Source organism: Halosimplex amylolyticum, from assembly GCF_051414035.1.
GTDB classification, from domain to species: Archaea; Halobacteriota; Halobacteria; order Halobacteriales; family Haloarculaceae; genus Halosimplex; species Halosimplex amylolyticum.
Window position 1 is genome coordinate 1 of sequence record NZ_JBLKNW010000004.1, and the last position, 113624, is coordinate 113624.

Annotated in this window: 98 protein-coding genes, 1 tRNA gene and 1 pseudogene (1 of these 100 running past the window's edge); 37 read left to right on the top strand and 63 right to left on the bottom strand. The window is 69.2% G+C overall.

What is annotated here, in order from left to right; genetic code table 11:
- Window positions 1-106: 106 nt before the first annotated feature.
- From ACMGFE_RS16850 to ACMGFE_RS16860, 3 genes are all read right to left on the bottom strand, one after another.
- Window positions 107-180 (bottom strand) — tRNA-Ile (locus ACMGFE_RS16850).
- Window positions 181-308: 128 nt separating this feature from the next.
- Window positions 309-884: an FxsA family protein gene (locus ACMGFE_RS16855; protein WP_436926397.1), complete on the bottom strand. Its 576-nt coding sequence runs from the start codon at window positions 882-884 to the stop codon at window positions 309-311.
- A gap of 88 nt (window positions 885-972) precedes the next feature.
- Window positions 973-2391, bottom strand: a complete 1419-nt coding sequence (locus ACMGFE_RS16860; protein WP_436926398.1) for a cytochrome P450 — start codon at window positions 2389-2391, stop codon at window positions 973-975.
- Window positions 2392-2510: 119 nt separating this feature from the next.
- On the opposite strand from ACMGFE_RS16860, the gene ACMGFE_RS16865 reads away from it, so the two are divergent.
- From ACMGFE_RS16865 to ACMGFE_RS16875, 3 genes are all read left to right on the top strand, one after another.
- Entirely contained in the window at window positions 2511-3080 is a 570-nt protein-coding gene (locus ACMGFE_RS16865; protein ID WP_436926399.1) for an AAA family ATPase, read from the top strand.
- A gap of 13 nt (window positions 3081-3093) precedes the next feature.
- Complete coding sequence (locus ACMGFE_RS16870) at window positions 3094-3513, top strand: RNA-binding domain-containing protein (RefSeq protein ID WP_436926400.1); 420 nt, start codon at window positions 3094-3096, stop codon at window positions 3511-3513.
- Between the two features lie 678 nt (window positions 3514-4191).
- Window positions 4192-4821, top strand: a complete 630-nt coding sequence (locus ACMGFE_RS16875) for an HAD family hydrolase (protein WP_436926401.1) — start codon at window positions 4192-4194, stop codon at window positions 4819-4821.
- Between the two features lie 27 nt (window positions 4822-4848).
- Here ACMGFE_RS16875 and ACMGFE_RS16880 read toward each other — a convergent pair whose 3' ends face one another.
- Window positions 4849-6012, bottom strand: a complete 1164-nt coding sequence (locus tag ACMGFE_RS16880) for a molybdopterin-dependent oxidoreductase (RefSeq protein ID WP_436926402.1) — start codon at window positions 6010-6012, stop codon at window positions 4849-4851.
- A 140-nt stretch (window positions 6013-6152) separates the two neighbouring features.
- On the opposite strand from ACMGFE_RS16880, the gene ACMGFE_RS16885 reads away from it, so the two are divergent.
- On the top strand, window positions 6153-7046 hold the full coding sequence (locus ACMGFE_RS16885) for a CBS domain-containing protein (protein ID WP_436926403.1): 894 nt from the start codon (window positions 6153-6155) through the stop codon (window positions 7044-7046).
- A 42-nt stretch (window positions 7047-7088) separates the two neighbouring features.
- Here the strand turns inward: ACMGFE_RS16885 and ACMGFE_RS16890 are convergent, their stop codons facing one another.
- The 3 genes from ACMGFE_RS16890 to ACMGFE_RS16900 form a co-directional block, all read right to left on the bottom strand.
- Window positions 7089-8450: an outer membrane protein assembly factor BamB family protein gene (locus tag ACMGFE_RS16890; RefSeq protein WP_436926404.1), complete on the bottom strand. Its 1362-nt coding sequence runs from the start codon at window positions 8448-8450 to the stop codon at window positions 7089-7091.
- Between the two features lie 141 nt (window positions 8451-8591).
- A complete protein-coding gene (locus ACMGFE_RS16895; protein WP_436926405.1) occupies window positions 8592-9482 on the bottom strand; it encodes a coiled-coil protein in 891 nt (296 codons plus the stop codon).
- A 258-nt stretch (window positions 9483-9740) separates the two neighbouring features.
- A complete protein-coding gene (locus tag ACMGFE_RS16900; protein WP_436926406.1) occupies window positions 9741-11603 on the bottom strand; it encodes a glycoside hydrolase family 2 protein in 1863 nt (620 codons plus the stop codon).
- 221 nt (window positions 11604-11824) lie between these two features.
- On the opposite strand from ACMGFE_RS16900, the gene ACMGFE_RS16905 reads away from it, so the two are divergent.
- Window positions 11825-11986, top strand: a complete 162-nt coding sequence (locus ACMGFE_RS16905) for a hypothetical protein (RefSeq protein ID WP_436926407.1) — start codon at window positions 11825-11827, stop codon at window positions 11984-11986.
- An 86-nt stretch (window positions 11987-12072) separates the two neighbouring features.
- Entirely contained in the window at window positions 12073-12504 is a 432-nt protein-coding gene (locus ACMGFE_RS16910) for a DUF371 domain-containing protein (protein WP_436926408.1), read from the top strand.
- 15 nt (window positions 12505-12519) lie between these two features.
- Here ACMGFE_RS16910 and ACMGFE_RS16915 read toward each other — a convergent pair whose 3' ends face one another.
- A complete protein-coding gene (locus ACMGFE_RS16915; protein ID WP_436926409.1) occupies window positions 12520-13566 on the bottom strand; it encodes a methyltransferase in 1047 nt (348 codons plus the stop codon).
- Between the two features lie 90 nt (window positions 13567-13656).
- Between ACMGFE_RS16915 and ACMGFE_RS16920 the strand changes: the two genes are divergently transcribed.
- From ACMGFE_RS16920 to ACMGFE_RS16935, 4 genes are all read left to right on the top strand, one after another.
- The gene (locus ACMGFE_RS16920) at window positions 13657-14514 is read left to right on the top strand and encodes an endonuclease III domain-containing protein (protein ID WP_436926410.1); all 858 of its coding nucleotides are present in this window, start codon (window positions 13657-13659) and stop codon (window positions 14512-14514) included.
- A gap of 194 nt (window positions 14515-14708) precedes the next feature.
- Entirely contained in the window at window positions 14709-16052 is a 1344-nt protein-coding gene (locus tag ACMGFE_RS16925; RefSeq protein WP_436926411.1) for a bacterio-opsin activator domain-containing protein, read from the top strand.
- 47 nt (window positions 16053-16099) lie between these two features.
- On the top strand, window positions 16100-16411 hold the full coding sequence (locus ACMGFE_RS16930) for a HalOD1 output domain-containing protein (protein WP_436926412.1): 312 nt from the start codon (window positions 16100-16102) through the stop codon (window positions 16409-16411).
- Complete coding sequence (locus ACMGFE_RS16935; RefSeq protein WP_436926413.1) at window positions 16408-16587, top strand: DUF7576 family protein; 180 nt, start codon at window positions 16408-16410, stop codon at window positions 16585-16587. Before ACMGFE_RS16930 ends, ACMGFE_RS16935 begins: the two co-directional genes overlap by 4 nt.
- A gap of 90 nt (window positions 16588-16677) precedes the next feature.
- Here ACMGFE_RS16935 and ACMGFE_RS16940 read toward each other — a convergent pair whose 3' ends face one another.
- The 4 genes from ACMGFE_RS16940 to ACMGFE_RS16955 all read right to left on the bottom strand — a co-directional run bounded on the left by ACMGFE_RS16940 (window position 16678) and on the right by ACMGFE_RS16955 (window position 22429).
- The gene (locus ACMGFE_RS16940; RefSeq protein ID WP_436926414.1) at window positions 16678-17685 is read right to left on the bottom strand and encodes a DUF8471 domain-containing protein; all 1008 of its coding nucleotides are present in this window, start codon (window positions 17683-17685) and stop codon (window positions 16678-16680) included.
- 4 nt (window positions 17686-17689) lie between these two features.
- Window positions 17690-19714 carry a hypothetical protein gene (locus ACMGFE_RS16945; protein ID WP_436926415.1) on the bottom strand — a complete coding sequence of 675 codons (2025 nt, stop codon included), beginning with the start codon at window positions 19712-19714 and terminating at the stop codon, window positions 17690-17692.
- Window positions 19711-20640 (bottom strand): glycosyltransferase, encoded by a 930-nt coding sequence (locus tag ACMGFE_RS16950; protein ID WP_436926416.1) that lies wholly within the window; start codon window positions 20638-20640, stop codon window positions 19711-19713. Before ACMGFE_RS16950 ends, ACMGFE_RS16945 begins: the two co-directional genes overlap by 4 nt.
- A 364-nt stretch (window positions 20641-21004) precedes the next feature.
- On the bottom strand, window positions 21005-22429 hold the full coding sequence (locus ACMGFE_RS16955) for an oligosaccharide flippase family protein (RefSeq protein WP_436926417.1): 1425 nt from the start codon (window positions 22427-22429) through the stop codon (window positions 21005-21007).
- Between the two features lie 298 nt (window positions 22430-22727).
- Here ACMGFE_RS16955 and ACMGFE_RS16960 point away from each other — a divergent pair, with 298 nt between their 5' ends.
- Window positions 22728-24041 (top strand): sulfatase family protein, encoded by a 1314-nt coding sequence (locus tag ACMGFE_RS16960; RefSeq protein ID WP_436926418.1) that lies wholly within the window; start codon window positions 22728-22730, stop codon window positions 24039-24041.
- Between the two features lie 38 nt (window positions 24042-24079).
- Here ACMGFE_RS16960 and ACMGFE_RS16965 read toward each other — a convergent pair whose 3' ends face one another.
- The 3 genes from ACMGFE_RS16965 to ACMGFE_RS16975 all read right to left on the bottom strand — a co-directional run bounded on the left by ACMGFE_RS16965 (window position 24080) and on the right by ACMGFE_RS16975 (window position 29792).
- On the bottom strand, window positions 24080-25525 hold the full coding sequence (locus ACMGFE_RS16965) for a right-handed parallel beta-helix repeat-containing protein (protein ID WP_436926419.1): 1446 nt from the start codon (window positions 25523-25525) through the stop codon (window positions 24080-24082).
- Window positions 25526-25915: 390 nt separating this feature from the next.
- Window positions 25916-27949 (bottom strand): right-handed parallel beta-helix repeat-containing protein, encoded by a 2034-nt coding sequence (locus ACMGFE_RS16970; RefSeq protein ID WP_436926420.1) that lies wholly within the window; start codon window positions 27947-27949, stop codon window positions 25916-25918.
- A 424-nt stretch (window positions 27950-28373) separates the two neighbouring features.
- Window positions 28374-29792: a right-handed parallel beta-helix repeat-containing protein gene (locus tag ACMGFE_RS16975; protein ID WP_436926421.1), complete on the bottom strand. Its 1419-nt coding sequence runs from the start codon at window positions 29790-29792 to the stop codon at window positions 28374-28376.
- Between the two features lie 340 nt (window positions 29793-30132).
- On the opposite strand from ACMGFE_RS16975, the gene ACMGFE_RS16980 reads away from it, so the two are divergent.
- The 3 genes from ACMGFE_RS16980 to ACMGFE_RS16990 all read left to right on the top strand — a co-directional run bounded on the left by ACMGFE_RS16980 (window position 30133) and on the right by ACMGFE_RS16990 (window position 34202).
- On the top strand, window positions 30133-31428 hold the full coding sequence (locus ACMGFE_RS16980) for a nucleotide sugar dehydrogenase (protein ID WP_436926422.1): 1296 nt from the start codon (window positions 30133-30135) through the stop codon (window positions 31426-31428).
- Window positions 31429-31523: 95 nt separating this feature from the next.
- Window positions 31524-32783: a glycosyltransferase family 4 protein gene (locus ACMGFE_RS16985; protein ID WP_436926423.1), complete on the top strand. Its 1260-nt coding sequence runs from the start codon at window positions 31524-31526 to the stop codon at window positions 32781-32783.
- Between the two features lie 183 nt (window positions 32784-32966).
- Window positions 32967-34202 carry a glycosyltransferase gene (locus tag ACMGFE_RS16990; RefSeq protein WP_436926424.1) on the top strand — a complete coding sequence of 412 codons (1236 nt, stop codon included), beginning with the start codon at window positions 32967-32969 and terminating at the stop codon, window positions 34200-34202.
- A 150-nt stretch (window positions 34203-34352) separates the two neighbouring features.
- Here ACMGFE_RS16990 and ACMGFE_RS16995 read toward each other — a convergent pair whose 3' ends face one another.
- The 6 genes from ACMGFE_RS16995 to ACMGFE_RS17020 all read right to left on the bottom strand — a co-directional run bounded on the left by ACMGFE_RS16995 (window position 34353) and on the right by ACMGFE_RS17020 (window position 40606).
- Complete coding sequence (locus ACMGFE_RS16995) at window positions 34353-35543, bottom strand: carboxylate--amine ligase (RefSeq protein WP_436926425.1); 1191 nt, start codon at window positions 35541-35543, stop codon at window positions 34353-34355.
- A gap of 152 nt (window positions 35544-35695) precedes the next feature.
- Window positions 35696-36673 carry an aldo/keto reductase gene (locus ACMGFE_RS17000; RefSeq protein WP_436926426.1) on the bottom strand — a complete coding sequence of 326 codons (978 nt, stop codon included), beginning with the start codon at window positions 36671-36673 and terminating at the stop codon, window positions 35696-35698.
- A gap of 64 nt (window positions 36674-36737) precedes the next feature.
- Entirely contained in the window at window positions 36738-37157 is a 420-nt protein-coding gene (locus tag ACMGFE_RS17005) for a disulfide bond formation protein B (RefSeq protein WP_436926427.1), read from the bottom strand.
- Between the two features lie 125 nt (window positions 37158-37282).
- Entirely contained in the window at window positions 37283-37528 is a 246-nt protein-coding gene (locus ACMGFE_RS17010) for a hypothetical protein (protein ID WP_436926428.1), read from the bottom strand.
- Window positions 37529-37552: 24 nt separating this feature from the next.
- Window positions 37553-37903 (bottom strand): hypothetical protein, encoded by a 351-nt coding sequence (locus ACMGFE_RS17015; RefSeq protein WP_436926429.1) that lies wholly within the window; start codon window positions 37901-37903, stop codon window positions 37553-37555.
- A 783-nt stretch (window positions 37904-38686) separates the two neighbouring features.
- Window positions 38687-40606: a beta-CASP ribonuclease aCPSF1 gene (locus tag ACMGFE_RS17020; RefSeq protein ID WP_436926430.1), complete on the bottom strand. Its 1920-nt coding sequence runs from the start codon at window positions 40604-40606 to the stop codon at window positions 38687-38689.
- Window positions 40607-40853: 247 nt separating this feature from the next.
- Between ACMGFE_RS17020 and ACMGFE_RS17025 the strand changes: the two genes are divergently transcribed.
- On the top strand, window positions 40854-41351 hold the full coding sequence (locus tag ACMGFE_RS17025) for a DUF7984 family protein (RefSeq protein WP_436926431.1): 498 nt from the start codon (window positions 40854-40856) through the stop codon (window positions 41349-41351).
- A gap of 36 nt (window positions 41352-41387) precedes the next feature.
- Here ACMGFE_RS17025 and pdhA read toward each other — a convergent pair whose 3' ends face one another.
- On the bottom strand, window positions 41388-42524 hold the full coding sequence (gene pdhA / locus ACMGFE_RS17030) for a pyruvate dehydrogenase (acetyl-transferring) E1 component subunit alpha (RefSeq protein ID WP_436926432.1): 1137 nt from the start codon (window positions 42522-42524) through the stop codon (window positions 41388-41390).
- Between the two features lie 465 nt (window positions 42525-42989).
- Between pdhA and proS the strand changes: the two genes are divergently transcribed.
- A complete protein-coding gene (gene proS / locus ACMGFE_RS17035; protein ID WP_436926433.1) occupies window positions 42990-44444 on the top strand; it encodes a proline--tRNA ligase in 1455 nt (484 codons plus the stop codon).
- 72 nt (window positions 44445-44516) lie between these two features.
- Here proS and ACMGFE_RS17040 read toward each other — a convergent pair whose 3' ends face one another.
- From ACMGFE_RS17040 to ACMGFE_RS17115, 16 genes are all read right to left on the bottom strand, one after another.
- Window positions 44517-45824, bottom strand: a complete 1308-nt coding sequence (locus ACMGFE_RS17040; RefSeq protein WP_436926434.1) for a hypothetical protein — start codon at window positions 45822-45824, stop codon at window positions 44517-44519.
- A gap of 450 nt (window positions 45825-46274) precedes the next feature.
- Entirely contained in the window at window positions 46275-47057 is a 783-nt protein-coding gene (locus ACMGFE_RS17045; protein ID WP_436926435.1) for a YihY/virulence factor BrkB family protein, read from the bottom strand.
- 97 nt (window positions 47058-47154) lie between these two features.
- Window positions 47155-48675 (bottom strand): hypothetical protein, encoded by a 1521-nt coding sequence (locus tag ACMGFE_RS17050; protein ID WP_436926436.1) that lies wholly within the window; start codon window positions 48673-48675, stop codon window positions 47155-47157.
- Between the two features lie 283 nt (window positions 48676-48958).
- Complete coding sequence (locus tag ACMGFE_RS17055) at window positions 48959-49777, bottom strand: ABC transporter permease (RefSeq protein ID WP_436926437.1); 819 nt, start codon at window positions 49775-49777, stop codon at window positions 48959-48961.
- Window positions 49774-50583 carry an ABC transporter permease subunit gene (locus ACMGFE_RS17060; RefSeq protein WP_436926438.1) on the bottom strand — a complete coding sequence of 270 codons (810 nt, stop codon included), beginning with the start codon at window positions 50581-50583 and terminating at the stop codon, window positions 49774-49776. Before ACMGFE_RS17060 ends, ACMGFE_RS17055 begins: the two co-directional genes overlap by 4 nt.
- The gene (locus ACMGFE_RS17065; protein WP_436926439.1) at window positions 50580-51494 is read right to left on the bottom strand and encodes an ABC transporter ATP-binding protein; all 915 of its coding nucleotides are present in this window, start codon (window positions 51492-51494) and stop codon (window positions 50580-50582) included. Before ACMGFE_RS17065 ends, ACMGFE_RS17060 begins: the two co-directional genes overlap by 4 nt.
- A 217-nt stretch (window positions 51495-51711) precedes the next feature.
- Window positions 51712-52503, bottom strand: coding sequence for an Nmad3 family putative nucleotide modification protein (locus ACMGFE_RS17070; RefSeq protein WP_436926440.1), 792 nt, complete (start codon window positions 52501-52503; stop codon window positions 51712-51714).
- Window positions 52504-52513: 10 nt separating this feature from the next.
- Entirely contained in the window at window positions 52514-53344 is an 831-nt protein-coding gene (locus ACMGFE_RS17075) for a 2,3,4,5-tetrahydropyridine-2,6-dicarboxylate N-succinyltransferase (RefSeq protein WP_436926441.1), read from the bottom strand.
- 60 nt (window positions 53345-53404) lie between these two features.
- Window positions 53405-54169 (bottom strand): 4-hydroxy-tetrahydrodipicolinate reductase, encoded by a 765-nt coding sequence (gene dapB, locus ACMGFE_RS17080; protein WP_436926442.1) that lies wholly within the window; start codon window positions 54167-54169, stop codon window positions 53405-53407.
- The gene (gene dapA, locus ACMGFE_RS17085; RefSeq protein WP_436926443.1) at window positions 54166-55092 is read right to left on the bottom strand and encodes a 4-hydroxy-tetrahydrodipicolinate synthase; all 927 of its coding nucleotides are present in this window, start codon (window positions 55090-55092) and stop codon (window positions 54166-54168) included. Before dapA ends, dapB begins: the two co-directional genes overlap by 4 nt.
- Window positions 55093-55425: 333 nt before the next feature.
- Window positions 55426-56541 (bottom strand): winged helix-turn-helix transcriptional regulator, encoded by a 1116-nt coding sequence (locus tag ACMGFE_RS17090; RefSeq protein ID WP_436926444.1) that lies wholly within the window; start codon window positions 56539-56541, stop codon window positions 55426-55428.
- Between the two features lie 210 nt (window positions 56542-56751).
- Entirely contained in the window at window positions 56752-61335 is a 4584-nt protein-coding gene (gene gltB / locus ACMGFE_RS17095) for a glutamate synthase large subunit (RefSeq protein ID WP_436926445.1), read from the bottom strand.
- Window positions 61336-61536: 201 nt separating this feature from the next.
- Window positions 61537-61944 (bottom strand): CBS domain-containing protein, encoded by a 408-nt coding sequence (locus ACMGFE_RS17100; protein WP_436926446.1) that lies wholly within the window; start codon window positions 61942-61944, stop codon window positions 61537-61539.
- Window positions 61945-62113: 169 nt separating this feature from the next.
- Complete coding sequence (locus ACMGFE_RS17105) at window positions 62114-63370, bottom strand: Glu/Leu/Phe/Val family dehydrogenase (protein WP_436926447.1); 1257 nt, start codon at window positions 63368-63370, stop codon at window positions 62114-62116.
- A gap of 449 nt (window positions 63371-63819) precedes the next feature.
- On the bottom strand, window positions 63820-67110 hold the full coding sequence (ileS, locus tag ACMGFE_RS17110) for an isoleucine--tRNA ligase (protein WP_436926448.1): 3291 nt from the start codon (window positions 67108-67110) through the stop codon (window positions 63820-63822).
- Between the two features lie 328 nt (window positions 67111-67438).
- Window positions 67439-67882, bottom strand: coding sequence for a GNAT family N-acetyltransferase (locus ACMGFE_RS17115; protein ID WP_436926449.1), 444 nt, complete (start codon window positions 67880-67882; stop codon window positions 67439-67441).
- A 123-nt stretch (window positions 67883-68005) separates the two neighbouring features.
- Here ACMGFE_RS17115 and ACMGFE_RS17120 point away from each other — a divergent pair, with 123 nt between their 5' ends.
- The gene (locus tag ACMGFE_RS17120; protein WP_436926450.1) at window positions 68006-69025 is read left to right on the top strand and encodes a carbohydrate kinase family protein; all 1020 of its coding nucleotides are present in this window, start codon (window positions 68006-68008) and stop codon (window positions 69023-69025) included.
- Between the two features lie 162 nt (window positions 69026-69187).
- Window positions 69188-70291 (top strand): SDR family oxidoreductase, encoded by a 1104-nt coding sequence (locus ACMGFE_RS17125; RefSeq protein ID WP_436926451.1) that lies wholly within the window; start codon window positions 69188-69190, stop codon window positions 70289-70291.
- A gap of 12 nt (window positions 70292-70303) precedes the next feature.
- Here ACMGFE_RS17125 and ACMGFE_RS17130 read toward each other — a convergent pair whose 3' ends face one another.
- Entirely contained in the window at window positions 70304-70567 is a 264-nt protein-coding gene (locus ACMGFE_RS17130) for a HalOD1 output domain-containing protein (protein WP_436926452.1), read from the bottom strand.
- 151 nt (window positions 70568-70718) lie between these two features.
- Window positions 70719-71516: an SDR family NAD(P)-dependent oxidoreductase gene (locus tag ACMGFE_RS17135; protein WP_436926453.1), complete on the bottom strand. Its 798-nt coding sequence runs from the start codon at window positions 71514-71516 to the stop codon at window positions 70719-70721.
- A 123-nt stretch (window positions 71517-71639) separates the two neighbouring features.
- On the opposite strand from ACMGFE_RS17135, the gene ACMGFE_RS17140 reads away from it, so the two are divergent.
- Window positions 71640-71822, top strand: coding sequence for a DUF7836 family putative zinc-binding protein (locus ACMGFE_RS17140; protein ID WP_436926454.1), 183 nt, complete (start codon window positions 71640-71642; stop codon window positions 71820-71822).
- A gap of 66 nt (window positions 71823-71888) precedes the next feature.
- Window positions 71889-72578: an HAD family hydrolase gene (locus ACMGFE_RS17145; protein ID WP_436926455.1), complete on the top strand. Its 690-nt coding sequence runs from the start codon at window positions 71889-71891 to the stop codon at window positions 72576-72578.
- 60 nt (window positions 72579-72638) lie between these two features.
- On the opposite strand, the gene ACMGFE_RS17150 is transcribed toward ACMGFE_RS17145, so the two are convergent.
- Window positions 72639-73445: a 2-amino-3,7-dideoxy-D-threo-hept-6-ulosonate synthase gene (locus ACMGFE_RS17150; RefSeq protein WP_436926456.1), complete on the bottom strand. Its 807-nt coding sequence runs from the start codon at window positions 73443-73445 to the stop codon at window positions 72639-72641.
- A gap of 176 nt (window positions 73446-73621) precedes the next feature.
- Between ACMGFE_RS17150 and ACMGFE_RS17155 the strand changes: the two genes are divergently transcribed.
- Window positions 73622-75148, top strand: coding sequence for a hypothetical protein (locus tag ACMGFE_RS17155; RefSeq protein WP_436926457.1), 1527 nt, complete (start codon window positions 73622-73624; stop codon window positions 75146-75148).
- Between the two features lie 27 nt (window positions 75149-75175).
- On the opposite strand, the gene trpA is transcribed toward ACMGFE_RS17155, so the two are convergent.
- The 3 genes from trpA to trpC are packed head-to-tail and all read right to left on the bottom strand — an operon-like array spanning window position 75176 to window position 78253.
- Complete coding sequence (gene trpA / locus ACMGFE_RS17160; protein ID WP_436926458.1) at window positions 75176-76078, bottom strand: tryptophan synthase subunit alpha; 903 nt, start codon at window positions 76076-76078, stop codon at window positions 75176-75178.
- Window positions 76078-77337 carry a tryptophan synthase subunit beta gene (gene trpB / locus ACMGFE_RS17165; protein WP_436926459.1) on the bottom strand — a complete coding sequence of 420 codons (1260 nt, stop codon included), beginning with the start codon at window positions 77335-77337 and terminating at the stop codon, window positions 76078-76080. Before trpB ends, trpA begins: the two co-directional genes overlap by 1 nt.
- 13 nt (window positions 77338-77350) lie before the next feature.
- Window positions 77351-78253: an indole-3-glycerol phosphate synthase gene (trpC, locus tag ACMGFE_RS17170; RefSeq protein ID WP_436926460.1), complete on the bottom strand. Its 903-nt coding sequence runs from the start codon at window positions 78251-78253 to the stop codon at window positions 77351-77353.
- A gap of 129 nt (window positions 78254-78382) precedes the next feature.
- Here trpC and ACMGFE_RS17175 point away from each other — a divergent pair, with 129 nt between their 5' ends.
- Genes ACMGFE_RS17175 through ACMGFE_RS17185 form a run of 3 tightly spaced genes read left to right on the top strand, consistent with a single transcriptional unit; the run spans window position 78383 to window position 80036 of the window.
- Window positions 78383-78841 carry a DUF7109 family protein gene (locus ACMGFE_RS17175; protein WP_436926461.1) on the top strand — a complete coding sequence of 153 codons (459 nt, stop codon included), beginning with the start codon at window positions 78383-78385 and terminating at the stop codon, window positions 78839-78841.
- A 54-nt stretch (window positions 78842-78895) separates the two neighbouring features.
- On the top strand, window positions 78896-79534 hold the full coding sequence (locus tag ACMGFE_RS17180; protein ID WP_436926462.1) for an NUDIX hydrolase: 639 nt from the start codon (window positions 78896-78898) through the stop codon (window positions 79532-79534).
- Window positions 79535-79574: 40 nt separating this feature from the next.
- Entirely contained in the window at window positions 79575-80036 is a 462-nt protein-coding gene (locus tag ACMGFE_RS17185) for a methylated-DNA--[protein]-cysteine S-methyltransferase (RefSeq protein WP_436926463.1), read from the top strand.
- Between the two features lie 24 nt (window positions 80037-80060).
- Here the strand turns inward: ACMGFE_RS17185 and ACMGFE_RS17190 are convergent, their stop codons facing one another.
- A complete protein-coding gene (locus tag ACMGFE_RS17190) occupies window positions 80061-81164 on the bottom strand; it encodes a CPBP family intramembrane glutamic endopeptidase (RefSeq protein ID WP_436926464.1) in 1104 nt (367 codons plus the stop codon).
- Between the two features lie 96 nt (window positions 81165-81260).
- On the bottom strand, window positions 81261-83426 hold the full coding sequence (lonB, locus tag ACMGFE_RS17195; protein ID WP_436926465.1) for an ATP-dependent protease LonB: 2166 nt from the start codon (window positions 83424-83426) through the stop codon (window positions 81261-81263).
- Between the two features lie 408 nt (window positions 83427-83834).
- Between lonB and ACMGFE_RS17200 the strand changes: the two genes are divergently transcribed.
- Complete coding sequence (locus tag ACMGFE_RS17200) at window positions 83835-84374, top strand: nicotinamide-nucleotide adenylyltransferase (RefSeq protein ID WP_436926466.1); 540 nt, start codon at window positions 83835-83837, stop codon at window positions 84372-84374.
- Between the two features lie 276 nt (window positions 84375-84650).
- On the opposite strand, the gene thsA is transcribed toward ACMGFE_RS17200, so the two are convergent.
- Window positions 84651-86207 carry a thermosome subunit alpha gene (gene thsA, locus ACMGFE_RS17205; protein WP_436926467.1) on the bottom strand — a complete coding sequence of 519 codons (1557 nt, stop codon included), beginning with the start codon at window positions 86205-86207 and terminating at the stop codon, window positions 84651-84653.
- Window positions 86208-86671: 464 nt separating this feature from the next.
- Between thsA and ACMGFE_RS17210 the strand changes: the two genes are divergently transcribed.
- Window positions 86672-87493, top strand: a complete 822-nt coding sequence (locus ACMGFE_RS17210) for an amidohydrolase family protein (protein WP_436926468.1) — start codon at window positions 86672-86674, stop codon at window positions 87491-87493.
- 78 nt (window positions 87494-87571) lie between these two features.
- On the opposite strand, the gene ACMGFE_RS17215 is transcribed toward ACMGFE_RS17210, so the two are convergent.
- The 3 genes from ACMGFE_RS17215 to ACMGFE_RS17225 form a co-directional block, all read right to left on the bottom strand.
- Window positions 87572-88474 (bottom strand): glycosyltransferase family 2 protein, encoded by a 903-nt coding sequence (locus tag ACMGFE_RS17215; protein ID WP_436926469.1) that lies wholly within the window; start codon window positions 88472-88474, stop codon window positions 87572-87574.
- A gap of 98 nt (window positions 88475-88572) precedes the next feature.
- Window positions 88573-89283: a class I SAM-dependent methyltransferase gene (locus ACMGFE_RS17220; protein WP_436926470.1), complete on the bottom strand. Its 711-nt coding sequence runs from the start codon at window positions 89281-89283 to the stop codon at window positions 88573-88575.
- A 79-nt stretch (window positions 89284-89362) separates the two neighbouring features.
- Window positions 89363-89764 carry a PPOX class F420-dependent oxidoreductase gene (locus ACMGFE_RS17225; RefSeq protein ID WP_436926471.1) on the bottom strand — a complete coding sequence of 134 codons (402 nt, stop codon included), beginning with the start codon at window positions 89762-89764 and terminating at the stop codon, window positions 89363-89365.
- A gap of 288 nt (window positions 89765-90052) precedes the next feature.
- On the opposite strand from ACMGFE_RS17225, the gene ACMGFE_RS17230 reads away from it, so the two are divergent.
- Window positions 90053-90325: a winged helix-turn-helix domain-containing protein gene (locus ACMGFE_RS17230; RefSeq protein ID WP_436926472.1), complete on the top strand. Its 273-nt coding sequence runs from the start codon at window positions 90053-90055 to the stop codon at window positions 90323-90325.
- A 36-nt stretch (window positions 90326-90361) separates the two neighbouring features.
- On the opposite strand, the gene psmB is transcribed toward ACMGFE_RS17230, so the two are convergent.
- From psmB to pth2, 5 genes are all read right to left on the bottom strand, one after another.
- A complete protein-coding gene (gene psmB, locus ACMGFE_RS17235) occupies window positions 90362-91096 on the bottom strand; it encodes an archaeal proteasome endopeptidase complex subunit beta (RefSeq protein ID WP_436926473.1) in 735 nt (244 codons plus the stop codon).
- On the bottom strand, window positions 91089-91823 hold the full coding sequence (gene psmA / locus ACMGFE_RS17240; RefSeq protein WP_436926474.1) for an archaeal proteasome endopeptidase complex subunit alpha: 735 nt from the start codon (window positions 91821-91823) through the stop codon (window positions 91089-91091). The genes psmB and psmA overlap by 8 nt, the downstream gene beginning before the upstream one ends.
- A 116-nt stretch (window positions 91824-91939) precedes the next feature.
- Window positions 91940-92389, bottom strand: coding sequence for a hypothetical protein (locus ACMGFE_RS17245; RefSeq protein ID WP_436926475.1), 450 nt, complete (start codon window positions 92387-92389; stop codon window positions 91940-91942).
- 279 nt (window positions 92390-92668) lie between these two features.
- Entirely contained in the window at window positions 92669-93061 is a 393-nt protein-coding gene (locus ACMGFE_RS17250; RefSeq protein WP_436926476.1) for a DUF5518 domain-containing protein, read from the bottom strand.
- A gap of 142 nt (window positions 93062-93203) precedes the next feature.
- A complete protein-coding gene (gene pth2, locus ACMGFE_RS17255; protein WP_415380744.1) occupies window positions 93204-93542 on the bottom strand; it encodes a peptidyl-tRNA hydrolase Pth2 in 339 nt (112 codons plus the stop codon).
- 96 nt (window positions 93543-93638) lie between these two features.
- Between pth2 and ACMGFE_RS17260 the strand changes: the two genes are divergently transcribed.
- The 5 genes from ACMGFE_RS17260 to ACMGFE_RS17280 all read left to right on the top strand — a co-directional run bounded on the left by ACMGFE_RS17260 (window position 93639) and on the right by ACMGFE_RS17280 (window position 98052).
- Window positions 93639-94439: a sugar phosphate isomerase/epimerase family protein gene (locus ACMGFE_RS17260; protein ID WP_436926477.1), complete on the top strand. Its 801-nt coding sequence runs from the start codon at window positions 93639-93641 to the stop codon at window positions 94437-94439.
- A gap of 98 nt (window positions 94440-94537) precedes the next feature.
- Entirely contained in the window at window positions 94538-95713 is a 1176-nt protein-coding gene (locus tag ACMGFE_RS17265; RefSeq protein WP_436926478.1) for a glycosyltransferase family 39 protein, read from the top strand.
- A 102-nt stretch (window positions 95714-95815) separates the two neighbouring features.
- Window positions 95816-96403: a dCTP deaminase gene (gene dcd, locus ACMGFE_RS17270; RefSeq protein ID WP_436926479.1), complete on the top strand. Its 588-nt coding sequence runs from the start codon at window positions 95816-95818 to the stop codon at window positions 96401-96403.
- A gap of 84 nt (window positions 96404-96487) precedes the next feature.
- Window positions 96488-97384, top strand: a complete 897-nt coding sequence (locus tag ACMGFE_RS17275; RefSeq protein ID WP_436926480.1) for a thiamine-phosphate synthase family protein — start codon at window positions 96488-96490, stop codon at window positions 97382-97384.
- Window positions 97384-98052: a class I SAM-dependent methyltransferase gene (locus ACMGFE_RS17280; RefSeq protein WP_436926481.1), complete on the top strand. Its 669-nt coding sequence runs from the start codon at window positions 97384-97386 to the stop codon at window positions 98050-98052. The genes ACMGFE_RS17275 and ACMGFE_RS17280 overlap by 1 nt, the downstream gene beginning before the upstream one ends.
- A 493-nt stretch (window positions 98053-98545) precedes the next feature.
- On the opposite strand, the gene ACMGFE_RS17285 is transcribed toward ACMGFE_RS17280, so the two are convergent.
- The 3 genes from ACMGFE_RS17285 to ACMGFE_RS17295 form a co-directional block, all read right to left on the bottom strand.
- The gene (locus ACMGFE_RS17285; RefSeq protein WP_436926482.1) at window positions 98546-99808 is read right to left on the bottom strand and encodes a glycosyltransferase family 87 protein; all 1263 of its coding nucleotides are present in this window, start codon (window positions 99806-99808) and stop codon (window positions 98546-98548) included.
- 85 nt (window positions 99809-99893) lie between these two features.
- Entirely contained in the window at window positions 99894-100658 is a 765-nt protein-coding gene (locus ACMGFE_RS17290; RefSeq protein ID WP_436926483.1) for a DUF7001 family protein, read from the bottom strand.
- Between the two features lie 73 nt (window positions 100659-100731).
- Window positions 100732-100878, bottom strand: a complete 147-nt coding sequence (locus ACMGFE_RS17295; RefSeq protein WP_436926484.1) for a hypothetical protein — start codon at window positions 100876-100878, stop codon at window positions 100732-100734.
- A gap of 121 nt (window positions 100879-100999) precedes the next feature.
- Between ACMGFE_RS17295 and ACMGFE_RS17300 the strand changes: the two genes are divergently transcribed.
- Entirely contained in the window at window positions 101000-101692 is a 693-nt protein-coding gene (locus ACMGFE_RS17300; protein WP_436926485.1) for a class I SAM-dependent methyltransferase, read from the top strand.
- An 85-nt stretch (window positions 101693-101777) separates the two neighbouring features.
- Here ACMGFE_RS17300 and ACMGFE_RS17305 read toward each other — a convergent pair whose 3' ends face one another.
- The gene (locus tag ACMGFE_RS17305) at window positions 101778-102644 is read right to left on the bottom strand and encodes a universal stress protein (protein WP_436926486.1); all 867 of its coding nucleotides are present in this window, start codon (window positions 102642-102644) and stop codon (window positions 101778-101780) included.
- An 8-nt stretch (window positions 102645-102652) separates the two neighbouring features.
- Entirely contained in the window at window positions 102653-104572 is a 1920-nt protein-coding gene (locus tag ACMGFE_RS17310; protein WP_436926487.1) for an SLC13 family permease, read from the bottom strand.
- Window positions 104573-104842: 270 nt separating this feature from the next.
- Here ACMGFE_RS17310 and ACMGFE_RS17315 point away from each other — a divergent pair, with 270 nt between their 5' ends.
- Window positions 104843-106384, top strand: a complete 1542-nt coding sequence (locus ACMGFE_RS17315; protein ID WP_436926488.1) for a SagB/ThcOx family dehydrogenase — start codon at window positions 104843-104845, stop codon at window positions 106382-106384.
- A gap of 72 nt (window positions 106385-106456) precedes the next feature.
- Here ACMGFE_RS17315 and ACMGFE_RS17320 read toward each other — a convergent pair whose 3' ends face one another.
- The 3 genes from ACMGFE_RS17320 to ACMGFE_RS17330 all read right to left on the bottom strand — a co-directional run bounded on the left by ACMGFE_RS17320 (window position 106457) and on the right by ACMGFE_RS17330 (window position 109998).
- On the bottom strand, window positions 106457-107647 hold the full coding sequence (locus tag ACMGFE_RS17320; protein ID WP_436926489.1) for an outer membrane protein assembly factor BamB family protein: 1191 nt from the start codon (window positions 107645-107647) through the stop codon (window positions 106457-106459).
- 1032 nt (window positions 107648-108679) lie between these two features.
- Window positions 108680-109612, bottom strand: coding sequence for a sulfide-dependent adenosine diphosphate thiazole synthase (locus ACMGFE_RS17325; protein WP_436926490.1), 933 nt, complete (start codon window positions 109610-109612; stop codon window positions 108680-108682).
- 110 nt (window positions 109613-109722) lie between these two features.
- Entirely contained in the window at window positions 109723-109998 is a 276-nt protein-coding gene (locus tag ACMGFE_RS17330; RefSeq protein WP_436926491.1) for a YgaP family membrane protein, read from the bottom strand.
- Between the two features lie 213 nt (window positions 109999-110211).
- On the opposite strand from ACMGFE_RS17330, the pseudogene ACMGFE_RS17335 reads away from it, so the two are divergent.
- The 3 genes and pseudogenes from ACMGFE_RS17335 to hutU all read left to right on the top strand — a co-directional run.
- Window positions 110212-110803: pseudogene (locus ACMGFE_RS17335) on the top strand (thiamine-phosphate synthase family protein).
- 89 nt (window positions 110804-110892) lie between these two features.
- Window positions 110893-112053: a hypothetical protein gene (locus ACMGFE_RS17340; RefSeq protein WP_436926492.1), complete on the top strand. Its 1161-nt coding sequence runs from the start codon at window positions 110893-110895 to the stop codon at window positions 112051-112053.
- 137 nt (window positions 112054-112190) lie between these two features.
- Window positions 112191-113624 carry the 5' portion of a urocanate hydratase gene (gene hutU, locus ACMGFE_RS17345; protein ID WP_436926493.1) on the top strand. Its footprint extends 468 nt past the window's final position, so 1434 of the gene's 1902 nt are visible here — the first part of the coding sequence; it begins with the start codon at window positions 112191-112193; its stop codon lies beyond the right edge, outside the window.

Here is a 113624-nt window from a genome sequence, read left to right on the forward strand (position 1 = left end):
TTATCGTTTCCGGCCCCGAACGCGAATCCGCGAAAACGGGAATATCCGGTAGTACGAGAACTGTACGGACAAGTCTCTCTCGTACAGTAATCGCCAGTTAAGGAAGTGGGCCAACGCGGATTTGAACCGCGGACCTCCCGGTTATCAGCCGAGCGCTCAACCTAACTGAGCTATTGGCCCTCGGCATCAATTGCTTTCGGACGGGGCACTTTAACAGTTACCCTTTGACCGCGATTCCGACGCCGTGTAGCGGTTCTGTGGTACCGTCCCACAGGGTCGGTCGGCGGTTCGGACGCCCCGGTCGGACCTCACTCGACGCCGGGGCGACGGTCGCTGTCGTCGTCGTCGAAGTCGATGTCGTAGGCGTCCTCGTCCAGGTCGTACGAGTCACGGGGTTGACCGGGGCCGGGACCGCCCGCACCCGGGCCACTCGGACCGGGACCGCCCGGACCCTGTCCAGCCTGGTCGAACGGGAATCCGCCGATGTAGACGTTTCCGGTGGCGAATCCGCCGCTTTTCTTGTCCATGTAGGGGACGATGACCTTCTCCCGGACGGCCCAGCGGATGGGCGCGCGCGTGACCGGCACGACCAGCAGGATACCGAGCGCGTCCGTGACGAGGCCGGGGGTGATCGTCAGCGCGCCGGCGACCAGCAGGAAGGCGCCGTCGAGCAGTTCGTCCGTCGGGAGTTCGCCGGCGGCGAGCTTTCGCTGTATCTCTCGGATGGTGTGGCGACTCTCGGCGCGGACGAGTAACAGCCCCAGGAGGGCGGTCAGCACGACGAGGAGGACCGTCAGGGGCGCGCCGATCTGGGTCGCCACGAAGACGAGAAACAGCGAGTCCAACAGCGGGATCAGCAACAGCAACCCCAGATACCGGAGCATACCCCGTCTTGTCACCGACGACTCAAACACTTTTCGAGGGGCCCCAGGAGTCTAGTCGTCCGCGCTCTCTACCGTTCTCCCCCACTCCCTATCGCTCCCGGAGACCGACCTCGATGGGGTCGTCGGGCTGGAGCGTGATCTGCATGGACAGGTCGAGCGGGGGTTCGGTGACGGGTTCGAACGCGAACCGCTGGGCGAGCGTCGCCAGCACGAGCTTCGTCTCCATGAGCGCGAAGCGCATGCCGATGCAGTGGCGCGGGCCGCCGCCGAAGGGGAAGTACGCGTACTCGGGCAACTCCTCGCGGAAGTCGTCGGTCCAGCGCTCCGGGCGGAAGGCGTCCGGGTCGTCGTACCAGCGTTCGTCGCGGTGGATAACCCACTGCGGCATCGAGATCGTCGATCCCTCGGGGATCTCGTACCCCCCGATCTGTACGTCGCGCGTGGGCTCGCGGAAGACGGTGTACGCCGGCGGGTAGAGCCGCAAGGCCTCGTCGACGACGCGGTCGAGGTAGCTCAGTTCGAACAGGTCCGCCGCGGTCGGGCGCGGGCCGTCCGCCGCGCTTCCGGTCGTTCCGTCGCCGAGCACGTCGTCTACCTCCTCGTGCAAGTGCGCCTGTTTCTCGGGGTGGTTCGCGAGCAGGAAAATCGCGTAGGAGAGCGAGAGCGCCGTCGTCTCGTGGCCCGCGAACAGGAACGTGAAGAGGTGGTCGCGGATCGCCGTCTCGTCGAGTCCCACCCCGTCCACGTCGAGGGCGAGCAGGATCGACAGCAGGTCGTCGAACTCGCCGTCGCTGTCGCGGCGGTCGGCGACGATGTCGGCGATGGCCTCGTCGAACTCCGCGACGGCGCGGCGACAGCGGCGATTCGCCGGCGTCGGCACCCACAGCGGGAGCAACGAGGAGAGCGACCCGACGTCGAACCGCTCGGAGATGGCCGCCGCGGCGTCGCGGATGGCCGACTCCCGACCGCGGATGTCCACGTCCAGCAGCGTCTTCGCGAGGATTTCGAGGGTGAGCGTCCGCATCTCCTCGCTCACCGCGACGGTCGACTGTCCCATCCACTCGCCGGCGCGCCCCTCCGCGAACTCGGCCATCATGTCGGCGTAGGTCTCGATGCGCTCGCGGTAGAACGACGGCTGGAGCGCGGTTCGGTGGGCCTGCCACGCTTCGCCCTCCATGAGGAAGAGACCGCCGTCGGCGATCTGCCCGAGCGCGTTCCTGATGACCGACGCCCGGCGGAAATCCGCGTCGTCGGTGACGAGGACGCGCTCGACGTCGTCGGGATGGGTGAGCATGTAGCCGTCGCTCCAGGCGACCCGGTAGCTGACCACGTCGTCGATGGCACGGCAGCGGTCGTAGAACGCCAGCGGGTCCCGGAGGAACTCGACGGTGTTGCCGGCCAGCGGCAGGCCGTCCGGCCCGGGTGGCCGCTCGCCGGACGTCGACTGCCGCACCTCCTCGGCCGCCGGTACCTCCGACCCCTCCGTCGACGCGTCGTGCGTTGCCATCGCCTGATGCTACGCTCCCCAGCGGTAATGCAGTTCGGCCGAGTACGCTCGCCTCTTTAAGTGAGTCGGCCAGGAGTGACAACGCAGTCCTTATGCGCGGCGTGGCAGTAGAACCGTCGATGACAGTCATCGGGATCGTCGGACTGCCCGGCAGCGGGAAGAGCGAGGCCGCCGCCGTCGCGCGCGAGGCGGGCGTCCCCGTCGTGACGATGGGCGACGTGATCCGCCAGGCCTGCCGCGACCGCGGGCTCGACCCCGCCACCCACCACGGCGAGATGGCGCGCACCCTCCGCGAAGAGAACGGACCGGGCGCCATCGCCGAGGCGTCGCTCCCCATGATCGAGGGCCACCTCGACGACGCCGACACCGTCGTCGTCGACGGCATCCGCTCGGACGTCGAAGTCGAGCGCTTCGTCGAGGCCTTCGGCGACGACTTCACCCTCGTCGAGATCCACGCCCCGGAGGACCTCCGCGCCGAGCGCCTCGACCTACGCGGCCGCGACGCCTCCGCCGCGGAGGGCGGCGAGTCCATGGAGGAGCGCGACGAGCGCGAACTCGGCTTCGGCATGGGCGAGGCCATGGCGATGGCCGGCCTCACCATCGAGAACGACGCCAGTCTGGAGGCGTTCCAGTCGACCGTCCGCCGCCTGCTCTCCGACGGCCCCGAAGCCATCGCGGACGAGCAATGAGGACCGATCACCCATGAGCACAGTCTACTCCGTCGACGTACAGATCACCGCACCGGTCAACGACACCGAGGTCACCGACAGAGTCGCCGACGCCGTCACGAACCTCTTTCCCGGCGCCGACGTCGACCACCAGCACGGCGAGCTCGTCGCCACCGCCCACGACATGGAGCACTTCTCCGAGTGTCTCCACCGCCAGGAGATCCTCGACACCGCCCGCGGCGCCTTCTTCGAGCACCTCCGCGGCGACACCTTCTCGTTCGACCTGAAGAAACAGGCCGCGTTCCAGGAAGTCGTCAACTTCGCCGTCGGCGAACCCGACGAACTCGGCGAGATTCACGTCCGCGTGCGCGTGAACGACCCCGACGCAGAGTCCTACATCGACCACGTCGCCCCGCCCACGAAAGAGGGCAAACCAATCGACCCCAACGAGTAGGCGTTCGAGTCGCGATCGGCGGGGTTCTGGTCGTTTGACGAACTGGCCGTATTTTTCAGGTGGCGCGCGCTGTCGCGAGTGTTATCTCGCGACGGAGTTGCGCGAGGGATGAGCAGCGGAGCAGAGCGAGCTGCGCAATCGGCTGGGGAGGCGTGTGGACGTTTGCGGTGCCGGTGACGGGTGGGACTGAAAGGGGCGAGCCGTTCGACGAGCGAGACGACGCAAGCACTGGAGCGAACGCAGTGAGCGAAGCGCGCAGCGAGTCGCAGCCGTCGAACGGGTCGGGGCTTTCAGCGCTACGTCGTCCACCTCTAGAAGAATAGAAAGCCCCCGGTCGCTGGCCGGTTCTGACTCGCTGCGCTCCTCGCTTCGCTTCGGTGCTTGCGTCGTCAGTTACCGACCAGCGACCGGCCCCTTTCAGTCCCGCCCGACGACTACCGTACCGCACCACACGCCTCCCCAGCCGACTCGTTCGCTCCCGTCGGTCGTTCACTCGTCCCTCGTACGATGTCGTCGCGGCACAGAGACCGCCAACGTCAGAGCTTTGCTCTGACGGTCCTCGGAATCGCACGCGATTCCGAGACGACAGTGCGCGCCACCGCATCCGATAGCTCATTCCGTGTCACCACCTCACACCGCTCGATCACCTTTTTCACGGAGTCCCGCAACCACGGACCTATGGCAGCGATCTTCTTCGACGTGGACGGGACGCTGGTCAGGTGGACGGGCGACTACGGCGAGATCATCGCCGACGCATTCGACCGAGCGGAGATCACACCCAGCGACGACTGGCTGGGCCACTACAACGAGCGCTTCTTCCACTACTTCGGCGCGTTCGCCGACGAGCCGTACCATCGAGCGTTCACGGACGTCTGCGACCGATTCGAAACAGACGCCGACCCCCGAGAACTCGCGGACGCGCTCGTCGCCGCGGAGTTCGACGCCGTCGAACCGGTCCCCGGCGTGGAGACGACCGTCGAGAAACTCGCGGAAGACCACACGCTCGGTATCCTGACCAACGGTATCCCGGAGGTTCAGTTCGGCAAGGTCGAGGAGATCGGTCTGCTCGACCACTTCGACGTTCACGTCGCCTCGCACGACCCGGAAATCGAGGCCACGAAGCCCCACCGGGACATCTACGAGACGGCGAAAGCCCGCGTCGACGCCGAGACGTACGTGATGGTCGGCGACGACCGCGAGCCGGACGTCGACGGCGCCCGAGAGCACGACTTCGAGACGGTCCACGTCGACACGTCGACGGCAGACCTCAGCGCTCCCGACTTCCGGACGCTCGCGACACTGCTCTGATTCGTCCGCATCGTGCAACAGCGCGGTTCAGCCGTCCACACCGCTGACGAACACGGCGAGCCACTCACCCAGTTCGCGCCGCCGCGTCACGCGGACGGACTCGACCCACTTGACCCACTGGAAGCCGCGGCGGCCGGGGGCGACCAGCCGCATCGGCGCGCCGTGACCGTGCGAGAGGGGGTGGCCGTCGACGCGGGTCGCGAGCAGCGCGTCCCGCGCCTCGTCGAGCGGGAGACTCCAGCGGTAGCCGGTCACCGAGCGGAACTGCACCCAGGCCGCGCCCGATTCCGGCCCCGCGGCGTCGAGCAGTTCGCCGACGCGGACGCCCTGCCAGTCGTGCTCGGAGTACCACCCGCTGGTGCAGTCCAGCAGCGCGCGCGTCTCCGCCCGATCGGGGCCCGTGCCGGCGTCACTGGCGGCGTCGCTGTCGCCCTCGTCGGTGCCGCCCTTTGCTTCGCCGGCGTTTCCCTCGCCGGCGTCTGCCTGCCCGGGGACCACCTCGTCGGCGGACAGCTCCAGCGGTTCCCCGACCATCCCGTCGACGGTCAGCGACCACGACGACCGGTCGATCGGATCCGGGTCGTCGGCGACCCACGAGGTGACGGGGAAGCGGTTCCCGTCGTCGCTCCCCTCCTCGCGCGACCCGGTGAACCGCCGCTCGGCGCCTGTCGTCCCGAGCACGGCGTTCGTCGCTTCCTGCGCGCGCCACGCAATCGCCCCCGACCCCACGAGCGCGGCGTACCGCAGCGCGTTCCGGCGGTCCGCGGCCGACCGACGGGACGGTAGCGCGAACCGCTGGCGCAAGTGGAGTACGAGCAGGAGCGGAACGGTCAGCCCCAGTCCGATGTGGAGGTTCAGGAGTCCCCACGGTCCGAGGTCGAGACTGCCGCCGAACACCCACCAGACGCCGGTCGCCAGCGCTGCCGTCGCGACGACCCCCAACAGCGCGGACAGCAGTCGCGTCGCGTCCAGCGCGTCCGGGGCCAGTCGATGGCGCACCCGTCGGAGTTTCCAGGCCAGCAGGACGACGGTCGCCAGCCCCGCGATCGCGTGCACGTCGAACACCCAGGCGCCCGCGGGCCGGCCGGAGACGAGGCTCACCGCGCCCGTCGCGAGCAGGACGACCACCGCCGCCAGCAGGGAGGCGTCGACTACCCGGGGCGGCGGCTCGATCCGCGGCAGTCGGCCCATTACCCGCCGTTAGGCCTCGATGGGCTTGACTGACAGGGTCAGCTCGACCGAACGGGTCGCACCACGGTCGGAGCGGCGAGCGGGGGCACGTCGGGAAGCGGCCGTATGCTCAAGGGGACTCCGTTCGAACGGTCGACACGATGCTTCGCCCGCCCGCAGTCACGGAACTCATGGAGACGGCCGAAACGGTCGACCCGGAGACGGACGCGCTCGCTATCGCGCGCCGGCTCGACGACCCCGACGTCGAATCGGTCGTCGTGGTCGAAGACGGCGCCGTCGTCGGGATCGTCACGCAGTCCGACGCCGTCGCGCTGCTCGTGGACGACCACGAGCCGGACGCGCTCACCGCCGCCGACCTGATGTCGAGTCCGGTCCAGACCGTCGACGCGGACGAATCGATCGTGGCGGCCGCCGAGCGGTTACGGACGCACGGGATCGGGTCGCTGCCGGTGCTCGACGACGGCGAACTCGTTGGGATCGTCACCACGGGCCTGCTCTCGCAGTACATCCCGCACGTTCGCAGGCCGACGCGCGAGGCCGACGCCGACGAGGAGGTCGTTCGCGAGACGGAGCGCGCCGACACCGCCTACGAGAAGCCCGACTGGGAGTTCGAGTACGTCGGTCACCAGGGCCACATCGACGTCGGCGACGTGGTGCGCTTCTCGAAACCGCTCGACGAGACCGAGGTCGAGGAGTTCGCCGACGCGAGCGGCGACACCAACCGCCTCCACCTCGACGACGAGTACGCCAGGGGGACGCGCTTCGGCCGGCGCATCGTCCACGGAACCCTCGTCACCGGCGTCGTCAGCGCCGCGCTCGCTCGACTGCCCGGCCTGGTCATCTACCTCTCCCAGGAGGTCAGCTACCTCGGCCCCGTCGACATCGGCGAACGCGTCACCGCCGAGTGCGAGGTGGTCGAGCAGATGGGCGACGACCGCTACCGGCTCACGACGACCGTCTCGAACAGCGACGACGAGCCGGTCATCGACGGCGAGGCTGTCGTCATCGCCGATCCGATCCCAGAGACGGCCTGAGAGGTCCACGAACCGTCCTGGGACGGTCCCGAGACGGGCGGTTCACTCCACGCCGGTTCCGATCGCGTACAGTCGTCCGGTCGCGTCGCCGACGTACACCCGCCCCTCGACGACGGCGGGCGAACCCGTCACGGCGCCGTCGGTCTCGAAGCCCCAGCGCTCGTCGCCCGCACCGGTGTCGAGCGCGAGCACGCTCCCCGCAGTCGTCCCGAAGACGACCGTCCCGTCGACGACCGCCGGGGACGATTTGACCGCCCCGTCGGTCTCGCGGCGCCAGCGCTCGCTGCCGTCCTCGGCCGAGAGCGCCAGTATCAGGCCGCCGTCGGTGCCGACGTAGACGGTCCCGTCAGCGACGGCGGGCGAGGAGAAGACCGGCGCGTCCGTCGAGACGCGCCAGCGTTCGGTCCCGTCGAGGGCGTCGACCGCGGCGACGCCTCCCGGGCTCGCGCCAGCGTAGACGACGCCATCGGCGACGGTTGGCCCCGACCACGCGCGAGTCTCGTTCGACCCCGCGTAGCGCCAGAACTCCTCCCCGTCCGCGGCGTCGACGGCGTACAGCCGGCCCGCGTAACTCCCCGCGAACACCCGACCGTCGGCCAGGGCGACGGGCCCGACGACGCCGAGGAAGCCGCCGGCGTCGAACGACCACTGTTCGTCACCGGCCGCCGCGTCGATGGCGGCGACGGACCCGTCCGTCGCCCCGACGTAGGCCGTCCCGTCCGCGACGACCGGCCCGCTCCGCACCGCCGCCGGCCCCGCTCGGTCGCCCGCGACCGAGACCGACCACCGCTCGGTCCCGTCGGCGGCGTCGACTGCGGTCAGATCCCCGGTCTCGTCGCCGCAGTAGACCACCCCGTCCGCGACTGTCGGCGTCGCCCTGACCTCGTCGCTCCGCTCGTGCGTCCATCGCTCCGTCCCGGCCGCCGCGTCGATGGCGGTCACCGCTCCATCTGCGCTCCCCGCGTACGCGAGACCGTCCGCGACCGTGACCGACCGCTGGACGGCCCCGTCGAGGGGGACCGACCAGGCGGCCTCGACCGGCGATTCGGGGGCGCTCACGCCCGGTTTCCAGCCCGTGTGGGCGTCGTCGGCCTGCACGACTCGCCACTCGTCCGGTGGCGATCGCGCATCGGGGGAGGTCGTGGGCGCTTCGTCCCTCGGCGTCGATTCCCGGTCGATCGGGTCGGACGGCGGCGTCTCCGTTTCCGACGTCGGTGAGACGGACCGGACGGGTGTCTCCGTCGGCGTCACGTCGTCGGGGCCGGACCGCCCCCCGGGCTCGTCGGTCGCGGGGCCGTCGAACAGCGAACAGCCGGCGAGCGCGCCGACGCCCGCGACGACTCCGCGCCGCAACGCGGCCCGCCGCGACAGACGCCCGGAGTCGCCCCGGTCTCCCCGCTCCATGGTGGGTGACTCGCCGTCTGCGGGCAAAAAAGACGGGGGCGCCTCGGAGCGAGCGCTGGCGCGTCGGGATGCGACGGCGGAACTGTCGGCCGCAGCGGCACTACGGAGCCGTGAAAAACGCAGATGTCGGCGTCGTAGAACTTACAGCAGACCGGTCTTCTGGAGCTTCATCAGGTCCTCGGTGTCGAGGGTCTCGCCTTCCTTGAACTTCTGGTAGATCTCCTCGGCTTCCTCGCGGGCGGCCTCCTCTTTCTCCTGGCGCGCCTCGCGCTCTTCCTCTTCTTCCTTCTTGTCCAGTTCGCGCAGGCGCTTCTGGACGCGCACGAAGTCCTCGTGGTGCTGGTCGGCCGCTTCCTGGGCCTCCACGAACTTCTCGTGCATCTCGTCGGCCTCGTCGCGGATGTCGTCCGCCTCGCGGTAGGCCTCGATCATCTGGTTGTGGTGCTCCTGGGCCTCGTCGGCCAGCTCGGTCACCTTCTGGTGGTGCTTGGAGGCCTCCGAGCGGATCTCCTCGGCTTCGGCCTTGATCTCCTCGAGGTCACCGCCCTGGTTGAGCTTCTCTTTCTTCTCGGCGAGCTTCTCGCGCTTCTCCTCGATCTTCTCGATGAGTTCGCGCTCGTCCTCGGCCGAGAGGACCTCCGTCTGCTGTTTGAACTCGAGGTCCTCGATCTCGGACTCGAGCTGCTCGATGTCCTTGCCCTCGTCGAGTTCGAGGTCGTCTCGCTTGTCCTCGACCTCGTCGAAGAGCTCGTTGGCCTCGGCGTTGAGCTCGTTGCGCTTCTCCTTGTGCTCCTGGACCTGCTGGTTGAGCTCGTCGCGCTTCTCGCGGTGCTCCTGGGCCTCGTCGACCTTCTCGCGCGTCTTCGCGTTGAGGTCGTCGCGGCTGGAGGCCCGCTCGGAGGCCATCTGGTTGAGGTCGTTTCGTCGGTCTCGAAGCTGTCCCGCGAGCTTGATGAGCTCGCCCTTGGACTTGGTCTCGAGATCTTCGTCTGTCACCGATACGTTCTTGGATTCGTCTATCGAGTCTGCCATAATTGTACCTCTATGCCATACCCGCTCCGGCGAGTGACAGGCCCACCGCTACGGAGTGGCTGACGCCGACAACAAGGGTGTCCTGTCATGCTGGTCGAAGTGCGATACAGCCGGAACGCCGGAGACGTTCTGGTATCAAACCCTTGCGCTTCCCCTGGTTTAAATATTCCGGTGAACCGTGCCCCCGAGTCACACTCCCACGCCCCCGAGAACGGCACGAGAGGGCCACGAGACACGGTACCACACAGTACGGTCAGCTTATAAACGGTAGGTGTTGTCGACGGCCGCGTCGCCGACGGCGAGCGTCAGATCGGCCGACGCGGCCGATTTCGGGACAGAGACGGACTCGACGACCGCCCGGTCGCCCGCGTCGACGGTCACCTCGGCCTCACCGCTCTCGTCGCCGACCGTCCAGGTGACCGTTCCCGTCACCGACTCGGGCGCGTCGTTGGCGACGACCACCTCGCACTCGCCCGGCGACGCGCCGACGAGGAACGCCTGGACGGGGTCGAACGCCGTCGCGAGGCTGTCGGCCGCCTCCTTCGGCGTCCCGTCCCGCGCGTAGACGCCCATGCCCGCCCCGCCGGCGTCCCGGAGCGCGTTCGCGACGACGACCGGCGCGCCGTCGGTCCGCAGCCGCTCGGCGATCCCGCGGACGACCTCCGCCTGGTAGGCCTGCGAGGCCTCCGGGTCGTCGCTCCCGACGGCCGCGTCGTGTTTCGCCGCGTCGAACCCGGCCGCCTCGAATCCGTCGTCGGTCGGGTCGACGCCATCGGGGAGCGACCCGGCGCCGAACTCGCCGACCACGCCGCCCAGGTCGTAGCGCTCGGTGACCCACTCCAGGTCGTCGACGCCGCCGTAGTCCCAGCCGGGATACAGCGCGGCGGCGTCGGGGGCCGTCCCCGGTTCGCCGACGACCGGGAACACGGCCAGACCGTCCGGGACGGCCTCGGCCACCTCGTCGGCGGCCCCGCGGTCGTAGTCGCTGCGCCAGACACGCCAGCGGAACCGCAGGCGGTCGACCAGCCCGGACCCGACGCGGTCGGCGAACGTCCGCGTCGGCTCGTCGTGGATCCCCAGCGCCGCGAGGCTCGGGTGGTGGGAGTACGTCCGCGCCAGCCGCTCGGCCAGGTCCTGCCCGCGCGCGATGTCGAACACGCCCGGACCGGTCAGCGGCAGGTCCTGCCAGACGAGCAGCCCCGCCTCGTCGCAGGCCTCGTAGACGTCCCCGGACAGCGCGTGGGCGTGGGCGCGCACGAGGTTCGCGTTCACCTCGGCGGCCCGCTCGGCGTCCGCGACCGTCGCGTCCTGGAGCGCGACCCCGCGGACGGGCACGTGCTCGCCGTTGACCCGGAGCCCGCCCTCCTCGGTCTGCTCGACGGTCGCGATCCCGGTCGTCTCCGTCCGGACGGTGTCGTCGAGTTTCGCGCGCACCTCGTAGCGGTGCTGGGCGCCCATCCCGCGGGGCCACCACAGCGACGGGTCGCGCACGTCGATGGCGTGCTCGGCGACGGCCCGCTCGCCCGCCGCCGCGGTCACGCTCGCGCGGTCCATCATCCCGCGCCCGCGCCGGTCGCCCGCGGGCTTCGTCGTCAGCGTGAGCCGGTCGTCGAGCGGTTCCGAGGCGTAGACCTCCGCGGCCGCGTCGACGGTCGCGCCGTCGGCGGTCACCCGCGGCGTCAGGTCCACGTCCACGACGAACGGGTCGGGCTGGCCCGTCACGTCGACGCCCCACCAGATCCCCGGCACGGACTCGCTCGCCGGGATCCGGTCGGTGTCGTGGATCCCGCCGAAGCGGTCCTCGGGGGCCCAGCACTCGACGACGAGTTCGTTCTCCTCGTCGGGTTCGAAGGGCACCCTGACGGGGTCGAAGACGGCGTCGGACTCGGCGACGAGTTCGTCGTTGAGCCAGACCTCGGCGTTGGCGTACAGGCCGCGGAGTTCGAGCAGGGCGAGCGCGTCCGCTGGGTCGCGCGGGTCGTCGAAGACGGTCCGGTAGGCGACCCGGTCCTCGCCGGCGAACGCGGCCGGGCGCCCCGGCACCTCGACGTCCTGCCAGTCCCTGGGTTCGGGCTTGCCGCCGCCGGGGTCGACCGCCGCACCGCTCCACTCACTCGGCATACCAACGTGCGCGTTCCCCGGTGGTATATCCTTTACGTCGGACGGTCGCGGACGTGTCAGCGGAGCGCCCCTTCGCCCCACGTTTCGACCCGGCAGCTCCCGCGCACCACTTCCGCTCACGAAACCGCAAGACGGGGGCGACCACCCCGCCGCAGTCCGGCGATTACACTTTCACTCAGGGTACGGCTCGGCTTCATATGTGACCGGGACCAACTCCGAGTATGTTGAGCGAGATAGTCTGCCGGTGCGAGGCGGCGAACTGCTCACGGGAACTCACCGACGGCTCGTGCATGCTCGTCTTCCGGACCGACGCGGGCGAACGCCGGGCCTACGAGTGCGACTGCGGCCACGTGACAGTCACCGTCGCCGCGCCCGACAACTGATCCGTCCCACGGGGGCCGCGCCCGATCGCCTTCGACCGCGCGACCGACTTCGACTCCCTGAAGTGCGCGCACCCGAATCGGCGGACATGAGCGACGACCTCGTTGAAGTAGTCCGCGCGCACGGGCACGAGAACGTCACCGCCGAGCACGTCAGTACCCTCGAGTTCTCCAGCGACGACTTCCTCACGCCCGCCGGCGACTGCATCCTCGCCATCGAGGCCGACCGCGTCCCCGCCGACTTCGACCCGGCGTTCCTCGACGCCTGTCGCGACCACGGCGCGACGATAACGGCGACTATCGAGGCCGACGGCCACGTCCACGAGGTAACCGGCCGCGGGCACCCCGACTTCTCCTTCGAGAACGAGCGCAGCCACGTGATCCGGACGAGCGACTACGTCGACGACAGGACGGTCATGGTCGGCGCCGAGGGTGCGGCCGCCGACGTCGACCGGGACCTGGTCGCGGCGCTCGCCGACGGCGCCGACGCGACGCTGACCCTCCGCGTCGATCCCGCGTAAGTTCGGAACGCGGCGTCACCGACGAGTCGCCTGCAGGAGTTCGCTCCCGGGGTCGCGCCGCAGGCCGGTGCGCTCGACGTCGGCGAAGCCGGCCGCCCGGAGCCAGTCCGTCACCGCGTCGGCGTCGTGGACGCCCCGGCCGAGCGTCGCGCGGTAGGTGAGCGAGACGAGCGCGACCGCCGCGCGACCGAGGTTCATCCGGCCTCCGCCCTGGAACTGGTCGAGCACGACGACGCGACCACCGGGAGCGAGCGCCTCGTGGACCCGCTCGAACAGCGCCCGTACTTCCGCCTCGTCGTGGCCGTGCAGGACGTTGAACAGGAGGACCGCGTCGTAGCCGTCGCCGACGTCGTCGGTTCGGTAGTCGCCGCCCCGCGTCTCGATCCGGTCGGCCAGCCCCCGGTCGCGGATCTCCGTTTCGGCCACCTCCAGGGCGTCGGGGTGGTCGAAGACGACCGCCGACAGCCCGGGGTTCCGTTCGCAGAGTTCGGCGGCGTAGAGACCGTGGCCGCCGCCGAGGTCGAGTAGCGTCCTCGCGCCGCCCGGGAGGGCTATCTCGTCGACGACGGGGTCGACGATCAGCGTCGCGGCGGCGCGAAAGCCCCGCTGGGCCGTCGGCCACAGCGTCGGGTTCGCCGTCAGCCACTCGTAGAGCGTCAGCGGCGGTCGACCCTCCCGGATCGTCGTCTCCAGGTGCTCGTTCCAGAACGGAAAGACCACGTCCCGCCAGAAGGTGAACCACGGTGCCAGGTTCGCTTCCCCGTCCTCGGTGAGCCAGCGCTCGGTCGCCGCGGTCCGGACGACGGCGTCGCCGTCCCGCTCGACGTACCCGTTCGCCGCGAGAACCCGCAGGAGGTCGCCCAGCGCCGTCGGGTCCGCGTCGATCTCGGTCGCGAGCGCGCCGACGGACCGCGGCTCGTCCAGCGCGGCGAACACGCTCAGGTCGTGGGCCAGCGCCAGCGCGTGGAAGCTCCCGGCGTCGAGCAGGTCGACGATCGCTGACGGCGCCCGATCGAACCGGAACAACGCGAGTCGTTCGAGCAGGTTCGGCTGCACCGGCATTCAGTGACACTGCCGCCGGAGACGGCATAGGGGTTCCGCCGGCGGGACCGGAACTGTGGCGTTATGTGGGTTCGGCCCTCGTCTCCTCGTATGAGCGACGACGCAGGGGACGCGGGCGCGACGGACGACCCGGAGCCCGCCGAGAACATCAGCGGCGGCGCCGCGGGCGGGGGCGAGGCCGCGGTCTTCGAACCGGGCGACGCCGACAGCCGCGCCGAGGCCGTCGTCGACCGCCTGGGCGAACTGTACTGGCAGAAGGCCTACGGCGGCCGCGACGGCTTCGAGTGCCTCGTCCGCACAGTGCTGAGCCAGAACACCTCCGACGTGGCGAGCCAACCGGCCCACGACGCCCTGATGGATCGGTACAGTGGTGGTTCGGACGACGATCTCGCCGAGTCCCTCGCCGCCGCCGACCAGCAGCGCCTCGCCGAGACCATCTCCGCGGCGGGCCTCTACAACCAGAAGTCCGAGCGCATCATCGCGCTCGCGGGAAGAATCTGCGAGGAGTACGGCGGCGCCGCGGGCTTCGACGAGTTCGTCAAGACGGGCGACCCCGCCGAGGTCCGATCGGCGCTGCTGGAGATGAACGGCGTCGGGCCGAAAACCGCGGACTGCGTCCTCCTCTTCTCGGGCGGGCGCGGGGGCGTCTTCCCCGTCGACACGCACGTCCACCGCATCGCCCGCCGGATGGGGCTGGCGCCCGCCGACGCCGACCACGAGGGCGTCCGCGAGGCGCTGGAGGAAGCGGTCCCCGCCGAGAAGTGCGGCTTCGGCCACACCGCGATGATCCAGTTCGGCCGCGAGTACTGTCAGGCCCGCAAGCCCGCGTGTCTCGACGACCCCGAGGGGTGTCCGCTCGTCGACCTGTGCGATCAGGTCGGCGTCGACCCTGGGTCCGGAACAGTCGCGGATCCCGCGGAAGCGGTCTCGGGCGACAACCGCGGATAGATCGGGGAGAACGCCGGTTCTCCCACAGGTTCCGTCGATTCTCTGCCACCGAGGGGCGAGGAATACGGAGATAGTCGGTCACCGACGGGCGAGGAATACGGAGACAGTCGGTCACCGACGGGCGAGGCATACGGAGACAGTCGGTCACCGTCGGGGGCGGCACACATAGATAGTCAGCCGCCGTACGATACCTGATGGAAAATCCCGCTCCGCAACCGGCAGCGGAGGACGTTCTCGCCGTTTTCGACGGACTAGACGACCCCCGCGAACCGCTCGCGACGATCGAGGTCGCCGACCGAGTCGGCTGCACGACGCGCGCCGCCTACGGGACGCTCGACGCACTGGCCGAACGCGGCGAACTCGGATCGAAACGGATCGGCGCGCGAGCGCGGGCCTGGTGGCGCCCGTCGGACGCCGACGGGCCGTCCCCGGAGCGCCCCGGCGAGGACCGGTCGTTCCCGTCGACGCGGGACAGGAGCGTCATCGAGCGTATTCTCGAAGCCAGTCCCGTGAGTATCGTCGTCGTGGATCCGTCCGGTGACATCTCCTTCGCGAACGAGCGGGCGGAGAAAACGCTCGGTCTGGAGCGCGACGAGATCACCAGCCGGACGTATCGCCAGCGGGAGTGGCACATCACCTACGACGACGGAACGCCGGTCCCCGTCGAGGAACACCCGGTGACTCGCGTCCTGGAAACGGGGGAACCGGACTACGGGTTCGAACACTGGATAGAACTCCCCGACGGCACCGAGCGGTGGCTATCGAGCAATTCGGCCCCGGTACTCGACGGCGACGGGACCGTCGAATACGTCGTCGTCGGTTTCGAAGACGCGACGTCGCTGAAGGAGCGCGAGGACAAACTGACGAGCGACCAGCGGCGGGTGCTCGATTTCCGCTCCGAGGCGTCGTTCGCACGATTCCTCGGCGCGGCCGACGGCGAGGTGCGGATCGACGTCGACGAGGTGGTGACGCTCGCCGACGGGACCGCGCTCCAGTACGTCACGGCGTCCGGCATCGCTACCAGGGCGCTGGTCGAGGTGTTCGAGCGGCAGTCCGCTGTTCTCGACGTCCGACTGGTCAGTTCGACCGCGGAGCGCAGTCGAGTCGAAGTCCGCGTCGGGGGGCCGACACTCTCGAAGGTGTTCGACGACCTCGGGGGGAAGGTGACGTCGCTCCTCCGATACGGCGACGACGGGACGCCCGTGCTCACCGGAGAACTGCCGGGGGACGTCGACCCGCGGACGGTGATTCAGGCGGCTCGACGGGTGTATCCGGACGCCGAACTGGTCGCCCAGGAACTCCGCTACACGCCCCGCCTCCTGCGCGACGTCGTCGAGGAGGCGCTCACCGATCGGCAGTTCGCGGCCCTGCGCACGGCCTACTACGGGGGATATTTCGAGACCCCTCGGACGAGTACCGGCGACGAGCTCGCGGACCAGCTCGGTGTGACGCGCCAGACGTTCAACCAGCACCTCCGCAAGGCCCAGCGAACCGTCTTCGAACAGCTGTTGGAAGCGTCCGGCGAGGAGGCACGCTGACCAGTCAGGTCGACTCCTTACCCCTGTCGTGCGCTTCGCTCTAGATGATGAGTTCCGGCACGAATGGACTCGGCGACGGCGACCGCGTCGGCTACGACCCGACGACAGAGACCTACCGCAGCCTGCACGACTGGAACGGTTCCGAGTCGCTCTGTCTCACGGTCGTCGAGGCGGTCTCGGCGGTTAGCGGACTGGAGACGAACGAGATGAAGCCGCTGTATTCGGTCCTCGACCCGGAAGCGCTCGAAGCGCTCCTGTCCCCCGTCCGCGACGGAGACGTCCGCGTCTCGTTCCCGTTCGGAGGGTGTACGGTCACCGTCGCCAACAGCGGTGAGGTCGGTATCGACCCGGACAGATGAGCGAGGCGGGGTCGTCGTTTCCCGAGCGGTGTGCCCACTGCGGCGCGCCGTTCGAGGAAGGGACGCGGTATCCCACGACGACCGACGGGGAAGCCGGCGACCTACGCGTCTTGACGTTCTGCAGCGAGGTGTGCGCAGGGGAGTACCACGACGGGGCCGGGGACGAACGAACCTGAGGACCAGCGCCGTCGGTTCTGTGGATGCAGTCTGAGACGGACGGGAACTGAAGTGCAGCGGGAACCGCGAGGGGGTCTCGGGTGGCTCCGTCACTCGCCGGGTTCGAACGGCGTCTCGTCGTACCAGATCCGCACCGAGCGGTAGGCCGACGCGGGCGACGGGTCGTCGGGCGCGTCGCCGCGGTAGAGGTACCCCCGCAGGCGGACGGTGCTGTTCTCGTCGGACGGGTCGGGGTCGAACTCGATCCGCCGGGAGGCGCCGGCGTCGACCGTCATCGAGCGACGGTCGCGCTCGGTCGCGGACTGGACGACGGTCTCGTTGTTCTCGACGGCGACGGTCTCCCGGACCAACACCAGCGTGTACTCCGTCCGGGCGCCCTCGTCGTTGGCGACGTCGAAGTACAGCGACCCGCCGGCGTCGACGGTGTCGGTGAAGTTCGCGGTGACGTAGTCGCCGGTGCCGTTGGCGGTCAGCGCCGAGAACTCGGTGAACTGGTCGTCCGTGCCGGCCTGCACAGCGTCGCTCGTGGCGACGAGGGCCGTCGCGCCGACGACGCTGGCGACGAGGACGACCCCGAGGAAGAACGTCACCGAGAGCCGCGGGCGGGCGGCGCGAACGACCGGCCGCCAGGGGACCGCTGGGCTGTACCGCATCATCGCGGGCAGCGAGCGTCGGCGATAGCCCGCGGCGACTGCGGCGAGGGCGGTCACCGCCGTGATCCCGACGAGCATCGGCAGCGGCCGGATGGGCCACGGGCTGGCGTTGACGCCGACGGCCACCGCCGCGACGACGGCGACGCTCGACGCGACCGCGAGTCCGAACCGCGCGACCGAGCTGATCGGATCCGTCGACGATCCGCGGCTCGGCGTGGACGACGCGCGCGGCCGGGTCGGGTCTGCGGCGTCGCCGCCGCGCGGGTAGAGCGCGGCGACGACGGCCCACCCGGGCGCCAGCAGGAGCACCGGCAGGCCGAGCGCCAGCCGGAACGCGGGGAGGTCGAGCGACAGTGCGACGACGGCGTCGAAGGCGACGACCAGCGCGACGACCGCGAAGAGGTCGGCGACGCCGTATCGTCCGGTGGGTGTCTCGTAGCTCATGGTCTCAGGCCCCCGGTCGGGTGCACAGCTCCGTCTCCTGATTGTCGTACGCGCGAGTGCTCGCCTCGGGGCAGATCTGCTCCTGGCTCACCCGCCGGGTCACGACGACCCCGCCCTCGGTGGTGAACTGGGGCGCCCCCGTGGACTGATACGTCCGGTAGACGGTCCTGTCGTGGGGCGGACCCGCCTCGCTGATGCTGGTGAGGTTTATCGGCATCCCCAGGAAGGCGCCGGTGCTCCTGAACAGCGTCTGGTAGGGGTGGTCCGTGTAGACCGCGTCTTCGGTCCCGGGCGTCGTCTCGCCGACGGTCCCCATCGCGGCGATCTCCGACTCCGTGTAGGAGTACTTGGGCCACTGCTGGTCGAACGTCGGGTCGTCCAGCGTGGCCTTCTTGCCGGCGATCATCGCGAAGGGGAACGCGAGCAGCAGGACGACGAGCAGGGCGGCGACCGCGCGGGTGGAGAACTGGGTCCCCAGGTACCGCAGCCCCGCGGCGCCGACGATGGCCATCAGCGCGTAGGCGAAGGCGTACCACCGGCCGGGCAGGAAGCTCCGGATCCCGAACAGCGGGAGCCCGAGCGAGAAGAACAGCATCACGCCGATCGCGATGACGATCGTGTGCGACGCCTGTGGCGAGCGGTGGCGTCGGAGCAGCGCGAGGCTGCCGAGGATCGCCGCGAACAGGAGGACGAGGAAGCCGAGCGCGTCGACGTAGGGGGCCACCTGGCCCGCCAGCGTCGACGGCCCGCCGCCGCCGCCCCCTCCGGACGCGCCGCTGCTCGACGGGACGAGGTTCAGGAACCCGGCCGAGGTCTGGACGGTGTACCAGAACAGGCCGACGGCGCGGGTGAGGAACCGCTCGCCGCTCCAGGGGGTGACCGCCCAGATCGCGCCCGTGAAGACCACGTGGAACGCGAACGCCCCGTGCAGCGGGACGGTGTCGGCGAGCGAACGCGACGCGCCGTCGGTGATCGGGTCCGTCGAATCGCTGGTCTCCGGCGATGGCGACCCGAAGCCGCCGCCCGCGTACTGGTCGGCTGGCGTGACCCAGTCGACTCGGCTGACGAGCACCTGCGCGAGCACGGCCGCGCCCATGAAGACCAGCGAGACGAACGCCGACACCTGGTGGGTGAGCGTGATCGCGACGATGAATCCGAGGAGCAGCGCCCAGTCGGCGCGCGTCGTCTCCGCGTGGAGCAGCCGCGTCACCGCGAACACGACGCCCAGGAAGAAGACCAGGCCGAGACTCGTCGGGATGATGTGCATCCCCCAGCGGATTGCCTGGTCGGTCATCGCGAACGCGCCGGTCGCGAACAGCGCCCAGCGGGCGTCCACGAAGTACCTGGCCGTCCCGTAGACGAGCAGGACCGAGAGGACGAGGACGCTCCCGAGGACGAGGTAGAGGCTCAACCGGAGCGACACGCCCAGCAGCTCCGACCCGACGACGTTCGCCAGGAGGTGGAACGGGGCGAAGTAGTACTTCGCGTCGGCGAGGGGCGCGAGCGATCCCGCCTCCTGTAGCGACGCCGCGTACTGGGTGACGTGCTCCCAGCTGTCGACGCCGATGAATCCGGCCGTCGTGAACAGGCCCGTGAACCTGACCACGAACGCGTGGGCGACGATCTGGACGAGCACGAGTCGCTCGTCGAGGGCGTCCTCGGAGAGGAAGACGATCTGCAGGAGGATGAACGCGCCCACGGCCCCCGCGAGGAGGATGACCCGGAGGGTGCGCGTGCCGGCCAGCGCCGCGGCGACCGCGACGGCGACCAGTCCGATCCCCGTCAGCTCCGCGGCGGCGACGCCGCTCCCCCCGACCGTCCATCTGGACCGGTCGACGGCGACGTCGCGGCGGATCGAGACCAGATACAGCAGGCAGCCCAGACCCAGGACGACCGGGACGGTCCGGACGTACGCTTCGGAGGAGAGGAAGACCAGCGGAAGCAGGCCGAGCGCGACCACGAGGCCGAGCGCGGCGACCACGGCGTCGAGCCGTCCCGTCCGGAGCCAGGTCGTCGGATGGGTGTTCACGCCGCCACCTCCCCGTCGAGGACGCTGTCGTAGACGCCGAGGAGGTCGCGACCCATCCGTTCGAGGCCGAACTCCCGGGCGCGTTCGCGACCGTTCGGCCGGTCGGTCGACGTGAGCACCGCGGCGAGCGCGTCGGCGAGTCCCGCGTCGGTGTCGCTGACGTACGAGCCGTCGGCGCCGTCGAGCAGGGTCGGCACGTCGCCCACCGGCGTCGCGACGACCGGCAGGTTACACGCAAGCGCCTCCTTGACCGCGTTCGGCGACCCCTCCCGCTCGGAGGGCAACAGCATCGCGTCCGCGGCGTTCATGTACGTGGGGACCTGTTCGTGCGGGACGCCCGACACCGCGTGTAACTCGATCGCGTCGTCGACCGCCTCGTCGGTCCGGTCGACGACCCGTTCGGCGCGCGGGTAGTCCTTCTCCGCCCGCGAGGGGTCGTAGGGGAAGAGGACGTGCTTCGTCCCCGGGTCCCAGCCGACCTCCGCGAGCGCCTCGTCCTGCGGTTCTGGCGCGAAGCGGTCGGTGTCGATCCCGTGCGGGACGACCGTGTAGTCGCCGTCGAGATCCGTCGCCATCTCCTCGGACATGACGACGGTCGCGTCGGCGAAGCGGGCGCACTGTTCGCTGACGGTTCCGTAGCGACCGAGCAGGTCCGAACCCCACAGCGAGAGGACGACCGGCCGGATCGGCTGGGCCAGCGCCGCGGGCCCGGTCAGGCCGTAGTTCGCGTGGACCAGGTCGAAGTCGGGGCCGGAGGTCGCCTCGAGGACGCGCCCGTAGAAGCGGACGTAGTCCGCGAGCGACCGTTCGCGAGTGCCGCCCGGCACCGGGACCACGGTACAGGACACCCCGTTGCGTTCGAGCACCTTCACCTGCTGTTCGAAGAACGGTCGGCGGGACGTGACAAGCTGCAGCGTTCGAACCATCTAACGCACCACCGCCGGCGCCGTCGACGCGGCACGTATCGGTTCGCATGGCGGGAGGGCTCCCCGTCCGATCGGATGGTTCGAACCCCTCGCTCGCGAGATACTATCGAACCCGTTCACACCCCTACCCATCCTTCACTCTCCTATTGTAATGATGCGACTACGGCCGTCGATCACCGGGACTAACGGTCCGCCGGGTCGAGAGAACCGCCGCTCTCGCGGCGGACACGGGTCTGACGGCAGCCAAACAGCGAGGGACGGTCGCCACCGTTGCGTCCGGACGTGACGTTCGCTGCGACCGACAGCCGACTCGTCACGGCAGCCGACTCGTCACGGCAGCCGACTCGGTACGGCAGCCGACTCGTCACGACGAGGAGCCGGTGACGTCCTCGATCGCTCCCCGCATCTCGAGACGGATCCCCTCGTTGGCGAACAGGAGTGCGAAGTAGAGCGCGACGCCGGCGGTCACGCCGAGCGCCACGCGCGGCCAGCCGGTCGGGAGGTGCGGACGGAGCGCGGCGACGGCGCCGGCCATGATGACCGCCGAGGCGACGCTCCAGGCGACCCGCCGCCAGGGCACGACGATGTCGACGAACCGCGAGACGTAGGTGATCGCGACGACGGCGGCCGTCGCGGCGCTCAACGTCGTGGCGACGGCGGCGCCGATGATCCCGAACTGCGGGATGAGCGCGAAGTTCAACACCAGGTTCGAGACGATGGCCGCGACGCTCCCGCGGTACCCGAGGACCGGCTTGTCCATCGCGTACAGCGACGGCCCGAGCACGAGCTGGACCGACCGCAGGATCTTCTCCGCCATGAAGACGACGAGGACCGGGTACGCCAGGACGACGTCCGCCCCGAACAGCGTCCCGAGGATGTCCTTCCCGAGGACGACGGCGCCGGCGAACGCGGGGATCGTCAGGTACAGCGGTATCTGGAGCCACTGCCGGAACGCCGACTCGATCTCTTCGAGCCGGTCGTCGGCGTGCCACTGGGAGATCTGCGGGAACAGCGACGTGCGGATCGCCTCGGTGAGCATCATCGCGACCGACGCCACGCGCCAGGCGATCTCGTAGGCGCCGACCATCGACACCGGGACGAACAGGCGGAGGATGGCGACGTCCATCCACTGGTAGACGAACCCGCTGACGCTCCCGATGAACACGTACCGACCGAAGTCGATCAGGCTCCGCGCCCGCGCGACGCTCGGCGCGCTCACCGCGAGGTCCGCTCGAACGAGCGCCGCGAGGAGGGTCGCGAACCGACCCAGGATGTAGGCCGTGATCATCGCTCGCGCCGCCCAGCCGACGTGGATGAGGACGGCGCCGCTCGCCACCCAGACGAGCTTGCCGAGCACTTTCAGGAAGGCGGTCTCGTCGACGCGGAGCTGCCCCGCGAGCAGGCGCACTCCCAGCATCTGGCCCTGGGTCACCGCGAGCCCGACGACGATGAGCGGAACGACCCCCTCGACGCCGACGTACCGCTCGACGTGCGGCGTGGCGAGCACGAGCGCGGCGAGCCACGGGAGCGCCAGCAGCCCCTTGACCGCGACCGACGTGCTCAGGATCTCGCCCAGCGGTTCGTCCGCGGAGAGCTGTTTCTCGACGGCCTTCGAGATGCCGAGGTCCACCGGCACGCCGAGCATCCCGATGACCGCCTGGAAGATGAAGAACGACCCCATCGGGCCCGTCCCGAGCGCCTGCGTGAACCCGGCGATCGCCGCGAACTCGACCACCGCCACCACGATGCGCCCCGAGAACAGCTTGAGGACCGAATCCCTGAGGTCCATTCGCTGTCAGGAGTTCGCGCCGGTCGCTCCGATCGACTGCCGATGCGACGAGGTGCAACGATCCGTAGAGACCGCTGCCGGGGCCGTTCGGCTCGTGAGGCCGCGACGGGCCGCTCCGGTCCGGTGGCACCGGTATCGAGAGGGGCGCCCGGAGGCTAGTCGGGGTCCGGATGCGTGAGTCATCACTCCTCCGTTCCGGGCGCCACCCTGTTGTTAAACGCCTGTTACCCTCGGGTACGGCGATTCCACTCCGATTATGGGCTTCATATCTAACTACGAGAGTCCGGTCGGACCGCACATGACCACCGATCGCCCCAACGTGCTGTTCGTCTGCATCGACGCGCTCCGGAGCGACTTCGCGCTGGGGGACTACGGCAGCGAGAAGCCCTTCTTCGACTTCTTCGAGCGGGAGGGGACGGCCTTCGACACGATGATCGCGGCGGCGTCGTCGACGACGCCCTGCGTCTCCAGTTACATGACCGGCTCGTACCCGCCCGACCACGGCGTCCTCTCGCTGCGCGATTTCACTCTCGACGACGACGTGACGACGCTCGCGGAGGTGTTCGACGCCGCCGGCTACGAGACCAACGCGCACGTCACGGGGCCGATCACCGCAGACACGGGCCTGGACGCCGGCTTCGACAGCTACGAGTACCGGACGCGCGACGAGACCGTCTACACCGACTGGTTCGACGAGTTCCGGGCCGACGTCGCCGACGCCTCCGACCCCTGGTTCGAGTACCTCCACCTCTGGGAAGCGCACGTCCACCGGGACCTGCCGCCGGACGCGACCGACGACGAGATCGAGTACGACGCCAGCGTGCGTGGCGTCGCGGAGAAGCTCGAACGCCTGCTGGAAGCGATCGACCTCTCGAACACGATCGTCGCGGTGACCGGCGACCACGGCGAGAGCATCCACGACGGGACGCTCCGCCACAAGGCCGCGGTGATCGGCCTCAATCAGGTCCCGATCCCGCTCACCGGCAAGCGCAGCAGGCACGTCCGCAACGACGTCGAGGAGTCCCTCCGAGCGAGGGGGATCGAACTCGAGGACTTCTACAACTCGCTGCGCCGGTTCAGCGGGGTCGAGTTCCCCAACGCGTTCCACCGCGTCGGCCACAGCTACCACGTCTACGACTTCCTGACGCGGGTCCCGTTCGCCCTCGCCGGCCCCGGCGTCCCCGCCGGCCGCAGCGTCGACGACCAGGTCAGGCAGGTCGACATCTTCCTGACGCTGCTGTCGGCCGCCGGGCTCGAGTGGCCCTCGGAAGTGTCCGGACAGGACCTGCTCGACGGCCGGATCGACCACCGCCCGGCGTACCTGCGCGGCGTCGGCTCCGAACAGGAGCGCGGGCGCTGGCTCGACGGCGTCCGCTACGACGGCTGGAAGTTCGTCAAGGGCCGCGACCGCAATATCCGCCAGCTGTTCGACCTCGAAGCGGACCCCGACGAACTGCACAACGTCGTCGACGACCACCCCGACGTCGTCGCGCGGCTCGAAGCGATGGTCGACGATCACGTCGCGCGCGAGCGCGACCGGGGCGAGGAGGGCATCTCGGAGGACGCGGAACAGCGCATGACGAACAGGCTCGAAGAACTCGGGTATCTCTGATCCCCGCGGCGACGGCGTAACTCGCGGGTAATAGCGGCTTACCGCGGGCAGCCGATGTCCGCGGACGGCTCGTCCGGACCGTAGTGGTTGTTGTCGAACTCGACGTTGTTCCACTCGTCGACGTGGGCCTGGACGATGGCCTCGTTGGTCCACATGTCCGGGCTGTCGAGGGGCTCTTTCGGGTTGTGGAACCAGTTGTGGTGGATGTCCGCCACGTCGTCCGGCACGCCCCGGACGGTGACGTGACAGCTCGGGTCGACCCCGTCGTTGATGTGCTTGGTCGGGATGAACGTGTTGTGGTGGATCTTCAGTGTCGTCGCGCCCGGGCGGTGCGTGCCGACCTGGTAGGCGATCGCCTCGCCCTCGAAGCGGTTGAATCGCACCTCGTAGCCGGCGGTGCCCTCGTTGGCGACGCAGTGGCGGTTGAAGTCGAAGCGGTTGTACTCGACCAGGGTGTCCTGGCCGCCGTAGCACATGATCCCGTAGCCGAGGCCGTCCATGGAGTTCGAGTGGACGAAGCTGTGGTGGACGTGCGCGGAGGCGTTGAGTTTGAGCGCGGCGTGACTGAATCCGGACGCTTCGACGTTGTCGATCTCGACGCCGTCACCCTCGACGGTGAGGCCGCTGGAGACCGGCTTGCTGTACTCGACGTACTCCGAGAGCGGACCCGTGATCCGCACGCCCGTCACGCGAACGTCGCCCTCGGCCCAGAGCATGGACTCCCAGTCGATCACGTCGGTCTTGATCTGGCCGCCGTCGGCCCCGTCGATGCCGCGGTCCGACGCGAGCGTCACGCCGGAGGGGATCGTCAGTCGCTCCGTCCCGGTCGCGGCCGTCGCGTCGATGGTCGCGTCGCCGGCGACGTAGACGACGTCACCGCTGCTGGCGCCGTTCAGCGCCCCTTCCAGTTCGTCGAGCGTCGAGACGACGACGTCCGCTTCCGACTCGGAGACCGCGTTCGGGTATCCCTCGCCGCCGCCGAGGAGTTCAGGTGCGGCGAGGTCGGTCGTGCCCGATCCGTCGCCGGTGACGGCCGAGGGTTCGACCGCGTCCCCGTCGACTCGCAGTTCGAACGCCCCTTCGTCCGGCGAGAAGTCGGTGATCTCGCCCGCGACGGTGAACGCGTCGTATCCCCCGTTGACGACCTGCCCCGTCGCCGTCCACGTGCCGTCGCCGTTCTCGGTGACCGAGTCCTTCCGTTCGGTCGCCCCCGGGACCGGTTCGATCGTCCCGGTCGCCGTGAACTCGTACGCCACTCGCTTGTTGCCAGTGCTGACGATCGAAACGCGTCGCGCGTCCGGGGCCCCCTGTACACCCCGGGCGAGTAGCGGGAGCGCCGCCGCCCCGCCCGCCGCCTTGAGGAACGAGCGCCGACCGAACCCGCCGGGAAGACCCTGTCGGCCGCCGGTACGGTCGGCCTGCGTCCGGGTACGCTCGGTCTGTGATTCGTCGGTCATCGGTTTGCCCTCATTACTGGACTCCATATCGCGGTAAGTTTCGGCTTCGAAGAAAAGGGTATCTGCGGCGGCGATGCCGGAAGCGGGCGGCTTCCGGAAGCATAGCTGCGGGAACCACCAACTTGGTTGCGGCTTGCGAGACGCTTTCGTAGGAACGCCCCGTTCGACGGGAGCGGAGCGGCTGTCCTCGTGACCGCCGGAAAACTCCGGTTTCGCGGCCGGTAAGGCGCTGTTACCGCCCTCGGTACCGGTTTCGTAGCACCGGCTTACTCCGAGTGCGCGGTCGTCGACGAGAGCGCGGGTCGAGAAGAGACCCGGTCCCACGCGTCGCGGACACCGAGTGGTTCGCGGACGCCGGAGCCGGCCGCCGCATCGGCGACCGAGACCCGTCACGGTCCGAGCGGCGGGCTGGAGTGCCTACCGCGGACAGCCGATGTCCGAAGACGGTTCGTCGGAGCCGTAGTGGTTGTTGCCGAACTCGACGTTGTTCCACTCGTCGACGTGGGCCTGGACGATGGCCTCGTTGGTCCACATGTCCGGGCTGTTGAGCGGTTCTTTCGGGTTGTGGAACCAGTTGTGGTGGATGTCCGCCACGTCGTCCGGCACGCCCCGGACGGTGACGTGACAGCTCGGGTCGATCCCGTCGTTCAGGTGTTTCGTCGGGACGAACGTGTTGTGGTGGATGCTGAGCGTGGTCCCGCCGGGTCGGTGGGTGCCGACCTGGTAGGCGATCGCCTTGCCGTCGAAGCGGTTGTAGCGGACTTCGTAGCCCGCGTAGCCCTCGTTGGCGACGCTGTGGCGGTTGAAGTTGAACTTGTTGTGCTCGACCAGGGTGTCCTGGCCGCCGTAGCACATGATCCCGTAGCCCAGGCCGTCCATGGAGTTGCCGTGGATGTGGCTGTGGTGGACGTGCGCGGAGCCGTTGAGCTTGATCCCAGCGTGGTTGAAGCCGGTGACCTCACAGTTGTCGACCTCGACGGTGTCGCTCTTGACGGTGAGCCCACTGACGACGGGCTTGCTGTACTCGACGTAGGAGTCGATCGGGCCGACGATGCGGACGCCCGTCACGCGCGCGCCGCCCTCGGCGGACATCATGTGCGAGTAGTCGATGACGTCGGTCTTGATCGTCCCGCCGGCCGCTCCGTTGATCCCGCGGTCCGAAGCGAGCGTCACGCCCGAGGGGACCGACAGCGTGTCGCTGCCGGTGACCGACGACGCGTCGATGGTCGCGTCGCCGGCGACGTAGACGACGTCGCCGCTCGACGCCGAATCGAACGCGTTCAGCAGTTCGTCGAGCGTGGAGACCACGACGTCGGCCTCCGACCGGGGGACCGTGTTCGGGTATCCCTCGCCGCCGCCCAGGTTGTGGGGGTCCGAATCGCTGGTGGACGTCTCGGTCGTCTCGTACTGGCTGAGGTCGATCTGCGAGCCGTCGACGTACACCTCGACGAAGCTCTTGACGGGGCCGAAGTCGACGAGGTCGCCCTCGAAGTAGTAGGCGTCGCCGTAGCCGTTGCCGGTGTAGCCGTCGGCGGTCCACGTGCCGTCGCTGTTCTGAGTCACCGAGTCGTTGCCGGCCGCCGAGTTCTTGCCGTTGTCGGTGTCTTTGGTGATCTCGCCAGTGGTCGTGAACGTGTAGTCCAGTTCCGACGGGTCCTGCGTCGTGAGCACCTCGATGTGGTGGCGCTGGGGTTCGAACTGCGAGAGGTCGATCTGCGAGCCGTCGACGTAGATCTCGACGAAGTCCTCGACCGGGCCGAAGTCGACGAGGTCGCCCTCGAAGTAGTAGGCGTCGCCGTAGCCGTTGCCGGTGTAGCCGTCGGCGGTCCACGTGCCGTCGCTGTTCTGAGTCACCGAATCGTTACTGCCCGCCGAGTTCTTGCCGTTGTCGGTGTCTTTGGTGATCTCGCCAGTGGTCGTGAACGTGTAGTCCAGTTCCGACGGGTCCTTGGTGGTCAGCACCTCGATGTGGTGACGCGGATCGGCGACGATCTCGTCGGCCGTGACGGCTTCACCGTCGAGGAACAGGTCGTAGGACCCCTGTGCGCTGAAGTCGGTGACTCGTCCCTCGAAGGTGTACGCGTCGCCGAACCCGTTGCCAGTCTTGCCCGTGGCCGTCCACGTGCCGTCGGCGTTCTCGGTGACGGAGTCGTTCTCCTCGGAAGAGTTGCGGCCGTTGTCCGCGTCCGGCGTGATCTGGCCGGTCGTCGTGAACTCGTACGTCACGCTCAGATCGCTTATCTCGCTCGTCGCATCCGTCGAGACGATCTCGAGGTGGTGCGTCGTCGGCGCGCCCCGGGCGCCCCGCGCGAGCAACGGGAGCGCCGCCGTCCCACCCGCGGCCTTGAGGAACGAGCGGCGACCGAACCAGCGGCCACCGGTCGGTAATCGACCGCTACGCCCGGTAGGCTCGTTCTTACTGTCCGATTCGTTCTGGTTACCGTTGACCATGTACCGGTTAAGCCGCATCTACTGCTAAAAGGGTAATTGCACATACGGTGCTCGATGCGGGCGATTTGCGGGACCTTAGCTATAGATGCTCGTAACTTGGTTACCAGATTGTGCAGAATCGACCACAGTTACTCACCAGTGAGTCCACGGTCCGATTGGGGCGCGTTCCGGGAGCTGCCCCCTCGATCCGGTGGCCGATCTGACCGCGTCAGGGAGGTAATTGGTCGCTACGCCGCCGGTAAGCACACGTTATCGGCCGTTTCACGGGATCACGACTGATTCCGGCTGGTCCACCGAACAGGATTCAACTCGGCATCTCGATGGCGCGGGGACGGCGGGTGGACGGGAGCCGACGGATCACGTGGGTCGTACCGATCGAACCGGGGGAGGGAGGCGAGCGACCCGGCACCCCAGGTCACGAAGGTCACGCCCCAGTCTGGCCGTAGCCCCCGCGGAGGTCGTTCGGTTCGGGGTCGTCCGGCGGGTCGGGGGTCCCGAGCGTGAGGTCCCGTCGGTCGACCGTGGAGTTGTTCACCTCGAGCGGTTCGCCGGTCACCTTGATCGTGGAGTCGGCGACGAGACAGTCCTCGGAGTCGGTGAAGACGATCCCCTCGCGGTTGTCGCCGGTCTGTTCGATCTCGCAGTTCCGGAACGTGGTCTCGTGGCGGTCCGTGATGTCGACCGTCGCACCCCCCGCCGCCGTCCCGGAGATCGTCACGTTCTCGAACTCGAGTGGCGCCTTCGTCCCGCCCCCGTTCGCGTGCGTCGCGTCGATGGCGCTGAATTCGTCACGGTCCACCCTGATCCGCGTGTTCTTGATCGTGGAACTCCCGTGGTCGGGGTGGTACGAGATAGCGCCGAATCCCTCGCCGGCGTCCTCGCCGATCCGTATGTCGCAGTCCTCGACCACCTGGCCGTTGCGCGCCCGGATTCGGATACCGCGGACGTTCAGGTCGTGCTCGGAGATCGTCGGCGGGACCTTGTCGACGACGACCGTCACGTGCCTGACGGTCGACCCGGTCGATCCGATGCGGACGTTCGCGATGTTGTTGTTCTCGTAGCGACCGCCCCGGACGTGGACCGCGCCGTTGGCGCCGCGATAGCCGTCGTAGTTGGCGCCCGGCGCCGACGCGTACAGGCCGTTGTTCGGGAAGTTCGCGATCTCGCAGTCGCGGACCGTCAGCGTCCCGGCGTGGTCCTTTCCGACGAAGATGCCGACGCCGTTGCCCCCGTCGTGGCCGCCGTCGCGCGCGACGACCCGCTCGACGAGGCCGATCCCTTCCTCGTCCTGGACGTCGAAACGGTAGGCGACGTGCTTGCGGCTCTTGTCCCTGTCGGGCAGCTTGCCCTTCGTCCGGAGGTCCCTGGCGATGAAGTTCCCGTGCGTGACCACTCGCACGGAGCCGCCGTACCCGGACTCGCTGTAGTCGAACGTGAGTCCTTCGAGGAGTACGTCGGCCACCTCCCGGAAGTCGAAGAACGCCTCCGATAGCTCCGACCGCGGGACGCTCGGCCTGATGACGGCGTCCTCTTTCGGGAGCGAAGCCAACCCGACGTTGCGAGCGTTGCGGACGCGCAGCCCGGAGAGCTCGTACTCGCCGGTCGGGAAGTACAGGAGCGTGTCGTCCGTGTTGATAGCGGTCGCGACGACGTCGTCGATCGACGCGTCGTCGCCCGCCGCCTGGGCGACGTTGACGATCGAGTCGTACCGCTCGCCGTACCGCTCGACGATCTCGGGGACCGGCGTCGGGGAGGGCGACGGCGTCGGGGTGGAGGGCTCGGTCTCTGTGGGGGCGGGGTCGGTCGGCGTCTCCGTCTCGGACGGCGTCGGTGTCGGTTCCACCGTCTCTTCGCCGTCAGAGCGGCACCCGGCGAGTCCCGCAGCCACCGCTGCAGCGATACCGGCGCGTAAGAAGCCGCGTCTCGTCCGCTCTTCAGCAGGCATTCGTTTCTAATACCCTCCTCCCGTTAATTGTTATGTCGCTGCTACTACGGGAAGATACCCTCTAGGCGTCGCCAACGCGGGCGCTCGCGCCCGTCGGCCCGGTTGGGGCCCCGACCCGCCGAGAGCGGCCCGGTCTCCCGGTCGACCGGAGCACTGACCCGTCCGGGCCGTCATCAGGCGCGCGCTACGGGTGATAAGGCGGTGATAACAAAGCACCAATCGATCGAGGGGCCGGTCGATGAAGGTATCTGTATTCGGTCTCGGGTACGTCGGCTGCGTGATGACCGCCTGTCTGGCGAGCGAAGGCCACGAGGTAGTCGGCGTCGACGTGAACCCGGAGAAAGTGGAGACCGTCGCCGGCGGCGAGTCACCGATCGAGGAACCGGGCGTCGACGAGGCGATCGCCGAGGGCGTCGCAGCGGGACGCGTCGACGCGACGACCGACGCGACCGCGGCGGTCCTGGACTCCTCTATCTCGTTCCTGACCGTCGGCACGCCCCTCGACGACACGGGCCAGCTGAGCACGACCAACCTCTACAACGTGGTCGACTCCATGGTCGAGGCGGTCGACCGGAAGGGCACCCACCGGGTCGTCGTCCGCAGCACCGTCCCGCCCTCGACGACGCGCAGCCTGCGCGAGTACATGGCGTCGAAGACCGACGAGGCGACGGACGTCGAGTTCGCGGTCAACCCCGAGTTCCTGCGCGAGGGCGCGGCGATGGACGACTTCTTCGACCCACCGTACGTCGTCGTCGGCGCGTTCGAGGACGACGCGGCCGAGGACCTGGTGGACCTCTACCGGACGCTGGGGCTCGACAGCGACGTGCGCACGGTCGCGCCCGAGGAGGCCGAGTCGCTCAAGATGGTCAACAACGCGTTCCACGCGCTGAAGATCTGCTTCGCGAACGAGGTGGGCTCGCTCGCGTCGGCGGCCGGCGTGGACGGTCGGGAACTGATGGACCTCGTCCAGAGCGACCGGAAGCTCAACATCTCCGAGCAGTACCTCGACCCCGGCTTCGCGTTCGGCGGGTCGTGTCTGCCCAAGGACTCGCGGGCCATCGCGACGATCGCCGAGGACAACGGCGTCTCGGCTCCCCTGCTCGACAGCATCCCCGAGAGCAACGACGCGCACATCGAACGCGTCCGCGACCGCGTCGAGTCCCTCGAGGGGTCGACAGTCGGAATCGTCGGCATCGCGTTCAAGTCCGACACGACCGACATGCGCAACAGCCCCGGGCTCCGGCTGGCGAAACAACTGGACGAAGAGGTGCTGTTCTACGCGGACGGCATCGACCCTTCTGAGGCGGTCGGCTCGAACCGTGACTACCTCGACAAGACGATCCCCGACCTGACCGACCGCCTCGTCTCGGACCCCGACTCGTTCCTCGACCGGGCCGACGTCGTCGTGTTCGCCAACGACTGCGCGCGCCCGGAACTGACGACGCGGCTGGGCGACACCCCCGTCTGCGACCCCGTCGGCACCGTCCCGGAGGTCGCCGACGAGGTCCCCGAGTACCACTCCGTCAGCTGGTAGCCGTGGCGGTCAATTCGGCGAAACAGTTCCCTAACCGGCCGCCGCCGAGTGTAGCGGACTGTTACTAACGGGCGCGGGGCCCCTCCCGATAGCTGATGGTTCAGGAGACAGCGGAGTCGGCGGATCGACGGACGGACGGCCCGGCGGCGGACGGACTGCGCGTCTGCGTCTTCACGAGCGCCCACGACGCGACGGACTCCCGGGTCGTCGGCCGCGAGGCGGTCTCGCTCGAGGAGGCCGGCCACGACGTCACGTACTACACGCCCTTCGAGGGCGACTCGCCCGTCGAGACGGTCACCTACGGCGACGCCGAGGAGGGGTCGATGATCTCGATCGGCGAGCGACTGCGCGCCGCCGCCGAGGTCGGCCGGATCCTCGTCGACACCGACTACGACGTGTATCACTTCCACGACGTGGAGTGTCTCCCCGTCGGTGCCGTCCTCTCGGTCGCGACGGACGGGACCGTCGTCTACGACGTCCACGAGAACGTCGAGGACACGCTGCGACACAAGCCGATATTCCCAGAACCGATCCGGCCGGTCGCCGCGAAGGCGGCGGGCCTGGTCGAACTCGGCCTGTCGCGCGTCGTCGACGAGATTATCACGGCCTCGCCCGACATCGCCGAGCGCTTCGCCGGGCAGGACCCGACGGTCGTCACGAACTACCCCCAGCGGCGCTGGGCAGAGGGGACGGACCCGCGCGAGGACGTCGAACCCGACGACGACGGGCCGACCCGACTGGTGTACCGCGGGCTGCTCTCGGAGAACCGCGGGATCCACACGCTGATCGAGGCGGTCGAGCGGATCCCCGACTCCTACGACGTCGAGTTGTCCATCGGCGGCAAGTACGGCTCCGACGACGAGCGCGAGGCCATCGAGCGACACGTCGAGGCCTCCGACCGCGTCGAGTTCGTCGAGTGGTTCCCATCGCTTGCGGGCATGATCGACCACTTCCGCGCGGCCGACGTCGGGACGATGTGTTTCCACCCGGCCCCGAACAAGACTGACGCCGTCCACCGCTCGAACAAGCTCTTCCAGTACATGTCCGCCGGTCTGCCGGTCCTCGTCTCCGACATCGGCAACTGGGGGACGCTCGTCGACGACCTCGACTGCGGCGTCGCCGTCGAACCGGAGGACCCCGACGCGGTCGCCGAGGCGCTCGTCTCGCTGATCGACGACCCCGACCGCCGCGCCGAACTCGGGCGGAACGGCCACCGGGCGGCGCTGGAGGAGTTCAACTGGGAGCGCCAGCAGGAGAAACTGCTCGACGTGTACGAGCGCCACACCCCCGCCGCGTACCGCAGAAACGCCGGCCAGGACAGCGCCGACTCCCGGCACCTCGAACCGACCGACTGAGTCGCGTTCGAATCGACCGACCGAGCCGCGTTCGAATCGACCGACCGAGTCGGGGTTCAAATCTGCCGATCGGATCGCGGTTCGAGCCGGCCGGGTTAACCGCCGCGTACTTATTGGCCTCTGGTGGGTCCACTCGCCCGTGCACGCCACTACGAACGACCACGGGACGCCGATACGTCACTCATGAGCGGCGAACGGAACTCGGTCCTGTTCGTCCACCACCGGGACATCTCGTCGTCGTACAGTTCGACGGCCGAACACTACGTCTCGAAGAAGATGGCGGACTCGGCGACGGTCCACGTGCTCTGCCACGGTCGTCAGGACGTCGAAGACGAGGGCGGCCCGCCCCAGGGCGTCGCGTATCACACCATCGACACGGGATCGATCCCGCTCGTTTCGGGGGTCCTGTTCCACGTGCTGTGCCTGCTCTACGGGGCCGCGCTCGGGCTGCGATACCGGTACGACGCGGTCTACTCCTTCCAGCAGACCGTCCTCCAGGGCTGGGTCGCCGCCACGGCGGGCGGGTCTCGCTTCGTGGTCGGCCTCGTCTCCGTGCCCGTCAGGCAAAAGCGGGACTTCATGGACTCCAGCGGGAGACGCGACCTGAAGAACCGCCTCACGGTCGCGATGAAGTCGCTGTACGCGACGCTGTTCGGCGCGGTCCTCGTGCGAGCCACGGCGGTCGTCTGCCTGACGGACGGGATCCGGCGGGTGACCGAGGAGGAGTACGGCGTCGACCTCTCCGACGCGTTCGTGATCGGGATGGGCGTCGACGTCGACGAGTTCGGCGACGGCGCCCGACGGGGCGCAGCGGCCCGGAACCCGGAGGACGAAGACGCGGACCTGGTCGTCACGTACGTCGGTTCTATCGGGCTGATCCGGGGGATGGGACACGTCATCGAGGCGGTCGCGGAGAGCGATCACGACGTCAGGTTCCGGATCGTCGGCACCGGTCCCGACGACACCATCGAGGAGTTGCAAGCGCGGGCCCGCGAGCTCGGCGTCGCCGACCGTGTCGAGTGGGTCGGGCTCGTCCCTCACGACGAGGTCCCCCGGGTGCTCGGCCAGAGCGACGTCGCCATCTCCCCGCTGCACGACATCGAGTCGTTCCGGATCAGTTTCCCCGGCAAGCTCCTGGAGTACATGGCTGCCGGGACGATGGTCGTCGCGACCGACCTCCCGGCCCACCGGCAACTGCTGACCCACGGACGGAACGGACTCATCTACGACGGGACCGCGGAGGAACTCGCAGAGACCTTCGACGCGTGTATCGAGGGCGACGTCGACACCCGAGCGCTCGAGCGCTCGGCGCGGGCGACCGCCGCTGACTACGACTGGGACGTCATCGTCGCGAGACACGAACGCGTGCTGTTCGACCGGCCCGTCGAGCAGCGGCGAGCGGCGCCGGTTTCCGCGTGACCGGGCCGGACTCGCCGGCCCCATCGGAGTCGAAACGGGTACGGGTCCACCGCGACAGCCCATCGATACACTGTACCGGGCTCCCGGAAAACGGACTGCAGCAGGATTCTACGAACGGATCGCCGCGATCGCCTGATCGCCTGATCGCCCTCAGACGAGGGTGTTCAGCGCGTCGCGGACGAACGGTTTCGGGTCGTCGAGCCGGAGGTAGTCGAATCGCGGGTGCTCGCGTAGCGACTCGACGACTTCGGCGAACGCCTCGCGGCGGTCCGGCCGCTCGACCAGTTCCTCCTCGTCGAAGAGCAGGCTGTGCAGGTACGAGAGCTCCCCGCGGAGGAGGTGGCCCGCGACGCCGACATCGTAGTCGTCGTCGACGTCGTCGCGTCGGCCCCTGGCCAGTTGCCAGTAGTGATACGGGAAGTCCGCGCCGGCGCGGACCGAGAACGGCAGCGACGACCACAGGCGCGGGTTGATCTCCATCAGCTCGAACTCGCCGGTCTCGTCGTTGCGGAGGAACTCGACCATCGCCAGCCCGTGCCAGTCGAGTTCGTCGAGGAGCGCGCGACCCGACGCGCCGAGTTCGGGGATCGACACCGACTCGCGGAAGGAACTCGGCCCGCCGGCGTAGTTGTACGCGCGGACCTGCCGGTGCTGGAAGGTCGAGACGGGCTCGCCCTCGTCGTACAGCGCGAAGAAGGCGTACTCGTCGGTCGTCGGGAGGAACTCCTGGACGATGGGCGTGTGGCCGTTCTGGCGACGGATCGTCTCGACGTCCGGCCGGTCGCCGTTGAGGTACTGCGTCGAGGGCGGGTCCCGGGACTTCTCCGGCGGGTAGTCGTCGACGTAGGCGTCGGCCAGCAGGGTGTAGCGGCCCTTGACGATCCACTCGCGGTCCCAGTCGTCGACCTCGTCGAGCAGGCGGGTGTCCGGCACCGCCACGCCCGCGCGCTCGGCGGCGTCGAACAGCTGGACGCGGTCCTGGACCCGTTCCAGGCCGGCCCGTGTGGGCCACTGCGTCTCGACGTGGGGTTCGAACTCCTCACGGTAGCGGGCGAGGACGTACACGTCCACCTCACGGACGGGGAGGATCGTCAGCACGTCGGGCCGCCTCGCGAGCGTCAGCAGCGCCTCCTTGTACGCGACCAGATCGTCGTGCGGCGAGGGGACGACCAGCGTTTCGTCAGCGTAGCGCGAGCGGAACGCCGCGGCCTTGGCGTCCTCGGAGACGACGATCGTGTGGATGTCCCGTCCGCCGAGCGACCGGACGCAGGCCACACTGCTCGGCGCGTCGATAGCCGGCACGACTACCGATCGCGGCCCGTCTGCAGAATCGATACTCATCTACTCGCCGATTCACGCGACCGTACCGTTAGTATAGACCGCTGGAACGGGAGAAATGAGTTCCTACCGGCCGGGACCGAACGGAGCGACGCGACGGACCCCGGCTGTCGGGTTCTCGTCGAACTGCGCGATACCGACGGCCGCCGGAGCGCTCATGCCTCGGTGGCCTCGTCGATGCGCTCCCACTGGTCGTCGGAGAGCGATACGTCGATGGCGTCGAGGTTCTCGTCCAGCTGGTCGACGGTGCGCGCGCCGATGATCGGGACGCAGGTGAACCGCTCGTGGTCCATGAGCCAGCGCAGCGACACCTGCGCGGGCGTCGCGTCGACCTCGTCGGCGACCGCGCGGATCTCGTCCAGGACCGCCCAGGCCTGGTCGTCGAGGTACCAGTCCGTGAAGTGCTCGTCGAGGTCGCCTCGCGAACCGTCGGGCGTCTTCACCTCGCCGTCGCCGACGCGCTCGTACTTGCCGGTGAGGAACCCGCCGTGCAGCGGCGAGTACGGACAGACCGCGACGTCCTGGTCGGCGCAGACGTCCAGGTACTCCGAGACGGGGTCGCGATAGGTCGCCGAGTACTGGGGCTGGGTCACCGAGAACGCCTCGTAGTTGTTCACGTCGGCCTGCCAGAGCCCCTTCGTGAGCTTCCAGGCGTCACAGGAGGAGATGCCGACGTAGTGGACCTTGCCCTCGCTCACGAGGTCGTCCACCGCGCGCAGGGTGTGCTCGATCGGCGTCTCGTCGTCGAACCGGTGCAGGTAGAGGATGTCGAGGTAGTCCGTGCCGAGTTTCTCCAGCGACCCCTCGACCTCCGCTTTGACGTTCTTCTTCGAGAGGTTCTCCTGGAACCGCGAGACGTCCGACCAGTAGCACTTCGAGGCGATCACGTAGTCCTCGCGGTCGCGCTCTTCGAGCCACTCGCCGATCCACTTCTCGCTGCGGCCCTCGCCGTAGCCGTTGGCGGTGTCGATGAAGTTCCCGCCGCGCTCTTCGAGCGCGTCGAGGAGTTCGTGTGCCTCCTCGCGGTCGGTCTCCATCACGCCGCTGTCTTCGTGTTCGAGGCCGAACCGCCACGTCCCGAGACAGATGGGCGATACCTGCAGTCCAGTCGAGCCGAGTCGCACGTACTCCATGGTAGCGTAGTGTGACCGTCGGGTGTTAACCGGTAGGATCCCGGAAGCGCCTTCCGGTCGTCGGTCAGCGGTCGCCGGCCCACAGCGCCGCGGCCGCCGCCGTGATCAGCGCGAAGGCGATCAGCGAGAGGTTCGGGATCGACAGGCCGACGACGCGCAGTTGCACGGCCGCACAGCTGCCACCGAACGAACACTGCCCACCCGCCGCGACTTGCAGCCAGGAGTGATACGCGGCGACGGCCACACCGCCGACAGACAGCGGCAGCACCGTTCGATAGACCCCGGTCCGGCGTTCGAGGAGGGCGACGCCGATGACGACGACGAGGGGATACATCAGGATCCGCTGGTACCAGCACAGTTCGCAGGGAACCAGCCCCATCCCGAGCGAGAAGTACAGGCTCCCTGTGGTCGCGACGACGGCGACGAGCGCGCCGAACGCGAGCAGAGTGCGCGGGTCGGGACGGTCGAAGACGGACTGGCTCACGCCGGGGTCGTCGCGGCGCGACTCAAAAGAGCTTCCGAGTCGGCGCCGGCGGCACCCGCATCGACGGGAGCTTGCGCGTCTCGGTGACGTCCGAGTCGACGGCGGCGACGGCCCCGACTCCGCCGTCAGGATCCGGACCGGCCGCCCCACTCGTAGCCGTTCTCGGACAGCCCGTCGCGGACGTGCGGGACGTGCTCGGGGTCGACGGGTCCCCTGGGTTCGACCGTCGAGCGGTCGTCCGGCGCCTCGAACTGGTAGCTGACGACGACGATGACGCCCTCGTCGTCGACCCCGGTGAGCTCGACGACCAGCTCGCCGTCGTAGGGATAGACCGAGCAGTTCGTGATCCGGTCGGGTTCGCCCGGGGGCACGGTTTCAGCCTCCGCTCGCGGCGCTCATCCCGAGACCCTCCCGGTCTGTTCGGCGGCGGTCTCGTCGTCGTCGTCCGTCACGGCGTGGAAGTGTTCGTCGCAGAGAAACGGCGTCCGGTCCGTGACCTCGTAGTCGACCTCGGAGACGAGTCGCTGGTCGCCTTCCTTCAGCGACGGCGTCCACGTCGCGAAGCCGACGTGCCCGTCGCGGTCGCACATGATGCAGGTCCGCTCGGCCTGACTGAAGCGATCGAGGGCGCGCCCGAACTCCTCGAACTCGCAGTTGCGGCAGAAGCCGCCGAGCTCGCGACCCGACACCGTGTCGACCACGGAGCGATTGTACCCGGCCTGCTGACCGCAGCGGATGCAGTTCATCGTGTTCACCTCCGTGTTCGTTCGGACATCGGTATCACCGGAGCAGGAACTAATACGTGACGACCCCAGTGAAACTGATCGAAGTGAGGGTTTCCGTACTGGAATCGACCTCGCGGGGTCTCCCGATACTTCGCGAGACTCTCTGTTCACTGAGGGGTCTTCCACTTAACTACGGGCGGGAGGACACCCGGCGTCACCGACCGGATCGCCACTGCCCGAGTTTCGGTTTCGCCAGGCCGCCGTTCAATTATCCGAACCGAACTCGAAATTTAGTCTCTCCAGCCGTATCGACGCGGGTTCGGTCCACGTCGCGGCGTCCTCGCCACAGAGAGGTCGGAGTACTGCCACTGTTTTCTTTCATATATATCTCAGTAGCATATCAATCCTGGATCTGTCGGTAGCGGGTCGCTAGTACCGAAACGAACCGCAGTTTCCGGTGGAACGGTCCCCCGTACGGGGACGGGACGTGGAACGGTCCGATCCCGCTCGTCCAACAGGGAGTCAGCCGTCGAGAATCGAACGTGATACGTCCGACGCACACGGGTAGCAGCCGCTGCACAGCCGTCAACGTCGAGATGCAAGAGCGAACGTCGGAGCGCGGGCGAACGGCCCCAGGCGACGGAGCGGGAACAGAGCCGCGAGGGAGTAGTGACAGAGCGGTGAGGGAGCAGTAACAAAGTCGTGAGCAAGTAGTAACAGAGCCGTGAGAGAGCGGTACAGAGGGAGTACGGAGCGGTGACGGAGTCGGTCGCGGTTTCGAGGAACAGGGAGCGCGGGACGGCGCTACACGAAGCGGAACGTCTCGAGGTTCTTCGGCGCGAAGGTGCGCATGTTGAACTCGTGGTACAGCGCGGAAGAGAGGTCCTGCGTCGAGGACTCGTCGCCGTGGACGCAGAGGACCTTCTCGGGGCGGGGGTTCATCGTCCGGACGAAGTTCTCGAGGCCCTGGCGGTCGGCGTGGCCGGAGAAGCCGTCGACGGTCTCGACGTTCATGTTCAGCGAGAGGGTGTCGGCGCGGCCGCCGCCGTCGTTGATCGGGATCTCGTCCCAGCCGTTCTGGATGCGACGGCCGAGCGTCCCCTGGGCCTGGTAGCCGACGAAGACCATCGTGCCCTCGTCCTGACCGCCGACGTGGCGCAGCCAGGACATGATCGGACCGCCCTCGACCATCCCCGAGGTCGAGAGGACGATGCAGGGGCCGCCGTCGGCGACCTCCTGGCGTTCCTCTTCGCCGCCGTCGATGTGGTTGAACTGGTCGGCGAGGAACGGATTCTCGTCGTCGTGGAAGATGCGGTCCCGGAGGTCGTCGCGGAGGTACTCGGGATAGGTCGTGTGGATGGCCGTCGCCTCCCAGATCATCCCGTCGAGGTGGACCGGGACCTCGGGGATGTCGCCCTCGCGCATCGCCTCTTCGAGGACGAGCATGATCTCCTGGGACCGGCCCACCGCGAACGCGGGGATGAGGACCTTGCCGTCGCGTTCGATGGTCTCGCGGATGACCTCCTTGAGTTTGCGCTCGGAGTCGGCCTGGTCGGTCTGGTAGTCGTTTCGACCGCCGTAGGTCGACTCCAGCACGAGCGTCTCGACGCGCGGGAACTCGTTGACGGCGCCGTTGAACAGGCGCGTGTCGTCGTAGTGGATGTCCCCGGAGAACGCGACGTTGTAGAGGCCGTCGCCGATGTGGAAGTGGGAGATGGCGGAGCCGAGGATGTGTCCGGAGTTGTGGAGCGTGAGCTTGATGTCCGGCGCGATGTCGGTCACGTCGCCGTACTCCAGCGGGATGGTGTGTTTGATCGCCTCGCGGACCATCTCGGACTCGTAGGGCGGGGCGCGGCCCTCCTTGGCGGCGACGTCGAGGTAGTCCAGCGTCAGCAGGCCCATGAGGTCCCGCGTCGGCTCCGTGCAGTAGATCGGGCCGTCGTAGCCGTACTTGAACAGGAGGGGGATGAACGCCGAGTGGTCGAGGTGGGCGTGCGTGAGCACGACCGCGTCGAGCGAACTCGGGCCAGAGCCGAGGGCTTCGGGAACCTGGAGGTACGGGACCTCGTCCTCGGCGCCTGGCTTGTCGCCGCAGTCGATCAGGACGCGCGTCTCCGGCGTCGAGAGGATGAAGGCGGCGCGGCCCACCTCGCGGCAACAGCCGAGGGTCGTGATGCGGACCCACTCGTCGTCGGACATCTCCTCGCGGTGGATCTGGCGGCCGATGCGTTCGAGGATGTCACGCCGCTCGTCCCGTTCCTGCTTGAGGAAGTTGCGGACGTTGTTGACCGTCGCCGACTCGATGGGCGGCGTGCGGACGACTTCGGGCGTCCAGCCGACTTCCTGGGTAATCTCCCGGAGCGTCGAGCCGTGGCGGCCGATGACCATCCCGGGCTTCTGGGCTTCGACGACGACCTCGCCGGTGTCGTGGTGGAAGTCGAGGTCCGTCACGCCCGCGTCTTCGGGGATGATCCCCTCGATGATGGCGCGGGCGTCGTCGGGCTCCGACAGCTCGCTCGGGTCGGGCCGGACGGTTATCCGCTTGCGGAGCTTGGAGGCGAGTTTGCGGATGAGGTCGCCGTTGCTGGCGAAGGTCTTCGGGTCGCGGGTGTACACGACCAGTTCGGGGCCCTCGTAGGTGACCTCCGTGATGGAGATTTCGTTCGGAACTTCCTGTTCGATCTCTGCTCTGATATCGTCGAGTTGCTTGTCTACTTGACTCATAGCTGCGAAAACAGGGTCGGACCGGCCGGCCACCGGACTCGGCGCGCGCTCGAACGCTCGCTGTCCCGATCGCCACGGCGTGCCTGCCGGGATCTGAAAGCAATATTCATAGGTCGGTTTTCCTACTGGCGTAGTCCACTCCGGACCCTACACGGAAGTGTCCGGAAAACCGGCTTACCTCGGTCTAAACCCCGGGTGTTATAAAAGCCTTCGCAAAACAGTAGGCGCCCCGACGCGTTCGACCGGTATGCACCTGACGCCAGCCGTCGTCGCCGAAGAGCGCGCGTGGGTCCGCGAACGCGCGCCCGTCGTCGTCGCGCTACTGAACGAGACGCGCGCGGAACTGGGCGAGCGATTCGAGACCGACGTGGCCACCGTCGACCCGGCGCAGTACCGCCGGGAGGTGGACGAAGTGTTCGCCGACGGCGACCGCGCGGTCAACGTCGCCGCGCTCGTCGGACTCCTGCGTGAACTGGACGTCGAGGGCGACTACCCGGGGTTCGTCGTCGACGAACTCCTCGGTCGCGAACTCGCGGGGACGATCGCCGGGAACCAGCCCCTCCGGACGCTCGGCGAGGCCACCTTCCACTACGCGGACGTGCTGACCGAGGCCGACGACGACGACCCGGCCGGACTGGACGACCTCGACGCCGCGCTCGCCGCGGGGTTCCAGACGCGGCTCCCGGGGTGGGAGTGGACCGAGTCGGCGAGTCCGTTCGCGGTCGAACCCTCCGACGCGGAGTGACGAGGAACAGCGGCGCGACCGGAGCCGTTCGACCCGCTACTCCCGAAGGAGCGCGTCGCCGTGGCGCTCCCGGAGTCGCCGTAGCTGCTCGCGCTGGTCGGCCACTCGCCGGGGGAGGTCATCGTAGACCTCGTCGAAGAGGTCGTCGCCCTCGGGCGCGGCGCGCGATTCGGCTGCTTCCATCGCGTCGGTGACGCGCTCGTCGACGCGGGAGCCGACGGCGTCGACCTCCTCTTCGTCGAGGCGGCCGGTGTCGACGAGGAACGTCTCCAGGCGGTCGATCGGGTCGCGCTCGCGCCAGTAGGCAACCTCGTCGTCGTCCCGGTACACGTCAGGGTCGTCCGCGGTGGTGTGTGCGCCGTAGCGGTACTCGACGGACTCGATGAGCGTCGGGCGCAGGTCCTCCGGGTCGGGGTCGAGCGCCTTCTCCCGGGCGTACTGGACGACCGAGTAGACCGCGAGCGGGTCCATCCCGTCGACGCGGACCCCCTCGAACCCGTACGCACGGGCCTTCTGGGCGAGCGTCGCGCTCGCCGTCTGGCGGTGACGGGGGACGGAGATGGCCCACTGGTTGTTGTGACAGAGGAAGACGGCGGGCGCGTCGAACACGCCGGCGAAGTTCAGCGCCTCGTGGAAGTCGCCCTCGGAGGTCGCGCCGTCGCCGAAGTGCGAGAGTGCGACCGACTCGTCGCCGCGGTGGTGAGCGGCCATGGCCGCGCCGGTCGCGTGGGGAAGCTGCGTCGCGATCGGGATGGCCTCGGGCGCCACAGTGGGTCCGCTCGCCGACCCGCACGGTAGCTGGGCGCCCATGAGTCCGCGGAGGATGTCCGGGAGGTCGAACCCGGCGACCAGGCGGACCGCGTGCTCGCGGTAGGTGGGGAACACCCAATCGTCGTCGGCGAGCGCGAGCGTGCTGGCGACCTGTCCGGCTTCCTGGCCGCTCATCGGCGCGTAGGTGGCGAGCCGGCCCTGGCGCTGCCAGCTCACCGCTCGCTCGTCGAAGCGCCGGGCGATCCGCATCGCCTCGTACATGGTGACGAGCGCCTCCTCGGAGAGATCGGGCACCGTCGCGTTCGGGAGGAGCTGTCCGTTCTCGTCGAGGACGCGGACTTCGCCCGTCTCCTCCGCGTAGTCGTTCGTCCGTACCAGATCGGTGTCTCGTATCGTGCTCATGGTGGGTCGGTCGTTGGTCTGCAGTCGCGGGTCGCGAGCGCGCGCATGGGAGTCCCCACGGCGCAACGCGGTCTGTCGGGGTTCGGTTCGGCGGCGGGGCGAGACGACGCGCTATCCGGGCGCGTCGCCGAAACGGCCGTCAGCGGTCTGTCGAGTGTCGAACTGCGAAAGAGTCCGCCAGCCATGTACGGAACCGCGGGCGAACCGCACCGGAACGCTCGGAAGCCGGGGCAGACGCCGTCCGCGCAGCACTGGCGGAAGACATACGTGAAGCGAGGCGCCATTTACACTTAATAATTGTGTGGGATTCCGCACCACACCGCACGAACGTCCGCATTTCGCGACCGCCACCGCCGGTCGAAGTGGCCGGTGGCGGGAGCGCTCGACCGTCCGGTCGGCGGTCGGTGTGCGAGAGGGAACCGGGGCTTCGTCAGGTTCAAGAACGCGCTCGGCGATTTCCCGGTAATGAGCGGCGAGCAAGAGCTCGGGATCACCGAGAGCAAGGAGCATTCGACGGGCGAGTGGTACGCCGAAGTCGTGCAGAAGGCGGAGATGGCCGACTACGCCCCCATGGGCGGGTTCATCGTCACCCGGCCGCGCGGGTACGCCGTCTGGGAGCGCATCCAGGACCACCTCGACGGCTGGTTCAAGGACACCGGCGTCCAGAACGCCTACTTCCCCCTCTTCATCCCGGAGAGCTACCTCGAACGGGAGAAGGACATCGTCGACGGGTTCGACCCCGAGGTGGCGTGGGTGACCCACGGCGGGTACGAGGAACTCGAGGAGCGCCTCGCCGTCCGCCCGACCAGCGAGTCCATCATCACCCCCTTCATCGCCGACTGGGTTCGTTCGCACCGCGACCTCCCGATGCGGCTCAACCAGTGGTGCTCGGTCGTCCGCTGGGAAGCGACCGAGACCAAGCCGTTCTTCCGCACCAAGGAGTTCCTCTGGCAGGAGGGCCACACCGCCCACGCCGACGAGGACGGCGCCTGGGACGAGACGATGACCCGCCTCGACCAGTACGAGAAACTCTACGAGGACGTGCTCGCGATGCCGGTCCTCAAGGGCCGCAAACCGCCCCACGACAAGTTCCCCGGCGCCCACACGACGACGACCGTCGAGGCGCTGATGCCCGACGGCAAGTCGGTCCAGGGGGGGACCTCCCACTACCTCGGGACCTCCTTCGCCGAGGCGTTCGACATCACCTACAGCGACGAGGACGAGAACGAACAGACCGCCCACACCACCTCGTGGGGGCTCTCGTGGCGCTCGATGGGCGCGCTCATCATGACCCACTCCGACGAGCAAGGCCTCGTGCTCCCGCCCGCGCTCGCGCCTGAGCAGGTAGTGATCGTGCCTATCTGGCAGGAGGACAACAGGGACGAAGTCGTCGAGTACGCCGCCGACGTGGCCGCCGAACTCGACGAAGCGGGCGTCCGGGTCCACCTCGACGACCGCGACAACCGCAATCCCGGCTTCAAGTACAACGAGTGGGAGCTCAAGGGCGTCCCCCTCCGCATCGAGGTCGGCCCCAACGAGGTCGAGGACGAGGAGCTGACGATGAACCACCGTCCCGACGGCGAGACCGTCGTCGAGGACCGCGCGGACGCCGCCGCGACCGTCGCGGACCACCTCGACACCGTCTTCGCGAAGCTCTACGCCAGCGCCGAGGAGACCCTGGAGGGCGAGATCCGCGAGGCAGACTCCCGCGAGGAGATCCTCGGCACGATCGGCCAGCACGGCGGCTACGTCAAGTCCGGCTGGTGCGGCGACGAGGACTGTGAGGACCCGATCAAAGAGGCCATCGCCGCCGAGATCGCGATGGTCCCCCTCGACCGCGACGAGGAGCCCGTCCACGACGAGTGCGCCATCTGCGGCGAGGACGCCGAAGAGACCGCGTACTGGGCGAAAACCTACTGAATTCGACCGATCCGTCCAGTTCTCGGGACTGCTCCGTTCGAACCGACGCGAACTCCGTTCCGGCGGTCGGAGTCAGTTCCCGCTCGCCTTCGACGCACCCTTCTCGTAGACGGGCGCAAGCGCGGCGTACACTGGATAGGGGAGGTTCCGTGCGACCGCCTGCAGGACGTCCTGGTGGACGGGCGGGTTCGAGTCTGCCGCGAGCGAATCGACGTCGCTCGCCGACAGCCAGCGGAAGAACTCCGTCGCACCCGCGACGGGGAACGTCCGGTCGAGGTCGATGTGGTCCTGGACGTCCCGCCACATGAACCGTTCGTCCGCTCCCATAGTGAACGCCCCGCGCTCGAATCCACTGCGGATCGCGTCGAACGTCTCCGGCGACGTCTCGTAGCCGAAGTCGTTCGGGTCGAGGCCCGCCAGGAGCAGTCCGGACATCGTCCGGTAGCACTTCTCGCACTCGTTGCAGTTCGCTCCCGCGTCCGATTCCGTGCACGTTCGGAGCGTGAGGTCCACGTCTTCCGAGCGGACGTACGCCGCGATGAGTTCGATCTTCTCCTGTCGGCTCAACTCGTAGCCGTCGTGATTGCACTCCGTGTGCCCCCAACGGACCCGATTGTCTATCTTCGGGTGGGACCCCCACGGTTCGGTGAACCCCTCCGTGTGGGTCGCAGCCATGTGAACGGTCCCCAGGCCGAGCGTGTAGGCGAGTGGCGCTGTCAGGCCGAGGAGGCCCAGCCCGTGACCGACGGAACTGTACCACGCGCCGTCGACGTACCGCTGGTAGTGCGCCTGGAGCATCCGCGTGTCCAGAAACGACAGCATGTTCGACCGAACGTACCGGTCTTCGACCCCGTGCTCGTCGGCGAACCGAGCGATCTGGCCACGCACGTTCTCCCACCGCTCGTCCTGGTCGTCGCCGATGACCCAGCCCTGGACGCTGACGAGCGTCGGGTCCGCGTCCCGCGTGCGGACGTAACTCGCCACCGAGTCCACTCCGCCGCTGAACAGCAGTCCCTCGTCCTCGAAGGACGCCGGGTCGCGCTCTCTCCGCGTGTCGACGACCTCCTCGGCGTGTATCTCCCCGCCCTCCATGAACGCGGGGTACATCTCGATCAGCGCGTCTCGGACTTCTTCGAGCGCGTTCAGAAACCGGGCGTCCACGACCTGCACCGAGACGTCGGCGCCGTTCGCCCACGCCACCGGACAGACCTGCGCGAGAGCCGGGATCACCGAGATAGCCGGCGGCACGTCGGAGACGTCGACGTCGTACTCGACACGGAAGCGCTCTCCAGTGAAGAACCGGCGGAGTCGCTCTGGCGGCGTCACGTCACACTCGATCACCGTCGACGCTGTCGATGGGGGAGCGATCTCGTGGGTCATACAATGTCTCGTCCGGGTCGGCCGGGACACCATCGCTGGTCGTCTCTCATTGGAACGGTATTAGCCATGTCGGGATCGCCAGATGACGCGGGATCGTATTAGTTGTTAACGGACTACTGCAACGGACGAGCGACAGGGGGTCGATACGGTCAGATAACACCGACCTACGACCCGACAACCGGACCCAAATTCGACGCCAGGCCGCCCCTCGTCGCCGATCTGACGCGCCGACCGAATGAGACCGTGCCCGAGCGCTGCCCCGCGGTTCACCATCCGGATTGCCCCTTCGTGAGACCGTCCGGATTTCGCCGCGTCGGTCGACCCCGGCGGACCGGGAAACGAGGAGCGAAATGCGGCTGTATCGACGACCCAGTCTCGATCGTCGCCGTCGATCACCCCGGGACGGCGACCTCCGCGCCAGCCGAGCGGTCACGGCGTTTCCGGGGGTGATCACGCCGTTCCCGTTCCCGTTCTCGTTCCTCGTCGGACGGCGTTCACCGCCGCGCCCAGCAGCACGACGATGCTGGCGAAGTACAGCCACGTGACGAACAGGAGGACGGCGCCGATCACGCCGTAGGCCGCGTACTGGCTGGCACCGGAGGCGTAGATCCGGAACCCGACCTGCAGTAACACCCAGCCGACCGCGGCCACGAGCGCGCCCGGGAGCACCTCCGTCACCGACACCTCGACCGGCGGGAGGACGTAGTATATCGGCAGGAACGCCAGCGCGAGCACCGCGATCAGGACGACCGTCCCGAGCACGTTCACGAACGGGATCTCCAGCGACAGCACCGAGAGCGCGACGCCGACGGCGACGACGACCCCGACGGCGAGTGCGATCCCGACGACGGCGACGAGTGCGTCGCGGACCTGATCCAGCAGGGAGGCCTCGACCTCGTCGGTGTACACCTCGTCGAACGCCTGGTCGAGGCCACGGAAGAGTTTCAGGCCGCTCCAGGTCAGCGTGACCAGGCCGACCACCGACGCGGCTCCGCGACCGGTGGTGTTCGTCAACGCCTGCGACACCGTGTCGACTCCCGACGAGGAGAGTTGCTGGCTGAGCATGCTCGTCACTCGATCCGCGAGGGCCTGACCGCCGACGGCAGACGCGACCACGACGGCGAGCAGTACCAGTGGGATTATCGACACGAACCCGTAGTACGCGATCGCCGCCGCCAGGAACGTGAGATTTCGGTCACGCGCGAGTTCGACGACGGAGCGAACTGTCGACATACCGCTCATATCGGCTCGAATCGGTTGAACCCGGGGCTGGCGCAGGAAAGCGCCCCGTCGTCACCTGTGCGGGCCGTGGGCCCGACCGACGGCTGGATCACTCGCGCCACCCCTCCGATCGGGCCGCCCGGACGGCCAGCACCACGACGACGACCGTCACCGCGACCGTCCCGAATCCGAAGCCGTCGCCGCCGGTGCTCGTCGGTTCGCGCACGGACTCGGATTCTGCGGCCCCGCCCCAGGACTCGCCGACGGCCAGCGTGCCCACCTCGGCGCCGTCGACCGTCACGTCACCCTCGACGGCGGGGAACTCGACGGAGACGTTCGTCCGAGCGTCGGGCGGGACCCGGACCGTCTCGTTGGCGACCGGTCGGCCGTCGACCGCGACCGAGAGGGTGTGCACCGCCGTTCGCTCGCCGCGGTTGACCAGCGTGGCCTCGACGGACGCGTTGTAACCGGTCCGCACCCAGTCGGCGAGCCCGCTCGCGTCGACCACGTCGACCTGGTCCGACCCGGGGGCGAGGTCGCCGCTCGTGGGAGCAGCCGTCAGGTTCTGCGCGGTGGGCGACCCCTCGGTCGCGTCGGCCTCGACGACCGAGACGGTGGGTAGTTCGGCCCCCGCGACGGTGAGTTCGTGCTCACCGAGTCCGTCGAACGACCGCTCGAACGTGATCACGTCCGACTCGCCCGCGTCGAGCCTGAGCCCCTTCGTCGCCACCAGTTCCCCGTCGACGCGGAGCGTCACGCGTTCTCGTGCGGCCCGGTCGGCCCGGTTCGCCAGTCGCGCCTCGACCACCACGGACTCGCCGAGGCCGACGCTCCGCTCGCTGAGTCGCGTCCCGACGACTTCGAACGACGACGCCGCCATCTCGCCGGACGTCGGCGTGGCCGTCGCGGCCTGCTCCGTGGAGGGAGTGGCTCTCGGCGTCCGGGTTGCCGTCGGCGTCTGGGTCGCCGTCGGGGACGGAGTGGACGTCTCCGTGGGCGTAGACGCCCGAGTCGGCGTTGGCGTCGTCGTCGAAGTCGGCGACGGTGTCGCCGTCGGGGCCGGTGACGGTGTCGCCGTCGGCGTGGCCGTCCGGGCGCGTGTTGCGGTCGGCGTTGCCGTCTGCGTCGCTGTCGGGACCGGAGTGATCGTGGTGTTCGGCGTCGCTACCGGTTTCTGCGTGGTCGCCGTCTCCGTCCCCTCTTCCCGATCGCCGTCGTCCCACAGCAGGTCGCTATCGTCTTCTTCGCCCTCCTCTTCTTCCTCGTCCTCCTCTTCCTCCTCGTCCTCGTCCTCTTCTTCCTCCTCGTCCTCGTCCTCTTCTTCCTCTTCTTCCTCGTCCTCCTCTTCCTCCTCGTCGTCCTCCTCATCATCTTCGTCCTCGTCGCCAGTTTCGTCTTCCTCGTCCTCCTCTTCTTCCTCTTCTTCCTCTTCTTCCGCTTCTTCCTCGTCGTCGGTTGCGACCGAGACGAGCGGCCCGTCAGCGGACTGTAGGGCCCCTTCCGAAACGGCCGTTCCGTCGCTGTGCGATCCGGCGACCGGCACGGTTCCGGTCGCGACGGCTGCTCCGCCGAGGACGACTGCGGCGAGGAGTCCGACGGTCGCGAGCCGTTGCGAAGCGACGCGTTCCATGGTGGTAGGCCGCCGGTATCACCAATTGTTAATCGCCCGCAAGTCCGAGTAGCGTCCACCTGCCGATCAGCGGGCCGCCATGGGAATCGCGGACTGCGACCCGTCCTCTCCGAACCCCGGGAGCAACCCCTTCCGACGGATCGGTCGGGGAACGCGCTTCCCGACCGCCGCCGGTCCCGGGTCCACGACGCCCGTAAGCGCTCTCTTCGAGCGGTCGGGACGGATTCCTGTCGTCAGAAGCGAGCCACGGCGCGAACGTCTCGGCGATTGGCCGACGCGGGTCTCAGAGGTCGGCCGCGCTGAACCGATAGTACCCGATGGCGAGCGGGACGAGCGACCAGGCGATCAGCAGGACGATAGCGGCCCACCAGTCGACGTAGAGCGGCGCTTCCTCGCCGACGTATCGCGCCGCGCGCGGGACGTCGAATCCGGCCCGGACGAGGCGATGGAAGGACTCGCTCGGGCCGGCTAGTCGCAGGAGGAGCGCCCAGTCGGGGATGTCGGCCAGCACCGTCGTGTCGAACCGGTGGAGAATCAGCAGCGTCAGCGAGTTGACGCCGCTCCAGAACGTCACCACGAACAGGTAGCCGCCGAACGCGCCCAGCGTGATCCACCGGTCGACCGTCGTGGCGGTCGACAGCCCGACCGCGAGGCCGACGAACGCCAGCCCGTAGAGGGCGCTCGCGAACAGGAACCACGGGTACATCGCGGCCCCGTCGGTCCCGTAGCGGACCGCGCCGATACCGCCCGCGACCGCGAGCGCGACGAGCGTCGGCGCCAGCAGGACGACTGCGCGGCCGACGAACGTGCCGACGACGACGTCCCGGCGCGAGTGCGGGAACGACAGCGAGAGGAACAGGCTCCCGCTCGTTCGCTCGTGGACGACGGACTTGTACCCGAGCAGGATCGCGACCACCGGGAGGACCACCGCGACCACGCCCGCGAGGCCGTCGAGGAACGCGGCGAACGTCGACTCGCCCAGGTACTCGTGGCCGTAGGCGTAGCCCCACGACACGGCGGCCAGCAGGCCGAACAGGAGCCAGATCGCCTTCGATCGACCGGCGTCGCGGACGTCCTTGCCCGCGATGACCCGCCAGCTCACGCCAGGTCCCTCCCGGCGAAGCGGACGTACGCGAGCGCCAGCGGCCCGACGATCCAGAGGACTAGCAACCCGAGCGCGAGCCACTCGTCGAGGTACCACGCGTCCCCGACCGAGCGGGCCGGATCGACGAACCCGGCGGTCACCCGGCCGAAGACGTTGCCGGGTTCCAGTTCGAGCAGGAACCGGACGGCGCCCGGGAGGTCGCCGTCGGCGACGCCGGCGGCGGTCAGCCCCAGCGCGATCCCCCGCTCGACCGCGTCCCAGACGACCACGAACAGGAAGACGAGCCCGAATCCGAGGACGAGCGCGCGCCGACTGGTGGCGACCGCCAGCGAGACCGCGATCCCCAGTCCGCTCCAGACCGCGCCGAACGCGACGGCCAGGACGACGAAGACGAAGAACGATGCGAGTTCGAGGTCGCCGAACGGGTAGACGACGAGCGCGCCGGCCGCGACCAGCGCGCCGACGACCGCGGCGGTCAACAGCCCGGTCCGGCTGGCGTACGTCCCGAGGACCAGGTCACGGCGGCTGTGCGGCAGGGAGAGCGTCAGGCGGACCGCGCCGGACTCGCGGTCGCTCACGACGGCGTTGTACCCGAGGAGGATGCCGACGAACGGGACGAGCGTCGTCACGGTCCCGTGGACGAACCCCGAGAAGCGGGCGGTCGTGTGCGGTTCGCTCCCGATGACGGGATAGACGTACCCCGCCAGAACGACGGCGGTGACGAGCAAGCCGAGCAGGAGTTTGACCGAGCGGGCCTCGACGGTCACGTCCGCGTCCCGCCGCGCGACGACTCGCCAGCTCATCGGTCGCTCGTCCCGGTGTACTCGATGAACATGTCCTCCAGCGAGGCCTCCTCGGTGCGGAAGTTCACCACGTCGACGCCGGCGCCGTGGAGCGCGACGAGGATGTCCATCTTCGCGTCGTTCGTGCAGGTGACCTCGACGGTGTCGTCGTCGCGCGCGACGGCCGTCTCGACGCCCTCGACACCCCGGATCGTGGTCAGCGTCGCCTCTTCCACCGGGTCGAGCGTGAGGACGAGCTTCGTCCCGCCGCCCAGTGACTCGCGGAGTCCCTCGATCGTGTCGACCGCGACGAGTTCACCGTCCTGGAGGATGCCGACGCGGTCACAGACCGCCTCGACCTGCTCGAGGATGTGCGAGGAGAAGAAGATGGTCGCCCCCCGCTCGTTCTCCTCGCGGAGGATCTCGCGCATCTCGGCGGCCCCGTTCGGGTCGAGCCCGGTGCTCGGTTCGTCGAGCACGAGCAGGTCCGGTTCGCCGACGAGCGCCATCCCCAGCACGAGCCGCTGTGCCATCCCCTTGGAGTAGTCGCTGGCCTTCCGGTCCGCGTCCTCGCGGATCCCCACCCTGTCGAGGACGTCGAGCGGGTCGGCGTCGGCCTCCTTCGAACGGATGGCGTACTCGACGTGCTGGCGGCCGGTGAGCCGGTCGAACACCGAGTACCCTTCCGGAAGCACGCCGATCCGTTCGCGGGCCTCGACGCCGCCGCGCTGGCAGTCGTGACCGAACAGTTCGACCGACCCCTCGGTCGGCTTCACGAAGTCGAGGAGGACGTTGATGAACGTCGACTTCCCGGCGCCGTTCGGGCCGAGAAAGCCGAACGTCTCCCCCTCGCGGACCGTGAGATCGACCCTGTCCAGAGCGATCTCCGTGCCGTACTGCTTCGATACCTCGGTCGCCTCGATCGCTTCCATGTCCGTCCCAAGTAGTAGCGGGGTAATAAGGCCCGGAGCCGAGTTTCAGGCCCAGCAACTCGTGGTGGCTGTCCGGCAGGGATGGCTGGCCGGCGGGGACAGCCGTCCGGAGGGAGCGGCCGGCGGGGCGGCCGGCCAGAAGAGATGGCTGGTCGGCGCGAGCGGCCGTCCGGCGAGAGCGGCCGGCGGATCGACCCGGGCACCGCCACGCCACGGCCTACGACCGACGTCGGACGAACGTCGCGAACGCGTCGGCGTCCACGTCACACCGGACGGCGGGCTTGAATCCGCCCAGGTGCGCGCCGCGGTCGCTCCCGGACTGCGGGCGCAGGGCGTCCGCGACCGATTCGTCCATGTAGTAGTTCGGTCCCCTCCGGAGGTCGCTCAGCCGGATCGCCCGGTCGAGCAGGCCGCCGGGTTCGCGCCCGGGGACGATCACTACCGGTCGCGGCCGCTCGGTGAAATCGGGGTCGTGATAGTACAGATCGCCGTACTCGGCGAAGCGTTTGGCGTGGGCGTTCTCCGGATGGCGCTCCAGGACGGCCGCTTTCTCGCCGGCGTCGGTCTCGGGGTCGACGACCGCGGGCGTTTCGGCGACGGTGAAGTACCCGAACAGGTAGCGGTGTTTGTACGCCGAGTCGGGGCCCGGGAAACCGCCGTAGAAGGCGACCGCGTCGCCGGGTTCGAGGTCGCGGAGTTTCGCGACGTAGCCCGGCCGGTGCTCGCCGTAGGTGAGCGCGTCGAAGTTCGGGTCGCGGTGGACCCGCCGGTCGCGGATCGCCTCCGGGTCCGTGATCCAGTCGCCGTCGCTCCCCGGGCGGATCCCGTCGAGCAGGTCCGCGAGCGATTCGTCCCGATGTCGGCACTCGAGGGTCCCGTAAGTCGCCGTCTCCGCGGTCGCCCCTTTCTCGGGGATAGGAACGTACTCGAACCGACCCTCCGAATCGACCGCCGGAACGGGCCGGACGTTGCCGGTGTCGGCGCCGACGCCGCAGAGGACGACAGTCACTGCCGCCGACCTACTCCCGCAGCGCGTCTTCGCGTTCGGTCGCTTCGAGAGTCTCTTCCTCGACGCTCGTGGCGACGACCGCCGGCTTGTACGCGCCGCCGTCGATGAGGTCGTGGTCCGAGACAGACGACTCGACGAAGCGGGTGAACGCCCGGCGCTCCGGCGGGAGTTCTCCGTAGAGCACTTCCTCCTCGACGAGGTCGTAGACCGGAATTCGGGGCGTCAGGAGGGTGTTCTCGCCGACGACGGAGTTCTCGCCGACGACGAAGCCCGAGGTGACGCGACAGCCGGCGCCCAGGGAGACGCCGTCCTCGACGATGACCGGCGCGTCCTCGACCGGTTCGAGCACGCCGCCGATGAGCGTGTTCGCGCCGAGTTTCACGTCGTCGCCGATCTGCGCGCAGGAACCGACCGTGTCACAGGAGTCGACGAGCGTGCCGTCCCCCACGTGGGCGCCGATGTTGACGAACGCGGGCGACATGAGGATGGCGTCGCCGCCGACGTAGGCGCCGCGGCGGATGACGGTGCCGTCGGGCGTGTTACGGGTGCCGCGCTCGGCGAGGTCGGCCGTCTCCCGGAGGGGGAGCACGTCGTGGTAGGTCACGTCGCCGTAGGTCCGTGGCTCGGTCTCGCGCAGGCCGAAGTTCAGGAGGATGCCCTGCTTGACCCACTCGTTGGCCTCCCACTCGTCACCGTGCTTCTCGGCGGCGCGGACCTCGCCGGCTTCCAGCGCGGCGAGGAACTCCTCGAGCGTCCCGAGGTGGTCGTCGGTCGCGTCGGCGGCCGTCAGGCCGTCCTGTTTCTTCGCCCAGAGGTCCTCGATATCGGCTTGGAGACTCATTGCTCCCCGATTTTCGCTCCGGCGTAATAGCACTCGTGGTCTGGAATGCGACCGGCGCGGTCAGTCCGCGTCGATCACTTCGTCGAACTCGTGCCAGCCGTCGCCCTGCTCCGCGAGCCACACGGCGGCGTCGAGCGCACCGGCGGCGAAGACCGCGCGGTCCTCGGCGCGGTGGGAGAGCGACACGACCTCGTCGTTCCCGGCGAGGACGAGTTCGTGCTCGCCGCGGATGTCGCCCGCGCGACGGGCGAACACGCCGATCTCGTCCTCTTCTCTGGGGGCGTGCCCCTCCCGACCGTAGACGGGTTCCACGTCGCGCTCGTCCTGTACCGTTTCGAGGATGGTATTGGCCGTCCCCGAGGGCGCGTCGACCTTGTCGTTGTGGTGGGTCTCCATCAGCTCGAGGTCGTACCCGTCGAGCGCGCCGACGGCCTCCGTAATCGTGCGGAGGAGCACCTGGATCCCCCGGGAGAAGTTGGTAGCCTTGAGGACGGGAATCTCGTCGCTCGCGGCTTCCAGCGCGTCGAAGCCGTCGTCGTCGAAGCCGGTGGTGCCGACGACCAGTCCGACGCCGGCCTCGACGCAAGCGTCGACCAGTCCGAGCGTCGCCTCGGGGACCGTGAAGTCGACCACCACGTCGGGGTCGTACTCCGCGAGCGCGTCGCCCGCGTCGGTCGCGTCGACGACCGGCACGCCCTCGACCTCGTCGACGTCGTTCACGTCGAAGCCGACGACCGCGTCGAGGTCGTCGCGCTCGGCGGCCGTCTCGATCACCGTCTGACCCATGCGCCCGGCTGCGCCGTTGACCGCAATCTGCGTCGTCATCGCTCTAGCTCCGCGTACTCGTCCTCGTAGTCGAAGGTTTCGGCTTCCAGGTCGTCGAGCACCGCTTCGAGGTCGTCGCGGTACTCCTCGGACAGGCGGGTCAGCGGCGAGCGCATTCGAGCAGGCCCGTAGCCCCGGATCTGCATCGCTTCCTTCACCGGGATCGGGTTGGTCTCGACGAACAGCGCGCGGAACAGCGGACCGAGGCGGTGGTGGATGGTGCGAGCCCGCTCGAAGTCCTCCGCGAGCGCCGCGCCGACCATCGCACAGGTACGCTCTGGTTCGACGTTGGCCGCGACGCTGATCGCGCCCGTCGCGCCGACCGAGAGCATCGGGACCGTCATCCCGTCGTCGCCGGAAAGCACGTCGAGGTCGGTGTCGCGCGTCCGCTCGATGATCTCGCTGATCTGCCCCATGTCACCGCTCGCGGCCTTGTATCCCTGTACGTTCGGGTGCTCGGCGAGTCGCTCGACGGTCTCGGGCTCGATGTTCTGTCCGGTCCGCGAGGGAACGTTGTAGACGATCTGCGGGAGGTCGACTTCGTCGGCGATCCGCTCGAAGTGCTCGACGAACCCGCGCTGTTCGGGCTTGTTGTAGTACGGTGAGATGAGCAACAGGGCGTCCGCGCCGGCCTCGGCCGAGCGCCGGGAGAGCGAGAGCGCCTCGCGGGTGTTGTTCGAGCCGGAGCCGGCGATGACCGGCACGTCGTCGACGGCGTCGATGACCGCCTCGACGACCTCGATGTGTTCGTCGTGGGTCATCGTGGCCGACTCGCCGGTCGATCCGCAGGGGACGAGGCCGTCGACGCCCGCGGCTTCGAGCCGCTGTGCGTCTCGCCGGAGTGTTTGGAAATCGATGCTGCCGTCGTCGTGGAACGGCGTGCACATCGCGGGGTACACGCCGCGGAACTGGAACGTCGTCATTGGCTGGTGTTCGCGTCGGTGGGTGATAGGCTACCCGGGATCGGTCGTGGAGTGCGAGGCGCGACCGTAGGGAGCGCCTCGATGGTGAGCGGGGAGCGCGGAGCGCGACCCGCGAACAGTGCGAGCGGCCAGGGGTCGGCCCGCGACGAGGACGCCACGCTCGCCGGGAGCCGCTCACGACCGTTTGCGTTTCGGAGAATCGGCGGACACGCCGGCCTCGGCGGCAACTGCGGCCGTGGATCCGGCGTGGAACATGTCCGAGAGACGGGCAGCGAACGACTTAGTGGTTGCGGACGACGGCTGTGCGTCGACCGGCCGATCCGACGGCACGCCTCACCCCTGCATGAACGTCCGCAGCACGTCCAGTTCCTCGTCCTCGGTCACGCGGTCGGACTCCATGCAGGCGTGGACGACCTTGTGCGCGAGTTCCGGTCGGAGCGAGCCGACCGACTCGCCGGCTCCGGTCTCCGTGCCGTCCGCCTCTCGGCCCTCCCCGGCGGTCTCCGCGCTGCCCCGGTCGACGCGCGTTTCCAGTTCCTCGATCCGTTCGTCCAGGGCGGCCACCGTCGACCGGACGTCCGCCAGCGGTCTGCCGTCGGATCCGGACCGGCGACCGTCCTCGTCGGCGCGCTCCGGTTCGGCCCGGGTGCCGTCGCGGTCCACCCCCGCTTCGGTCGGGTCCTCGCCGTCGTCCGACGCCGACTCGCGGTCGGTCTCCGGCGCTCCGGCCGCGTCTTCCGGCGGCCCGAGCCCCGAACCAGGCCGTCCACCGTCGCCCTCGACAGCCCTCCCGTGGGCCGCGGCTGCCACGTCGTCGGCCTGACCGTTCGACGCAGTCTCTGCCGCGGGAGATGGGCCGTCCGTCTCCGTGTCGTCGTTCGGATCTGCCGAGGGTTCCGGGTCGGCCGGTGCGTCGTCGCCGAAGACTGACTCCGTGAACTCGTTTCGTTCGGTCCACTCGAAGCCCGGGATCGCGTTGAGTCGCCGGCAGACCGTCGCGCGCGTCACGTCGAGTTCCTCCGCGAGGTCCCCCTGGGAGGCGTCCGGGCGTTCGTAGAGCGCGCGCAGGGTTCGCCGCTGTTTCTCGGGAAGCGACGACGCCGTCGGGGTCCCGTGGTCTGGCGTCGGATCGGGGTCTCCAGGTGTCACGTCGGAGTCGTCGGCTGCCGGTTCCGTGTCGTTGGCTGTCGATTCCGCGTCGTCGGCTACCGGTTCCGTATCGTCGGCGGCCGATTCCGTGTTCTCGGCCGTCGGACCGTCGCCGTCCGCGTGCCCGTCAGCCGGTTCTGTGTCCTGTCCGTCGGGGTTCGCTTCGCGGCCCGGGTCGCCGTACTCGTCGAGTACGCGCTCGACGAGGTCGGCGGAGGCCCCGCTGACTTCGTCGGCGATCGCGGCCAGCGACGCGTCCGGGTCGGACGCTGCGACGTCGAGGATCCGACGGTGTATCATGGCTCGCGGTTGGTCACGTCCTCGGTCCGCACGACTCATTAGGCGAGTTACAGATCTCCTGTGCGTATAGACTTTCCGCTCGGGGTGAGAATCGCACGAAGAAACGGCCCCAGTCTCGCGATTGTCGTACGAACAGTCCGTAGGTAGATCGGAAGTACGAGCGGGTTCAGCCCGCAGCGTGGCGCGCCGCTCGAATCCCAGCCGGGGTAGTCAGTCGTCGGCCTGTCCGTGGCTGGGGACGCCGGTCTCGGAAGCGGGGGCAGCGGGGTCGGGCAGGTCTGTGCGCACGTCGGCGCTCTCGCGCTCCTCGATGATCTCGGCGTACGCGTCGGGCAAGACCTTCGTGAAGTTCGCGAGTGCCGCGTCCCAGTCGGCGAGCAGCTCGGCGGCGCGGTCGGAGTCGGTGTACTCGGCGTGGTTCTCGACCAGACGGGTGATCATCTCGCGGTCGAGTTCGTCCAGCGTCGGATCGATCGAGACCATCCCCGTGTTGGCCTTCCGTGCGAACTGGCCGTCGGGGTCGTAGACGTAGGCGACGCCGCCGGACATGCCGGCCGCGAAGTTCTTGCCCGTCTCGCCGAGGACGACGATGGCGCCTCCGGTCATGTACTCGCAGCCGTGGTCGCCGACGCCCTCGACGCAGCCCTTGACGCCCGAGTTGCGGACGGCGAAGCGCTCGCCGGCGACGCCGTTGACGTAGGCCTCGCCCTGGGTCGCGCCGTAGAGGGCGACGTTGCCGATGACGACGTTCTCCTCGGCCGCGTAGTTGGCGTTCTCTGGCGTCCGGACGAGGAGCTTCCCGCCGGAGAGGCCCTTGCCGACGTAGTCGTTCGCCGTGCCGACGAGATCCATCGTGATCCCCTGCTGGAGGAACGCGCCGAAGGACTGGCCGGCGGTCCCCTCCAGGCGCACGTCGATGGTGTCGTCGGGCAGCCCCTCGCCGCCGTAGCGCGCGGAGACCTCGTTCGAGAGCGTCGCGCCGACGGCGCGGTGGACGTTGTCGACGTCAGCCGCCATCGCGACCGGCTCGCCGGATTCGAGGGCGGATTCGGCCGCGTCGATCAGGTCCCAGTCGAGCGCGTCGGCGACGTCGTGGGTTTGCTCGCGGGTCTTGTAGCGGTCGTCGTCGCCCGCGGGCTCGGCGATGACGCCCGAGAGGTCGACCTTCTTCGCCTTCGGCTGGCTGACGTCGGTCCGCTGGGCGAGCACGTCGGGGCGGCCGACCATCTCGTCGACGCTCGTGAAGCCGAGTTCGGCCATGATCTCGCGCAGTTCCTGCGCGACGAACGTCATGTAGTTGATGACGTGCTGGGGCTCGCCCGGGAAGCGGTCGCGGAGTTTCTCGTTCTGCGTGGCGACGCCGACCGGGCAGGTGTTCTCGTGGCACTGTCGGGCCATCACGCAGCCCGAGGTGACCATCGACGCGGTCCCGAAAGCGTAGCCCTCGGCGCCGAGCAGGGTGGCGACGGCCACGTCGCGACCCGTCTTCATCCCGCCGTCGGTGGTGACCTCGATGCGCGAGCGCAGGCCCGTCGCGCGGAGCATCTGGTTGGCCTCGGCGAGGCCGAGTTCCCACGGGAGCCCCGCGTTCTTGATCGAGGTCTTGGGCGACGCGCCGGTCCCGCCGTCGTGGCCGGAGATGTGGACCTTGTCCGCGTTGGCCTTCGCGACGCCGGCCGCGATGGTGCCGATGCCGTCCTCGGCGACGAGCTTGACGTTCACGTCGGCGTCCGGATTGCTCGCCTTGAGGTCGTGGATCAGCTGTTTCAGGTCCTCGATGGAGTAGATGTCGTGCAGCGGCGGCGGCGAGATGAGGCCGACCCCGGGCGTCGCGTAGCGGATCTGGGCGATCATCTCGTTGACCTTCTTGCCGGGGAGGTGCCCGCCCTCGCCGGGCTTGGAGCCCTGGGCCATCTTGATCTGGAGTTCGTCGGCCTCCGAGAGGTAGTGGCTGGTGACGCCGAAGCGGCCCGAGGCGACCTGCTTGGTCTTGCAGTTCTTCTCGGTGCCGAAGCGCTCGGGCGGTTCGCCGCCCTCGCCGGTGTTGGCGTGGGCGTCTAGCCTGTTCATCGCGATGGCGTTGTTCTCGTGCATCTCCGGGGAGAGGCTCCCCAGGCTCATCGCGGCCGTCTCGAAGCGCGTGACGATCTCCTCGACCGGTTCGACCTCCTCGATGGGGACCGGGTCGCGGTCGGAGTCGAACTCGAGCAGCCCGCGCAGGGTCTGGAGCTGTTCGTTCTGCTCGTTGATCTCGGCCGCGAACTCCTTGTAGCGCTCGTAGTCGCCGGTGCGGACGGCCTGCTGGACCGTCCCGACCGTCGATGGGTTCCACTGGTGGTGGATGCCGCCCGAGCGGTTCTCGAACTCGCCCTGCCGTTCGAGGTCGGGCTCGTCGCCCCAGGCGACCTCGTGGCGGTCGAGCAGGTCCTCCTCAATCTCTTCGAGACCGATCCCTTCGGTCCGGTTGGCGGTGCCCTCGAAGTACTCCTCGACGAAGTCCGAGGCGAGGCCGACGGCCTCGAAGATCTGGGCGCCCTGGTAGCTCTCGACGGTCGAGATGCCCATCTTCGCCATCGTCTTCAGGAGGCCGTCCTCCAGCGCGTTGACGTAGGCGTCGATGGCCTTCGACAGCTCCGCGCCGTCGGGACCGGCGACCAGGTCCTCGATGGTCTGGTAGGCGAGGTAGGGGTTGACCGCGCCCGCGCCGTAGCCGACCAGCGTCGCCACGTGGTGGACGGTCCGCGGGTCACCCGACTCGACGACGAGCCCGACGTGGTTGCGCAGCCCGTTGCGGACGAGGTGGTGGTGGATACCGCCCACGGCCAGCAGGCTCGGGATGGCGACGCGGTCCGCGCCCGCCTCGCGGTCCGAGAGGACGATGATGTCGTGTTCCGTCGCGGCGTCGGAAGCCTCCTCGCGGGCTTCCTCGACGGCCTCGCGGAGGCCCACTTCGTCGGGGTCGTAGCTGATGTCGACGACGACCGACGACATGCCGTTCTCGTCCAGGTCGCGGATGGCCTGGGTCTGCTGGTCGGTGAGCACGGGCGAATCGACGACCAGCTGGCGGGCGTGCACGGGCGACTCGTCCAGCAGGTTGCGCTGGTAGCCCAGCCGCGACTCCAGGGAGGTGACCAGTTCCTCGCGGATGTAGTCCAGCGGCGGGTTGGTCACCTGTGCGAACAGCTGCTTGAAGTAGGTGAACAGGGGGCGGTTGAACTGCGAGAGGACCGAGAGCGGCGTGTCGTCGCCCATCGATCCGACGGGGTCCTTGCCCTTCTCGGCCATCGGCTCGATGAGGTGGTCGACCTCGTCGTAGGTGTAGCCGTACTGGGCCTGGTAGGCCCGCAGTTCGTCGAAGTCGTGGGCGGGGAGGTTGTCGTCCTCGGGGTTGATGTCGGCCAGTTCCACCTGGTTCTCGGCGACCCACTCGCCGTACCGCTCGTCCGTGAGCCCCTCGAACACCTCGTCGTCGGGGACGACTCGGCCCTCCTCGGGGTCGGCGAGGAACAGTTGCCCGGGCTGGAGGCGGCCGCGTTCCTCGATGTCGGCGGGGTCGGTGTCGAGCGCGCCCGCTTCGCTCGCCATCACGAGCGTGTTGTCGGTCAGCACGTCGTAGCGGCAGGGTCGCAGGCCGTTGCGGTCGAGGACGGCGCCGACGCGGTCGCCGTCGGTGGCGGCCACGAGCGCGGGACCGTCCCACGGCTCGACGAGCGAGGCGTGGTAGTCGTACCAGTCGCGGCGGTCGCCGGTCACGTCGTTGGCCTCGCCGCGCCACGCCTCGGGGATGAGCATCCGGAGCGCGTGGGGCAGGTCCCGGCCTTCGAGCAGCAGCAGTTCGAGCGCGTTGTCGACGCTCGCGGTGTCCGACTGCTCGGGGTCGTCGATGATCGGCTTGAGTTTGTCGATGGTCGACGGCTCATCGCCGTCTCCCGCCGAGGTGCTTCGCACCCCGCTGTCCTCGAACGCGTCGGAGTCGAGGTCCGTCTCCCGCGCGCGCATCCAGTTGATGTTGCCCTGGATCGTGTTGAACTCGCCGTTGTGGATGATCCCGCGGTAGGGGTGGGCGAGGTGCCACGCGCCGAGCGTGTTCGTCGAGAACCGGGCGTGGACCATCGCGAAGGTGGTGTCGACGCGCTCGTCGGCGAGGTCCGGGTAGTAGTCGGCGACCTGTTCGCCCTTGAGCAGCCCCTTGTAGACGACCGTGTCGGTATCGAGCGAGACGACGTAGAAGCGCTCGTGGCCCGCGGGCTCGGTCTCGTCGACGCGGGTCTCCAGCACTCGGCGAGCGACGTACAGCTGCCGGTCGAACGCATCGCCCGTCAGCCCCTCGGCGGACTCGACGAACACCTGCACGACCTCCGGTTCGGCGTCCAGTGCCGTCTGTCCGAGGTCCGCGTTGTCCGTCGGGACGGTCCGCCAGGCCACCACGTCGAGCCCCTCGTCGTCGAACGTCGTCTCGACGACGTCCGTCAGGTCCTCGCGCGCCGCGGCGTCGTCGTTCGGGAGAAAGAGCGTGCCGACCGCGTACTCGCCGGGCGTGAGGTCGGCGTCGACTTCGTCGGCGAAGAAGTCGTGGGGGGTCTGGATCATCACGCCCGCGCCGTCGCCGGTCGACTCCTCGGCGCCCGTCGTACCGCGGTGTTCGAGGTTCTCCAGTAGCTCCAGTCCGTCGGAGAGGACCCAGTGCCCACCGTCGCCGTCGAGGTCCATCACGACCCCGACGCCGCAGTTGGACCGCGCGTCGGCCGGGTCCGCCAGCCGGTGGTCCCCGTCGTCACGAGAGAAGGTAGTCATCGGTGTTAGCCTGCTTCCAGATCCCGCACTAAAACCCTTGGCCTGATAGACTATATGTACATTATACCCAATCTTAGGAATATTAATATCCTTCGATGGATGTGGATAATCGTGACATTCAGCCTTCGAGGAGGAGATTTCGCCGTGGCGTCGGGATGGGAGTGGGACGAGTTCGTCGCGGCCACGGAGAGGCGGCGCCGCTCACGCGGGCGGGCTCGGCGCCCGCGCCTCCGAGAGGTACGCGGCGAAGTCCTTCGTCGTGATCATTCCGACGACGCCTTCGTCCTCGTCGGCGACGGGCACGTGGTGGACGCCCCGGGCCATCATCGTCTCCGCCACTTCGTGGACCGGTTCGTTGACCGACGTGGACACGACGTCCGTCGTCATGTACGCCTCCGCGGTCGTCTCGGTGACGTCCGCTCCGTCGGCGGCGATGCGGACGTAGTCCGTCGACGTGAGAATCCCCTCGAGCCTGTTGTCGCCGTCGACCACGACGACCGAACTGATGCCGTGGTCGGTCATCTGCTGTGCGGCCGTTCGGACGTCGACCGCTGGCGTGACCGTTCTCACTGGCGACGACATGAGGCTCCCCACGAGTACGTCATCCATGGTACACGATGGCGCGGCCCACACCGACATAAATCTTAGTATCCGTATAAGGAGTATGTAGGATTGAAAAATCACACACGTCACGCGGCGGAACGAGGCGAGCCGAGCGAACGGCGGCAAGTACGAACGCGCAGATCAGGACGAAAGCGGGGTCGCGTCGGACCGGGGTTCAGGGCCAGGTGCCGGCCTGTTCGGCGGCGTCGAGGACGCGCTGGATCGCGACGACGTAGGCGCCGACGCGGAGGCTCGGCAGGTCGTGTTCCTCGTAGGCGTCGACGAGGTTCCAGAACTCCTCGACGGTGATGTCTTCGAGGCGCTCGTTGACGGTCTCCTCGTCCCAGTAGAAGCGCTGGCGATTTTGAACCCACTCGAAGTACGAGACGGTGACACCGCCGGCGTTGGCGAGGATGTCCGGCACGATGATGACGTCCTTGTCCTCGAGCACGTCGTCGCCGTCGGGCGTGATCGGGCCGTTGGCGGCCTCGGAGATGACGTCGGCCTGGACGCCTTCTGCGATGTCCTCGGTGATGGCGTTCTCGAGCGCGGCCGGGATCAGGAGATCGACGTCGAGCTGGAGGAGTTCGTCGTTGGTGACCTCCTCGTCGCCGCCGACGAAGCCGACGACGCTGCCGGTCTCGCGCTTGTGGTCCTTGGCGGCGACGGGGTCGAGGCCGTCCTCGCTGTAGACGCCGCCGCTGGAGTCGGAGACGGCGACGACGTTCGCGCCCATCTCGTCGATGAGCTTCGCGGAGATCCAGCCGGCGTTGCCGTAGCCCTGCACGGCGACGGTGGCGCCTTCGACCTCCTTGTCGAGGTAGTCGAAGGCCTCGCGGGCGGCGATGACCGTCGAGCGACCGGTCGCCTCGACGCGGCCGGCCGACCCGCCGCTGGAGATGTCCTTGCCGGTGATGACGCCCGGCTCGGTCGTGTTCTCCAGTGTCTCGTAGGTGTCCTTGATCCAGTTCATCTCGCGCTGGCCGGTGTTGACGTCCGGCGCGGGCACGTCGCGGTCCTCGCCGATGATCGGCGTCAGTTCCTTCGCGAAGGCGCGCGTGATGCGTTCGAGTTCGTCCTCGGAGTAGTCGTCGGGGTCGATGACGATGCCGCCCTTCCCGCCACCCAGCGGGATGCCGACGGTCGCCGTCTTGTAGACCATCCAGCCGGACAGCGCCTTGACCTCGTCACGGGAGACCTGCGGGTGGTAGCGGATGCCGCCCTTGTAGGGGCCGCGGTCGCCGTTGAACTGCGAGCGGAACGCGCGGAAGACCTCGATCGAGCCGTCGTCCATCTCGACCGAGAGGTTCGTCTCCAGGATCCGCTCGGGGTTTTTCAGCCGCTCCAGCATGCCCTCGTCGACGTCGAGGTACTCCGCGGCCTCGTCGATCTGTTCCTGTAGGCTCTCGAAGGGGTTTACGTCGGATCCCATGTATGGACGGTCGTATACTTCTGATAAAAATAAACCGAATTCGTCCAGGAAACGGGGGCACATCTGTGAAATTATTATACAGGAAGGAGATTCAGAGAATAATAGGTATATAACCACATAAAGTGCCGTCGGCACACCGGAGACACGGGCGACCCTGGGCGGACGAGCGTGCGGTGCAGTCTGCCGGTCCAGTGCGGTGGAGTGGTGCGTCGCAGGACGTCACGGTCACGGCGAGTGGTACGCTACGGACGGGCGATGCGGCGGGTCGCCGGAGCGAGGACCGGCCCGGGGAAGCCGGCCGGAGTTCGGGCCGAAATCGGGCCGCGTCTGCCGGTTGTCAGCCCGAAGTCTGACGGCCCTTTATACCCGACGGCGCGTGATTCGAAGATGCCGGGGCGGCGCACGGTCACACGCTCCCGTTCCCGCCTCGCAGTGGACATCCCGTCCTCCTATCCTTCCGACCCGGCTCGCGTCGTATCGACGGACGAGACCGTGGCCGGTTCCATCCCGAGCGTCACCCGCGACCCGGCGACCGTCCAGTCACGCGTGAGTTCGTACTCGTCGTCCGTGCCGGTCGCCGCCCCCGCGACGGCGAGGGCGTCGACCCGGACGGCGGCGCGCAGGTCGTCGGCGTGGTCGGTGACGGCCGCCTGGACCTCCGCGTCGTCGGTGACGACCGACAGCCGGACCCGCTCGTCCACGTCGAGGGCCAGTTCCGCACGCATCTCCTGGGCGCGCCTGGTCACGTCGCGAGCGAGTCCCGACCGGCGCAACCGCTCGGAGAGCGACTCGTCGACGTAGACGGTCCCGCCGTCGAAGGGCACGCGGGACACCCCGTCGGGGACGCGCTCGACCACGGAGACCACGTCCGCGGTGACCTCGTACTCCCGCCCCTCGACGGTGACCGAGAGCGGCAACGCCCCGGCCGAGCGCCCCTCGACGGCCTCGGCGACGGCCGACGCGTCTTCCCGGAACCGCGGTCCGAGCGCGTCCATCTCGGGGACGACCACGCGCTCGCGAGCGGGATATCGGTCGGTGAGTGTGACCGTCTCGGCGTTACACCGCCCGGCCAGCAGGTCGCGGTGGGTCTCGACTGCTTCTGCCACCGCCTCGTCGGTCGTCTCGACGACCACCTCCGCGACCGGCCAGCGATGCTTGCGGCCCATCTCCTGGCGGGCGACCGCGACCGCTCCCTCGGCCTCCCGGAGCGCGTCGACGTGTCCGACCAGGTCCGGCCGAGACGGGAGCCCCAGCGCGTCCGCCTCGGGCCAGCCGGTGGCGTGAACCGTCGGTTCGCCGGCGTCCGCCGGCCCGTCGAGGGCGTGGTAGAGCCGCTCGGCGAGATGGGGCGCGAACGGCGCGAGCAAGCGGACGGAGGCGGCGAGGACCGTCCCGAGCGCGTCGTACGCCGCTCGCTTGTCCGCGGTCGACGCCGGCGTCCACACGCGGTCTCTGACGGTCTGGACGTAGTACCGCGAGACGTCCTCGACGAGAAACTCGAGCGTCGCGTCGAGCGCGACGTTCGGTTCGCGATGCTCGAAGGCCTCCGTCGCCGTCTCGGTCACCTCGCGCAGGCGCGCGAGGACCCACTCGTCGAGGACAGTCCGGTCGGCGGCGGCCGCCGTCGGGGCGAGCGTCGGTTCGTAGTCGTCCTCGGCCATGAACATCGCGGCGAACCGGGCGACGTTCCACACCACGTCGAAGCGGTCGCGCGTCGTCTCGACGCCCTCCATGTCGGAGGTCATCGTCACGTCCTGACCCTGCTGTTCGTGGCCGAGGAGGTGCGCCCGCAGCGCGTCGCGGCCGTGGGCCTCGGCGACCTCCGGCGGTCGCAGGACGTGCCCCCGCGACTTCGACATGGGTTCGCCGTCGAGTAGCGCCCAGCCGTGCATCAGCACCTCCTCGTAGGGCGCGCGCCCCGCGAAGGCGACGCCCAGGTACAACTGCATCAGGAACCAGCCCCGCGTCTGGTCGTTGCCCTCGACGACGAGGTCGGCGGGCCACTCGTCGGGGCGCGGATTCCGACTCGGTCGCTCGCGGAGACTCGCCCACGACGCGACGGCGGAGTCGAACCACACGTCGAGCACGTCCGCCACGCGCGTGGCGTCCGCCCCGCAGTCCAGGCACGGCACGGTCACCTCGTCGACGACCGGGCGGTGCGGGTCCTCCGGAACGTCGTCGAGGTCGGCGCGCTCGGCCAGGTCCGCCCGCGATGAGACGACCACGTCCCGGTCGCAGTCGCCGCAGTGCCAGACGGGGAGCGGACTCCCCCAGTAGCGCTGGCGGGAGACGTTCCAGTCCGGCGCGTTCTCGACGGTGTTGCGGAAGCGGCCGTCCCGCGCCTCGGCAGGGTACCACGTCGTCTCGCCGACGGCGTCCAGCAGGTCGTCTTTCAGCTCCGTCACGCGGACGAGCCACTGCTCGGCGGCGCGGAAGACGACGTCGGTGTCACACCGCGGGCACTGCGGGTACTCGTGGGCGAACTGCTCCGTGGCGAGGAGCGCCCCGGCATCGCGGAGCGCGTCCACGACGGCCTCGCGGCCCTCGCCGTGAACGCGCTGGCCGGCGAACGGCCCCGCTTGTTCGGTGAACCGTCCGGCGAGATCGACGGGCGAGTACGTCGGCAGGTCGAGGTCGCCGTCGGCCTGCAGCTCGCGTGCGCGCTCGAAGTCTTCGTGACCGAACCCAGGAGCGCTGTGGACGAGCCCGGTGCCGTCGCCGCCGGTCTCGACGTAGTCGGCGTGAACGACTGTCCCTCGCGGTGTCGGATGGTCCGGCAGCCGGTCGGCGAGCGGGTGCTCGTAAGTCAGGCCGACGAGGTCCGATCCGGGGACTGTCTCGGTGACCGCGTAGTCGTCCGCGGCGACGCCCAGTGCGTCCATCACTGCGGGGACGCGCTCGGCGGCGACGTAGAGCGGACCGTCGGCCGCGACGCCCGCGTCGAGCGCGCCGTCGGCGACATCGACCACGGCGTACTCCCCCTCGGCGTCGACGGCGACGAACTGGTTGCCGACGACGGTCCAGGGCGTCGTCGTCCAGGCGACGAGCGTTCCCTCTCCGTCGGCGAGCGGGAAGCCGACGTAGGCAGCCGCGACCGTCCGGTCCTCGTACTCCAGTCGCGAGTCGGAGACGGCCGTCTCGCAGCGCGGACAAGTGTTGACGACCTGGTGGCCCCGTTCGACCAGGCCCCGGTCGTAGAGCGCAGCGAAGGCGTCCCAGACGGCGTCGACGTACTCGGGGTCCATCGTCTGGTAGACGTCGTCCCAGTCCATCCACACCGCGAGGTCGCGGAACTCCTCGTCCATCACCGCGCGCTGGTCCTCGACGAACTCGCGGCACTCGTCGACGAAGCGGTCGACGCCGTAGGCCTCGACGGCCTGCTTCGTCTCGAACTCGTGGGCCTGCTCGACGTTCACCTCGACGGGGAGCCCGTGCGTGTCGTAGCCCGGGCGGGGGCGGACGTCCCGGCCGCACATCCGATGGTAGCGCAGCAAGGCGTCCTTGAGGATCTTCCCCCAGGCGTTGCCGACGTGCATCCGCCCGCTCGTGAACGGCGGCCCGTCGAGGAAGTAGAAGTCCTCGCCCTCGGCCTCGGCCGCCCGCTGTTTGGCGTATTCGTAGGCGTGGCTGGTCGCCGCCGGCGCGTCGACGCCGGGGAAGGCGTCTGGGTCGTTCCAGTGGTCTTTGACGTGCTGTTCGACCGCGTTCGGGTCGTAGTGGTCCGGGAGTCGTTCTGGCATCGTTCAGATGCGTCTCGTCGTGTCGATCGGCGGGCGGTGCGCGACGACTCACGGCGGATCGAACGCTGGCCGGTGAATCGCCGTCGGTAGTTCGGGACTCACGGCACGAGCGGGCCCGTGACGAGGGACGGACGCGCCGGACGAGACGGGCGGCGCTGTCGAACTCGACCGAACCGTCGTGCCCCGAGAATGTTGGTACTATGCCCCTGACGGGGCAATGATGATCGTCGCCGCGGGCACGACGTGCCGCGTCATTACCGGAGTAATTCGTCTCGGTCGATAAATCGTTTTCGGCGCGGGTCGCGGACTGCGTTCGAGCGACGGGCCGTCACTCCTCCCGACGATACGCCAGCGGCCGGAGCGTCTCGGGCTCACCGTCCGGGCGGTCGACGGCGCCGATCGCCTCGAATCCGCACGCCTCGTAGAACGGGACGAGTCCCTCGCGGGCGAGCAGCGAGAGGTCCACGTCCGAGAGCGGCGGGTGGGTCACCAGCGCGGCCAGCAGTTCCTCGCCGAGGCCCTCACCGCGGCGACCGGCGCGGACGATCACGTCGTAGACCATCGCGTAGTACGTGTAGTCGGTCAGCACCCGCGCGGCGGCGACGAGGTCGCCGGTCTCCTCGTCCCTGAGCGCGACTACCTCGTCGGTTGCCGCGAGCGCGCGACGGAGCGGTGCCTCCTCGCGGTCGGCCCACCACCCGTAGGTCTCGTAGAGGTCGATCAGTTCCGGCGTCGCCGCTGGTCCGAGCGACCGCTCGACGGTGACGGACATGCGCGTGGGGAGCGACGGCAACGAGAAAAGCGTGTCTCCGGTGTGTGACGGATTCCCGGCCGGCGGGCGAGCCACTGAACTCGTCCGCAGGCCGCTTTTCCGGCGTGGGTCCCTTTCTGGAACATGGGCGATTCGCTCGCGAGGCGGCTCGAAGCCGACGGCGAGAGCGCGACCGTGACCGCGCTACCCGACGGGAGCGTCGACCGCTTCTACGAGGTGCTCGACGGCGAGCGTCGGGTGCGCCACCGCGAGACGTTCGGCGAGGCGGTCGCGTCGGGTCACTCGCCCGCGTTTAGCCTCCGCCGCACGTCGGTCGAACCCGGCGGCCACGCTGTCAACACGGCCGAACAGGCGGACCTGCTGGGCGACGACGTGACGCTCGTCGGCCACCTGGACGACCCCGTCTTCGACGCGCTTCCCTTCGAGACGCTGTCGATGGGCGTCCCCTCGGAGGTCGGCGTCTACGGCTTCGACGACGGCGACGTGTTGCTGGCCGACCCGTCCGACGACGTCGCCGAGTGGTCGCTCGACGACCTCAGAGCGGTCGCCGGCGACCGCTTCGACTCGCTCCTGTCCGCCGACGTGGTCTTCTGGACGAACTGGACGACGTTCGACGCCACCCCGGAAGCCCTGTCGGAACTCGCGGGGAACGACCTCGACGGGAATCACTTCCTGTTCGATCCCGGGAGCCTGTCCGCCCGCTCTCCCGCCGCGATGGACCGGCTCGTCGACGCGCTGGCCGAACTGGGCGACGCCTACGACGTTGTGCTGGCCGTCAACGGCGGGGAGGCCCGGGCACTGGCCGACGGCATCGCGGACGAGAGCGGTCCAGACGGTCTCGGTTCGGCGACGGCGTTCCTCCGGGAGGCCGCCGACCTCGCCGCGGTCGTCGTTCACGAGGCCGACGCCGCCGTCGCGGCCACGCCGGAGGGACGGGTCCGCGTCGAGAACGTCGCCGTCGACCCCGTCCGACACACCGGCGGCGGCGACCGCTTCGACGCCGGCCTTGCCCACGCCCTCGCGCGCGAGTGGGACTGGGAAGATGCACTCCTGCTCGGCAACGCCTGCGCCTCCCGGTACATCGCTACCGGCGAGTCCGGCACGGGGGAGGAACTGGCGACGTTCCTCCGCGAGCGCGAGTGAGTCCGACCCCACGCGCGTATTCAGGCAGGGGCATCAACCCGCGCTGGCTCGTTACCTGCTGACACAGATGGTTCGACCTCGTTCTCCCGCCGCCGCACCGGATCGCGCCACGTCTCGTCCGCCGACCGCCCGGGAACCGAACGGAGCCGCGGGGCGGTCGCGGTGACGCCCGACCTGAAACCGCTCGACGAGCAGGTGATGGTCATCACCGGAGCGACGTCGGGCAACGGGCTGGCGACCGCGCGGATGGCCGCCGACCGCGGCGCCTCGCTCGTCGTCGCCGCCCGGAGCGAGGACGCGCTCGACGAGTTGACCCACGAGATCGCCGACGACGGCGGCGACGCGGTCTACGTCGTCGCAGACGTGAGCGACCGAGCCGACGTCGAGCAGATCGCCGCCGTGGCCGAGGACACCTACGGCGGCTTCGACACCTGGGTCAACAACGCGGGGAAGTTCATCTACGGCAGGCTCGACGAGACGCCGGTCTCGGACATGCGCGAGCTCTTCGAGGTCAACGTCTGGGGCCTGCTGTACGGCTCGCTCGTCGCCGCCGAACACCTCAAAGACCGCGGCGGCGGGGCGATAATCAACGTCGGCAGCGTCCTCTCCGAGCGGGGGATGATCCTGCAGGGCGCCTACACCGCCTCGAAACACGCCGTCAAGGGGTTCACCGACGTCCTGCGGATGGAACTCGAAGCGGAGGACGCGCCGGTGTCGGTGACGCTAGTCAAGCCCGCCGCCATCGACACGCCCTACCCCGAGCACGCCAAGAACTACACGGACAGCCAGGTGACGCTCCCGCCGCCGATCTACGCGCCAGAGACCGTCGCCCGCGCTATCTGTCACGCCGCCGAGACCCCCGAACGCGACGTCTACGTCGGTGGCGCCGCGAAGAACATGGCGCAGATGGAGTACTACGCGCCGGGCCTGCTGGACAGGATCATGGAGAAGTTCTTCGTCGGCCTGCAAACGCGGGACCGCCCGCCGCGCCCGCCCGCCGAGAACGCCTTCGACCGGCCGAGCGGGGAACTGAAAGAGCGGGGCGACCACGAGGGGTACGTCGCCAAACGGAGCCTCTACACCCGACTCGCGACGAGCGGCGTCAGCGGGAAGACCCTCGGCGCCGTCAGCGTCGTAGCGGCGGCCGGTTACGCCCTCTATCGCGCCGCTCGCGAGGACGACGAACGCGCCCGGTCGTCCAGGGGGACCGGTGAGAGCGACGAGAGCGGATGGACCCCACGGCGACCCCTCGCGAAGCGGCGCTAAGCGAGCAGATGCTCACGCGACAGAGAGGACTACCTCGTCGGGGGTGACGGTGACGCTGTAGCCGTCCATCGGGAACGAGACCGTCGCCCCGCGCTTCCTGGTGAGGAGCCGGTCCAGCGAGTCGGCGTCGACGTAGTCGTGTAACGACAGCGAGAGCGCCGCGGGGTGCGTGTTCTTCACGTCCGCGAGCGCGCCGAGGACGGCGACGCTCGGCTTCCTGTTCGCCGGATCGTACGTTCGACTCACCGTGACGGCCCCACCGTCGGTCCCGACCATATCCACGACCATACGTATCAACGCTCTTGTATTTTATTTCGAGCGCTTCTTATTTACCAGGAACACCTCAGCTGATCAGCATTACGTTCGAACTGATAACGATGCGACGCTAGATCGTAGTTCCGCCTCCGGATCCCCGAGAAGGGGACGTTCAGCAGACCTGCCAGCCGCCGTCGACGTGCAGGAGTTCGCCCGTCGTGTACCCCGCCGCGTCGCTGGCGAGGTAGCAGACGGCGGGCGCCACGTCGTCGGGGACGCCCGCCCGACCCATCGGGACGTCCTTGAGGAACCCCTCCTCGTCGTCGCCGGTGGCGGCCTGTTTGGCCTCCTCGGTCCACCCCTCGAGGAACTCCGTCGCGATCTGTCCGGGCGCGACGGCGTTCACTCGGATCCCCGTCTCGGCGAGGTCCAGCGCCGCGCCGCGGGTGACCATCCGGACGGCGCCTTTCGTCGCGTCGTACCCGACCTGTCCGTACTGGGCGAGCGACGAGCTGATCGACGCGGTGTTGACGATGGCGCCGGGGTCGTCGCGCTCGATCATGTCGCGCGCGGCGACCTGCGTGCCGACGAGGACGCCGCGGACGTTCACGCCCAGCATCGCGTCCAGATCCGCGACGTCGAGGTCGGTGATCGACCCGCCGCGAAACAGGCCGGCGTTGTTGACCATCACGTCGACGCCGCCGTGCTCGCCGGCCGCCTCGACCACGCTCTCGACCTCGGCGGCGTCCGACACGTCGGTCTCGACGTAGTGTGCCTCCCCCCACGAGTCCCTGATGAGTTCGTGCGTGGGCGTCTCTGCGTCGAGGTCTTTCGGGTCCGGACGCACGTCGGCGACGATCACGGTCGCCCCGGCGTCGCCGAACGCGAGCGCCGTCGCTCGGCCGATACCCGAACTGCCGCCGGTGACGATCACGACCTCTCCCTCGAAATCGAAGTTCGCAGTTCCCATGGGAGCACTGTCGACCGAGAGGGGCAAAACGGCACCGGCGGTCGTGGCCGGCGTCGGGGTGTGGCCCGCCAGGTCCCGGGAATCGCCGCAACACTCTTTCGGGATGCGACCGCACTGACGAGTATGCAGGAGGCCTGGATCCAGCTCCGGTGTCCGGACTGTGGCGAACAGTGGGAAGCCAACCCCGCCGACCTCCCCGAGCCCGACGGTACGCTCGGCTGCAACCACTGCGACACCAGCCGGCGGGTCGCCGAGTTCACGAAGACGACCCGCGACTTCGAGATTCTCCGGGAGTTCCACCGGTAGCGCCGGACCGGGACGTCCACCCCGACGTGGGAAGATTTAGGTCTGTTCGCGCGCTCGCTGGTCGACATGAGCGACGTCGACGCCGTCTGTTTCGACCTCGACACCACGCTCTGCGTCGGCGAACAGACTGACGCGGACGTCCACGGGGCCGTGTTCGACCGCGTCGACGTCGACCCGTTTTTCTCCATCGCCGACGTCCGGGCCGTCGACTCGGCCGACCTCCCGACCGCCCACTCCGACCGCGAGTTCTACGAGCACCTCTACCGCGCGGTCTGCGAGGACGTGGGCGGCGACCCCGCCCACGCGCCGGCGCTGGCCGAGGCGACGGTCGACGTCGTCGACGAGACGGCCGTCACCTTCCGCGAGGGTGCCCGCGAGGCGCTCGAACACGTCGCCGGGCGCTACGAGGTCGGCCTGATCACCAACGGCGCCGAAGAGACCCAGACGGCGAAGCTCGAACGCCTGGGCATCGGCGACGCCTTCGACGTGACCGTCTTCTGCGACCCGGCGGCGGGGATCGAACCCAAACCCGACCCCGCGCCCTTCGAACGGGCGCTGGCCGCCCTCGACGCCTCGCCCGACCGGACGCTCTACGTCGGAGATTCGCACAGCTGCGACGTGGTCGGCGCGCACGCCGCCGGGCTGCAGTCGGCGTGGGTCCCCCCGGACCGGGACCACCAGGAGGTCGTCCCGGACCCAGATCCGGCGCCGACGCACCGGCTGGAGTCCATGGCGACGCTGTCGAGCCTGCTCTGAGCGAGCGACCGCTCGCGAAGGGTCGAGTCGGCGTTCGGGAGAAAAGACCGGCAGTTCCGTTCAGGCCTCGGCGGGAAGCCCGGCGAGTTCGGCGGCCTCGTCGGCCGAGGCGTCGTCGTGGACGACGGCGGAGACGGCCCGGGTGATCGCCTCGGGGTCGTCGTGCTGGAAGATGGAGCGGCCCATCGAGACGCCGTCTGCGCCGGCGTCGACGGCCCCGCGGACCATCGAGAGCGTCTCGCGGTCGGTGCCTTTCGACCCGCCGGCGATGACGACCGGGAGGGAGGTGGCCTCGACGACGCGGTCGAACGTGTCGGCCGTCCCGCTGTAGGCGGTCTTGACTACGTCGGCGCCGAGTTCCTCGGCGAGGCGGACGGCGTGGCTCAGGTCCTCGGCGAACAGCTCAGGGTCGTCGTCGCGCACGTCGTGGCCGCGGGCGTAGGCCATCGCGAGCGTGGGCAGGCCGTAGCGCTCGGCCTGGCTCGTGACCTCGTTGAGCTGGGTGATCTGGTCGGGCTCGTGCTCGCTGCCGACGTTGATGTGGAAGGAGACCGCGTCGGCGCCCGCGCGGACGGCGTCCTCGACCGTGCCGGTCATCCGCTTGTCGCTCTCGTCGGGGCCGATCGTCGTCGAGCCGTTGAGGTGGACGATGTAGCCCGCGCCGTTCTTGTTCGGGTGGACGCGGCCGGCGACGCCGCGCTGGGTGAGGACGGCGTCGGCGCCGCCGCGCGTGATCGCGTCGACCGTCGATTCGAGGTCGACGAGGCCTTTCACCGCTCCGAGCGTGATCCCGTGGTCCATCGGGACGACGAGGTACCGCCCCCCTGTCCCGATGCGGGCGAGACGCGCGTCTTTCCCTGCAGTCATGTTGTGTGAGGGTGTGGCAAGTACGGTTATTTGCCTTCCGGTTGCGGCCCGGATTGCGAACGCGACCCGCGGACGCGACCGCCTCGACGCCGCCACCACCAGTCAGACCCCGATAGTTTTCAAATTTGAGAACGTGACAAGTACAGATATCCGTGGGAGAGTTGAGAACATAGACAATGAGGGCCGCCGTATCGATTCCGATATTTCTGATCGGCGTGTTCGTCGCGGCCGCGACGCTCGCGCCGGTCGGGACGGCGGCTCCGACGGCGGCCGACGGCGACGCGCTCCCGCTCAACCCCGACTCGTCACCGGCCCTCGAGCGACCCGGATCGGCGGCGTCCGACGCGGCCGGACCCGAGACGGAGGTCACCGTGCGGCGGACCGCCGGGGGAGCGGTTGCGTACGACGTCCGCGTGACCGACCGGACCGATTCGGACCGGCTCTGGATCGTCCTCCGCGGTCCCGCGACCGTCCTGTCGGCGCCGGGGTTCGACCGGACGACCGACGACGGGACGACGCGACTCGTCTGGACCGGCGAGTCCTCGGAGGAGATCGCGCTGACCGTCGCGGTCCCCGACGCTGCGACGGCGGGGGACGAGCGCGCCGCGACCGCTGACTGGGCGTTCGGACCGGTCCCCTTCGTCGAACTGCAGTGGGCGGCCGACGGGTCGGTGGGGCGGTCCTGGCCGCTGGCCGAGCGGCGCGCTCCCGACGCGGGGACCGCGGCCGTTCTCGGCGACCGCTACGCCGTCGTCGGCGAGTCCGACACGACTCGCCGGACGACGCCGAACGGACGAATCGACCTCGTTGTCCCGTCGGGCGTGATGAGCGACGCGCGCGCCGACCGCGTCGCAGACGCCCTCGTGCAGGCCGAGCGCAACCTCGACGTGGGCGACCGCGGCGACGACGTGCTCGCCTTCGCGGCGCCCGAGTCGGTCCGCTGGGGCGGCGAGTCCGTCCCCGTCCGCGACGAGTTCTGGGTCAACGCGGGCTCCCGACTCGACGACGCCGAGGCCGTCTGGCTCCACGAGTACGTCCACACCCGCCAGTCGTTCGTCCTCGCCGACGACATGGCGTGGTTCCGCGAGGCCAGCGCCGAGTACTACGCCGCCAGCCTGGCCCGCGAGCAGGGGCTCGTCGACCGCGCCGCGATGGAGCGCCACCTCGACGGCGACCCCTCGACGGCGACGCTCACCGACCCCGACAGCTGGGCCGGCGAGACCGTCCCCCAGCGCAAGGGCGGGCGCGCGCTCGCGGTCCTCGACCGGCGCATCCGCGAGCGGACCTACGGTCACCGCTCGCTCGACGACGTCTTCCGGCGGCTCAACCGCCACGACGGGGTCGTCACCTACGCCGTCTTCGCCCAGGCCGTCGCCGAGGTCACCGGCGAGCCCCACGACGACTGGCTCGACCGCCACGTGAACGGGTCGGCACCGGTCGCCGACCAGTACGGCCCGGACGCCCGACCGCTCGGTGCCGCCCTCCTCGGCGGATTCGGTCTCGGCGACGCTCCCACCGAACCGGGCGTCGGCGCAGGAGGGATCTTCGCGACCGTCCGCGGCGCGGGCGTCGCCTTCTTCTCCATCGCGACCGGCTTCAGCGTCGTCGCCGCAGTCCCGCTGTACGGTGCGCTCCGGCGACTGCAGCGGCGCGAACGACGAGAGCCGGAGCGGGGGCTCGACCACGCCGTCCGCGCGCGCTGAGACCGAAGAGAACGAGTCCGGGACCGCTCAGTCCGACTGCTCCGAGGCCGCTCGCGCTTGGCCACCGGCCAGCGCGCCCTCCTTGAGTTCGCGGGCCTTCGATTCGAGGCGCTGGGCGGTCTCGGCGAACGGCTGGTCGACGTCGGAGTCGGCGCCGTCGGCGATGATGTCCACCAGCGCGGAGCCGACGATGATCCCGTCGGCGCCCGCCGAGACGATGCGCTCTGCGTGCTCGCCGGTCTTGATCCCGAAGCCGACGGCCTTGGGGACCTCCCAGTCGTCGACGCGGGCCAGCGACTCCTCGGTCTGGTCGGAGACGTCTTCGCGCGCGCCGGTCACGCCCAGCCGAGCCTGGACGTAGACGTAGCCCGAGACGTGCTCGCGCATCTGTTCGAGACGCTCGCCCTTCGTCGTCGGCGCGATGATGAACACGAGATCGAGGCCGAACTCGTCGCAGGCCTCCCGCAGCGGCTCGGCCTCCTCGGCGGGCAGGTCGACGACGACGAACCCCTCGATGCCGACCTCCGCGGCCCGCTCGGCGAACGCGCGTGGTCCGCGCTCGCCCTCTCTCGCGGTTTCACCGCTCGCGTTTTCCGAGGCGCTTCGCGCCTCGCCCGTCTCGGGATGGGTGTACTGCGCGATCAGGTTGTAGTAGGTCATGCAGACCAGCGGCACGTCCACGTCCAGGTCCTCGACGAACTCGAAGTACCGCTCGGGGGTCATCCCCGCCTCCAGCGAGCGGACGACGGCCTCCTGGATGGTCGACCCCTCCGCGATGGGCTCGGAGAACGGCAGCCCGAGTTCGATCACGTCGGCGCCGCCCCGCTCCAGGGCCTCGACGTACTCCAGGGACTCCTCGTAGGTCGGATCGCCCGCGGCGACGTACGGGATGAAGGCCGGCTCGTCGGCGAAGACCCTCGCAAGTCCCATCAGATGTCACCCCCGCTCCCGGCGGCCTCGCGAAGCACCGACATGTCCGGCGCCAGGTCCAGGTCGCGCTTGTCCGTCTCCTCCAGCACCGTCTCCAGATCCTTGTCGCCGCGGCCGGAGACGTTCACAACGACGAGGTCGCCGACTTCGTGATGGTGTTCTTCGAGGTAGCCCAGCGCGTGGGCGGACTCCAGCGCCGGGATGATGCCCTCGTCCTGCGAGAGCCGGTGGAACGCCTCGAGCGCGCCGTCGTCGTCGACGTTGACCGCCTCGACGCGGCCCTCGTCGACGAGGTGGGCCAGTTCCGGCCCGACGCCCGCGTAGTCCAGTCCCGCCGAGACGGAGTGCGATTCCATGATCTGGCCGTGTGAGTCCTGCAGGAGCTTCGTGCGCGCGCCGTGGAGGACCCCCTCCTCGCCCGTCGACAGCGAGGCGGAGTTGGGAGCGACGCCCTCTTCCTCGTCGACCTCCAGCGAGGAGCCGCCCGCTTCGACGGCGTAGAGGTCCACGTCCGAATCGTCGACGAAGTGGTGGAACGCGCCCATCGTGTTCGACCCGCCGCCGGCGCACGCGAGGACCGCGTCGGGCAGGCGGCCCGCCTTCTCCCGGACCTGCTCGCGGGCCTCCTCGCTGATGACGGCCTGGAAGTCCCGGACCATCCGCGGGAACGGCGCGGGGCCGACCACCGATCCGATGACGTAGTGGGTGTTCTCGACCGTCGTCGCCCAGTCGCGCATCGTCTCGGAGATGGCCTCCTTGAGCGTTCCCCGGCCCGTGGTGACGGGGTTGACCTCCGCCCCGTTGATCTTCATCCGGAAGACGTTGGGCCGCTGGCGCCGGATGTCGGTCTCGCCCATGTAGATCTCGCAGGGCATGTCCAGATGCGCGGCGGCCATCGCCGTCGCGGTACCGTGCTGGCCGGCGCCGGTCTCGGCGATGATGCGCTCTTTGCCCATGTACTTCGCGAGCAGGACCTGTCCGAGCGCGTTGTTGAGTTTGTGCGCGCCCCCGTGGAGCAGGTCCTCGCGCTTGAGGTACACCTCGGTGTCGTAGCGCGCCGAGAGCGACTCCGCGTGCTGGAGCGGGAGCGGCCGCCCGCCGAAGTCGGCCAGTCGCCGCCGGAACTCGTCCACGAAGCCGTCCTCGTTGTCGAGGACGTAGCGCTCGTAGGCGTCGGTGAGCTCCTCGATGGCCGGCATCAGCGACTCCGGCACGAACTGTCCGCCGTACTCGCCGAACTTCACGTCGTCTGTGCTCATTGGTGTGTCTCCGTCATTCGTCGGCTCCCTGTGCCGCCGCGCCCGCGTCCGTTTCCGCATCTGCGTCCGCCTCCGCCGTCGCGAACCGGCGGGTGTTCGATTCCACGTCGCCGCCGCCCGCGGCGTCCATGATCGCCGACCCGATCAGGAGCGCGTCGGCGCCCGCTTCGCGCATCGCCAGCGCGTCGTTCCTCGTCGCTATGCCGCTCTCCGCAATGAGGGTGACGTTTTCCGGCACCTGTCTCGCGGTTTCACCGCTCGACTGTCCGCGGCGGACGAGCCGCCGCGCTTTCGGCGCCACGCGCTCGAACGTCCCCAGGTCGACTTCCAGTTCCGCGAGGTCGCGGTTGTTCACGCCGACGATCTCGGCGCCCGCGTCGAGCGCGCGTTCGACCTCCGCGGCGGTGTGGGTCTCGACGAGGACCTGGAACCCCCGGTCGCGCGCCGCTTCCAGCAGGTCCGTCAGGTCGTCGGTCCCTTCCTCGTCCAGAAAGCGGACGATCAAGAGGACCACGTCCGACTCGACCGCGTCGAGTTGCGCCTCGCGGACCACGAAGTCCTTGCGCAGCACCGGCACGTCCACGGCCGCGCGGACCCGTTCGAGCGCGTCGGTCGACCCGCCGAAGTGCTCGGGTTCGGTCAGCACCGAGAGGGCGGCCGCCCCGCCGGCGACCATCGACTCCGCGAGTTCGACGGGGTCGTCGTCGCGCTCGCCCTCCGTCGTCGGACTCGTCGGTTTGACCTCCGCTATCACCGGGACGCGCCCGTCGGCCTCCGCGCGCTCGAACGCCCCCGGCAGCGACCGGGCGTCCACGTCGACCCGCTCGCCGTCCGCGCCCCCGGGCGCCTCGGCGCGCTCCCTGGCCGCGTCGAGTATCGACCGCACCTTCGGTGCGATCTCTTCATCAGTACTCATTGATGTCCACTAACGGACAGAGTTGTACATAAGGCTTGCGTCACGGGGGCGGCGGCCGGCGATTCGGTCCGTGAGAGCAGGGCGGCGGGGAGCCGAACGCTCAAAAGGGGCGGCGTCGTGGCACCGGGTATGAGTCTGCTGGCCGACGAACTCGCCGGCGTGGTCGACCTGTTCGGGGGGTTGACCCGCGAGGAACTCCACCGCGCGCTCGAAGAACTGGCGTTCAAGCGCGGCGAGGAGCCCGACAGCGACGCCGTCGCGGCCGCCGTCGAGGACACCGTCGAGAGCTATCACCTCGTCCCCGTCGAGCACGAGGGCGAGACGCTGCTGGTCGCCGGGCCGGTCGCGTTCCCGACGCTCCCGGAACACGCCGAAGACCTCCCGCACATCCTGGACGTCGAGGAGCGGACCGTCGAGCGCGAGACGGTCGCCGCCGCGGTGCGCGAGCGACTCGCAGACGAGACCGAGGCCGTCGCGGCGGGCGGGAACAGCGAGCGCGCCGACGCGCTCGTCGACGTCTGCTACGACCTGGAGACGTGGGCCGCCGTCGACACCGCGGGCCTCCGGGCGCGCCTCGACGGCGTCTGAGCTGCCTTCGAGGGTATCCCGTCAGTTAAGACCACCCGTCCCATTCGTTGCCGTATGGACCTGTCGCGGGTGCGCGATCGCGACCCCGTCGAGCTGGCCGGGAGCGCGTCGCGGACCGCGGGAAGCGATCGGCTCACCGGCGAGGAGCGCGAGGCCGCGATCCTCGCCCCCGTCGTCACCCGCGACGGCGCGGAACACGTGCTGTTCACCAAGCGCGCCGACCACCTCAGCGACCACCCCGGCCAGATGAGCTTCCCCGGCGGCGGCCGCGAACCGGTCGACGACGACCTGCTGGCGACCGCGCTGCGCGAGGCCGACGAGGAAGTCGGCCTCCGCGCCGAGGAGGTCGACGTCGTCGGCCGACTCGACGACATCCGGACGATCACCGACTACCTCGTCCGGCCGTTCGTGGCCCGCGTCGTCGACCGCGAGTACCGGCCCAGCGACGCGGAGGTCGCCGAGGTGGCCGTGCTCCCGGTCGACGGACTCACCGACCTCGACAACTACGAGAGCGAGCGCCGCGACCACCCCCACTACGGCGAGATCCGCCTGCACTTCTTCCACGTCGACGGCTACACCGTCTGGGGCGCCACCGCGAACATGCTCGTCCAGCTCCTGGAGCTGACCACCGACTGGGAACTCCCGCCCGAGCCCGACCGCACGGTCGACGCCGACGCGGACCTGCCGGGCTGAGGAGACAAATCTTCAAGGGTCGACCGCACGGACGGGTAGTATGAACGACGAAGCGGGGATCTACGCGCGCGAGTCGACGTATCTCGACCGGTACGTCCAGTTCGGCGCCGCGCAGGGCCGCGTGCTCTCGGTCACGTTCCCGAACGCGCCCGACGACGAAGCCGCGGCCGACCACGAGTTGCTCGACCGGATCGAGGACTACCTCTCGGGCGTCGAGGACGACTTCGCCGACGTGACCGTCGCACTGACCGTCCCGACCGACCGGCGCGGCGTCCTGGAAGCCGTCCGGGAGATCCCGTACGGCGAGCAGGTCGGCGTCGCGCAACTCCTCCGGATGACGCCCGACATGGACCCGGACGACGACGAGGACGTGCGGACCGCCCGGACCGCGCTCGCCGACAACCCCGCGCCGCTGCTCATCCCCGACCACCGCGTCCGCGACGGCCCCAGCGCCGCTCCCGCCGAAGTCGAACAGCGACTGCGCTCGGTCGAGGGCCTGTAGCAGACGACGCTCGCGGCGAGTCGCTCACGACCAGATCGGGTCCGGCAGTCCGAGTCCCTCGTGGACGAAAAACTCCAGCGCGTTGACGAGGTAGTGGGCGACGATCACGACCAGCAGGCTGTTCGTCAGGACGAATCCCGCGGCGAGTGCGAAGCCGAGCGCGCCGGTGACGACCACGCCGACCCGGCCCTGCGCGCCGTGGCCGAGCGCGAAGGCGACCGAGGAGACGACCGCGAGCAGCCACGGCGACGCGCCGAGCGCCTCCGTCGTCGCCCCGACGACCGCCGCCCGGAAGATGAACTCCTCGACGACGGCGATGACCGGCAGCGTCGCGCCGAGCAGGAGCGCCCAGGCTCTGGGGCCGTCCGGCGCGAGCATCTCGCGCAGGCCCTCGTCGTAGTCGGCGCCCGAGGAGGCCGCCAGTCCGGAGGCGAGTTCGTTCCCGACCCAGAGCGCCAGGCCGAAGCCGACGCCGACCGCGAGCGCCGGGAGCCCGGTCGAGAGCGCGTCGCTGCTGATCCCCAGCGTCGGGAGCGGCACGCCGAAGTACCACGCGCCGCCGGCGAGGATTGCCCCGAACAGTCCCTGCGTGAGCGCGACGTTCAGGAGCAACAGCCCCGGCGACAGAGCGGGCGGTTCACCGGTGTGCGGGACCGGAGGGGGGCCGACCTGACGGTCGTCCCGGCTCGGAGTCGGGTGGTCGTCTCGGCTCACGTTCGGGTAGTCGTCCCCGCTCGATGTCTGCCCGACCGCTCCGCTGGGCGCCAGCGGGTGCGCGACCGGTGACGACTCGCCGGCGTCCGGTTCGCCCACGTCCGGCTGGTCGGCATCGCGGGCAGTCTCGTCCCCTGCATCGCGCGCGGTATCGAAATGGAAGTCCTCCCTCCTCGATGCGGTCGGACCAGTCCCGTCGTAGCCCACGTTGCGTCCCTCGCGCTCGTCGTGGCCGTGGCCTTCGTCGCGATCCGCACGCTGGTCGCGGTCGCTCTCGTCGTCGACGACGCCCTGCGAGAGACGCGCGAGGACGAGGAAGCCGGCGAGGACGAACGCCACGAGCCAGGCGAACGCCACCAGGTCCGTCTCCGGGGAGGGGACGAGCGGGGGCGCGGCGGCGAGCCGGGCTGTCACAGTTCGAGTTGGGACTGGCCGGTCGAAAGTCGTTTCGGAGCGAGCGAAGCGAAAATCGCGAACGGGCGGCGCGGAAGAACGAGCGGACCGGCGCCGTTACTGCGGGCTCGGACTGCCGCCGGTCTGGCCGACCTCGCGCTGTTCGAGCGCCTTGCCCGTGATGGACTTGAGGCGGTCGACGAGGCCGTCCTTCTCGGGTTCGCCCGCGAGGGCGACCTCCAGCACTTCCGAGATGTGCGAGACCGGGATGATCTCGATCTGGTCCTTGTACTCGTCCTCGATCATCACGTCCTGCTCGTTGGCCTTCGGGATGATGACCGTGTCGAGCCCGGACTTCGCGGCGGCCTCGATCTTGTGGGTGACGCCGCCGACCGGGAGCACGTCGCCCCGGACAGACAGCGAACCGGTCATCGCGAGGTTCTGCTCGACCGGGACGTCCTCCAGCGCGGAGATGACCGCGGTCGCGACGGTGATGGAAGCGGAGTCGCCGTCGACGCCGCCCTCACCGGCCTGCACGAACTGTATGTGGACGTCCTTCTCGGAGATGTCCTCGTCGCTGAACTTCTTGATGATGGCCGAGACGTTCTGGACCGCCTCTTCGGCCATCTCCTGGAGCTGCCCGGTCGCGATGACCTGGCCGGGCCCCTGCGAGGGCGTGACCTCGGCCATGACGGGCAGGACGATACCGGAGTCCTCGCCCATGACCGCGAGGCCGTTGACGCGACCGATCACGTCGCCCTCGTTGACGGTGAGCTCGTAGTCCTTGCGGCGCTCGATGTAGTTGTCCGCGAGCTGCTGCTCGATGGACCGGGAGCGGCGTTTGGCCTGGAGCACGTCGCCGCGCTCGGTGAACTCCTTGTCCTCGGCGCGGGCGATGTCGCCCGCGACGCGGACCAGTCCGCCGAGGTCGCGCAGTTTCAGCGAGAGGTGGCCCTTGCGGCCCGAGCGCCGGCGCGCTTCGAGGATGACTTCCTCGACGGCGGTCTCGGTGAAGTGGGGCAGGCGGCCGTCCTTCTCGACTTCCTGGGCGACGAACCGGGCGTACTTGCGGCGCATCTCGGCGTCGTCCTCGATAGTGTCGTCCATGTACACCTCGTACCCGTAGCCCTTGATACGCGAGCGCAGGGCGGGGTGCATGTTCTCCATGGCGTCGAGGTTGCCGGCCGCGACCATGATGAAGTCCGTCGGGACGGGCTCGGTCTGGACCATCGCGCCCGAGGAGCGCTCGGACTGGCCCGTGATGGAGAACTCGCCCTCCTGGATGGCCGTCATCAGCTTCTGCTGGCTGCGGATGTCGAGCGTGTTGATCTCGTCGACGAACAGCACGCCCTTGTTGGCCTTGTGGATGGCACCGGCCTCGACGCGGTCGTGGCTGGGCGTCTCCATGCCGCCGGACTGGAACGGGTCGTGGCGGACGTCGCCCAGCAGCGCACCGGCGTGGGCGCCGGTGGCGTCCTCGAACGGCGCGACCTGCTGGTTCGCGTTGTTGACCAGCAGGTTCGGGATCATCGCGTCGTTGCCCCGCGAGCCGTAGCGGAAGGCCAGGTAGACGACCCCGGCCGCGAGGATGCCCAGCAGGACCGACCCCTGGATGAGCAGGGCGTACCCGATGATGATCGCGATGATGATCCACATCAGGAACGACCGCATCTGGTTGCGCTTGCGCGCCTCTTCCTTGTGGGCGTCGACGATCTGTTCGCCCTTCGCCGCCGGGACGGTCCGGATCTTCGGCTCGTTGCCGTCGTCGGGGTTGTGATAGACGAGAACGTCCTGGAGTTCCTCCTTGGGGAGCAACTGGCTCATCGCCTTGGCGAGCATCGATTTGCCCGTCCCCGGCGACCCGATCATCATCACGTGGCGGCGCTGCTTGGCGGCCTTCTTGACCACGTCTCGGGCGTGATCCTGCCCGATTACCTGGTCGACCAGCCGGTCGGGGACCTCGATGTCCCCGGTAGTCTCGATATCGAGTCCACCGAGCAGGTCCTCGTCGGCGTTCTCGACGGCTGCCTCGTCGGCGTCGATCTCGACCGCGCTGCCGAGACTGTCGTCGCCGTCGACCGGGACGGCGTTGCCGCCGCCCTCGGCCTCCTCGGCCGCCGGTTCGTCACCGGCGGGCTCGTCGCCACTGACCGACGGTTCCGGCTCCGACTCCGGCGGATCGCCGCGTTCGGAGTCCGGAGACTCGGCGTCGGTCGCGCCGACCTCCTCGGTCTCGTCCGCGTCCGCTGCGGACGGTTCGTCGGTGTCGATATTCTCACTCATATAAACGATTCTGACAACTGAAGCCAAGGGCTGTTTATTGATATACTTTCTCCCCTCGAACGGGTCGATAACACGCCCAAACCGCCGGACGTGAGGGGTATCGTTCCCCGACCGGTATACCGGTCCTACACCTCAGCCGGGTAAAAACAGGGGGTCGATACGGGCGCTGGCGGCCGCCGAACGCGGGGCTGGCGCGGCGACCGGGCCCGCCAGCGCTCGCGCGCGATCGCCGTCACCGACCGCGTCATCTCTGGACCGCGGTCACCGCGGACCGACGCCACCGGCGGACCGCGTTTACCGCCCGACGGTCGACTCCGCCCACCCGTCGACGCCGTCGGACCGGCGGTACTCGGCGTGGCGGGTTCCGAGTCACCAGGGTTAATGTAGTCGGTCCGCCCACGATAGGGTATGACGCGCGGGTTCTACATCGGTCGGTTCCAGCCGTTTCACAACGGCCATCGGGCGATGGTCGAGCACATCGTCGACGAGGTGGACGAACTCGTCCTCGGCATCGGGAGCGCAGACGTCTCGCACACCGTCCGCAATCCCTTCACCGCGGGCGAACGCGTGATGATGGTGACCAAGGCCGTCGAGGACGTCGACGTCCCGACCTACGTCGTGCCCATCGAGGACATCGACCGCAACGCCGTCTGGGTCAGCCACATCATGAGCATGTCGCCGTCGTTCGACGTGGCGTACTCGAACAACCCCCTCGTCGTCCAGCTGTTCGAGGAGCGCGGCATCGAGGTCCGCCAGTCGCCGATGTTCGACCGGGAGCGCCTGGAGGGCAGCGACATCAGGGATCGGATGCTCGACGACGACACCTGGACCGACCGCGTCCCCGGCGTGGTCGCCGACGTGATCGACGAGTTCAGCGGCGTCCAGCGCCTCCAGACCGTCGCCAAGGACGACGTCTCCCGCCGCTGGGAAGCCGAGGAAGACGACTGACGAGTCATCGCGGACCGCCGCCGTACGGCCTCCCGCTCGAAGTAGCGCACCCCGACGACGACATCGGCCACGACGGTCGTCCCGATCGCGTCGATACTGTCGCGCTCGTTCGTGTCGAGATCACGCCTATAGCGGTCGGTACGCGTTCGACCCGGGTCAGGCCAGAAGGCCGGTCGAGTGTCGGCGCGAACGGACTGAGACCCCGTACCGCGGGCTACGGGCGGAACGAGCGGCGAAAAAAGGCGATGTTCGGTCGGAGGCTCGACAGGTACCGGTTTAGCTGGCGGAGATGACGTCGTCGATGCGGACGATCATCGTCGCGGCCTCGGTGGCGCTCTCGACGGCCTCGTGTTTGACGGCGGCCGGGTCGAGCACGGCCAGGTCGATGGGGTCGTCGATGACGCCGGTCTGGCCCTCGGAGATGATACCGGCGATGCCCTCGCTCTCGTGTTCGGCGCGCAGGTCGACGAGCGCGTCGATGGGGTCCATACCGGTGTTCTCGGCGAGCGTGCGCGGCAGCACGTCGACCGCGTCGGCGAACGCCTCGACGGCGAGCTGCTTGCGGCCTTCGGTGCTGGCGGCCTCGGAGCGGATGTAGTCGGCGACCGCGATCTCGGTGGCGCCGGCGCCGGGGACGACGCCGCCCTTGTCGAGGGCGGCCGTCACGACGTCGAGCGCGTCGCCGAGGACGCGTTCGAGCTCGTCGGTGACGTGCTCGGTGCCCCCGCGGGCGAAGACGGTGACGGACTGGCCGGCGTCGCCGTCCTCGACGAAGGTGACGTACTCGTCGCCGAACTTCTCGACGGCGATGGAACCGGCCGAGCCCAGGTCCTCGGCTTCGAGTTCCTGGACCCCCGCGGCGCGCGAGAGGCCCGTCGCGTGGGCGAGTTCCTCGCCCTCGTCGTCGCCGACTTCGAAGGCGACGACGTCGTTCTTGGCGAGGATGGCGGCGACCTGGTCCGCGACGTCGCCGTCGACGAACAGGACGTCGACGCCCAGGTCGATGACGTGCTGGGCGTAGCCGCGGAGTTCGTTCTCCTCGGCCTCGATGGCGGTGTTGAGGTCGTCGACGCTGGAGACGTTGTACTCGGCGTCGATGGAGGCCTCGCGCACCTCGATGTCGTCGTCGACGAAGGCGATCTGCGGGTTGTCGACGCTGCGCGGCATGTTGTCGTGGACCGGCTCCTCGTCGATGAGGACGCCGTCGACCAGACGGGTCGCCGACGAGGACGAGCCCGTCTGCGTGTAGACCGTGATGTTGTCACGGGCGACGCCGTCGTCGGTGGCGACGCGGCGCACGGCGTCGACGACGGTCTCGGCGAGGCGGTCGGCCGAGACGTCGCCGGTTCCCTTGCCGGTCATGCTGGAGCGAGCGACTGTCTCGAGGAGGTCGTCGTCGAGTTCCTCGTCGAGCTTGATCTCGTCGATGGCCTCGTGGGCCAGCGAGAGCGCCTGGTAGTACCCCTCGACGATGGTCGTCGGGTGGACGTCGTCGTCGAGCAGGTCCTCGGCCTGGCTGAGCAGTTCGCCGGAGAGCACCGCCGCCGTGGTGGTGCCGTCGCCGACCTCGCTCTCCTGGGTCTCGGCGACCTCGGAGATCATCTGCGCGGCCGGGTGTTCGATGTCCATCTCGTCCAGGATGGTGGCGCCGTCGTTCGTGATGACGACGTCGCCGCTGTCCGAGACGAGCATCTTGTCCATCCCGCGGGGACCGAGTGTGGTCCGGACCGCCTCGCTGACGGCCTTGCCGGCGGTGATGTTGGAGCTCTGGGCGTCCTTGCCCTGCGTGCGATCACTGTCCTCGTTGAGGATGAACATCGGCTGTCCACCCATGCGTCGCTGGCCAGATGACATGGTTGAGTTTCATCTATTCATCGTAAGCGGTTCTATATAAAATTTTCCAAGCGAGGCCCGGAACGACCGCCAGCGGTGTGCCGTGGGGTCCCGCACGACCGGCCGGAAAGCCTTTAAGTAGGAAGCGGAGCGGCCGGCGCGACGGCCGTTCGGCGGGGTCACCAACGGGTGAGCGACGGACGGCCGGTCGCGGTCGCAGCCGAGGACAACCGGGCCCAAGCGGCGATCCTCGGTGAGTACGTTCGGGCCGAGGCCGCGGTCGCCGGCGGGCGTCAGGCCCCGCCCGCGCTCACAGACCGACGGACGCCGTGCCCAACCCCCGCCCACAGACCGGCGGACGCCGTGGCCAACCCCCGCCCACAGACCGACGGACGCCGGGCCCGCGGTCGCGGCGGAGCGTCCTCCGACAACCGTTTTAACCACGTCCACACATGGTAGGGTGAATGCTGGAGTTGGAGCACGGGTTCCGGGTGGTCGACGTGCACGCGCGCCTCGAACCGGACGAGGACCGGCGACAGCGCGAGGGGCTCGGCGACCCCGAACGACTGGAGCGGGAGATGCACCAGGCCGGCGTGGTGCGGTCGCTGGTGTTCCCGTTCGGCCGCGACGACAACTACCTCGCCGCGAACAACGCCGTCGCGCGGATGAGCGTCGGCCGCCCGTTCGTCGCCGTCGCCCGGATCAACGGCGCCCGCGACCCGGCGGACACGCCCGTAGCGACGCTGCGCAACCTCACCGCACACCGCACCGACGACCACACCTCCCCCGCCGACGTGGAGCAGTACGCCTACGACGACCGGTTCGTCGGGTTCAAACTCCACCCCGTGCGCGACGGTCTCCCCGACGAGGAGGTCCTGGAGGGGCTGGACGACGTGGGACTGCCCGTCGTCGTCCACGGCGGCCGCGGGTTCGGGCCCGACGCCGTCGAGGCGACGCTGCTACAGCACGACTTCCCGGTCGTGCTCGCGCACTTCGGCGGGTACCCGCTCGACCGCGACCTGATGGAGGCGAGCATCGACCTGCTCGATCGCTCGACGTCGCTGTACCTCGACACGAGTTTCGTCCGCTATCGCGACCCCCTCGAACGCGCCATCAGGGAGCACCCCGACCGCGTCCTGTTCGGCAGCGGATCGCCGGCCGCGCACCCGAACGTGGCGGTCATGGAGATACTCACGCTAGACGTGCCCGAGGACGCCATGCGGAAGGTCTTCTCGAACAACCCCGGGCGCGTCTTCGAGGCGCTCTCGCCCGCGGGCGGACAGTGATCTCCCGGGAGAACGGAACTCCCAGAGAAAAGTGACCCCTGGGCGGACAGTGCCGGCGAGCACCGGCCGTGTTCGCGGTCAGCGCCGGTCGTAGACGGCGACCGGCCGGTCCGAGCGGGCCGACCGGCCGTACGGGTTTCGCCGGGTCGACCGGTCGAGCAGTCGCGCCCAGGCGCCGTCCTTCGAGCCGACGGCGAGCCCCGACAGCACGTCGCGGCCGGTTCCCAGCCAGCCCGAGGGCGTCGCGTCGCCGCGGGCCACGTCGCGCAGTGAGTCCAGCGCGTCGCGACCGGCGTAGACGACGAGGCGCGCCGCCACGCGCGGGCGCACGCCGTAGTTTTTCACCAGCCGGTAGGCCAGCGAGCGGTACTTCCAGCCGGGGTCGGTCTCCGGGCCGCCGCCGTCGGCGCCGACCTCGCGGGCGACGCCCATCTCCGGCGCCCACGTCACCGAGAAGTCCATCGCGGCGAGGCGGTGGGCGCCGTCGCGGGCGCTCCCGATCTCCAGGTACTCGTCGAAGCCGTCGAGCGCGTCGAGCGCCGGCCGCGAGAAGGCGACGTTGCCGCCGTTGAAGTAGGTGATCTCCCGGCCCGCCAGCGCGTCGGATTCGACCTCCTCGGTCGTCATCCCGCCCCGGAGTTGCTCGTGGACCGGCCCCGACACGACGTCGGTCCCGTCCAGTTGGTCGGCGAGCGCGTCGTACCACTCGTCGGTGACGGACAGCCCCTGGTCGACGAGGGCGACGACGTCGCCGGTGGTCTGCTCGATGCCGGCGTTGCGCGCGGCCGTGACCGTCCGGTCGGCGACCTCGACGAGCACGTCCACGTCCTCGCGCTCGCGGACCATCCCGGTCGTCCCGTCGGTCGAGGGGCCGTTCACGACCACGATCTCGGCCACGGGCACGTGGTCGGCCAGCGCGTCGAGCGTCCGGGCGAGTTGCTCCCGGCCGTCCAGCGTCGGAACCACCACCGAGAGCTCCATACTGTCCGTAGCAGCCTCGACGCATATAAAAATCGTGGGACGAACGGCCCGGCGAACCGGAGTCGGCGACCACAACGCGGGGTCCACCGCGTGCCTCGTCAGTCGACGGTCGCGTTCCAGTAAGAGATCGAGGCCAGGCGGTCGCCGAGCGGCGTGCGGTCGATCGCCTCTTCGACCCGGCGGAACGCCTTCGCGACGCCGCCGGGGAGTTTGCGGTACAGGCCGAAGGGGACGACGAACTCGTGTGTCTCGTCGACGAGGCGCAGTTGCGCGGCGTCGAGCATGCCGTCGACTTCCCGCCGCGAGTAGAGTCGCGACCCCATCGGGAGCGCCCAGTTGTACAGCGACCGGCCCGAGGAGCGGTTGTAGGTCTCGAAGACGACCTGGCGCTTCGAGACGCGGGCCATCTCGCGGAGGTACTCCCCGGGGGTGTCCGCGAGGTGGAAGAATCGGATGGCGAAGACGGCGTCGAAGTGGTCGTCGGGGAACGGGAGCCGCGCGGCGTCGCCGCGCATGAACTCCAGGTGGTCGTCGACGCCCGCCTCTCGGGCCTTGTCGCGGCCCTCCCCGAGCATCGGCGCCGAGATGTCGAGGCCGACCACGTCCGCGCCCTGTTCGGCGAGCATCACGGAGAACCGGCCGGTGCCGCAGGCGATCTCGAGGATCTTCTTGTCTTCGACGGGCGCGAGCGCCTCGCCGACTGCGGCCTTCTCCAGTCTGTCGGTGAGCCGGCCCCCGCCGCGGGAGAAGCGTTTGTCCTCGTAGGACTCGACGACGGTTTCCTGCTGGTACCACTCCTTACCCTTCACGATACGGCAATTTCCCCAGTCTGGGACCAAAAGAGTACTGAAAGCGGACGCTCGGCGCGGTCGCGGGTCCGAACCGCCGCTACGACGTGTAGACCTCGTCCGGACGGATCTCGACGACGACGCGAGCGCCCGGGTCGGCGTCGTAGCTCGGGTACTCGTCGACGTCCATGTAGCGGCGGGCGAGTTCGTCGATGTGGTCCCTGGCGCCCTCCTCGGTCAGCGCCGTGACTTCGCCCGTGACCGAGCAGAAGCGATAGGGATCCTCCGGATCGACCATGCTGACGCCGACCTTCGGGTTCCAGGCGACGTTGCGCTCTTTCCGTCGGCCCCGCGCCGTGTTGATCAGCACCCGGTCGGCCTCGGGGTCGTAGTCGACCCAGACGGGCGTGACGTGCGGGAACCCATCGGGCGTCAGCGTCGCGAAGTGCGCGAACGTCCGCTTGTCGAACAGGTCGTGGAAGGACTCCGGGATGGATGCCATACGCGGATAAGGGGCTACAGCGCCGAAAGGACTCGGTCGACCGGGCGCTACTTGGAGGACGGGGCGCTATGTGGTGGACGAGCCGCTACGTGGGGGACGGGCCGCTACGTGGGGGACGGGCCGCTACGTGGGGGACGGGCCGCTACGCGGGGACGAACCGCCGTACACGCCGTTATTCGGCGATCCACTCGACGTTCGGGCGGAAATACAAGGGTACCTTATATGCTTTGGATACTTTGGTCATCCATATAGCCAACGTTTACCAGTACCCACCGGTGACCCTCAGGCATGAGCACGACCATAGACGATCCGGGTGCGGACGAGCGGCTCGGCGAGACCGAATTCCGCGAGCGCCTGCGCGAACTCCCTCCGAGCGCGAAGCTGGTGGCGAAAGTGCTGGAGACCGACGCGCCCCTCTCGCAGGGGAAACTGGCCGAGGAGTCGCTGTTGCCCGACCGGACCGTCCGCTACGCGCTGAACAGACTCGAAGACGAGGGGCTGATCGGGTCGCGACACAGCTTCCACGACGCGCGAAAACAGGTCTACTTCCTCAACAACTGAGCGCGGTCACTCGACGGACGGAGAGACCCGCTCGCCCTACCGCTGGGCGTACGCGTCTTCGGTCTCGTCGAAGTTCTCTATCTCGACGCCGTCGCCCGTGACGGTCGCCACGTAGACGCCGTTGCCGGAGCCGGTGTCGCGTTCGCTGGCCGCTTCGACCGCGCGAACCGCGAGGTCGCGCGCGTCGTCGAGGCTCATCTCGCGGTCGTACTCGCCCTCGATGGCCCCGTGGGCCAGTTGCATCCCGGAGCCAGTGACCGTGTAGTCGTCTTTCATGACCCCGCCGGCGGGGTCGATGCTGTAGACGTGGCTGCCCTCGCCGTCGACGCCGCCGAGGATCGGGTTGATCGCGAACCACGGGCCGCCGCGGGCGAAGTTACCCGCCAGCGTCGCCAGGGCGTGCATGCTGATCGGCTCGCCCTTGCGGACCTCGTAGAGGTCGACTTCCGAGCGGAGCGTCCGGATGAACGACTGGGCGCCGCCGACGGAACCGACGAGCGTCAGTACGCCGGTCGGGTGGATCTGCTCGACCTTCTGGACGGACTTGTTCGAGACGAAGCGGCCGCCGAGCGAGGCGCGCATGTCCGTCGCCACGACGACGCCCTCCTCCGTCGAGATGCCGACCGTGGTCGTCCCGGTCTTGTTGACCGAGTCGCCGTCGCGTGCCTGTGCGTCGGCGCCGGAGCCACCGAACTGTCCCGCGTCGAGTTCGGGCGCGGTCGGGTCCCCGATGGCGTCGGCGCCGGTCAGGGGGTCGGTGAATCTACTCATCGTCCGCACCTCCGAACTCCGCGAGGTGGCCGTCGATCTCTTCGGCCTCCAGCGAACGGACGCGGTGAATCTCCGTGTCCACGACGCTCACCTCGACCGCTTCGGGGTCGATCTCCTCGTTGCTCTGCGCGAGCGTTTCGAGTGCGAGGGTGATCCCGGCGTCGAGGTCCACGTCCCCGCGGTACTCGTCTTCGAGGAAGCTCATGAGCGTCTCGCGGTTGCCACCGATGGTGGTCGCCTGCCACTCGTAGGGGGTCCCCGAGGGGTCGGTCTCGAAGAGCTTCGGCGTGCCGTCGGGGTCGACGCCGCCGATAGCCAGCGCGGTGCCGAACGGGCGAACGCCGCCGCTCTGTGTGTGGCGCTGGATGTAGTCGGTGACCTCCTTGGCAAGCGCCTCGACGCCGATCGGTTCGTCGTAGCGAAGGCGGTTGACCTGCGCCTGCTCGCGGGCGAAGTCGATCAGCTGTCGCGCGTCGGCGACGTGGCCCGCGCTCGCGACCGCGATGTGGTCGTCGATGCGGTGGAGTTTCTCGATGCTCTGTTCCTCGACGAGCGGGGAGCGGACCTGGCGGTCCGCCGCGAGCACGACGCCGTCGGTCGTCCGAACGCCGACGCTCGCCGTCCCGCGCTTGATCGCTTCCCGGGCGTACTCGACCTGATAGAGGCGCCCGTCCGGCGAGAAGATCGTCATCCCGCGGTCGTACGCCTGCTGGTTCTGATCCTGCATAGTGTGCGTCACTGAGTCAGCGTGACTAACTTCCAGTTAGTGGTTGCCATATATAGGCCTTTTCACCAGACCACGGGACTCCGCGTCGGTGCGTCCCGCGGTCACAGCGGGGCCCGTCAGTCGTCGCCGATGGGATCGTCGATGTACCGCGCTTCGAGGCGGGCCGCGGTGGCCGGGCGTTCGATATACCGGGCGTCGACGACCGCGAGGGCCGCGGTGAGTAGGGCGAAGCCGACGGCGGCGGCGACGAGTTCGAGCGGGGTCGCCCCGACGAGAGCGTCGACCGGCGGGAAGTCGACTGCGAGCGCGACGAGGTACGTGACCGAGACGGCCGCGACGGCGACGGCGAGCCCGAGGGCGTGTTCCGAGCCGGCCCTCGGCGGCGTACGATCGCTGGCGTATCCCAGCGCGAGCGCGCTGACGGGAAACATGACGACGAGCCCCAGCGCCCAGGTCGTCACGGTCGTCTCGCCGGCCGCGAGGACGGACAGCAGTCCCCAGACCGCGAGCGAGACCAGCAGGGCGACCGCGCCGGCGAGTCGGGCGACGGCGGTCGTCTCGTACATCAGCGGCGGTCCTCGCCTCGCGGTAGGCTCCGCGAACTGTCGGCGGTCGGACCGGCGGTCGATAGGTGTTCGGAACTGGACTGGGTCGCGACGGGTCGCGCGGTCATATCGGTTGCCTACCCTCACGACTACAGCGGCTTAACTCGTGTCATCGGTCTCCCCGGGCCGACGGAGAAAATCGGCGGTCTGGGGCGGCCTCACCGGCTGAATCGGTCCGTTACGCGACGTTCGGCTCGACACGCACGAACTACTTCGGGTCGTTCGATACGGGTAGGGCCGTCAGGTAACGGGCTGACCGGCAGTCTCGGGTTCCGGCGCGACGGCACCGCCGATCGCGCCACCGATCGCGCCGGGGATCCCGGTCGCGGCGACCCAGACGAGCGCGGCGACGCCGGCCCCGAGTCCGAAGATGCCGGCCACGAGGGTCCCGACGAACAGCAGGACCAGCGCGACGACGATCCCCCCGATAGTCGTCGCGAGGAACCCGTGTACTGCGCCGCCACCCAGGCCTTCCCGAGCGGCGTACCCGGCGATCGCGCCGGCGATAAGGCCGGTCAATCCCGCCCCGATCGCCGGGAGGGTCGCGTCGGTGAACGGGAGGCCCAAGCCACCGAGGAGTCCGATCACGAGCGATGCGACGAGACCGTACAGGACAGCCATCCACTTTACCATGCGCGAATACAGGCTGGCTGACGTGTTAAGCGAACTTGCCGGCATCCACAGGTAATTTCAGCTTCACGTGCCAGATGGCCGCGGCCACGGACGGAATGGACGCGAGTTGTCAGCGAGGTGTGATTCGATCCGGCGGTCCGAGCTAATACAGCGAGAGGTGGCCGGTCACCTTGTCGACGAGGTCGTCGCGGGCGGGGCCGACGGCGAGCGCGCTGGCGGTGCCGGGTTCGAGCTGTGTGTGGCCGGCGTCGCGGACGACGGCGTGGGGGAGGCCTTCGCGCTCGGCCTTGTCGGCGAGTTCGAACAGCTGGGACTCGCTGTCGGCCTGCAGGACGACCTTCTTCTGGCCGCTGCCCTTCCACTCGTTTTTCGCCTGCCGGTCGGCGTCCTCGACGGCCATGAGGGAGGCGTGGGCGACCTGCGCGGCGAGTTTCCCCTCGCCCATCCCTAGGTCGGCCCGGGCGACGATGGCCTGTTTCATACTCCGATTGGCGGCCGGCGGGAGATAGGGTTTCTCATCGACGGTGGCACTTCCGCGGTCGAAACCGGCTTGTGATACCCGGTAGCAGTCGGGACGATGCGGATCGGCATCCAGCCCTACACGATCAGCGCGATCGACGAACCGCTCCCCGCGAAACTCGGCCGGATCGCCCGCGCCGGGTACGAGGGCGTCGAACTCGGCCCCGACGCGAACACCGACGCCGTCCACGACGCGCTCGCCGCCCACGACCTCGCCGTGTCGAGCATCGGGTCCGGGCTCGACGCGCTCGACGAGGACGTCGAGACCCACGCCGCAGCGTGCGACGCCTTCGGGACGGACGACGTGGTCGTCATGTGGATAGACCCCGAGGCGTTCGCGACTCGCGAGGCCGTCGAGTCGACCGCCGACCGGCTCGACGCCGCCGCCGACCGCCTGGCCGACTCCGGCCTCCGACTTCACTACCACAACCACGCGCACGAGTTCACGGACCTCGGTGCGACGACCGGGTACGAGGCGCTCGTCGACGCGACCGACGCCGTCCGCTTCGAGGTCGACGTGGGCTGGGCGGGGGTCGGCGGCGTCGACCCCGCGTCGCTACTCGACGACGTCGGCGACCGCGTCTCGCTCGTCCACCTCAAGGACATGGACTTCCAGGCCGGCGAGTTCGTCACCTTCGGCGAGGGGGATCTCGACGTGGGGACGACGGTCGAGGCGGCCCGCCGTATCGACGCCGAGTGGGGCCTCTTCGAGAACGACGAGCCCGTCGATCCCGTGGCCGAGCCCTCGCACGCGTCCCTGCGCCTGGACGAGCACACCGGCCACCTCGGTCGGGGCGACGACCCGGCGGCAGACCGCGCCGACGACGGCCAGCCGACGCACGTCGGCGACGGCGACTGACCTGTCCGCGTCCGGTGGTTGCGGCCCGGGCCGACACCCCGACCATGCGATAGCAGAAACAAGGTTTTCATGTGAGGCGAGTGTCAGCCAGTCTACTCATGGTCCTCCGTCCCTCCAGCGTTGCCGAAGCCCTCTCCGAGACCCTCCCGGACCAGACCTGGCAGCGGGATGCCACCGCCATCTTCCTGGTCGCGCTCGTCCTCCGCGGGTGGGTCTGGTCGAACACGGGCACAATGGTCGTCCGGGACGCCACCCGGTACCTGGCGTGGTGCAACGAGTTCTCGCTCGGGACGCTCTTCGGCACCCGGGCGCTGGTCTACTCCGGCTACTGGCTCCCCTACTGCGGTTGGCTGCGCGCGACGGGCGAGTACGTCCACGGCTGGGTCGGCGTCCAGATCGGGCTCTCGGCGCTGTCGTGCGTGCTGGTCTACGCCACCGGACGCCACCTCGTCGGTCGCTCCGCGGGCCTCGTCGCCGGCGGCGCGCTCGCCGTCCAGTGGGAGGTGTACCGCTGGGCGGCCCGACCGCAGTCGGAGTTCATGCTGACGTTCGCCGTCGCGCTGGCGCTGTGGCGCCTCGCGCACTACCACACGACGCCGACGACGCGCAACCGTCTGCTCGCCCTCGGAACCCTCGGGTTCGCTGCGCTCGTCCGACCGAACGGCCTGCCAATCGTCGCCGCGTACCTCCTCTACGACCTCCTGCCGGCGACGAGCGACCACCGGCTGAACCTGGGGTTCCCCGCGAAGATCAACCTCGCGCTCGTCGGCGGCCTCGTCGCCGCCATCGCCTACCGCCTGCAGTTCGGCTGGGCCCGCGGATCGATGCTGTTCCACTGGCGGGAGGGGATCGTCATCACGCCCGACCGGTTCGTCTACGACTACGCGCCGGCGCCGGCGAGCGGCGTCGTCGACTTCTTCGTCGCCAACGCCGAGCACGTCGTCGCCATCGCGACCCTCCGTGGCCTGTGGTTCTTCTCGCCGATCATGCCCGGCTGGTCGGAGAGCCACGCGCTGAGGGCGATGGTGACGCTCGGACCGCTATTTGTCCTCGCCGTGCTGGGGATCCACGCGGCGGTGGTCCGCGAACAGTGGGACCTGCTCGTGCTGTGGGTGACGCCGCTGGTCGCGGTGGTCGTGACGGCGATGGGCATCTGGGTCGCCGGCTGGCGCAACTTCCTCGGTCCCGCCGTCGTCGTCTACGCCCTCTTCGCCGGCTACTACGTCTCGCTGACCCGCTGGCCCGAACGAGTGCGCGTCCGCAGCCGAACGTAGCCCGCACTCGACCGCGTTCGGTGCGTTTCGCCCCGTCCCGCCCTCGACACGAGAGCCGCTGCCAACCGTGATGTTTTACCGCCGGCGGGCAGAGAAACCTGTATGATACTGTCGGACGCGGACATCCTGCGGCGCCTGGAAGAGGGGGATCTGGTGGTCGAACCTCTCGACGACCCGGACATCCAGATCCAGCCCGCCAGCGTCGACCTGCGCCTCGGGCGGGAGTTCCTGGAGTTCCAGCACGCCAACATCCCCTGCATCCACCCCAACAGCGAGAACGAGGTCGCCGAGTACGTCGAAGAGACCGTCGTCGACGAGGACGGCGAGTTCATCCTCCACCCCGGCGACTTCGTCCTCGGTACGACCTACGAACGCGTCGGTATCCCGGACGACCTCATCGCCCACGTCGAGGGACGCTCTTCGCTCGGTCGCCTCGCCATCGTCGTCCACGCCACCGCCGGCCTCTGCGACCCCGGTTACAAGGGGCAGATCACCCTCGAACTCTCCAACCTCGGCACCGCGCCCGTGGCGCTCACGCCCGGGATGCGCATCTCCCAGCTGACCTTCACGGAGCTGAAGACCCCCGCCGACCGCCCCTACGGGGAAGAGCGCGGTTCGAAGTACCAGGACCAGACCGGACCGCAGGCGTCGAAGATCCAGGGCGACCGCGAGTTCGGGGGTGACCAGTAGGGCGATGGTCGAAGCCCGAACTGCGACGGGGACGGGCGCGCGAGCGGCCGACCGGGCGGCATCCAGGCGGACCGGGTGGTCGGCGTGAAGTTCATCGAGGAACTCGTCGTCGAGGAGTTCCTGCCGACGTTTCGTTCGATGCTCGCCGAGTCGCTGCGCGAGCGCGGGCTGACCCAGAGCGAGGTCGCCGAACACCTCGGTATCAGCCAGAGCGCCGTCTCGAAGTACGTCCACGGCGAGGTCGAACGCAACGACCGCCTCCTCGGCGACCGCCGCCTGCGCGAACTGATCGAGCGCCTCGCCGAGGGGCTCGCCAGCGGCGAGATGAGCCGCGTCCAGGCGCTCGTCGAGGCCGAGGTGTTCGTCCGTCGCCTCGAACGCGGCGGCCTGCTCGCGCAACTCCACGAGGAGGAGATGCCCGGCCTCGCGGAGTACGGCGACGACCGCTTCGCCATCCACGACCCCGAAAGCACGGTCCGCGCCGCCGAGCAGGTGCTCGCCTCCCTCCGCCGCGGCGTCCGCATCCTCGAAAACACCGACGACTTCCCGGATCTCGTCCCCGCCGTCGGGTCGAACCTCGTCGAGTGCCTCCCCGACGCCGAGGGCATCGAGGACGTCGCCGCCGTCCCCGGCCGCATCCTCGACCTCGAAGGGACGACGGCCGTGCCCGCCGATCCCGAGTTCGGCGTCAGCGAACACGTCGCGAGCGTCCTGCTCGCCGCCCGCGCCGGCGGGAGCGACGCCCGCGCCGCCCTGAACGTCCGCTACGACGAGGAGATCGTCGAGACGCTGACCGACGCCGGCTACACCGCCGTCGAGTTCGACGCCGAGGCGGACCTCGAACCGGCCATCGCCGACGCGCTCGCGGAGTCGTCCGACGCCGACGTGCTCTACCAGACGGGCGGGTTCGGCGTCGAACCGATCGTCTACGTGCTGGCGGCCGACGCACCGACCGCCGCGCGGGCCGTCCGGGAGCGCTAATGGCCGACGACGTCGGCGCCACGCAGTCGTTCTACGGCCGGTGGGCGCGGGCCTACGACTGGCTCGCGACCGCGCCCGGCGTCGGCTCCTGGCGCGACCGCGCCGCCGACGCGCTGGCTCTCGACCCGGGCGACACCGTCGTCGAGATGGGCTGTGGCACCGGCGCGAACTTCTCGCACCTGCGCGACCGCGTCGGTCCCGACGGCCGAGTGGTCGGCGTCGACCTGACCCGCGGCATGCTGCGCCGGGCGAACGAGCGCGTCGACCGCGCCGGCTGGCAGAACGTCCACATCGCCCGCGCGGACGCGCGCCGACCGCCCATCGACGGCCCGGTCGACGCCGTCCTCGCGACGTTCGTCGTGGGGATGTTCGCCGACCCTCGACCCGCCGTCGAGCGGTGGGTCGAGACGCTGGCTCCCGGTGGACGCATCGCGCTGTTGAACGCCGGGCGCTCCGACCGGCGTGTGGCTGCGCCGCTGAACCTCGGTTTCCGCGCGTTCGTCCGGGCGGCCGCCCCCGGCGACGGCCGCGAGTCGCCGTCGAAGAGCCTGGAACGGCGCGTCGCCACCGCGCGCGACGCGGTCTACTCGAACTGCCCCGACCACGGCTACGAGGAGTTCGGCCTCGGCTACCTCGGCCTCGCCTGGGGCGAACGGAGCGAGGTCTAGCCGTTGTTCGGAGAGTAAACTGTTTAATCGCGAAGTCTGCGACCGCTACCGCCGCAGATATGCTGACCACCAACAGCGTGAAAGCCCCCGCTGGCTCGGCTCCCGCGGGTCGCTGCGCTCCTCACTTCGTTCCGGTGCTTGCTTCCCCGGGGTTCGCCGAGCCAGCGGCCCCTTTCAGTCCCACCCGTGTCGGCTGGTCGGCGAGTCTGTGCGGGTGGGAATGAAAGGGGCGACGCGTTCGACGAAGGCGGCCGACGGTGAGCCGAACGGAGTGAGGCGAACGTCGGGAGAGCAAGCTCTCCCGGAACAAGCACCACAGCGAAGCGAGGAGCGCAGCGAGGCCCCCGTCGCGAGGGACCTTCGGTCCCTCGGACCATGCGAGCGGGCCTTCGGCCCGCGAGCAGAAGTCGAACGCGTCGGGGCTTTCACGCTGTTTGCAGTATTATCTCCGAATTCCCATCCGCCTCCTCGAATCTCTCACGCAAGACCTCACTCACGAGTCGCGCTCGAAGACGGCCGCCCCGAACGAGTCGGGCACGGACAGCGACCCGGACTCGACGCGGTAGACGAGACAGCCGGCGAGGGTCAGCAGGCTGCCGTAGAGGACGGGCGTCCCGAGGCGGAAGACCGGCAGGAGCGCGTCGAGGATGGGCTGGGCGGTGGCCGAATCGACGGGAGCCACTCGAACCGCTTCCCGAACCGTGCGGAACGACATCGAGAGGTTGGCCAGGAGCGCGCCGGCGACGAACACCCGGCGACCGCGACCGGCGGGGAGGTCGTACAGCAGGACGACCAGTGAGAACGCCGTGTAGGCGTAGTAGAGCAACAGCGACGGGACGGCCACGACCATCGCGACGAGGGTCCCGTGGATCGCCACGTGGCGGTCGGTCGTCGTCTCGACGCGCCAGTAGAGGGCAGCGAGCACGGGCGCGAGCAGTGCCGCGGCCCCCACCGCGTACCACACGGGATCGACGGTGGGGAACAGCGCCGAGAGCGGGCGGCGGAGGGTGACGAAGCCCCGATCGGGCGCGAGGCCGCCGACGAACGCCGCGGTCTCGCGCCGGGGCACGAGCGCGTCGACGACGTAGGTCCGGGTCGTGTCGACGCCGAAGGCGAGCAGGCCGAGCGCCGTCAGTCCGGCGGCGGTGCCGACGGCCGCACCGATCGCGCGCCAGGCACGCCTGCGGAGGAGCCAGAGCCCGACGAGGCCGGGGAAGACCTTCACGAACGCCGGGAGGGCGAGCGCGGCACCGGCGCGCGTCTCGCGGTCGCGCGCCAGCCAGACGAACCCCGCGACGAGCGCGGCGACGAGGAGGTGGTTCACCTGGCCGTAGGCGAGCGAGGGCGCCGAGTGCGCGGAAGCGAAGAGGAACGCGAACAGGAGCGCGCGCTCCGCGCGACCGACCGAATAGCCGAGCGACTCGACGTAGTCCGCGAGGAGTCGCGTGGCCGCGGCCGTCGCCAGCCCGGAGACGAGCGTGATCGCGACGAAGCCGGGTACCCAGCGCTCGGCGAGCGCGGAGGGGAGGAAAGCGAGCACGGTCGCGGGCGGGTAGAGGTAGTGATACCCGCTGTCCGGCGGGGTGACGGCGTAGAAGTTCTCGCCCGCGAGGGCCGCTTCCGCGGCGACGTGGTAGACGCGGTAGTTGAGCCCGAAGGTGCCCGGTCTGTTGACGGCGTAGTTGGCGAGCGCGATCAGCCCGAGGAGCGCACCCGTTCCGAACACCGCCAGCGCGTCGCGCCTCCGGTCGGCCATACTCGCCGGTGCGACGGTGAGGGTCTTGGATGTGACGAACGCCTGTCTCGATCGGCGGGCGGAGCGGACGGCCTCGGGAGCGGCGCTACACTCGGTAGCGCTCGGCGTGTTCGGGGCAGAACTCGGGCTCTCCCAGTTGCGCCCGAACGACGCCGGGCTGGCGGTGCGGGTTCGCCAGCCGACATCCCTCGTCGTCGCAGAAACCCTCGCCGGTCGCCAGGTAGTGATACGTCTGCAGGACGTAGCCTCTCAGCGCATCCGTCGTCCGCGGGTCGTCCGCGACGAGGAACTCCCCGTCGACCTCGTTCTCCAGCACTTCCCGCGGCGGCGAGTCGCCCGAGAGCAGCGCGTGTTTCTGCTGTTCCCTGTAGTACTGCTCGGGCTTGGCGGGGGCCTCGTAGAGGCCGGGAACCGAGACGAGTCCGGGCTGGCCGAGGACGTTCACGCGCTTGTGCCAGCGGCCGTCGTGGTCGCCCCAGGTTCCGACGACGCGGTCGAGCAGGGGGACGTGGAGGTGGTCGAGTCCGCGCTCGTCGTCGGGGAGCAAGTCGTGGAGGATCGCCTGGACCTGCAGGCCGTCGTAGATGACGCCGCCGGCGCGCTCGGGGTTGTCGAGCGCGCGTTCTTCGTAGCGGACGATGCCGACCATCGTGTTACCCGTGTCGCGTTCGTACGGCGAGAGTACTCGCGCCTCGGCGAACGACTCGGCGAGGTCGTCGTCGCCGAAGACGGACAGGAATCGGTCGCGCACCGCGACCTCCGCGTCGACGCGGTCGCGGAGCCAGTCGGCGACCGCGTCCGCGTCGGCTTCGGTCGTCGGCGCGCGATAGATCGTGACCTCCTCGACCATACGAATCGGTGGTACCACCGAGTGAAACGGTTTGCGGGTTCCGCTCGTCGCGGGGCCGCCCACCCGCGGCCCGCTATATCTCGCTCCCGTCGAAGCGCTCGTGGCGCTGGTCGTCCATCTCGGCCAGGTGCTCCCTGATGACGCTCCGCCTGTCCTTCCGATTGCACGCCGTCGCCGGACACGCGACGTACTCGCGCTCGCGGGGTGCTGTCTCGGGCATGTGTCGTGCTACGCACCCTCTCGCTATATTCCGACTGATCGCTCCCTTGCGAGGTACTTGCGAGAATGCGGTCCAAAAAATCTATACATTAGCGTACAGACCAGAACTATATCAGACAGAAATGTCCAATAGAGAGTTCGAAGTCGCGGACGACTTCCTGACCATCGGGCGGACGTTCGCGGAGTACCGGCGGATGTTCGACCTGGGGATCGACGACCTGGCGGGTCGGGAGCTACTCGACTGCGGGGGCGGCGCGGGCGCGTTCACGGCCACGGCCGCGGAACTCGCGGCCGACGCCGGCGCCGTCGACCCGCTGTACGGACCGCCGGCGGCGGCGCTCGAGTCGGAACTCGACGCGGCCATCGAGTACAACGTCACGCAGCTCCGCGAGAAACGGGATCTCTTCGTCTGGGACTTCTACGGGGACGTCGATACCCGCAGCCGGTACCTCCGGGCGGCCGCCGAGCGCTTCCTCGCCGACTACGCCACCCACCCCGACCGATACGTCGCCGGCGGACTCCCCGACCTCCCCGTCGACGACGACAGCGTCGACCTCGCGCTGGTCGCGAACCTCCTCTTCGTCTACGACGACCGGCTCGACCGCGAGTTCCACGCGGCCGCGCTTCGCGACCTGGCCCGCGTGGCTCGCGAGGAGGTCCGCGTGTTCCCGCTGCACTCGCTGGACCGGACGCGCTCGGAGTACGTCGAACCGGTGGCCGAGTCGCTCCGGACCGACGGCCACAGGGTTTCGCTCCGGGAGGTCCCCTACGAGTTCCAGCCCGGCGCGACGGAGATGCTCGTGATCGAACCGTGAACCGACCGGTCGGCGCGACGGGGCGTCGACGCCGTCGCGTCGATCCGCCTGGGCGACAGGATTCCACCTGTGTGCAGGGTCCACGTCACTCTCGCGCGCGGGTCCGGACGGTCAACACGGGTCTGCTGGCGCCGCGAACGACCGCCGTGGCGACGCTGCCCATCACGAACCGGTCGAGACCCGTCCGCCCGTGGGTCCCGACCACGATCAGGTCGACGTCCTGATCGTCCGCGAACTCGAGGATCACCCGTTCGGGTTCGCCCTCCCGCGTCTCGGGCGCGACGTCGACACCGTCCTGCGCACCGCGAGCGCGCAGGGCGTCGCCGATCGCTTCGCCCTGCTGTTCGAGCACGGCGTGCAGCGCCCCCGTGCTCCCGAATCGGCTGTCGACCACGTAGAGGCCGTAGACCGTCGCGTCGTGGGCGGCGGCGAGTCCGAACGCGTAGTCGCGCGCGTGCTGAGCGCTCTCGCTCCCGTCGGTCGCCAGCAGGATGCGCCGGATCCCCCGGTCGATGTCGGGACCGTCCGCGCGGACGATCAACACCGGCATCGTCGAGTGCTGGGCGACCTGCCGGGCCACCGAGCGCCGGAGGAACCGGGCCAGTCGCCCGCGGGCGTGCGCACCGATCACGACGAGGTCGACCTCGTTCGCGGACGCGTACTCGACGATTTCCTCCGTCGGGTGCCCGACGGCGATCGCTCCAGTGGCGGCGACATCGGCGTCGTCGCAGGCCTCGGTCGCCTCGTCGAGAGCCGACTGGGCCGTCTCCCGCACCGACGCTTCGATCCGATCGCCGAGATCGGAGTCGCGGGACCGCTCGGGGACGGCGCTCCTGTCGACGACGGCGAGCGCGCGGACCGTCGTGTCGTCGTCCGCAAGCGCGAGCGCGTACCTGACGGCGCGATCGCTCGCCTCGCTCCCGTCGACTGGGACGAGTATCCGGTCGAACATACGATCCGTTAGAGCCCCCACAACAAGGCGATTCCGAGGACGGTCACCACCGAGAGGAGAAGTTGCAGCGGGGCGCCCACGCGCATGTAGTCGGTGAAGCGGTAGCCGCCCGGGCCGTAGACGAACAGGTTCGTCTGGTAGCCGATGGGGCCGAGGAACGCGGTCGACGCGGCGAAGGTGACCGCCAGCACGAACGCGAACGGGTTCGCGCCGATAGCGGTGGCCGCGGCCGCCGCGACGGGGATCATCAACACCACGCTCGCGTTGTTGCTGATCACCTCGGTGATCAGTCCGGTCGCGACGTAGAACACCCACAGTACGAGCAGGTCCGGGAGGAAGCCCGCCGACGCTGCCACCGCGTTGCCGGCGAGCGCCGCGGCGCCGGTCCGTTCGAGCGCCACGCCGAGCGGGATGACCCCCGCCAGCAGGAAGATGACGGTCCAGTCCACCGACTCGTACAACTCGCCCGGTCCGAGCACGCCCGCGACGACCATGGTGACGACGCCAGCGAGCGCGGAGACCATGATGTCCTGCTGGAAGCCCGCGACCACCGAGAGCTGCTGGATCCCGGTTGCACCGACTAGAACGGTTGCGAGCAACTCCCACGGGAGCGCCACGAGGCCCACGACTCCGATCATGATCGCGATCGCGTGCGGGATCTTCTCGGACCGGTAGTCGGGGTCGCCGACGTCCCGCGAGAGAACGAAGTCGCGGGTCCGCGCGAGGCGGTCGACGCCGCCGGCGCTCGCCCGGACGAGGAGCGTGTCGCCCCCGCGGATGGTGAAGTCGTCGAGGCGGTCCCGGACGGCGCCGCTCCGCGTGCGAAGGGCCAGGACCGTCGCGTCGTAGCGCGCGCGGAACGTCGAACTGCGGAGAGTCTGGCCGACGAGCGGGGAACTCGACGGGACCACGACGTGCACGAGCGACCGGTCGTCCGTCGCCGCTCGATCGGCACCGTCGACCGCTTCGCCTGCTCCCGGAAGGACCAGCCCGTCGACGTCGTCGAGTCCCCCGAGCGTCTCGCTGGTCGCCCGGATCACCAGCGTGTCGTCTGGGCGGAGTCGCCGCTGGTCCAACTCGTCGGTGAACCGCTCCCCGTCGCGGATTAGCTGAAGGAGGTCGGCGTCCACGCCGGACGCTTCGACCGCGGTCGTCGCCCGCCGACCCACGAGGGGCGACCCGTCGTCGACGACGAATTCCGCGAGGTACTCCTTGACGCCGGTTTCATCGACGGCTACATCCGGTGGGACCCGTTCGGGGAGGAGCCGATGGCCGACGGTCATGAGGTAGAGTCCCCCGACCACGAGGACGACGGCGCCGAGGGAGGTGAACTCGAAGAAGTCGAACGCGTGGAGGCTCGGGTACTTGCGGGAGAGCCGCGCCGACGTGGCGCTCGCGAGGATGTTCGTCGACGTCCCGATGAGCGTGAGCATGCCGCCGAGTTGCGAGGCGTACGAGAGCGGGATCAGCAGTTTCGACGGCGACGTGTTGCCCTTGTGGGCGACGTCAGAGATGACGGGCACGAGGACCGCGACGACCGGCGTGTTGTTGAGGAACCCCGACAACGGCCCGGCGACGCTGATCGTTGCCAGCAGTTGCCTGTCGAGGCTATCGCCGGCGAACGCGGTGATCTTCCGGCCGACGATCTGGACGGCACCCGTCCGGCTGATCCCCGCGCTCAGGATGAACATCGCGAGGACCGTTATCGTCGCCGGGCTGGAAAAGCCCGATATCCCGTCGGTCGGCGAGATCTGGGTCCACGGTTCGAGCACGATCAGCGTGACCATGATCGCGATCGCGGTCACGTCGATGGGGAGCCACTCCGTCACGAACAGCACGACCGCGGCGAGCGTGACGGCGAACACCACGAGCATCTGGGGGGTCACGCCCGTCGGAGGTGCCACCTGCCAGACGCTCGCGGAGACCATGGAGAGACGAACGGAAGTCCCGATAAAGAAGGCCCGTCTACGTTGAATCGAACAGCCCGGACGCCCCCGCCCGCGACCGAACCCTAGTGAGCCGTTACTCGGACGGGCCCAGGGTTACAGACTGCCATCCCAGCGATAGGACCCGCGTTCGCCGACGGCATCGGGGGGACGAACTGATCGGCTCGGGTCCCGGAACCGCTGGGGCGCTCCCAGTGACATCGATCCCCGTGGTGCCCCAAGGGGTTAGTTCCGACCGGTCGAACGGACGGCATGGTCGACGCCCGCGACTACCACGAGCGGACGAACCACTCGCCCGATCGCCTGCGCGAGGACTCGTTCCGACTCGACCGGTCGAACCAGCCCCGCCCGTACAAAGTGTACGAAGCCCTCCCCAGGTTCGCCCCCGACAGCGACCCCGATCCGCCAGCGACGCCCGCGCTCGCGTCGATCGCGACCACCGATCCGGACCCGCCCGCCGAGGCTCCCGACGGGTCCGACGACCCCGATATCGAAACGCTCTGTCACTACGCGACGGGGATCACGAAGGAACTGGAGGTGCAGGGCCAGCCGATGCCGTTCCGCGCCGCCGCCTGCACGGGAAAGCTCTACCACGTCGACCTGTACGCCGTCACCGGCGACTGCGGCCAGTTCGACCCCGGCGTCTACCACTTCGACCCGCACTCCGGCGAGTTCGACGTGCTCCGCGAGGGCGACTTTCGAGGCGTTCTGGCCGCGGCCTCGGGCGAGTACCCGGCCGTCGCCGACGCGCCGGTCACGTTCGTCGCCACCTCCCAGTGGTGGCGCAACGAGTGGAAGTACCGGGCGCGCACCTACCGCCACGCGTTCTGGGACTCCGGGACTATCGTCGCGAACCTCCTCGCCGTGGCCCAGGGGGGCGGCCACCGCGCCGAAGCCGTCGCCGGGTTCGCCGACGACCCCGTGGTCGACCTGCTCGGCCTCGACCCCGACGAGGAGGCGCCGCTGGAACTCGTCACTGTCGGCTCGGGCGCACCGGTCTCGGAGGACACCGCGACACCCGACGTCGACCCCATCGACCCCGAGGAGCGCCCGCTCTCCGCCGACCCCGTCGACTACCCGCTCGTCCCCGACGCGTGGCGCCAGAGCCGACTCGACGACGGCGCGGCCGCCGACGCGTGGCGCGAGGAGTTCGCCGCCGAAGTCGCCGACACCTCGCTGGGGCTCCGCCCCGACACCGGCGGCGAGCGGATCCAGCTGGACCCCGTCGACGCGGAGACCGCGTCGGCGCGTCCCGTCGGGAACACCATCGAACGGCGCGGCTCCTGTCGCGAGTACAGCCACGACCCGATCAGCGCCCGGAAGTTCGCGACCGTGCTGGACCGGGCACTCCGCGGGACGCCCGCCGACGCCTTCGCCGGCGACCTCGACGGCCTCGTCGACTGCTACTGTCTCGTCCACGCCGTTGACGGCATCGACCAGGGCGTCTACGAGTACCACCCCGGGAGCGACGAACTGGAGTGGGTGGGCGAGACCGACCGGGAGACCGCCGGCCACCTCGCGCTCGGCCAGTCCGTCGTCGGCGACGCGGCAGCGAACGTCTACCTCGTCGCCGACGTCGACGCCGTCGTCTCGGAGTTCGGGAATCGCGGCTACCGGCTCGCGCAACTGGAGGCCGGCATCGCCCTCGGACGGCTGTACCTCGCGACCTACGCCCACCTGGAGCTGGGCGGTCGCGGCTTCACCTTCTTCGACGATCAGGTATCGGAGTTCCTGTCGCCCCACGCCGACGGCCAGACGCCCATGACCCTGTTCGCGTTCGGAAAGCCCGCCTGACCGGTGGGTCGCACTCGACGAACCGCCAATCGGCGTTCGCGCTCGACGAACCACCTATCCGCGTTCGCGTCCCTACGCTTCGGCGAGCACGTGCAGCGTCCCCTCGTCGGAGACGGCGTACAGCTGCCCGTCGGCGAGCGCGAGGCCGGTGTCGACGCCCCCGTCGACCGAGTGCTCCCAGCGCGTCTCGCCGGACGCCGCGTCGAGCCCGTAGACGGTTCCCTCGGTCGTCCCCAGGTACACGGTCCCGTCGGAGAGGATCGGCGCGTCGACGGCCCCGCCGTCGAACGACCGGTCCCAGTCCAGGTCGCCGGACTCGGCGTCGACCGCGAAGACTGTCGTCGACGTCGACCCCGGTCGTTTGCTCCCGAAGTACACGGTCCCGTCGGCGACGGCGACCGACCGCGGGACGATGGCCGTGTTGTTGTCGTCGTAGACCCACTCCTCGTCGCCGCCGTCCGCCGAGCGGGCGGTGACGTATCGCTCCTGGAGGTAGACCGACCCGTCGACGACCGTCGGCGTCTGGGCCTGGAAGACGCCCCCTTCGCTGCGCCAGTTCTCCTCGCCGCTCTCGGCGTCGACGGCGATCAGGTCCCCCTGCTCGTCGTCCGTCGGGAGCGTCGTGACGTACACGGATCCGTTCGCGACGGCCGGCGGCGCTCTGACCTCCTTGTCGAACGGGAACGACCACGACTCCTCCCCGTTCGAGGCGTCGACCGCGACGAGTCCGCCCGTCGCCTTCCCGACGTACGCCGTTCCGTCGACGACGGTCGGGTACCCCTTCTCCGGGATCGCGTCGTACGTCCACTCCTCCGACCCGTCGGAGACGTCGAGCGCTCGCATCCCGCCCGCCTCGAAGTACAGCGTCCCGTCGAGGACGGTGAGGTACGCCGGCGTGCTGTCGAGGCCCGTGTTCCACTGTTCGTCCCCGGTCTCGGCGTCGAGCGCCGCGACCCCGCTCGGGGACTCCACGTATGCCGTCCCGTCGACGACGGCCGGCGTCACTCCCAGCCCGTCGTCCGTCGACGCCGTCCAGACCTCCTCGACGGACGACGTCGGACCGGATCCCCCCGCCTGCCCGGTCGCCGCCGCGTCGCGCTGGACCCGCGGCCACCCGTTCGGCCCACCGCCGCCGCTCAGGGGCCCGCCCCCGCCCCCGTCGCCGTCGGACGAACTCAGTGGCCCGAGACAACCGCTCGCGCCGATCGCACAGCCGATTCCCCCGATTCGCAGGACCTGTCGTCGTGTCGTTCCCCTGTCCATACGCCCCTTCTGGGAGGAACTGTGCCATAAGCTTGCTGTTCGTCCGACAGAATCTGGTCCACACAGTGACAGTACAGCGCGATCGCACGATTCCGCCGCCGAGCACGAGCGCGAGTCCCGGTCGGACGACGTAGTGGTCGACCGTCCAGAACTCGCGGGCGAAATCGTCGACGGTCCAGAGTGTACCCGCCCCGGCCACCGCGAGCCCGACATCCGGGGACCGGTTTCGGAATCGCGCCAGTAGCGCGACGACGACGGCGAGGCCGACCGCGCCGAGGATCAGGACGTCGACGCCGCTGAATCCCGTCCACAGCCCCTGCAGTCCCTCGGCTGTGACGTACGGATCTCCATCGATAGAGCGGACGGACTTGCGAACCCACGGGAGCCACGCGCCGACGACGACCAGCAAACACGCGGCGAGGACGGCGCCGAGATACCGGTTCGACAGCCCGTCGACCATATCGATGGGTGTCATCGTCTCGGCAAGTGTCTTGTCCCGATCGCTGTCAGTTCGAGTGATTGTGGGTGCAACAAGCGATGAGAGCCCTCGGCCCACTCGCTAGTAGGAGACTCGACTGCAGATGACTGGGTCCGACGAAAGCCCTCGACCCGCTCGCGGCTGCTGTGCGACATATCCTCGCTGCGCTCGGATAGGGGCCGCGCACCAGCCGCGAGCGCGCCTCGCCCTTTCAGTCCGCCAGGGACCCTTACCGCACAGCAACCGCACCACACGCCTCCCCAACCGATTGCGGTGTCTGCGGGCGACCCGCGAGTCGCCCGCATGGCCCGAGGGACCGAAGGTCCCTCGCTACTCATCCCTCGCACGAAATTGTCGCGGCACGAGAGCCGCGACAGCGCGCGCCACGTCTGAAGTCTGAAAGGCGTACCGCGCCGAGCATCGCGAGGCGCGGTTTCCCCGGACGCGAGTGAACGAAGTGAGCGACGCGTCCGGCAGTTTTTCCCCAAGTTTTTGCAAACGAGAGTGCCCGCAGGCCGACGGCCGAGGACACCCCCGTTTGTAAAAAGTGGTCTCTAGTCGTCGGCGGGCGTCGCGGCGTCGCGACTCGTCAGGTCGACGGGGTCGGCGTCGACCCCCAGTTCGTCGAGGGCAACCTGGGCGGCGCGCTTGCCGGAGACGAGCATGGCGCCGAATGTCGGACCCATACGCGGGAGCCCGTAGGTCGTCGCGGTAGCCATGCCGGTGACGACGAGGCCGTCGTGGGCGAGGCCGGTGTGCTCGACGACGGCGTCCTCGCTCTCGCCGACCCACATCGAGTCGTGGCCGGGCGAGTCGTGGCCGGGGGCGCCGTAGGAGTCGTCGCCGGTGTTGTCCATGCCGGCGTTGGACTTCGCGTCCTCGATACCCGGCGCGTCGAGCACGCCGCGCTCGTCGAGTTTCTTGACGGCCATCGCGTCGTGACCGGTCGCGTCGATGACGAGGTCAGCCTCGACGGCGATGGGGTCGACGCAGGTGATCTCGCGCGGGAGCGCGTGGACCGGCGTCCAGTTCATGACGATGCCGCCGACCCGGTGGTCCTCGCGGATGACGATGTCGGTGAACTCCGTCATGTTCTGCATCTTCGCGCCCGCGTCGCAGGCGGCCTTGATGAGACCGGAACAGGCCTCCGGCCCGTTGGCGACGTACAGCCCCTCGCTGTCCTGGGACTGCTTGTGGTCGACCTCCAGCTCGTCGAGGACCTGCTGTGCGGGGTCGCGGACGGTGACCTTGTTCATGAGGAAGCCGCCCAGCCAGAAGCCGCCGCCGAGGTAGTTGTTCTTTTCGACGACCATCACCTGCACGCCGCGCTCGGCGAGTTCCTTCGCGGCCATCAGGCCGGAGGGGCCGCCGCCGACGATGATGACGTCCGAATCCGAGAAGTCCATGAACTCCTCGGTCCACTCCTGGCCGATCGCTCGCGTGACTTCCGCTTCACCGACGTCGCTGAACTTGTCGAACTCGTTCATACAACCGGCTACTACCACCGAGTGATTGATAGGTGTTCTGATGTCGCGAGCGCCGATTGGCGTCGCTGGTGAGCGGCGAAGGCGGAAGAATCGGGTCGAAAGAAGTCCGTTCAGTGGGCGCGCCCGACGCCGGCGTCGGGGGTTTCGTCCTCGCCCGTGCGGCCCCGGTAGGTGTCGATGCCCAGCAACCGGTTGAGCACGCAGACCTGCGTGGCGCCGGTCACGACGAAGACGGCGCCCACGAGGAGGCCCGCGACGACGAGCGCCGCCCCGAGGAGCCCCGCGACCGCCAGGACCTCGAAGTAGACTGCCAGTGCAGCGATGATCAGGATGGGCCCGAGAACGAGCCGAGCGATGCGGTCGTATCCGCCGACGTTCTTCTCCATGAGAATACATTTGCTTCGAGAGGTAATAACGTCGTATTGAAGTGTGTGAGCACGGTCGTAGCCGTATACGGAGCGATACGACCGCTATACGTGCCTCGCGGCCGTTCGCGGCCCTGCGAGGTCACCGTTTCGGACGGAGCCCGCTCGCGATGGGCGTGGACTTTCCTGTCGAGGGTAGAACACGGTGACAAGTCGCTGCACCTCCCCAGCGAGATGGTGGTCGAGCGGTTCCTGTCGACCGTGCGGACGATGCTAGCCGCGGAGTCACACGACCGCGGGTTCACCCAGAGAAGGGTCGCCGACCCGCCGGAACTCACGCAGGCGGTGGTCAGCGAGTACCTTCCCGGGGACGAGAGCGGTGGGGGAGCGCTTCGCAGAGGACGAGCGGATGCGGGCGACCGCCGATGCGACGAACGTTGCCACCGTCCCCGGCCGGCTCCAGGCACTCAACGGCCGGATCCTGGTCCCCGCCGACCCGGAGTTCGGCGCGTCCCAGCGCGTCGCCGAGACGATCCGGGCGGCGATGGCGGTCGGCCCGACAGTCAGGGGCGCGCTCAATCTCGGGACGTTCGGGGCGTCGCTGGCGGCCGCAGAAACGCGCGGCATCGACACGCTCGAATTCGACGCCGACGACGAGGACCGCGGCGACCGCCTCCGCACGCTGTTCCGTGAACCCGGTGAGGTTCCCCGAGTCGTCTACCACGAGGGCGCGTTCGAGATCGAACCGGTGTGTTACGTGTTCGGCGAAACCGCGGTCGAAGCCGCGGCGCTCGCCGCGGAATTGACCGCTGAGCCGGTGAACTGAACCAGTCCCTGTCGGGAAACCCTGCAGATAGACACTCCGCTAACCTGTCAACCGAAGCGTATAAGACAGGGGCCGCACACGGACTGTCAATGCCAGGGGACGAGTGGAGTCGACGACGGGTCCTGCGGGTCGGGGTGGTGGGTGCCGCGGTCGGCGGCGGGGGGTGTCTGAACCTCGGGATTGGGAACAGTTCGTCACCGCCCGACGCGTCGTTCGTGCTGGAGTACGATCCCACCGGGGGGATCGAAGGCGGATCGGCGGCGATCACACACGACGGCGGGTCCGACGTGCGGGCCGATCGGCTGTCGATACGCAGTTCCGAGGGGCACAGTGCGTTGTGGAGCGAACTCGGGTCGACGAGAATCGGCGGAACCGAACAGGTCACGACGGGCGATACCGCGAGGGTCGGCGCAGGGGTGACGAACTGGCCGGCAGACGTGGGGTTCGACGAGCGATTGAAAGTGCTCTACACCCACGAGGACACGACCGTGCGACTCGACCAATTCGTCCCCCAGGCGACGCCGACGCCGACACCGACGCCGACGCCGACACCGACGCCGACCCCCACGCCCACACCGGCGCCAGAACGCCGGATCGGCGATGACTTCGAAGAGAGCGGGTTGGGCGCCTACGATGCGAACGGCGGGACGGCAGCCAGGTACGACTGGGGAGTGAAGGAGTCCGATGCGCCCGACGGCGGGAGCCGACACGCGTACCTCTCCGAGCGTTCGACGGGAAAGGGGTCGAAGACCACGGTGGTGTCCCAGGCGACGGTCTCCTGGGACCACTCCTACGAGTTCGCGTTCCTGATCCGGTGTTCCGACTGGCCGGCCGGCGTCCCCTACAAAGAGGGATACGTCGCCTGGCGGGCCGCTCGCTCCGACGGGTCGGCTCCGCACCGGATCAAACTCCAGACGTTCAACACCGACGGCGCCGGAGCCGACCGGCCGTTCGAGTTCTCGAGCGACGGCGTCGTCGACGAGAGCGACGTCACCGGATACGACGTCGGCTGGGACGAGGACACCTGGTACTGGATCCGCGGAGAAGTGTCCGAGAACCCCGACGCGGAACACGGGACGGCGCGGGCGAAGATCTGGCGCGCCGAGAACGCCGAACCGGACGGCTACCAGGTCACGGCGTCCGTCACGAACGGCGTCTCGGATTCGCTCCCGTATCAGTTCGTGGCGAACGGCCGGAGTGGTTCGAGGGTCACCCTCGGCGTGGCCCAGGCCGTCTGGACCCCGATGTAACGCCGGGAAGCCAGTTCGCGACGGAACACCTCGCTCCCGTCCACGGCTCCCTTCGGTCGCCGTTCCCGTCGAGATCCTCGTTACGCTCGGACCTCGCTCGCCACCGTCCTTTTGTCCGTCTCGCCCCAAGCCACCGCATGGCACAGCAGACGACCGACAGCGCCGCGGTCGGCGAGCCGAGCGACCAGTGGCGCGACTACCAGGGGGCGCCGACGGGGACCGAGATCGAGTGCGAGGGGTGGCGCCAGGAGGCAGCCCTCCGCATGCTCAACAACAACCTCGACCCCGAGGTCGCCGAGCGCCCGGAGGACCTCGTCGTCTACGGGGGGACCGGCCGCGCCGCCCGCTCCTGGGACGCCTACGACGCTATCCTCGCGGAACTGCGCGACCTGGACGACACCGAGACGCTGCTCGTCCAGTCCGGCAAACCCGTCGGGCGCTTCGAGACCCACGAGCGAGCGCCCCGCGTCCTCATCGCCAACTCTAATCTCGTCGGGAAGTGGGACAACTGGGAGCACTTCCACGAACTCGAAGCGAAGGGCCTGATCATGTACGGCCAGATGACCGCCGGGTCGTGGGCGTACATCGGTACCCAGGGGATCATCCAGGGCACCTACGAGACGCTCGCCGAAGCCGCTCGACAGCACTTCGGGGGCGAGGCGCGAAGCGCCTCGAACGCGAGTAGCGCGGAGCGAAGCTCCGCGGACCGTTCGAGCGGGCGAAGCCCGCGAGAAGACGGGGAGCAGAGCGACCCGCGAGCGGCGTCTCTCGAAGGACGAATCGTCGCCACCGGTGGACTCGGAGGGATGGGCGGGGCCCAGCCGCTCGCGGTGACGATGAACGAGGGCGTCTGTATCGCTGCGGAGGTCGACGAGGCTCGCATCGACCGGCGCATCGAGACGGGGTACTGTCAGGAGAAGACCGACGACCTGGACGAGGCGATCGAACGCGCCACGGAGGCCGCAGAGGCCGGAGAGCGATACTCGGTCGGCGTCCACGTCAACGCCGCGGACATGCTCGAAGCGATGCTGGAGCGGGGGTTCGTTCCCGATATCGTCACCGACCAGACCGCCGCACACGACGCGCTGGAGGGATACTACCCGTCGGGCTACACCGTCACCGAGGCGGACGAGTTGCGCGAACGGGACCCCGAGCGCTACGAACGGGAGAGCCTCGACACGATGGAGCGCCACGTCGACGCCATCCTCGAACTCCGGGACCGCGGCGCGGTCGCCGTCGAGTACGGCAACAACATCCGTGGACAGGTGGCTGACTGGCGGGCAGATCGAGGCAACGGTGACGGCGAGCAGCCGTGGCCGCTCTCGGGCGCCACCGCCCGCGAGCGCGACGCTTTCGACTACCCGGGGTTCGTCCCCGCCTACGTCCGCCCGCTGTTCTGCGAGGGCAAGGGCCCCTTCCGCTGGGTTGCACTCTCGGGCGACCCCGCCGACGTCCATCGGACCGACGAGGCGGTGAAGGAGCTGTTCCCCGAGAAAACGGCCTTACACCGCTGGATCGACCTCGCACAGGAGCAGGTGTCCTTCCAGGGCCTGCCCGCGCGGGTCTGCTGG

Bases quoted from the DNA above. Each gene is read 5' to 3' on its own strand.
- ACMGFE_RS16855 (WP_436926397.1), bottom strand. From the start codon at position 884: ATGCTCCGGTATCTGGGGTTGCTGTTGCTGATCCCGCTGTTGGACTCG.
- ACMGFE_RS16860 (WP_436926398.1), bottom strand. From the start codon at position 2,391: ATGGCAACGCACGACGCGTCGACGGAGGGGTCGGAGGTACCGGCGGCC.
- ACMGFE_RS16865 (WP_436926399.1), top strand. From the start codon at position 2,511: ATGACAGTCATCGGGATCGTCGGACTGCCCGGCAGCGGGAAGAGCGAG.
- ACMGFE_RS16870 (WP_436926400.1), top strand. From the start codon at position 3,094: ATGAGCACAGTCTACTCCGTCGACGTACAGATCACCGCACCGGTCAAC.
- ACMGFE_RS16875 (WP_436926401.1), top strand. From the start codon at position 4,192: ATGGCAGCGATCTTCTTCGACGTGGACGGGACGCTGGTCAGGTGGACG.
- ACMGFE_RS16880 (WP_436926402.1), bottom strand. From the start codon at position 6,012: ATGGGCCGACTGCCGCGGATCGAGCCGCCGCCCCGGGTAGTCGACGCC.
- ACMGFE_RS16885 (WP_436926403.1), top strand. From the start codon at position 6,153: ATGCTTCGCCCGCCCGCAGTCACGGAACTCATGGAGACGGCCGAAACG.
- ACMGFE_RS16890 (WP_436926404.1), bottom strand. From the start codon at position 8,450: ATGGAGCGGGGAGACCGGGGCGACTCCGGGCGTCTGTCGCGGCGGGCC.
- ACMGFE_RS16895 (WP_436926405.1), bottom strand. From the start codon at position 9,482: ATGGCAGACTCGATAGACGAATCCAAGAACGTATCGGTGACAGACGAA.
- ACMGFE_RS16900 (WP_436926406.1), bottom strand. From the start codon at position 11,603: ATGCCGAGTGAGTGGAGCGGTGCGGCGGTCGACCCCGGCGGCGGCAAG.
- ACMGFE_RS16905 (WP_436926407.1), top strand. From the start codon at position 11,825: ATGTTGAGCGAGATAGTCTGCCGGTGCGAGGCGGCGAACTGCTCACGG.
- ACMGFE_RS16910 (WP_436926408.1), top strand. From the start codon at position 12,073: ATGAGCGACGACCTCGTTGAAGTAGTCCGCGCGCACGGGCACGAGAAC.
- ACMGFE_RS16915 (WP_436926409.1), bottom strand. From the start codon at position 13,566: ATGCCGGTGCAGCCGAACCTGCTCGAACGACTCGCGTTGTTCCGGTTC.
- ACMGFE_RS16920 (WP_436926410.1), top strand. From the start codon at position 13,657: ATGAGCGACGACGCAGGGGACGCGGGCGCGACGGACGACCCGGAGCCC.
- ACMGFE_RS16925 (WP_436926411.1), top strand. From the start codon at position 14,709: ATGGAAAATCCCGCTCCGCAACCGGCAGCGGAGGACGTTCTCGCCGTT.
- ACMGFE_RS16930 (WP_436926412.1), top strand. From the start codon at position 16,100: ATGAGTTCCGGCACGAATGGACTCGGCGACGGCGACCGCGTCGGCTAC.
- ACMGFE_RS16935 (WP_436926413.1), top strand. From the start codon at position 16,408: ATGAGCGAGGCGGGGTCGTCGTTTCCCGAGCGGTGTGCCCACTGCGGC.
- ACMGFE_RS16940 (WP_436926414.1), bottom strand. From the start codon at position 17,685: ATGAGCTACGAGACACCCACCGGACGATACGGCGTCGCCGACCTCTTC.
- ACMGFE_RS16950 (WP_436926416.1), bottom strand. From the start codon at position 20,640: ATGGTTCGAACGCTGCAGCTTGTCACGTCCCGCCGACCGTTCTTCGAA.
- ACMGFE_RS16955 (WP_436926417.1), bottom strand. From the start codon at position 22,429: ATGGACCTCAGGGATTCGGTCCTCAAGCTGTTCTCGGGGCGCATCGTG.
- ACMGFE_RS16960 (WP_436926418.1), top strand. From the start codon at position 22,728: ATGACCACCGATCGCCCCAACGTGCTGTTCGTCTGCATCGACGCGCTC.
- ACMGFE_RS16965 (WP_436926419.1), bottom strand. From the start codon at position 25,525: ATGGAGTCCAGTAATGAGGGCAAACCGATGACCGACGAATCACAGACC.
- ACMGFE_RS16970 (WP_436926420.1), bottom strand. From the start codon at position 27,949: ATGGTCAACGGTAACCAGAACGAATCGGACAGTAAGAACGAGCCTACC.
- ACMGFE_RS16980 (WP_436926422.1), top strand. From the start codon at position 30,133: ATGAAGGTATCTGTATTCGGTCTCGGGTACGTCGGCTGCGTGATGACC.
- ACMGFE_RS16985 (WP_436926423.1), top strand. From the start codon at position 31,524: ATGGTTCAGGAGACAGCGGAGTCGGCGGATCGACGGACGGACGGCCCG.
- ACMGFE_RS16990 (WP_436926424.1), top strand. From the start codon at position 32,967: ATGAGCGGCGAACGGAACTCGGTCCTGTTCGTCCACCACCGGGACATC.
- ACMGFE_RS16995 (WP_436926425.1), bottom strand. From the start codon at position 35,543: ATGAGTATCGATTCTGCAGACGGGCCGCGATCGGTAGTCGTGCCGGCT.
- ACMGFE_RS17000 (WP_436926426.1), bottom strand. From the start codon at position 36,673: ATGGAGTACGTGCGACTCGGCTCGACTGGACTGCAGGTATCGCCCATC.
- ACMGFE_RS17015 (WP_436926429.1), bottom strand. From the start codon at position 37,903: ATGAACTGCATCCGCTGCGGTCAGCAGGCCGGGTACAATCGCTCCGTG.
- ACMGFE_RS17020 (WP_436926430.1), bottom strand. From the start codon at position 40,606: ATGAGTCAAGTAGACAAGCAACTCGACGATATCAGAGCAGAGATCGAA.
- ACMGFE_RS17025 (WP_436926431.1), top strand. From the start codon at position 40,854: ATGCACCTGACGCCAGCCGTCGTCGCCGAAGAGCGCGCGTGGGTCCGC.
- pdhA (WP_436926432.1), bottom strand. From the start codon at position 42,524: ATGAGCACGATACGAGACACCGATCTGGTACGGACGAACGACTACGCG.
- proS (WP_436926433.1), top strand. From the start codon at position 42,990: ATGAGCGGCGAGCAAGAGCTCGGGATCACCGAGAGCAAGGAGCATTCG.
- ACMGFE_RS17040 (WP_436926434.1), bottom strand. From the start codon at position 45,824: ATGACCCACGAGATCGCTCCCCCATCGACAGCGTCGACGGTGATCGAG.
- ACMGFE_RS17045 (WP_436926435.1), bottom strand. From the start codon at position 47,057: ATGTCGACAGTTCGCTCCGTCGTCGAACTCGCGCGTGACCGAAATCTC.
- ACMGFE_RS17050 (WP_436926436.1), bottom strand. From the start codon at position 48,675: ATGGAACGCGTCGCTTCGCAACGGCTCGCGACCGTCGGACTCCTCGCC.
- ACMGFE_RS17060 (WP_436926438.1), bottom strand. From the start codon at position 50,583: ATGAGCTGGCGAGTCGTCGCGCGGCGGGACGCGGACGTGACCGTCGAG.
- ACMGFE_RS17065 (WP_436926439.1), bottom strand. From the start codon at position 51,494: ATGGAAGCGATCGAGGCGACCGAGGTATCGAAGCAGTACGGCACGGAG.
- ACMGFE_RS17075 (WP_436926441.1), bottom strand. From the start codon at position 53,344: ATGAGTCTCCAAGCCGATATCGAGGACCTCTGGGCGAAGAAACAGGAC.
- dapB (WP_436926442.1), bottom strand. From the start codon at position 54,169: ATGACGACGCAGATTGCGGTCAACGGCGCAGCCGGGCGCATGGGTCAG.
- dapA (WP_436926443.1), bottom strand. From the start codon at position 55,092: ATGACGACGTTCCAGTTCCGCGGCGTGTACCCCGCGATGTGCACGCCG.
- ACMGFE_RS17090 (WP_436926444.1), bottom strand. From the start codon at position 56,541: ATGATACACCGTCGGATCCTCGACGTCGCAGCGTCCGACCCGGACGCG.
- gltB (WP_436926445.1), bottom strand. From the start codon at position 61,335: ATGACTACCTTCTCTCGTGACGACGGGGACCACCGGCTGGCGGACCCG.
- ACMGFE_RS17100 (WP_436926446.1), bottom strand. From the start codon at position 61,944: ATGGATGACGTACTCGTGGGGAGCCTCATGTCGTCGCCAGTGAGAACG.
- ACMGFE_RS17105 (WP_436926447.1), bottom strand. From the start codon at position 63,370: ATGGGATCCGACGTAAACCCCTTCGAGAGCCTACAGGAACAGATCGAC.
- ileS (WP_436926448.1), bottom strand. From the start codon at position 67,110: ATGCCAGAACGACTCCCGGACCACTACGACCCGAACGCGGTCGAACAG.
- ACMGFE_RS17115 (WP_436926449.1), bottom strand. From the start codon at position 67,882: ATGTCCGTCACCGTCGAGCGGTCGCTCGGACCAGCGGCGACGCCGGAA.
- ACMGFE_RS17120 (WP_436926450.1), top strand. From the start codon at position 68,006: ATGGGCGATTCGCTCGCGAGGCGGCTCGAAGCCGACGGCGAGAGCGCG.
- ACMGFE_RS17130 (WP_436926452.1), bottom strand. From the start codon at position 70,567: ATGGTCGGGACCGACGGTGGGGCCGTCACGGTGAGTCGAACGTACGAT.
- ACMGFE_RS17135 (WP_436926453.1), bottom strand. From the start codon at position 71,516: ATGGGAACTGCGAACTTCGATTTCGAGGGAGAGGTCGTGATCGTCACC.
- ACMGFE_RS17140 (WP_436926454.1), top strand. From the start codon at position 71,640: ATGCAGGAGGCCTGGATCCAGCTCCGGTGTCCGGACTGTGGCGAACAG.
- ACMGFE_RS17145 (WP_436926455.1), top strand. From the start codon at position 71,889: ATGAGCGACGTCGACGCCGTCTGTTTCGACCTCGACACCACGCTCTGC.
- ACMGFE_RS17150 (WP_436926456.1), bottom strand. From the start codon at position 73,445: ATGACTGCAGGGAAAGACGCGCGTCTCGCCCGCATCGGGACAGGGGGG.
- ACMGFE_RS17155 (WP_436926457.1), top strand. From the start codon at position 73,622: ATGAGGGCCGCCGTATCGATTCCGATATTTCTGATCGGCGTGTTCGTC.
- trpA (WP_436926458.1), bottom strand. From the start codon at position 76,078: ATGGGACTTGCGAGGGTCTTCGCCGACGAGCCGGCCTTCATCCCGTAC.
- trpB (WP_436926459.1), bottom strand. From the start codon at position 77,337: ATGAGCACAGACGACGTGAAGTTCGGCGAGTACGGCGGACAGTTCGTG.
- trpC (WP_436926460.1), bottom strand. From the start codon at position 78,253: ATGAGTACTGATGAAGAGATCGCACCGAAGGTGCGGTCGATACTCGAC.
- ACMGFE_RS17175 (WP_436926461.1), top strand. From the start codon at position 78,383: ATGAGTCTGCTGGCCGACGAACTCGCCGGCGTGGTCGACCTGTTCGGG.
- ACMGFE_RS17180 (WP_436926462.1), top strand. From the start codon at position 78,896: ATGGACCTGTCGCGGGTGCGCGATCGCGACCCCGTCGAGCTGGCCGGG.
- ACMGFE_RS17185 (WP_436926463.1), top strand. From the start codon at position 79,575: ATGAACGACGAAGCGGGGATCTACGCGCGCGAGTCGACGTATCTCGAC.
- lonB (WP_436926465.1), bottom strand. From the start codon at position 83,426: ATGAGTGAGAATATCGACACCGACGAACCGTCCGCAGCGGACGCGGAC.
- ACMGFE_RS17200 (WP_436926466.1), top strand. From the start codon at position 83,835: ATGACGCGCGGGTTCTACATCGGTCGGTTCCAGCCGTTTCACAACGGC.
- thsA (WP_436926467.1), bottom strand. From the start codon at position 86,207: ATGGGTGGACAGCCGATGTTCATCCTCAACGAGGACAGTGATCGCACG.
- ACMGFE_RS17210 (WP_436926468.1), top strand. From the start codon at position 86,672: ATGCTGGAGTTGGAGCACGGGTTCCGGGTGGTCGACGTGCACGCGCGC.
- ACMGFE_RS17215 (WP_436926469.1), bottom strand. From the start codon at position 88,474: ATGGAGCTCTCGGTGGTGGTTCCGACGCTGGACGGCCGGGAGCAACTC.
- ACMGFE_RS17225 (WP_436926471.1), bottom strand. From the start codon at position 89,764: ATGGCATCCATCCCGGAGTCCTTCCACGACCTGTTCGACAAGCGGACG.
- ACMGFE_RS17230 (WP_436926472.1), top strand. From the start codon at position 90,053: ATGAGCACGACCATAGACGATCCGGGTGCGGACGAGCGGCTCGGCGAG.
- psmB (WP_436926473.1), bottom strand. From the start codon at position 91,096: ATGAGTAGATTCACCGACCCCCTGACCGGCGCCGACGCCATCGGGGAC.
- psmA (WP_436926474.1), bottom strand. From the start codon at position 91,823: ATGCAGGATCAGAACCAGCAGGCGTACGACCGCGGGATGACGATCTTC.
- ACMGFE_RS17245 (WP_436926475.1), bottom strand. From the start codon at position 92,389: ATGTACGAGACGACCGCCGTCGCCCGACTCGCCGGCGCGGTCGCCCTG.
- ACMGFE_RS17250 (WP_436926476.1), bottom strand. From the start codon at position 93,061: ATGGTAAAGTGGATGGCTGTCCTGTACGGTCTCGTCGCATCGCTCGTG.
- pth2 (WP_415380744.1), bottom strand. From the start codon at position 93,542: ATGAAACAGGCCATCGTCGCCCGGGCCGACCTAGGGATGGGCGAGGGG.
- ACMGFE_RS17260 (WP_436926477.1), top strand. From the start codon at position 93,639: ATGCGGATCGGCATCCAGCCCTACACGATCAGCGCGATCGACGAACCG.
- ACMGFE_RS17265 (WP_436926478.1), top strand. From the start codon at position 94,538: ATGGTCCTCCGTCCCTCCAGCGTTGCCGAAGCCCTCTCCGAGACCCTC.
- dcd (WP_436926479.1), top strand. From the start codon at position 95,816: ATGATACTGTCGGACGCGGACATCCTGCGGCGCCTGGAAGAGGGGGAT.
- ACMGFE_RS17280 (WP_436926481.1), top strand. From the start codon at position 97,384: ATGGCCGACGACGTCGGCGCCACGCAGTCGTTCTACGGCCGGTGGGCG.
- ACMGFE_RS17285 (WP_436926482.1), bottom strand. From the start codon at position 99,808: ATGGCCGACCGGAGGCGCGACGCGCTGGCGGTGTTCGGAACGGGTGCG.
- ACMGFE_RS17290 (WP_436926483.1), bottom strand. From the start codon at position 100,658: ATGGTCGAGGAGGTCACGATCTATCGCGCGCCGACGACCGAAGCCGAC.
- ACMGFE_RS17295 (WP_436926484.1), bottom strand. From the start codon at position 100,878: ATGCCCGAGACAGCACCCCGCGAGCGCGAGTACGTCGCGTGTCCGGCG.
- ACMGFE_RS17300 (WP_436926485.1), top strand. From the start codon at position 101,000: ATGTCCAATAGAGAGTTCGAAGTCGCGGACGACTTCCTGACCATCGGG.
- ACMGFE_RS17305 (WP_436926486.1), bottom strand. From the start codon at position 102,644: ATGTTCGACCGGATACTCGTCCCAGTCGACGGGAGCGAGGCGAGCGAT.
- ACMGFE_RS17310 (WP_436926487.1), bottom strand. From the start codon at position 104,572: ATGGTCTCCGCGAGCGTCTGGCAGGTGGCACCTCCGACGGGCGTGACC.
- ACMGFE_RS17315 (WP_436926488.1), top strand. From the start codon at position 104,843: ATGGTCGACGCCCGCGACTACCACGAGCGGACGAACCACTCGCCCGAT.
- ACMGFE_RS17320 (WP_436926489.1), bottom strand. From the start codon at position 107,647: ATGGACAGGGGAACGACACGACGACAGGTCCTGCGAATCGGGGGAATC.
- ACMGFE_RS17325 (WP_436926490.1), bottom strand. From the start codon at position 109,612: ATGAACGAGTTCGACAAGTTCAGCGACGTCGGTGAAGCGGAAGTCACG.
- ACMGFE_RS17330 (WP_436926491.1), bottom strand. From the start codon at position 109,998: ATGGAGAAGAACGTCGGCGGATACGACCGCATCGCTCGGCTCGTTCTC.
- ACMGFE_RS17340 (WP_436926492.1), top strand. From the start codon at position 110,893: ATGCCAGGGGACGAGTGGAGTCGACGACGGGTCCTGCGGGTCGGGGTG.